Source organism: Kribbella koreensis (assembly GCF_039525325.1).
GTDB lineage: Bacteria > Actinomycetota > Actinomycetes > Propionibacteriales > Kribbellaceae > Kribbella > Kribbella koreensis.
This window is the reverse complement of record NZ_BAAAHK010000001.1, coordinates 38,639-150,118: the sequence shown is the minus strand read 5'-3', so window position 1 is coordinate 150,118 and position 111,480 is coordinate 38,639. Positions and strand designations below refer to the sequence as shown.

Genomic DNA, 111,480 nt, shown 5'->3' with positions numbered 1-111,480 from the left:
AGCCAGACGGCTGCAGCGACGTAGGGGGCCCAGGTCGCCGAGACCCCGACCATCTTGGGGCCCCGATCAGCGAGGATGACGCCGGTGGCGATCAGGCCGGCGACGGCCAGCACCATGGCGGCCTTGTCGTCGGGCGGGATCACCAGCAGGGCGATCGCGGCCACCACGCAGAGGAACACCATCAGAACGCCGGCGCCTCCGGTCGGCGAATGGTCCTGACCGGGAATCACCCCGGTCAGCCCGAAGCCACTGGCCTTGTAGGCCTCGTGCCCGGGCGATCCGTGGAAGGTGAACCAGGTCGGCGCCAGCACCAGGAGCGCGGCGATGCCGCAGGCAACCGATGCCAGCCGGAACGGGGATTGCTTCATCGTGTCCTCTCGACCCAGCGGATTTCATCAGGATCCTCTCAGGCCCCGGCCGGGGCCGGCCCGGTAGGGTCGAAGGACTGGCAGCCAGTCGAAGGCGAGGTTATGAGCGGCTTTCCGGATGAGGTTGAGGCGTACTACGCGGAGCTGGCCGAACAACGCGGCTGGCAGCCGGACACCGTGCGGGCCTATCGGGCGTCTGTGGAGCTGATCCGCGACCTCGACCGGGGGACCGGTGCCCGCACCTTCGGGGCGCGCGCGGACGAGTACGGCACGGACTGGCTGTTCGAGGCGGTCTGGCACGAGCGTGAGTGGGTCATCGTCCGGCAGTTGCAGGTCGGCGAGGACGGCACGTCTTGCGGTACTGGTGGCAGCGGCTCGAGGACGAGGACGGAGCGCTCACCGAGGAAGGGCTGAACCGCGACGAATGGGGTCTTCGCCCGCTCAGCCGGGAGGACTTCTACGCTGCCTGGGACGACCCGGGGTGGTCGCTGACCGCGTAATTCAGTACTCCGGTGAGCGACGTAGTACAGGCTGACGTACTGGATGTTCGCTTTTCGAGACAATCGGCCGCGCGCCGGAATTCCTATGGCAGACTGCCAAATGTCATGAAGAGCTACCAGATCATTATCGACTAGCGCGCTCAGCCAAGCAGCACCTGAGCGCGCAGACCTCTCGCACTTTGCGGGAGGTTTTTTGTTTGCCTGAAGCCCCCACCGGAAGGCGATTCCGTGAGCACAACCGACGAGTTCCACGTCTACGACACCACCCTGCGCGACGGCGCGCAGCAGGAGGGTCTGGCGTTGTCAGTGGCCGACAAGATCGCCATCGCCCAGCACCTGGACGACCTGGGTGTGGGCTTCATCGAGGGCGGCTGGCCGGGCGCGGTGCCCAAGGACACCGAGTTCTTCCAGCGGGCGCGGACCGAGCTGCACCTGCGGCACGCGACCTTCGCCGCGTTCGGCGCCACCTGCAAGCCCGGTACGCCGGCAGCCGACGACCAGCAAGTCGCCGCCCTCCGCGAGTCCGGCGCGGCCGTCGTCACGTTGGTTGCCAAGAGCCACGACGCGCACGTCGAGCGGGCCTTGCGGACGACCCTCGACGAGAACCTGCGGATGATCGCCGACACCGTCCGGCACCTGCGTGAGCACGGCCAGCGGGTCTTCCTCGACACCGAGCACTTCTTCGACGGCTACCGCGCCAACCGGGCGTACGCGCTGGAGGTGGTCCGGGTGTCGGCCGAGGCCGGCGCCGACGTGGTCGCGCTCTGCGACACCAACGGTGGAACGCTTCCGCGCGAACTGCAGGACGTCGTCCGCGACGTCCTCGAGAACACCGGCGCCCGCCTGGGCATCCACGCCCACAACGACGGCGGCTGCGCGGTCGCCAACTCGATCGCCGCGGTCGAGGCGGGCTGCACGCACGTACAGGGCACCATCAACGGCTACGGCGAGCGGACCGGTAACGCCGATCTGCTCGCGGTCGTGGCCAATCTCGAACTCAAGCGCGGGATGGAACTTCTCCCGCCCGGACGGCTCGCCGAGTCGTACCGGATCGCGCACGCGATCGCCGAAGTGACGAACGTGCCGCCGTCGACCCGGCAGCCGTACGTCGGTGTGTCAGCCTTCGCCCACAAGGCGGGACTGCACGCCAGTGCCATCAAGGTGGATCCCGATCTCTACCAGCACACGGATCCGGCCCTGGTGGGCAACGACATGAGGATGCTCGTCTCGGAGATGGCCGGCCGGGCGAGCGTCGAGCTGAAGGGCCGCGAGCTCGGCTTCGACCTCGGCAACGACCGCGACCTGGTCAGCCGGGTGACGGACCGGGTGAAGGAGATGGAGTCGCGCGGCTACACGTTCGAGGCCGCGGACGCGTCGTTCGAGCTGCTGCTGACCGAAGAGGTCGCGGGCGAACGGGTCAGCTTCTTCGACGTCGAGTCGTGGCGGGTGATCACAGAATCGCGCGCCGACGGTGAAGCGGTCTCGGAGGCGACGGTCAAGCTCGTCGCCGGTGGCGATCGCGAGATCGTCACCGGCGAGGGCAACGGCCCGGTGAACGCGCTCGACCACGCCTTGCGGGCGGCGATCGAGCGCGCCTATCCGGTGGTCAACAAGTTCGACCTGGTCGACTACAAGGTCCGGATCCTCGACCAGGGTCACGGCACCGACGCGGTGATCAGAGTCCTGATCGAGACCGCCGACGGCGAGGGTTCGTGGCTCACCGTCGGGGTCGGCCACAACATCATCGAGGCTTCGTGGGAGGCGCTGGTCGACGGCGTCACCTACGGTCTGCTTCGTCACAAGGAGGTCGTGCGATGACCACGCTGGCAACCCTGGAACCGGTCGGCTACGTAGTACCGGAACGGATCCTCACCACCTTCACCGCGCAGGTGGTCGAGACCCGCGGCCTGCTCGCCCGGATCGCGGTCCAGCTCAACCCGTACGACGTCCGCGAACTCCAGCTGTGCCTGGAGACCAGCACGCTGCGCATCGTTGTCGAAGGCAACGGCTTCGACGCCGGCCGGGTCGCCGCCCGCCTCGACAAGATCATCGGCGTCCTCGAGGTCAGCTACTGCTGAGGCTTGCGAAGAAGGTCGTGATGTCGGCGGCCAGTGCTTCGGGGACCTCCATGGCGGAGAAATGGCCGCCGTGGTCGAATTCGGTCCATTGGTGGACGTCGAACAAGTACTCGACGTGAGCCCGGACGGCCAGGGTGATGTCGTGGGGCATTACCGCGACGGCGATCGGTGCTTTGCAGATCGGTGGCGCGATGCCGGCGGTTTCCTTGGTGAGTCTGGCGGCTGAGCCGGCCGTGCCGGTGAGCCAGTAGAGGGAGATGTTGGTCAGGATCTCGTCGGGGGAGATCTCCGACTCCGGGTCGGTCCACTCGGTGTACTTCTCGGCGATCCAGGCGAGCTGGCCGACGGGCGAGTCGGTCAGGGCGTACGAGATCGTCTGCGGGCGGGTCGCCTGCAGGGACTGGTACGCCGGGCGGTTGGCGATCAGCTGCTTGATCCGGTCCAGCCGCCGGGTGTCCTCCTCGTCGAGGTCGAAGGTCACGCCGGCCGGCGGCGGGCCGGGCAAGTAGGTGAGGTGGACGCCGACCACGTTGTCGGGTGCGATGCCGGCCAGCGCGCGGGAGATCCCGGACCCGAAGTCGCCGCCGTGGGCACCGTACCGGTCGTAGCCGAGGCGGCTCATCAGGGTCGCCCAGGCCTCGGCGACCCGGGGGACACCCCAGCCCTTCTCATGCGTCGGGCCGGAGAATCCGAAGCCTGGGATGGAGGGGATCACCAGGTGGAAGTTCTCGCTGAGTGGCTCGATGAGCTGCTCGAACTCGAGGAACGAGCCCGGCCAGCCGTGGGTCAGGATCAGCGGCAACGCATCTTCTCGGGCTGATCTCACATGCACGAAATGAATCCGTTGCCCGTCGATCTCGGTGGTGTACTGCGGCAGCTCGTTGAGCCGCGCCTCGTGCTTGCGCCACTCGAAGCCGGTCGCCCAGTACTCGGCCAGCTCCTTCACTCTGGCGAGCGGGATCCCGTAGTCCCAGCCCACGCCGGGTAGCTCGTCGGGCCAGCGGGTGTGCTTCAGGCGCTGGGTCAGGTCGTCGAGGTCGGCCTGCGGTACGTCGATGGTGAACGGCTCGATCATCACGCTCTCCTTTGCTGGTGCGACCAACGATAGCTCGCAATTGTTGGTCGCGCCAACAATAAATATAGACAGTTTGAACTGGACAGTCTGAACTGAAGAGTTTAGAGTCGAAGGCATGGAGATCTCGGAGTCCGCCGCGCTCGCGGCCAGCGAGGTGCGGGTGACCTTCGGGCGCCTTCGCAGGCGGCTGAGGGCCCTGGCGGCGTCCGATGATCTGACGCCTTCGCAGGAGGCGGTGCTGAGCCGGCTCGACAAGCACGGCGTGGCCTCTGCCAGCGATCTCGCTGCTGCCGAGCGCGTCCGCCCGCAGTCGATGGCGGCCACCGTCGCGGTCCTGGTGGAGCTGGGCTTCGTCCAGCGGACCCCCGATCCCGACGACGGTCGCAAGCAGCTGATCTCGCTGACCACGGCGGGTGTCGAGCGGTTGCAGGGCGATCGACAGGTCCGGCAGGAATGGCTGGCCGCGACCTTGCAGGAGAAGTGCACCGAGGAGCAGCGGCAGACCATCATCCAGGCGCTCGCACTGTTGGATGAAGTGACCCAGGCGTGAGCTCTGCGGGTTTCGATCGGAAGTTGATCGCGCCGATGATGCTCGGCTCGATCCTCAACCCGATCAACTCGTCGATGCTGGCGGTCGCGCTGATCCCGATCGGCGCTGCTTTCGGCATCCCGCCGTCCCAGACGGCCTGGCTGGTCACGGGCCTGTACCTGGCGACGGCGGTCGGCCAGCCAGTGATGGGCAAGCTCGTCGACACGTACGGACCGCGCCGGCTCTACCTGATCGGCACCGCGCTGGTCGGGATCGCCGGGCTGATGGGCGCGTTGGCCCCCAATCTCGGCTTCCTGATCGCCTCGCGGGTACTGCTCGGCTTCGGTACTTCGGCCGCGTACCCGGCCTCGATGTCGCTGATCCGGAGCGAGGCTGACCGTACCGGCCAGGAGAGCCCGACCGGCGTGCTGAGCGCCTTGTCGATCGCCAACCAGGTGATCGCGGTGATCGGCCCGACGCTCGGCGGCGTTCTGATCGGGGTGGGTGGCTGGCATCTGATCTTCACCATCAACGTGCCGCTGTCGATCGCTTGCGTCCTGCTCGGCTGGTTTTGGCTGCCTCGGCGCGCTACCGGCGTACGGGCTGGGCAGCGGTTGGACTATGCGGGGATCGTGTTGTTCGCGGCGATGCTGGTGTCGCTGATGGTCTTCCTGATGCTGCCGGCCGTGTCTCGCTTGTACCTGCCAGTGCTGGCGATTGCCTTCGGCGCGGCCTTTGCCCGGCGGGAGCTTCGTACGCTGGAACCGTTCATCGACTTGCGTGTGCTGGGCGGCAACGCGCCTTTGCTCGCGACGTATGCGCGGCAGGTGCTGTCGTTCGTGGTCAGCTATTCGTTCCTGTACGGGTTCGCCCAATGGCTGGAGGAGGCGCGCTCGCTGAGCGCCTCCGCGGCCGGGCTGGTGCTGTTGCCGATGTCAGGTGCCGCGATCGTGATCACCGCGATCACGGGCCGGCGGGCCCAGGTACGGGCCAAACTAGTTGCCGGAAGCCTCATCCTGCTGCTCGCCGCCGCCGGCCTCCAGCTGGCCGATGCGGGGAGCGCTCTCTGGCTGCTCGTCGCCCTCGGCGTCACGGCCGGCTTTCCGCAAGGACTCAACGGTCTCGCCAACCAGAACGCGCTCTACCACCAGGCGGATCCGGCCCGGATGGGCTCGTCGGCCGGCCTGCTCCGTACTGGCACCTACCTCGGCGCGCTCATCGCCGCCGCTGCCAACGCCACCTTCTTCAAGACCGGCGCCTCGACCACCGGCCTCCATCACTTGTCGTTCTTCCTCCTGATCACCAGCTCTCTGCTGCTGCTCATCACCGCCTTGGACCGCTCCCTCCGCCGGATCGGCCAACCCACCTGAAAGGCCTCTCGTGGCGCTCACCACCCTCGACCCGAAGACCGCGCTCGTCGTCATCGACCTGCAGAACGCCGTCGTCGCACTCCCCGGTACGCCGTTGTCCACCGCCGAGGTGGTCGCCCGCTCGGTCGAACTGGCCAACGCCTTCCGCGCCAGACAGCTCCCCGTCGTACTGGTCCGCGTCGACACCACTCCTGCCGACAGCCTCCCCGGCCGCACCGAACGCGTCCGCCGGTCCGGCGGCACACCAGCCGAAAACGCAGCCCGAATCGTCGACGACCTGGCCGGCCACCCCGAGGACATCGTCGTGGTGAAGCGCAACTGGGGCGCCTTCTACGGCACCGACCTCGACCTCCACCTCCGCCGCCGGGGCATCACCCAGGTCGTCCTCACCGGCGTAGCCACCAGCATCGGCGTCGAATCCACCGCCCGCGCCGCCTACGAACACGGCTACAACATCACCCTCGCCACCGACGCCATGACCGACCTCAACGAGACCGCCCACCGCAACAGCCTCGACTGGATCTTCCCCCGCCTAGGCGAATCCGGCACCACCACCGAAGTACTGAACCTGCTGGCCGAAACCCACAGCTGAGCCAGATCAAGGTGACTACTTCAGTCCTTGCGGAGTACCAGGATTCGTTGGCCTAGCTGGACGACGCCGGCGGCGGACCCGACGCGCTGGCGGGAGCCGGCGGTTGAGATCTGGCCGTGTTCGACGCCGTCGGTGATCCAGGCGTAGCGGTCGCTCTTGGCACCCACCGCGTCGACCACGGTGGTGCGTGAGATCGCTGTGTCGTTCGAGAACTGTTCGATGCTCAGATCGACTGTCTGTCCGCGTCCGGCGAGGTTCACCAGCTTGCCGGTGATCGTGTCGGCCACTGCCCAGGCGTCGACCGATCGATCGCGGTCGCGCTGCTCGACCGCGACGTACCGGCCGCCGAAGCCGCCGTTGAACCAGTTCACGGACCAGTCGTCCTCGATGGGGACCTCGCGTACGGTGCCGCTCCCGGGGTCGAGGTAGACGGCCTTGGTGTCGTAGAGAGCTCGCGCCTTGCCGTCGACGACGTCCAGCGACTCCTGGCTGTTGGAGCGTGCGAACTCGGCCTGCCAGGGTTTCCCGCCCGCGAGCGGAGTTCCCTTGGCCAGCCGACGGCCGAGCTTGGTGTAGCCGAACTCGACGAAGCTCTTGCCGGCGACAACGAAGTCGTTGCTCTTGACCTGTACGGTGGCCGCCACCTGGCCGGTGCGCGCGTCGAGCACGGTGACCGGCGCCGATTCGGAGTCACCGCGAATGACGATCCAGTCGGATCGGGGTACCCAACGCCTCGCGTTGTAGGAGCTCTGTCCACCTGACCCGGCGGTCGCCTCACCGGAGTAGGTCCAGAGTTTCTTGCCGGTCTGTACCTCGACACCCGTCGTCGTCTTGCCGCCGCTGAACACGACGACATCGCCGTTCGTGGTGAATGGCTCCTGCTGTCCGACGTCCTGCTGCCAGCGGGTCTTGCCATCGGCGAGCGAAACGACCGAGGCCTGGTTGTCGCCATACAGAAGGACAGCATCCGTTCCCAGCTGCTGCGACCGGACCGTGCCTGAGCTGCCGAAACTGTTCTTCCACACTTCGCGGCCATCGGAGATCGCACGACCCTGCACCGCGTGAGTCTTCTGGTTCAGCAGGACCGCGAGCTGGTCGTCCGCCGCGATCAGGCGTGCGTCCGATCCGGACTCCCAGCCCGCCGATCTGATCGGCGGGACGCGGACCACGAGGATTCCGGCCGCGACGACGGCTACGGCGGCAACCACCGCGGCAGTTCGCAGTACCGGCCTGGACCGCCAGGTGGCAACGATCAGCGCGACGGCAGCGATCGCCAGGGTGGCGATCCAGGCGGACCAACCCCAGTCGAGGACGATCGTCAGGGCCGCGGCGGCTACGGCCACCGCGAGAACGACGAGTGCCGCGGTTCGCTTGGGCATTTTGGTCCTCACTGGGCGATGTGTGGGACCGCAAGCATGCCAAACCGGGAGGTCCGGGGAACCACGGGAGGCGGTTCCCCGGACGCTCGAGGCTCAGTCCCAGCTCAGGCCGCCGCCCGATTGGTACTCGATGACTCGGGATTCGAAGAAGTTCTTCTCCTTCTTCAGGTCCATCATTTCCGACATCCAGCCGAACGGGTTGCGGGTCTCGCCGAAGATCGGGGCGATGCCGATCTGTTCGGCGCGACGGTCGGTGACGAAGTGCATGTACTGCTCGCACAGGTCCGCGGTGAGGCCGAGCATGCCGTTGGGCATGGTGGCACGGCCGTACGCGACCTCGAGCTCACATGCCTCGGTCAGCATCTGACGGACCTCGGCCTGGAACTGCGGGGTCCACAGGTGCGGGTTCTCCTGCTTGATCTGGTTGATGCAGTCGATGCCGAAGTTCAGGTGGATCGACTCGTCGCGCAGGATGTACTGGTACTGCTCGGCGATGCCGACCATCTTGTTGCGCCGGCCGAGCGACAGGATCTGCGCGAACCCGGTGTAGAACCACATGCCCTCGAAGACCACGTAGAACGCGATCAGGTCGCGCAGGAAGTCCGTGTCCGATTCCGGCGTACCGGTCTTGAAGTCGGGGTCCTCCAAGTGCTGTGTGTACTTGAGCGCCCACGCGTCCTTGTCGGAGATCGACGGCACCTCGCGGTACATGTTGAACAGCTCGCCCTCGTCCAGCCCGAGCGACGTGCAGATGTACTGGAAGGTGTGCGTGTGCACGGCCTCCTCGAACGCCTGGCGCAGCAGGTACTGCCGGCACTCGGGGTTGGTCAGCTGGCGGTAGACCGCGAGCACGATGTTGTTCGCGACCAGCGACTCCGCGGTGGCGAAGAAGCCGAGGTTGCGCTTCAGCATCAGCCGCTCGTCCTCGGTCAACCCGTCCTTCGACTTCCACAGCGCGATGTCGGCCTGCATCGAGACCTCGGTCGGCATCCAGTGGTTGTTGCACCCGGCAAGGTACTTGTCCCAGGCCCATTGGTACTTGAGTGGCAGCAATTGGTTGACGTCCGCCCGGGCGTTGATCATCGCCTTGTCGGTGACGTCGATCCGGGCCGCTCCGAGGGTGATCTCACCCAATCCTGTGGTCGTCACTGGCAGGCCTCGCAGTCAGGGTCTTCGATTGAGCAAACGGCACCTGTGGGTTCAGGCAGCGCGACTGGTACTGCGTTGAGCCGGCCGTCCGTGCCTTGCAGCGTGGACTTCTCGACGTGCGTGGCCGACTGGGAGCGCAGGTAGTACGTGGTCTTGAGCCCGTACCGCCAGGCCGACCGGTACAGCTCGTCGAGCGCCTTGCCCGACGGCGCCGTCATGTAGAGGTTGAGCGACTGTGCCTGGTCGAGCCACTTCTGCCGGCGCGACGCGGCCTTGACCAGCCACAGCGGGTCCATCTCGAACGCGGTCGCGTACAGCTCCTGCAGGTCGGCCGGGACCCGGTCGATCTGGGACAGGATGCCGTCGTGGTACTTGAGGTCGGAGACCATCACCTGGTCCCACAGCCCGCGCGCCTTGAGGTCGGCGACCAGGTACGGGTTGGCGACGGTGAACTCGCCGGACATGTTCGACTTCACGAACAGGTTGCGGTAGATCGGCTCGATCGACTGGCTGACCCCGCAGATGTTGGAGATCGTCGCGGTCGGCGCGATCGCCAGCACGTTGGAGTTGCGCATGCCTTCGCGGAGTACCTTGCCGCGCAGCGCGTCCCAGTCGAGCTGCTTGCTCGTGTCGACGGTCAGATCGCCGTTGCGCGCCTGGCGCAGCAGCTCGAGCGAGTCGATCGGCAGGATGCCCTGGCTCCACAGCGAGCCTTCGTACGTCTGGTACCGGCCGCGCTCGGCGGCCAGATCGCTGGACGCCTCGATCGCGTGGTAGCTGATCTGCTCCATCGAGCTGTCGGCGAACGCGACGGCGGCGTCGGAGCTGTACGGGATGCGCAGTGCGAAGAGCGCGTCGGCGAAGCCCATCAGGCCGAGGCCGACCGGGCGGTGGCGCTGGTTCGCTCGCTCCGACTCGGGTGTGGTGTAGAAGTTCACGTCGATCACGTTGTCGAGCATCCGGACGGCCGTCTTGACGGTGCGCTTCAGAAGCTCGGCGTCGAGACCGGTGTCCGTCAGGTGGGCGACCAGGTTGACCGATCCCAGGTTGCAGACCGCGGTCTCGTCGACGGTGGTGTTCAGGGTGATCTCGGTGCACAGGTTCGACGAGTGCACCACACCGTCGTGCTGCTGCGGCGAGCGCAGGTTGCACGCGTCCTTGAAGGTGATCCACGGGTGACCGGTCTCGAACAGCACGGTCAGCATCCGGCGCCACAGGTCGACGGCCTTGACCCGGCGGAACACCCGGATCTCGCCCTGGTCGGCCTTGTGCTCGTAGTTCTCGTAGGCCGTCTTGAACGCGGCGCCGTAAAGGTCGTGCAGATCCGGCACCTCGTCGGGCGAGAACAGCGTCCAGTCGCCACCGGACTCGACCCGCTGCAGGAACAGGTCGGGCACCCAGTTGGCCGTGTTCATGTCGTGCGTGCGGCGACGTTCGTCACCGGTGTTCTTGCGCAGGTCGAGGAACTCCTCGATGTCCATGTGCCAGGTCTCGAGGTACGCGCAGACCGCGCCCTTGCGCTTGCCACCCTGGTTGACCGCGACGGCGGTGTCGTTGGCGATCTTCAGGAACGGCACGACGCCCTGCGACTCGCCGTTGGTGCCGCGGATCTTGGCGCCGATCCCGCGCACCGGGGTCCAGTCGTTGCCCAGACCACCCGAGTACTTCGCCAGCAGCGCGTTGTTGCGGATGCCGGCGAAGATGCCGGACAGGTCGTCGTCGACCGTGGTGAGGAAGCAGCTCGACAGCTGCGGGCGGGTCGTACCGGAGTTGAACAGGGTCGGCGTGCTCGACATGAACCGCATCGAGCTGAGCAGCTCGTAGAACTCGATCGCGCGGTCCTCGCGGTGCTCCTCCTTCAGCGAGATGCCCATCGCTACTCGCAGGAAGAACGCTTGCGGCAGCTCGAACCTTGTTTTGTCGATGTGCAGCAGGTACCGGTCGTACAGGGTCTGCAGGCCGAGGAAGGCGAAGTTGAGGTCGCGCTCGGGCTTGATCGCGGCAGCCAGCTTGGCCAGGTCGAACGTGGCCAGCTCGGGGTCGAGTAGGCCCGCGTCGATACCGGTCTGGATGTACTGAGGGAAGTAGTCGACGTACGCCGTGGCCATGTCGGCCTGGCTCGCCTGCCGCGCTTCACCGTGCACCCGGCCGAGCGTCTCGCGACGGATCTGGTCGAGCAGGAGGCGTGCAGCGGCGTAGCTGTACTCCGGTTCCGTCTCGACGTACCCGCGAGCCGCCATCACCAGGGCGAGCTCGACCTCATGCTGCGCGATGCCGTCGTAGCAGGAGCCGAGCGTCTCGTCGAGGATCAGCTCGGCATCCACGGCGTCGAGGCCCGCCGCTGCCTCGGCGACGATGACGCGGAGCCGGTCGACGTCCAGGGGAGTGGTGCTGCCGTCGGCGGCGCGGACGTTGATCACGGGCCGGGCGGGTGTGTTGTTCGTGCTGTCGCTGGTGCTCAGCTCGGCCGCGTTCTCCGGCGTACGGGCTTTGGCGCGCTCTTCGCGGTACAGGACATAGGCGCGCGCGACCTGGTGCTCGCCGGCCCGCATCAGCGCCAGCTCGACCTGGTCCTGGATGTCCTCGACCTGCACGCTGTGCCGGCCGCGGCCGGTCAGCGCGTCGACCACCTTGGCGGTGAGGTCGGCGATCAGGTCGCGGACGCGGTGGCTGGCGCCGGCCTCGCTGCCCTCGACGGCGAGGAACGCCTTGCTGAGGGCGACCGAGATCTTGGTCGGGTCGAAGGCGGTGCTGTTGCCGTCCCGGCGGACGACGGTGAGCTGGTTCGGGGGTGCGGCCTGGGCCGCCTTGCCCGCAGAAACGATGGTCACAAGCGCTCTCTCCACGCGAGTCTCTTGACGACCGGGACCCCGGGGAAGCGCACGACGAGTTCCCGCACCAGAGCCGCGCAGCCCGCTCTACCCGGCGCCACCCGCGGCGCGGCGCCATCGCACCGACCCACTGTGCTGCGCCGACCGGCCGGTGGTGCACCGAGTTGCTGGGACTTCCTCGCCGGTGCGGTACACCGGCGTTGCACGACCTGTCGCTTGCTCGCCCTGCGACCCGCCCTCGAGGTCTCGGACAGCGCGTGCCGGCGGCACGCGCACCGGTCGCAGGTATTCGGGCTCACGGGACTGCTTCATCCGCTTACCGCTGCGGGGCAGCCCCGGATTTCCACCGGATTCCCCTGTCGACCAGTGATGTGACCTTAACCCGCTGAACCCCACATCTAGTGTCTCGACGCGCCGCGTGTCGCACATCTTGTGTGAAAAACGCATCTCGGGTGCGATGTCAAGTTTGGCGCAGCGGCTCCGACCCGGTACCGGGAGTCGTCAACGAGGAGCTGGTATGAACGAGTTATTGCAGGAGCAGGTTGTGGACGCGATCGAGGGTCTGGTGGCGTCGGGTGCGGAGAACGGCGTGCAGGCCGCTGTCTATCGCCGGGGCGAGTTGATCGTGGATGCCGTGGCGGGGATGGCCGCTCCCGGTCGGCCGGTTGCGTCGGACACGCTGTTCTATGCCGCGTCGACGGTGAAGGGGGTGACGTCGACCGTCGTCCATGTGCTGGTGGAGGAGGGGGTGTTGTCGTACGACACATTGGTGGCTTCGGTGTGGCCGGAGTTCGGGGCTCATGGCAAGGAGGGGACGACGATCCGGCATGTGCTGACGCACTCGGCCGGCGTACCGGCGGTGCCTGCGGATCTGACGTTGTCGCGGTTCTGCGATTGGGAGGCGATGTGTTCGGTGATCGCTTCGCTGGAGCCATGGTGGGTGCCGGGGTCGCGGGTCGGGTATCACGCGGTCACCTTCGGGTTCATCCTCGGCGAGGTCGTCCGCCGGGTTTGCGGCGAGCCGATCTCCTCGGTGCTGTCTGCTGGGATCGGTGCCCGGCTGGGGATCGCGGGGGAGTTGTACTTCGGTGTACCGGCCTCGGAGCTCGATCGTGTTGCCCACTTCGAGGACGACCCGGCCGGCGCGGCCATGTTCGCTTCGTTGCCGCCGGACTTTCCGCTCTTCAAGTCGGGCCCACGATCGCTGTTCCCCAATGCGGCTCTGGCCAACAACACCGCCGTGACGATGGCCGACATCCCGGCCTGGGGGACCGTCACCGCTCGAGGTATGGCTCGCATGTACGCCGCGCTGATGTCCGAAGTCGACGGCGTACGTCTGCTGTCGCCTTCCCGTCTGCAGGAGATCTCAGCCCTCTCCACCACCGGCCTGGACGAGATGACCGGCGGCCCGGCGCAGTACGGCCTCGGCTACACGATCGGCCAGCTCGGCATGCGCCCTGCTCCACCGACCGTCTTCGGCATGGTCGGCATCGGTGGCTCTGCCGCCTACGCGGACACCGCCACCGGGATCTCGGTAGCCGTCACCAAGAACCGCTTCAACCCCACCGAAATCAACGCCTTCGACCAGGTCTGGGACCTCGCCACCAAACTGCTCTCCTGACAGCCGACCCTCTGGCCGCCCGAGGGTTTGGGAGCGGATCGGGTGGGCGGTGTGACGGTTGGCCTGGTCGCCGAGGCGCGCTCCTGAGCGGTGGATGGAGCGGCCTCCGCCTCGACGACCAGGGATCGGGGGTGTGCGGTCAGGCCGCCAGGGCGTGGAGGTCTTGGAGGGTCATGATCTCGGAGCCGTGGTGGATCAGCTCGCGGTTGAGGCGGAGGACCACGTGGCCGAAGGGCTCGGCGGCGTCCAGTTCGGTGGCTTGGCTGAGGCCTACGGTCATGGCTTGGTCCTCGTCGAGGTTGGCGATGGAGTCTCGCCAGGCTTCGACCCAGTGGGTGAGCCAGGCGACGGCGTCCTGGGCGTTGCCGTGGAGGGTGATGTCGGCGCGGCCTTGTCGGCTCGCGCCGAAGGTCCACTCCCACCGCTCGAAGAACGTCTCGGTCAGGTGTGCGATCAGCCAGGCGATCGTCCGTGGTCCGCGATGGTCCGGCTCGTCCGGCCATTGCGCGACCCACTCACCCGACCCGAGCGACCTGAACCGCCCCGCGTACTGCCGGCGGACGACGGTCAGCGCCTCGCTGCTCGGCCGCCAGAAGTACTCCTCGTCGGTCAGTGCCGCCAACCGCCCGGACAACACCATCCAGCTGAAGCCGAGCTGCCCGCGCACCATCGCCATCGCAGACGGCCGCTGCAAGATCTCCCAGTCGAACGGCTCCGGCATCACAGATCCTCACACTCCCCGATTTGGTCCAACGCTCGAACATGTGTTCGAATTGTTCAACGCCGGGAGCCAGAAAGTCAACCAGGACAGCGTGTTGGTGCTGGTGTCACTGGTAGCGATCTGCTAGCCGCCCGGCGTGAAGCGCTGGTGAGACGGAGGTGAAAGACATGTCGCTGATCGTTGGTTGTCGGCCCCGTCGGGGGACGGGGCCGCCAGACTCTTCCCGCGACCCGACTTGTCCGGGGTGAGCGGGAGAGTGGGGTTGAGCAGGAGATTGGGGTTGAACGGGACAGCGGGGTTGAGTAGGTCAGTCGGCCGGTCTCGCCGGGGCGGACGGGACCGGTCGGTTCGGCGACTCGACCCGGGTGTCGGAGGCGGGGCTGGCGAAGCGGCGTTCCAGGAGGGTGAAGGCGTCTATCAGTTCGGGCGCCTCGTACACGCGGTTCCGCCGACCGTCGGTGAGTTCGCGGAGTACTGCGCACTCGGTCAGGCGGGCGAGAGCCTGGTTGGCAGCCTGTTGGGAGCGGCCGATGAGTTCGGCGGCGGCTGCGAGGGTGAGGACGGGGGCCGCGGGCAGGGTTTCGATCAGCAGGTCGACGGCCGAGCCGGCGCGGACCGGGGCGGCTCGCTCGCGCCAGGTGGTTTTGAGGTCCGCGGCGGTGCGTTCGAAGCGGGCGGCCTCGGCGGTCGCATGACTGCAGGCGGTGGCGAACATCAGCAGCCATTCGTTCGCGGCGCTTCGGGCGCGGGCGTTCGTCGCCTTGCCTGTGTGGCGGAAGGCGGTGAGCGCTTCGACGTACTGGGTTGCGTGTGTGGCAAGGGATAGCGACACCGGAGGCACGCTGCGTTCGACGAGACCCTCGGCTCGTAGTACCAGGTGGATCAGTGCGCGCCCAGTGCGACCGTTGCCGTCGGCAAAGGGATGGATCGTCTCGAACTGTGCGTGCGCGATGCCGGTCTTGGCCAGCACCGGCAGCGGTGACTCGCGGATGAAGGTCATCAGGTCCGCGAGTAGTTCGGGAACCAGATGCGCCGGCGGCGGCACGTAGTACGCCTCGGCCGGAGACCGCCCACCGATCCAGTTCTGCAGATAACGCACCTCACCCCCGAACTCCGGATTCGGCGAATGCGCCATCAACCGCCGATGCGCCTCCAGCACATGCTCGACCTCGAGTTTGTCCCCGATCCGCACCGACTCGGTCACCCACACCATCGCGTCGACGGCCCCCAACACTTCTTCGGCCGTCACATCATGATGCCGCCCACTGTCCCGCAACGCCTCAGCCTTGAGCAGCCGCCGAGCCCCCACCACCAGTCCCTCGATCTGCGAAGACCCCACAGCCTCAGCCCGCAACAACAACCGAGCCAACGCCTCACTGTTCGTCAGTACCGCGGCAGTCGCATCCAGCCGGGCCAGATCCCCAGCCGCATCCTCCAATGCGGCCAGCACCTCATCGCTGAGGTCGAACTCCCGCCCAACCAACGGATCCGGAAAATACAACTCATACGACCCGCCCAAGCGCTCGGCCCGGGTGAACCCATCCGGCTGCCCCGGCCACCGATGCAACTCAACCCTGGCCACACCCTTATTCAAGCTTATCCAACAACCTTGAACAAGAGCTCACGCCAGCTTGCTAACCGAACTTCCGGTGGGAAAGGAGAGCTGGCCGACGAGGTCGAGTGCGGTGAGGAAGTCGTTCCACTGCTGCGCTCGCGATGCACTCATGGTCGGCTCCGCACGGTTCCCAAGGCCGGCACTGGGGTTCGGTGTTGGTCGTAGGCCGTCTAGGTACTCGCTCCATGGGATCGCGGGGCTGGTCAAGGCTGTCTGGTGGAGGTCGGGGAAGAAGGCCGGGCCGAGCATCGGGAATCCGAACAACTTGATCGGCCGGCCTACCGGTTATCTGGACGCGGCCGTGCTCTACGACTCGGCGCTGACCTGCGACGAGCCCAGCGCCGACTGTGGGGCGATGATCGAGATCTGGCCGTCGGCGAAGGATGCGACCGATCGCGCCGCCTACATCCAGAAGAATCTGAAGGAGATCCCGATGCTGGGCACGGAGTACGACTACACGTTCGACTCCGCCCTTCTTCGCGTCAACGGCAAGCTCAAGCCGTCCACAGCCACCAGGTTCAACGCGCTGTTCGGCGGGACGCCCTACACGCCCTGAAGCAGTTGGTCGCAGAGGTCTGCGAGCTGTTGGCGGAGTGGGCGGGCGCGGCCGGCGAAGGTGCGTTGGGCCGCTGCGTACTGCGCTTTGCCGGCTGGGGTTTCGATCTCGACGGGGGAGTAGCCCAAAGTGGCGAAGTCATACGGGGACGCGCGCATGTCGAGGGTGCGGATGTCCTTGGCCAGTTCGAAGCAGTCCAGCAACAAGGTGCTGGGGGTGAAGGGCATCAGTTTGGTGGCCCACTTGTAGAGGTCCATGTTGGCGTGGAGGCAGCCGCCCTGCTCGAGGGCGGGTTGGGACTCGCGTGTTGGTTGCAGGACGTTCAACGGCCGGGCTGGGGTGGTGAAGAAGCGGAAGGCGTCGAAATGGGAGCAGGCGATCTTGCTCGACTTCACGACCTGGTCGGTGCCCTCGGCGCCCAGCCGCAACGGCCAGTCGTGGCGGATCTCGTCGGAGCGAAAGACCATGGCCCATTCGTGCAGGCCGAAACAGCCGAACTGGGGCTGGCGGGAAGCGGTTGCTGACAGCAACTTTCCGATCCAGGTGATGCTGTCGGCGCGCCGCGTGACCTCGGCCGGATCCAGTCGCGCGACGTCGTCGGCGTACAGGTAGCCGCGTTTGGCCTCGTAGGACTGGGCGCCGCGCAGGCCGACGCCGGGGCCGGGGTGCCAAACCCGCAATTGCTTGGGGCGGGTGGGGTAGTAGGTGAAGAGGAAGTCCTCGACCGGGTGCTTCTCGCCGCGGCGCCGGCGGTCCAGGTGATCGGCCAGCAAGGCATCCACCCGACGTGCATGGGCTTCCTGCAGCGGTTGCCAGTCAGCGGGGTCCAGTACGACGGTCATAGGTCCAGGGAGAAGGCGTACAGGTCGACACCGGGGCGGGGGGACCAGTCGCGTTCGGGGAGGCGGGTGAAGCCGAGGCGGCCGTACATGCGGTGGGCTGTGGTCATGTAGCTGGCGCTCGACAAGACGACACGGTGAAAGCCCAGGGCGCGGCTGCGATCCACGCAGTGCACCGACAGCGCAGTACCGATGCCGCGCCCACGGGCCGCAGCGGAGACGCCGAGCATCCGGAACTCGCCCTCCCCGTCCCGCCCGATCTCGCCGTAGACCGAGCCGGGTACACAGAAAGTCACCGTGCCCAACAGATCTGTACCGTCCACAGCCACCCACAACTCCGCCTTCGCGGCGCGGTCGGCCGCGTTGCGCAGGGTCAGCCCGTAGTCGGATCCCTTGGGGATGAAGCCGTCCGCGTCGTAGGCGTCCACGGTCAGCGAACCCACGTCCTCGTACTCCGCGGGCCTGGCCAGCCGGATGTCAGTCGTCACCGTGTAACTGTCTCACCCTGGCACGACGGTAGGCTCAGGCCCGTGCGTATCGCCAGATTCTCCGTTGATGACGAGCCGAAGTACGGCATCGTCGAGACCGACGACCCCGAGGGGCTCACCGGTACCGTCGCAGTGCTCGACTCGGATCCGCTCTACCGGCCGGTGCAGTTCACCGGCGAGCAGTTGCAACTGGCCGATGTCCGGCTGCTGGCCCCGGTGATCCCGCGCAGCAAGGTGGTCTGCGTCGGGCGCAACTACCGCGCGCACGCCGAGGAGCTCGGCAACGAGGTGCCGACCGAGCCGCTGATCTTCTTCAAGCCGAACACCAGCGTGGTCGGCCCGCGGGACGGCATCGTCTACCCCGAGCAGACCAACGACCTGCACTTCGAGGGCGAGCTGGCGATCGTGATCGGCCGGATCTGCCGCGACCTGCCCCGCGAGCGGGCCGAAGAGGTCATCTTCGGGTACACGATCGCCAACGACGTGACGGCCCGGGACCTGCAGAAGTCGGACGGCCAATGGGCGCGGGCGAAGGGGTACGACACCTTCTGCCCGCTCGGCCCGTGGATCAGCACCGACCTGGACGTGGCCGACCTGCGGGTCACCACCACGCTGAACGGCGAGCCGAAGCAGGACGGCCGGACCTCGCAGTTCATCTTCGACATCCCCGAGGTGCTGGCCTACATCACCTCGTTCACGACGCTGCTGCCCGGCGACGTCGTGCTCACCGGCACCCCCGCGGGTGTCGGCCCGATGCTGCCCGGCGACGAGGTCGCGGTCAGCGTCGAAGGACTCGGAACTCTGACGAACAAGGTGATCGTGCGTGACTGAAAGGCCCGCCCCGACCGACGAAGACGTCCTCGGTGGCTTGGAACCGAACCAGGTGCGGGTGCGCTTCCCACCGTCGCCGACCGGTCTGCTCACGGTCGGCAACATCCGCAGCGCACTGTTCAACTGGGCCTTCGCGCACCACTACGGCGGCAAGCTCGTCCTGCGGATCGAGGACACCGACAAGTCCCGCAACACCCCCGAGGCGCTGCAGTACACGCTGGACTCGCTCACCTGGCTCGGCCTGAACTGGGACGAGGGCCCGGAGGCCGGCGGCGACTTCGGCCCGTACCTACAGTCCGAGCGGATGGACACGTACGCCGACGTCGTGGCGAAGCTGCTCGCGGCAGGCCGGGCGTACCACTGCTACTGCTCGCAGGAGGAGCTCGACCAGCGCCGCGAGGCGGCCCGTACCGCGGGGCAGCACAGCGGGTACGACGGTCACTGCCGCGCGCTGACGCCCGAGCAGGTGCAGGCGTACATCGAGGAGGGCCGGCGTCCGGTAGTACGGCTGCGGATGCCCGATCGCCCGATCACCTTCGACGACCTGGTCCGTGGCGAGATCACCTTCCTGCCGGAGAACCTGGGCGACTACGTGCTCGTCCGGGCGAACGGCTACCCGCTCTACCCGCTGGTGAACCCGGTCGACGACGCACTGATGGAGATCACCCACGTACTGCGTGGCGAGGACCTCCTGCCGTCGACGCCGCGGCAGATCGCCCTGTACGAGGCGCTTGCCGAGATCGGCATCGGCTCCGGCCGGACGCCGCGCTTCGGGCACTTGCCGTTCGTGATGGGCGAGGGCAACAAGAAGCTGTCCAAGCGCGACCCGGGCGCCGGCCTCGGCGAGTACATGGAGCGCGGCTTCCTGCCCGAGGGACTGCTGAACTACCTGGCCCTGCTGGGCTGGTCGATCGCCGACGACCGCGACGTCTTCACCATGGACGAGATGATCAAGGCGTTCGACATCCGCAAGGTGAACGCGAACGCGGCCCGGTTCGATCCGAAGAAGTGCGAGGCCATCAACGCCTCGCACATGCGGCTGCTGGAGCCGGCCGACTGGGCCGGCCGCGCGGTGCCGTTCCTGGCGAAGGCGGGCGTCCTGCCGGCCGAGCCGTCGGATGCGCAGCTCGCGCTGCTGACCGCGGCCGTGCCGCACGTGCAGGAGCGGATGAACACGTTCTCCGAGGCGCCGGAGATGCTCGGCTTCCTGTTCGTCTCCGACCAGGACTTCTCGATCGACCCCGATTCGGCCGCGAAGGTGCTGACCGGTGACGCCGGCGCGGTGCTGGAGGCGACCGGCAAGGCGCTGGCCGGGGTCGGCGAGTGGAAGACCGAGCCGATCGAGGCCGCGTTGCGGGCGTCGCTGATCGAGGGTCTGGGGCTGAAGCCGAAGAACGCGTTCGGCCCGGTCCGGGTCGCGATCTCCGGCCGCCGGATCTCGCCGCCGTTGTTCGAGTCGCTGGAACTGCTCGGGCGGGAGAGTTCGCTCCGCCGGATCGAGCAGGCCCGCGCGAGCCTGCCGGCCGACTGATGGCCGCCGCCGGTACGCCGGGACCCGGGGCGGCGATCGACCCCCGGGACGCCGGTCCGCAGCCGTACCACCGGCTGCTGCGCAACAACGTCACGCCGTCCGCGTTCGTGCTCCTCGGGGCGCTGACCGTGCTAGTCGGCTGGATGTTCTGGAGTGTGCTGGTGCTGTCGATCCAGCAGTCGATCCGGACCGACCCCAAGGGGACCGTGTCGTGGCTCGGCCTGCTGGCGACGAACCTGTCGCTGATCGTGCTGATCCCGCTGACGATGCTGGTCGCGACCAGGCTGAACAAGCAGACGCCCGGGCTGCTGTCCTCGGTGACAGGCAAGCTGCGCTGGCGGCCGCTGGCAGTGTTCGGCGTCGCGGCCGTGGTGCTCGAGCTGGTGATGCTGGGCATCGTCGAGCTCGGCAGTGTCGACGTGCTGGGCAGCGGATCCAACGGCGTCGCCTCCGACGCGGCCGGCGTGATCGCGGTGACGTTGCTGACGTCGACGTTCCAGGCGGCGGGGGAGGAGTACTTCTTCCGCGGCTACCTGTTGCAGGCGGTCGGCGCGCTGGTGCGCAGCTCGCTGGTCGCAGTACTGGTGACGACCGTGCTGTTCACGATGGCGCACGGGATCTGGCCGTGGGAGAGCCCGGCGCTGTTCCTCGACCGGTTCGCGTTCGGGCTGGTGGCGGGGCTGCTCGCGGTTCGTACCGGCGGGCTGGAGGCGCCGATCGCGGCGCACGCGGCGAACAACGTGATCACCTTCATCTACGCGGCTTTGACCAACACCGTCGGCGACAGCCTGGGAGCCTCCGACGCGCCCTGGTCGCTCGTTGCGGTCGACGTGGTGAAGTTCGCCGCCTTCGGTGCGATCGCGTTGCTGCTCACCCGCAAGCAGGGAATGGCCACCCGCTGCGAATTGCCACTGGCGACTTCGCTCGTGGCGGATCGCGGTCCGGGCCGGCGACTCCTGTGACGGGTTTGACGCCCTCCCCTCCCTTGGAGGCCGGGGATTTCAACTTCTACGTGGAGTAGCGAGTTGAGGTTCACGCTTCGGCGAGACCCTTAGTGGCGCCTCGGCGTGCGCTGACGGCCCGTCCGGCCGCGATGTTGACTGCCGCGTTGATGTCTGCGTTCGCCTGATGTCCGCAGGCTGCGCACCGGAAGACCGCTTGGCTCTCGCGGTTCTCAGGTACACAGTGCCCGCAAGCGCTGCAGGTCTGCGACGTGTACGCAGGATTCACTTTCTCGACCCGTCCCGCGGCCTTGTGCTCCAGGCGCTGGACGAGCAGTCCCCAGCCGTTGGCCAGGATGCCGCGGTTGAGTCCGGCCTTCGCTCGACGGCGGTTCGACAGGTACGCATCTGGTTGTTCGGGATCAGGCTTCGGTTTGGGGCGCCGGGTCATCGCAGCGATGCGCAGGTCTTCCACGCGGATGACGTCGAAGCGTCGGGCGAGATTGGTGCTGGTCTTCTCCACCCAGTCCTTACGACGGTCACCGGCCCGAGCATGCAGCTTGGCGATCGCTGTCTTCACCCGCTGACGACGGCTGGTGCCTTGACAGCGGGCCAGTCGACGTTGCAGGTGCTTGAGCCGTCCCTGTTCAAGGTCCGAGAAGCCAGGGCACCACAGGAGTTCACCCGTGGACAGGGCAGCGGAGACAGTGACGCCGCGGTCCACGCCGATCACCTCGCCCGTACCGGGTGTTGGGATCGGTGGCGGGATGACGGCGAATGCGAGGTGCCAGCGCCCCGCCCGGTCGCGGGTGATGCGGTACGACTTCGCGTCAGGTATCGCACGAGACAGCCGGAACCGTATCCAGCCGATCTTCGGGACGTTTGCCGCGGCCCACTTCCGATTCAGCTTCACGACCCGGGACGCCTGAGGGCCGACGATGCGGAATCCCTCATGTACCCCTGTCCTGCGCCAGGTCGGCCGCCGGTGCGTACCGGCGTAGAAGTTCTTGACGGCCTGGTCGAAGTCCCGTAACGCTTGCTGCTGGACGGTCTGCGAGCCGGCCCGCAGCCAGTCGAACTTGGCTCGTGCCCCGGTCAGTTGCCGGCATTGCTCAGCAAAGTTCGGCGCCACCGCAACCTTGTCGCGGGTCCACATCGACCACTGCTCGAGGGCCAGATTCCAGACGTACCGGGCATGTCCGCACTGCTCCAGCAACGCAGCCTTCTGCATCGGCGTCGGGTACATCCGGAATCGAGCCATGTCGCCAACCCAATCAGCTGGGACCGACAGTCCCAGAAGCTGTGACGGGTGTGACAGTTGGGGACGCTGAACTCGTTTTGGTTTCTGGCGGCATGCTGCGATAGGCTCAGCGGGCCAGGTTGTGAGGGCGGAAACGCACTGACAATCGCAGTAACAAGCTTTGGGGTATGGGGTAATTGGCAGCCCGACTGGTTCTGGTCCAGTTAGTCTAGGTTCGAGTCCTAGTACCCCAGCGATTGGACCGTATCGCTGGAAGTTAGGTACAGTTCATCCTCGTTGGTCGGCTCTCCGGAACCGGCTGACAAGCGCTCTGGCCCCGTTGTGTAGCGGCCTAGCACGCCGCCCTCTCAAGGCGGTAGCGCGGGTTCGAATCCCGTCGGGGCTACCAGAGAAAGCGCCCCTCACCACCAGGTGAGGGGCGCTTGTTTTTGTCCCGGTACGCCGGTGAGGCGAGCGTCACACCTTGGCCTCGGGGCCGGCCGCCATCAGCCGGCGCATCGACAGGCCGGCCACCAGGAACGTGGCGCCCCACAGCAGCGCGACCACTCCGAGGAAGACCGCGATCCCCACCGCGCCCGCGCCGGGGTTGGCGGCGAACAGGATTCCCAGCAGGATCGAGAACGCCGCGCCGAGGAGCAGGAACCATCTCGGTGTCACGTGGTTGGTCGTGAACGCGCCGACCGCCTCGAACACGCCCCGGACGATCAGCCAGATGCCGAGGATCCAGGTCAGCGTCACCGCCGTCACCGCCGGACTGAAGATGGCGAAGAAGGCCGCGACCAACGCGATCACGCCGAGCACGATCAGCCAGAGCCGGCTGCCCTTCGCCTCGGGTCGAAGTGCCTGGGTCAGCGACCCGATCCCGTCCATCAACGCCCAGAAGCCCCACAGCAACGCCAGCGCGATCGCCGTCGAGATCGGCCAGACGATCGCCAGCACCCCGAACACGATGCCGATCACCCCGCGGACGATCAGCATCTTCCAGCCAACAGTCATCCAGTCCCGCACCATCGCAAGTACCTCCCGAAGAGCAGTGCCCCCTCAACTCATCGTGATCCCGCCCACCCCCACCAGCAAGCACCCCACGCCCACCGAACCCAACCGAAACCCCCGCCCTCGCCCTCCACCATCTCGGGGGTTAACCCCCGAGATGGTGGGTTGCCACCCCGGAATACCGGCAGGCAACCCACCAACTGAGGGGTTAACCCCCGAAATGGTGCGCGGCAGGCAGGCAGGCCGGGCAGGCGGGTGCGCAGGCGGGCAGGTGTGTAGGCGGGCGGGTGGGCTCGGGGGAGCGGGGGGAAGGGAACAGCCCGCCGCGGGAGGCGACGGGCTGTTCGGAGTACCGGTGGGCTACTCGGAAGCGCGGTGGAGGGCTGTGTCGGTGGACTACTCGGAGGCTCGGCGGAGGGCTTCGGAGAGGCGTTCGGCGGCGGCCATCACGGCGGGGGCGTGCATGCGGCCGGGCTGGCGGGAGAGGCGCTCGATCGGGCCGGAGACGGACACGGCTGCGATCACCTTGCCGGAAGGAGAGCGGACGGGCGCCGAGACGGAGGCGACGCCTTGCTCGCGCTCGCCGACCGAGTGGGCCCAGCCACGACGGCGTACGCCGGCCAGGGCGGCTGCATTGAAGGTGGCGTTGTGGAGACCGCGGTGCATGCGCTCCGGGTCCTCCCAGGCAAGCAGTATTTGAGCGGCGGATCCAGCGGCCATCGTCAGCTGGCTACCGACCGGCACGGTGTCGCGCAGACCGGACGGACGCTCGGCAGCCGCGACACAGACCCTGTACTCACCCTGGCGGCGGAACAACTGCGCCGACTCACCAGTGATGTCGCGCAGTCGCGCCAGCACCGGACCGGCCGTCGCCAGCAGTCGGTCCTCACCGGCAGCGGAGGCCAACTCGCTCAGGCGCGGCCCGAGCACGAAGCGGCCCTGCATGTCGCGACCCACCAACCGGTGGTGCTCCAGAGCGACAGCGAGCCTGTGTGCCGTCGGCCGGGCCAGTCCCGTCGCCGCCACGAGTCCGGCCAGGGTCGCCGGTCCGGACTCGAGTGCGGACAGAACGAGAGCTGCTTTGTCGAGAACGCCGACTCCGCTAGAGTTGTCCATGAGACGATATTGCCGTCTCGAATCGTGGAACGCAAGTCGCTTGTGCCGCCTATCTGGGCGCACTGTGAGCGAGAGAACAGTCATTACAAAACCACGGAGGAGTGTCTGATGGGTAGGACGTTGTCGGAAAAGGTCTGGGATGCGCACGTCGTGCGCCATGCCGACGGAGAGCCCGACCTCCTCTACATCGATCTCCATCTCGTGCACGAGGTGACGAGTCCGCAGGCTTTCGACGGGCTCCGGCTGGCCGGCCGGCAGGTTCGCCGGCCCGATCTGACGATCGCCACCGAGGACCACAACGTGCCGACGCTCGACGTCGACAAGCCGATCGCCGACCTGACGTCGCGGACCCAGGTGGACACGCTGCGCAAGAACGCCAAGGAGTTCGGCGTCCGGATCCACACCCTGGGCGACCCGGACCAGGGCGTCGTTCACGTGATCGGCCCGCAGCTCGGCCTGACCCAGCCCGGCATGACGGTGGTCTGCGGCGACAGCCACACCTCCACCCACGGCGCTTTCGGCGCGATTGCCTTCGGCATCGGTACCAGCGAGGTCGAGCACGTGCTCGCCACCCAGACGCTGATGCAGGCCCGCCCCAAGACGATGGCGGTCACCGTCGACGGCGTACTGCCCGACGGTGTCTCGGCCAAGGACCTGGTGCTCGCGCTGATCACCCAGGTCGGCACCGGCGGCGGCCAGGGCTACATCGTCGAGTACCGCGGCGAAGCGATCCGCGCGCTGTCGATGGAAGCCCGGATGACGATCTGCAACATGTCGATCGAGTGGGGCGCCAAGGCCGGCATGATCGCGCCGGACGAGACGACCTACGCATACCTGAAGGACAAGCCGCACGCGCCGCAGGGCCTCGACTGGGAAGCCGCGGTCGAGTACTGGAACAGCCTGGCCACCGACGAGGACGCGACCTTCGACAAGGAGATCTCGCTGCGCGCCGAGGACATCGCGCCGTTCGTCACCTGGGGCACCAACCCGGGCCAGGGCGCTCCGCTGTCGGCCAACGTGCCGTCGCCGGACGACTTCGACGAGCCGAACGAGAAGATCGCCGCCGAGCGCGCCCTGGAGTACATGGGCCTCACCGCCGGTACGCCGTTGCGCGAAGTACACGTCGACACCGTCTTCCTCGGCTCCTGCACCAACGGCCGGATCGAAGACCTGCGCGCGGCGGCCGGTGTACTGGCCGGGCGGAAGGTTGCCGACGGCACCCGGATGCTCGTCGTACCGGGATCGGGCCGGGTGCTGCTGCAGGCCGAGGCCGAGGGCCTGGACGTGATCTTCAAGAACGCCGGCGCCGAGTGGCGTGGAGCGGGTTGCTCGATGTGCCTGGGGATGAACCCGGACCAGCTGGCCCCGGGCGAGCGCAGCGCCTCGACCTCCAACCGCAACTTCGAAGGACGCCAGGGCAAGGGCGGCCGGACGCACCTGGTCTCGCCGCTGGTCGCCGCCGCAACCGCCGTCACGGGCACTCTCGCGGCGCCGGCCGACCTGCCGCCGCTCGAGATCGCCGTACCCGAGAACGTCTGAGGACAAAGGAATCATGGAAGCCTTCACCCAGCACATCGGCACCGCGGTTCCGCTGCGGCGCAGCAACGTCGACACCGACCAGATCATCCCGGCGGTCTACCTCAAGCGGGTCACCCGGACCGGCTTCGAGGACGGGCTGTTCGCTGCCTGGCGCAACGATCCCACCTTCGTCCTGAACCAGCCCGAGTACGAAGGGGTCTCGGTGCTCGTCGCCGGACCGGACTTCGGCACCGGGTCGTCGCGTGAGCACGCCGTCTGGGCCTTGATGGACTACGGGTTCCGGGTCGTCGTCGCCTCGCGGTTCGGTGACATCTTCCGGGGCAACTCGGGCAAGGCCGGGCTGCTCGCGGCCCTCGTCGAGCAGGAGGTCGTCGACCAGCTCTGGGTCGCGATCGAGCAGGACCCTGGTACCAAGGTGACCGTCGACCTGGAGAACAAGACGATCTCGGCCGGGGACGTCTCCGCGCCGTTCGAGATCGACGACTACACCCGATACCGGCTGCTGAACGGGCTCGACGACGTCGGCATCACCTTGTCCCACGAGGCCGACATCACGGCGTACGAGGCGACCCGGCCGGCCTTCAAGCCGGCCACCCTGCCGGCGAAGGCGTAACGCATCGCACAGTAGGACCGATAACTGCGGTGTTATCCTTGCGAGGTTGTCAGCACAGGGCACGACGAGATCTTGGAGGTGGGGCGCCATGAGCAGCGAACCCTCCAGACATACGGATCTCGTCCGGCCTTGAGGCGCTGAATCCTCTTCTGACAGGTCAGGTCACCCCGTCGCGTACCAGCGCGGGGTGACCTGCGGCGCGGGGCTGGGCGATGTGTTCCTTCCATCGATCCCACACCTCGCACCTGGAGGACTTGTCATGTCCGACATCCGCCTGCGCACCCTGCGTGCGTTCAGCCGCACCCCGTCGCTGCGCGCCGCCGCCCGCCGGTACGCCGGTACCGCCGCCGAGCCCGCTGCCCTGGAGCAGAAGGCCACGCCTGCGGCCGGCCCGAAGCCCAAAGGGCACAGCGTCGTCGACAGCGCGATCTACTGCGACGGCTCGCGGGTCGCGTCGCCGGAGTCTCTGGCCGACACGTACCAGGTGCTGCACGAGTCGCCGAAAAGCCTTGCCTGGATCGGCCTGTACCGCCCTGACCGGCGCGAGCTGACCTCGCTGGCGCAGGAGTTCGATCTGCACGAGCTGGCGATCGAGGACGCCATCCAGGCCCATCAGCGGCCGAAGCTCGAGCGCTACGGCGACACGTTGTTCGTCGTCCTGAAGGCCGCTCGTTACCGGGACGCGACCGAGGAGGTCGAGTTCGGCGAGGTGCACGTGTTCGTCGGCCCGGACTTCGTGGTGACGGTCCGGCATGCCGAGGCGCCCAACCTGGCCGCGGTCCGCCGCCGGGTCGAACGCGATCCGGAGTTGCTGCGGCGCGGTACCGAGGCTGTTCTCTACGCGATCATGGACAAGGTCGTCGACGGCTACGCGCCGGTGGTGGCCGGCCTCGAGAACGACATCGACGAGATCGAGACCGAGGTGTTCCGCGGCGACCCGAAGGTGTCGCGGCGCATCTACGAGCTGTCCCGTGAGGTGATCGAGTTCCAGCGCGCGACCCGGCCGCTGGTCGGCATGCTGGATTCGCTGCGCGCCGGTTTCGACAAGTACGGCGTCGATGAGGAACTGCAACGTTCGCTGCGGGACGTGGCCGACCACGTCACCCAGGTGGTCGAGCGGGTGGACGCGTTCCGCGAACTGCTGCGCGACATCCTGACGGTGAACGCGACCCTGGTCGCCCAGCAGCAGAACGAGGAGATGAAGAGCCTCACCGTCGCCAGCAACGACCAGAACGAAGAGGTGAAGCGGATCTCTGCATGGGCAGCGATCCTGTTCGCGCCGACCTTGATCGGCACCGTCTACGGGATGAACTTCGACGCGATGCCGGAGCTGCACTGGCAGTTCGGCTATCCCTTCGCGGTCGGTCTGATGGCGATGGTGTGTGGTGGTCTACACCTGATCTTCAAGCGCCGCGGCTGGCTTTAGAGCCCTTTGCGGGCAGCCTTTCGCGCTGTGGCCGACGTCACCGTCTGATGCCGGTTCGTTGCTCTGAAGGGATTCGGAAGCCGGGTCAGAGGCGATTCCAGGGAAAATTTTGCCCAAATCGCCTGAAACAAGGCCGAATTGCCGCGTTGGTGTTTGTGAACACGCCGAAGAGTCCATAACGTTCACGGAAGATCGAGCGCTGTGCTCGACGCAGGAGTTCACGGAGGGAAGACAGTGAACAAGAGCCAGTTGGTCGAAGCGCTCGCAGTGCACTTCGACGGAAATCGCCGTTCGGCCCAGCACGCCCTGGAGTCGGTGATCGACACCGTCCAGCGCGAGCTGACCAAGAAGGGCGGCAAGGTCGCCATCACCGGGTTCGGGGCCTTCGAGGCCATCGAGCGCGGTGCGCGCATGGTCCGCAACCCGCGGACCGGCGAGACCAAGCGCGCCAAGAAGACCGTGGTTCCGAAGTTCCGCGCCGGTGCGGAGCTGAAGGCCGTTGTCTCCGGTGCGAAGAAGCTGCCGAAGCTGGTTGCACCGAAGGCGGCCCCGGCCGTCAAGGCCGCGCCCGCCAAGACGGCTGCGCCGGCCAAGAAGGCCGCTCCGGTCAAGGCCGCCGCCAAGAAGGCCCCGGCCAAGGCCGTTGCCACCAAGACGGTTGCGAAGAAGGCCCCGGCCAAGAAGGCCCCGGTCAAGGCCGCCGCCAAGAAGACGGCCCCGGTCGCGAAGAAGGCCCCGGCCAAGACCGTTGCCAAGAAGGCGCCGGCCAAGAAGGCCCCCGCCAAGAAGGCTCCGGCCAAGCGCGCTGCCGCCCGCTGACCCGTCAGCACCTCGTAGTACCCGCTGTACTAGCGAAGGCCGGTCTCCCCACACCAGGGGCGACCGGCCTTCGCCGTTGCCTGTCTTTTACGGCGCCGTCTTTTGCCTACGGCAAAGTGATGAAGTGGACCTCGGAGATCGCCAGGCCCGCGCCGGTGCCGGTGGTGGTCAGGCGGACCCGCTGGCCGAGGCGGAGCAGGCGCACCGGAGTGCCGGTGAGGGCTTCGGCGTCGAAGGGCAGCTCGATGCCGGTGTCGGTCAACACTGCGCCGGATGCCGTCGCAGCGTCGTAACGGCTGACTGTTGCTTGCATGCCCTTACGGTAGCGGCCTTTCAGCAGGCCAGACCCTCAGTGCCTGTCGCAGCTCCCATCACGAGCGACATCACGTCCGCGGTTCGGGGACCGACACCTAGCTGTACTGCGTGCGCCAGGTCCGCTGCTGTGTCCACGTCGCGTCGCACCGACCCGATGGTGACCAGCGCGATCGGCACGGCGCCAGAGCCTTCATGGGCTTGTGCGGAGCCCACACCGAAGCGGGGGTCCAGGGGAACGCCAGGGGCGGCGGCGAGCATCGTAGTACCGGTCCCTGGTTCGTCTATGACGAAGGACCGGTCTGCTGTGCAGGCTGCCAATGCAGCGGTCAGCTCGGAAGCCCTGAGAGCCGGTAGGTCGGCAGAGAGCGCCACCACTCCGGCGCCTGGGTATTCGGCTGCAGCGAACGCCGCACCGTGCTCCAGAGCCCCATTGAGCCCTGCACCCGCCAGGTCCGGTACTACGCGCGCGCCGATCGCCGTGACGTCCGCTGCGACCACTGGGTCATCCGTGACGACCAGAACGGCGCGGACCAGAGGAGACTCGAGTGCGGCCGCAGTAGTGTCGACTGCGAAGGCACGAGCGAGCTCTGGACGGTGCTGCGGGTAGGCGGAAGCAAGCCGGCTCTTAGCGATCGCCGTACGCTTCACCGGGATCACCAGGGTCCAGGGAGCGACCTGTAGGTCTGCCATCAGGCAGGATTCTCCCATGACCGAGGGCGACAACAGCCACCAGGAGGCAGTAGTGAACGGCCAGCGCACCACCGAGGTACCCCGGCCACGGCGGGGGTTCTGGTTCGGCCTGGTGGTGGCCATCGTCAAACCGTTCATGCTGACCTGGACCAAACGGGACTTCCGCGGCCGCGAGAACGTGCCGCGGACCGGTGGCATGGTGTTCGTGACGAACCACATCTCGCACTTCGACCCGTTCGTGCTCGGGCTCTATATCTGGGAATGCCGGCGGATTCCGCGGCTGCTCGGCAAGGCGTCGCTGTTCAAACTGCCGATCGCCGGCCGGATCATCACCAGCGCCGGGCAGATCCCGGTCTATCGCGATTCGGTCGAGGCGGCGGATGCGTTCCGGGCCGCGGTGGCCGCGGTGGAGAAGGGTGAATGCGTCGGGGTTTATCCCGAGGGCACGATCACGCGGGATCCCGACCATTGGCCGATGACCGGGAAGACCGGAGCTGCCCGGATCGCGTTGATGACCGGATGTCCGGTGATCCCGATCGCGAACTGGGGTGCGCAGGAGGTGTTCGCGTCGTACGGCAGCCTGCGGGTCCGGTTGCTGCCGCGCAAGACGATGCGGGTGATCGCGGGGGAGCCGGTCGACCTGAGCGCTTTCCAGGGCAAGCCGATCACCAACGAGCTGTTGCACGAGGCAACCGAGGTGATCATGCAGCGGGTGGCCGGCGAGCTCGGCGTACTGCGCGGCGAGACGCCACCGAAGGAGCTCTACGACCTGCGCAAGCACAAGGCCGCCGAGCCGAAGGCAAAGGCGACTGATGACAACGGTGAGGATGGGGAGAGTCGATGACCAAGGTTGCGGTGTTCGGTGCGGGGTCCTGGGGAACAGCCTTCGCCATCGTCTTGGCCCAGGCCGGCAATCAGGTGTCCGTCTGGGGCCGCCGCGAGTCGCTCTGCGAGGCGATCAACACGCGGCACGAGAACCCCGACTACCTGCCCGGCCTGCAACTCCCGGACGCCATCACCGCAACGCATGACCCGGCGCAGGCCGCCGACGGAGCGGAGGCGATCGTGCTCGCCGTTCCGTCGCAGTCGCTGCGGGACAACCTGCGCGACTGGGCCGACGTGCTTCCGGCGGCGGTACCGCTGGTCTCGCTGATGAAGGGCGTCGAGGTCGGTACGACGAAGCGCATGAGCGAGGTGATCGCAGAGCTGACCGGCGCCGGTCCGGAGCGGATCGCCGTCGTCTCCGGCCCGAACCTCGCCCGCGAGATCGCCGAAGGCCAGCCGGCCGCCGCAGTTGTCGCCTGCGCCGACGAAGGCACCGCCGCCCGTCTGCAGAAGCTCTGCCACTCGCCGACCTTCCGCCCGTACACGAACAACGACGTCATCGGTTGCGAACTCGGCGGCGCCACCAAGAACGTGATCGCCCTGGCGGTGGGGATGGCTGTCGGGTTGGGCTTCGGCGACAACGCCCGAGCCTCCGTCATCACCCGGGGCCTCGTCGAAACCGCCCGGCTCGGCACGGCGCTGGGTGCCGACGAACACACCTTCTCCGGCCTAGCCGGTCTAGGCGACCTGGTAGCCACCTGCTCGTCACCGCTGTCCCGCAACCGAACCTTCGGCGAAAAACTGGGCCAGGGCATGACTGTCGCCGAGATCGCGGGCGCCACTCGTCAGGTCGCCGAGGGCGTCAAGTCCTGCGCCTCCATCACCGAACTGGCTCACCACCACGACGTGGAGATGCCGATCGCGGAGCACGTCACCAAGGTGGTCGCCGGCGAAATGACCCCCAAGGACATGCTCTTCAGCCTCATCTCCCGCTCAGCCAAATCAGAACGCTGGGGCTGATCCGGAGCCGTTTCGGCTGTCGCTGAAAGGATTGTCCACGGCAGGCCGGTGCAGCAGGATCCGGAGCAGACCAGATCGGTCGAGCAACGGAGGTTCTGTGAACACGAAGCGATGGGTGACCACCGTGGCCGGGGTGGCGCTGGCCGCCGCCGGCACCGTAGTACCGGCGGCGACGGCGTCGGCGGCTCCGACATACGACTGTGTGGTGACGACCACCGGCGTCCCGGTCTATGACAACCCGACGGATGCCGGCTTGCCGTACCACATCGTCGCCTGGGTGAACACCGGGCAGAAGATCACCGTGAACATCGAGTGGAACCACTACCGCGGCGGCGTCGTCTGGGGCCGCAGCGATCGCACCTATATCCACGAGAACTACCTGAAGAAGGTCGTCGGCGGCGGTCGCTGCATCGGCTGACCTGCTGGCGCTTCACAACCCCAGCGTGTGCTGGAGGAGCATGGCGGCGGCTCCGTGGAGGGCTGCTTGGTGGGCTGTGTGGGAGGGGACTACCTTCAGGTGGGTGGTGGCTAGGGGCAACGATCTGGCGTAGATGGTTTCGCGGATGCCGGCCAGGAGGTGGTCGCCTGCTTGGGAGAGGGAGCCGCCGATCACCAGGACCGATGGGTTGATGAGGCTGACGCAGGCGGCCAGGACGGTGCCGATTTCTCTGCCCGCCTGGCGGACTGCTTGGGTGGCGACGGGGTTGCCGGCGCGGACCAGGTCTACTACCTGTTGACTGGTTTTGGGGCGTAGGCCGGAGGCTCTGAGGTGGGTGGCGATCGCGGCGGCGGAGGCGACGGCTTCCAGACAGCCGGTGTTGCCGCAGCGGCAGAGTTCGGTGTGGCCGGCGGCTTGGATGTGGCCGATGTCGCCGGCTGCGCCTTGGGCGCCTCGGTGGAGCCGGCCGCCGCTGATCAGGCCGGCGCCGATGCCGGTGGCGACCTTCACGAACAGTAGGTGTTCGACATCGGCGTACTGAGTGGTGTGCTCGCCCAGGGCCATCAGGTTGACGTCGTTGTCGACGAGGACCGGGCAGCCGAACTCCTTGGTGAGCCGGCCGACGACGTCGTACGAATCCCAGCCGGGCATGATCGGTGGGTGGTTCGGGCGGCCGGTGCTGTGCTCGACCGGGCCGGGCAGTCCGACGCCGACGCCCGCCAGATCGTTGACCGAGCGCTTGGCGTTCTTGAGTAGGGCGCGGCCGGTGGTGGCGAGGGCGGCCAGGACGGTCTCAGGGCCTTCGGCGATGTTGAGGGCCGTGGTGGTGCTGTCGAGGATCGTGCCGCTCAGGTCGGTCAGCGCCACCGAGAGGTGGGTCGCGCCGACATCGGCCGCGAGCACCAACCGGGCCGACGGGTTGAACGCGAACCGGGCCGGCGGCCGGCCACCGCTCGACGCCGCCTCGCCGGACGGTACGACGAAGCCCGCCGCGACCAGCTCCTCGAGCCGGCCGGTGACCGTCGATCGCCCGAGGCCGCTCAGGTCGATCAGCTCGGCACGGGTCCGCGGCTGCCCGTCGAGCAGCAGCCGCAGTACTCCGTGCGCGGGACCGAACTCGCTCATCGCCAGCACTTTCGTCGCGGACCGCCAGGCTTTTGCTTGACGGGGAACAAAAGTTCAACATAGCGTCGCCGTCATGTCCACCACAGCGCGCAAGCTCAGGGTCGGGATCGTCGGTGGCGGGTTCATGGGCCGGGTGCACGGGCGGTCCGCATTGGTCGCGGGCGCGCAGATCGTCGGTGCGGTCGGATCGAGTCCGGAGCGGGCCGAGGCCGCGGCGGAGGCATCCGGCGCCGAGCGCGGGTTCGCGACGCTCGACGAGCTGCTTGCCGCCGACATCGATCTCGTCCACGTCTGTACGCCGAACAACACGCACCTGCCGGTCACCTTGCAAGCGCTCGAAGCCGGCAAGCACGTGATCTGCGAGAAGCCGCTGGCGACGTCCGCGAAGGACGCGACCGGGCTGCTCGCGGCCGCATTGGAGGCCGGCCGGGTCGCCACGGTGCCGTTCGTCTACCGGTACCACCCGATGGTGCGCGAGTTGCGGACCAGGATCGCCGAGGGCGAGGCCGGTCAGATCACCAGCCTGCATGGGAGTTACCTGCAGGACTGGCTGGCGGGTGAGAACGATCAGAACTGGCGGGTGGATGACGCCGCCGGCGGGCCGTCGCGGGCGTTCGCGGACATCGGCTCGCACTGGTGCGATCTGACCGAGTTCGTCACGGGTGACCGGATCGCTGACGTCAGTGCGCAGACCCGGACGATTCGGCCGAATCGCGGCGGGGCCGAAGTACGGACCGAAGATCTGGCGACCGCGCAGTTCCGTACCGCGGCCGGTGTTGTCGGGACGGTTGTCGTCAGTCAGGTCGCGGCCGGGCGGAAGAACCGCTTGTATCTGGAGGTGTCCGGGACCGAGTCGAGCTTCGGCTTCGACCAGGAGGATCCGGATCGGCTGTGGGTCGGGCGGCGCGCGGCGAGTCAGTTGCTGACGCGCGATCCGGACACGCTCAGCCCGCCCGCCGCGCGGATCAACCGGCTGCCTGCCGGGCACGCGCAGGGCTACCAAGACGCCTTCGACTCGTTTGTCGCCGACACCTACGCGGCCGCGCTCGACGGCGACCACCCGGACGGATTGCCCGACTTCGCTGCGGGCGCCCGCTCCGCGCACCTCGTCGACGCCGTACTCCGGTCCGCTGCCGCGGACGGCGCCTGGACCACAGTCGAGAACTGAACAACTACTGCTCATCAAGGAGCCAGCACATGCCACGCCCGATCACTCTGTTCACCGGTCAGTGGGCCGACCTGCCCTTCGAGGAGGTCTGCAGCCTGGCCGCCTCCTGGGGATACGACGGCGTCGAGATCGCCTGTTCCGGTGACCACTTCGACGTCCAGCAGGCGATCGACGACGAGAACTACATCGCCGGCCGGCACGAGATCCTGAAGCGGCACGGGCTGCAGGTCTTCGCGATCTCCAACCACCTGGTCGGCCAGGCGATCTGCGACGACCCGATCGACTTCCGGCACCAGGCGATCCTGCCGTCGCGGGTCTGGGGCGACGGCGACCCCGAAGGCGTCCGGCAGCGGGCGGCCGAGGACATGAAGAACACCGCACGCGCCGCGGCGAAGCTCGGCGTCAAGACGGTGATCGGCTTCACCGGGTCGTCGATCTGGCAGTACGTCGCGATGTTCCCGCCGGTACCGGCCGAGCGGATCGAGGCGGGGTACCAGGACTTCGCGGATCGGTGGAACCCGATTCTGGACGTCTTCGACGAGGTCGGGGTGCGGTTCGCGCACGAGGTGCACCCGTCGGAGATCGCGTACGACTACTGGACCACGACGCTGACGCTGGAGGCGATCGGGCACCGCGAGGCGTTCGGGCTGAACTGGGACCCGAGCCACATGGTCTGGCAGGACATCGACCCGGCCGCGTTCCTGTGGGACTTCAAGGACCGGATCTACCACGTCGACTGCAAGGACACCCGGATGCGGGTCGGCGGCGGACGCAACGGGCGGCTCGGCTCGCACCTGCCGTGGGGCGACCCGCGGCGCGGCTGGGACTTCTACTCGACCGGTCACGGCGACGTGAACTGGGAGGACTGCTTCCGGGTGCTCAACTCGATCGGCTACGAAGGGCCGATCTCCGTCGAGTGGGAAGACGCCGGGATGGAGCGCAAGGTCGGCGCCGCCGAGGCGGTCAACACGATCCGCGCGCTGGCCTTCGACAAGCCCGAAGGCTCCTTCGACGACGCCTTCGCCACCGACAAGTAGGTTCTCTCAGATTTCCAGCTGTACTTCGATGATCCAGTCACTCTGATCGTCGCCGGCGGCTTCGAGGTAGTACTCCCGCCAACTGAACGTCCCAGGAGCTCGCCCGGTGGAATCCGCCCACCGCGCGAGCTCTTGGTACGCGGTGGAGATGGTGCTCATCGGCCCACGGTGGATGACTGCGGCTACCTCGGTGGCGGGGAGCACGTGGCTGTCGAGGCCGGGCACTGGGTGCCCTGAGAGCACGTAGCCGGCAACCACCCGCACCGCCGCGCCGGGCTGCGGGCCGGTGCCCGCACCCGGTCTAGCGTGTGCCGTTGCCGGCGTACCTGACGTTCCAGTTCGGCCTCGCGTAGGCGGAGCATGCCGTGTAGGTCAGCTGGGTCGACGCCTTCGGACAGCAGTGGGCCGATCTCGTCCAGCCTCAGGCCAAGGCCTTTGAGGGCCAGCAGGCGGTTGAGTGTCGGCAGTTGCGCCAGGTCGTACGAGCGGCGGCTCGTGTGGGGGTCGACGTGGGCGGGGATGAGCAGGCCGAGGGCGTCGTAGTGACGCAGCATGCGGGTGGTGATGCCGCCGAGGCGGGCGAATTCTCCGATGTTCATCATGGCCCTTTCACTCTGCGGCTTCACACAGTGTCAACTGCAAGGCCGGTTTGGGGTGCGAGGCGGGTGCGGGGCGTGGTGGTCTACTGGAGCCGACAAAGTCTTCGGGGTAGAGGGAGTGGGCTGTGGAGCTCGACTGGGGTTTGGGGCAGTACGAACCGACAGGGGAGGCGTTGCTGCCGATCTCCGAGGTTGTGGTGGGGATGTCGGAGCCGTTGGCCGGCAAGCGGGTGGTCGATCTGGGGACCGGGACGGGGAACGCGGCGCTGCTGGCTGCTGAGCGTGGTGCGGTGGTGACTGGGGTTGATCCGGCGGCGCGGTTGGTGGAGGTGGCGCGGAAGCGGGCAGCTGAGCGGGGGGTGTCGGCTGAGTTCGTTGTCGGGGATGCGGCTTCGATTCCGGTGGCGGATGGTGAAGCAGAGCTGTTGCTGTCGGTCTTTGCGGTGATCTTCGCGCCGGATGCGGACGCGGCGATCGCGGAGATGACGCGGGTGGTGGGGCCGGACGGGCTGATCCGGGTGACCTCATGGGTTCCGGGTGGCTCGATGATGGCGATCAACAACACCGCGGGGAAGTTCATGGCCGAGGTGTTCGGCGCTCCCAAGGCTGATCCGGATGCGCCCAAGCTGCTTGCCTGGCATGACGAGGACGCGTTGCGGGCGGCGTTCGGGAAGTACGGGTTCGGGGTGGAGGTCGAGCGGCGGTTGATGAACCTCACCGGGACCTCGGCCGAGGAGTACCTGGAGAAGTCGGCGCAGCATCCGATGGCGGTGAGTGCGGCGCAGGCGTTGGCTTCGCGTTCTGACGGCGCCGAGTTGCAGGCCGGGTTGGAGCGGCGGTTGCTGGCCGCAGTACAGGAGATCAACGAGGATCCGGCCGCCTTCAAGGTCTCCAATGAGTACGCGATCGTCACAGCCCGGCGCGGGTGATGTCGAAACGAGCCGGCTGATTTCGTACCAGAGATATGACAAGGATTCTGGTGGACGGCCTCGCGTACGGCGAATCGGCGCGCTGGCACGACGGGCGGCTGTGGCTGGCGAACTGGGGGACCGGTGAGGTGCTCGCGATCGGCGGCGACGGTGAGCGCGAGGTGGTCGTCACCGTGCCGCCGGAGACGATCCCGTTCTCGATCGACTGGACGCCCGACGGCACCTTGCTGGTGATCGCCGACGCGACGCTGTTGCGGCAGAGCGGCGACGAGCTGGTCCCGTACGCCGATCTGAGCGGGCTGGCCGACCTGTTCAACGAGATCGTCGTCGACAGTCGCGGCAACGTCTTCGTCAACGGCGGCTGGTACGACTTCGGCAAGCCCGGCGTGGTCGTCGTCGTGACACCCGACGGGAAGGCGCGACCCGTTGCTGACGGCATCAGGTTCGGGAACGGGATGGCGATCACGGCCGACGACTCGACGCTGATCGTCGCCGAGTCGCACGCGTGCCGGCTGGCCGCCTTCGACATCGCTTCTGATGGCAGCCTCGCCAACCGTCGCGTCTGGGCCGACCTCCCCGACGGTCATCCCGACGGCATCTGCCTCGATGCGGAGGGCGCCGTCTGGTACGCCGATGTGCCCGCGCAGCGCTGCGTCCGGGTGCGGGAGGGCGGCGAGGTGCTCGAGACGGTCGACCTCGATCGAGGCGCCTTCTCCTGCATGCTCGGTGGGCGTGACGGCACCACGCTGTACATGCTCAGCGCGCAGTGGCGTGGGTTCGAGCACATGTTGAGCCCGGACCGTACCGGGCTGGTCTCAACTGTCGAGGTGAGCGTCCCGCACGCCGGCAGGCCGTAGTACGGCGGAGAAGACGGCGATACCCGTTGCCAGCAGCGTCACCAGGATGAAGGAGACAGTGAGGTTGCTGGCTTGGGCAACGCCGCCGATGACCGATGGGGCGATCAGGCCCGCGGTGTAGGTGACCGTGGCGACTCCGGCGATCGCCTGGCTGGCGTTGGGGCCGGTACGACCGGCTGCAGCGAACGCGAGCGGTACTACGACCGCTACGCCCAAGCCCAGCAGGCCAAAGCCGGTTATAGCGACCAGTGGGTGGCCGGCCAGCACCACTAGTACGCCGCCGAGCGTGGCGACGGCTCCGCTGATCCGTACCGTCCGTACTGCGCCCCAGCGGTCGACTACTGCATCACCGGCGATCCGGGCGGCGGCCATCGTCAGTGCGAAGCCAGTGGTGGCGGCTGCGGCCACACCGGCGGAGGTGGTCAGTACGTCGCGCAGGTAGACCGCAGACCAGTCCAGGCTCGCGCCCTCGGCGAAGACTGCGCAGAAGCCCACTGCACCGATCAACCATGCGGACTTGGGCGGCAAGGCGAACCGTGGTGGCGCCTCCTCGTCCTCTGCCGGAACCAGGTTGAGCATCCAGTGGCATGCGATAGCACCGGCCACTGTCAGCACCGAGGCAGCGACCGCATGGTGTACCTGGGCGCTTACATCGAGGTGGGCCGCCAATGTGCCGATCCCGGAGCCAACAAGCGTTCCTACGCTCCACATGCCGTGCAAGCCGGACATGATCGACTTGCCGAGCCGCTGCTCGACCTCGACGCCGATCGCGTTCATCGCTACGTCGGCCATGCCCGCAGTGGCCCCGTACACGAACAGTGCGGCGCACAGCGTCAAGAGGTTCGGCGCGAGCGAGGGCAGGACGAGAGCAAGGGTCCAGAGAGCCAGCAGCCCGCGCAGGGCGGCGCGGCTGCCGAAGCGGTGACTGATCCGCGCGGCGAGCGGCATCGACAGCGAGGCGCCGATCGCCGGGAACGCGAGCGCGAGGCCGAGTTGACCCGGGCTCACCGACGCGTGGTCCTGGATCCACGGCACCCGGGTCGCGAACGACCCCGTCACCGAGCCGTGCACGCAGAAGACCGCGGCGACGGCGTACCGGGCCTGGCGGAGTTCGCTCATCAGCGCGTCAACCTCACATCGGGATCCCACCATTCAAACATCTTCGTTGTTTGAATGAACAAGTGGATGATAGTTTTACCCAGTGAAGAGTACGGAACGGCAGCGGGTCATCGTCGAGCGTCTCAGGGCCGGCACCCGGGTCGGTGTTGCCGAACTGGTGACGGCCACGGGCGCCTCGGACATGACGGTCCGGCGCGATCTCGACTACCTGGCGGCGCAGGGTGTGCTGAAGCGCGTCCACGGCGGTGCGATCGCTGCGATGCCGACCGGGGTCGAGCCGCCGTTCGCGGCGCGGGTGACCGCGGACCTGGGGCCGAAGCAGGCGATCGCGCGGGCCGCGGTCGAGCATCTTCGCGATGGCGAGACGATCGTGCTGGACAGTGGTACGACGGCGCTCGAGGTCGCCAAGCTGCTTCGCGAGCGTGCGGTGACGGTGATGCCGCTGTCGCTGCATGTGGCGCAGGAGTTGATCGATGCGCCGAGGGTGCGGCTGCTGATGCCTGGTGGTGAGCCCCGGCCGGGGGAGTTGGCGATGGTCGGGCCGCTCACGCTGGCTTCACTGCGGGCGTTGCGGTTCGACGTTGCAGTGCTGAGTCCTTGTGCGTTCAGTCTTGACGCTGGGATGACCGCTTTCGATCTCGGTGATGCCGAGGTGAAGCAGCAGGCGATGGCGGTGGCCACGCGATCGATGGTGCTGGCCGACGGCGCCAAATGGGATCGGGCTGCGCTCGCGTACATCTGCCCGGCCGACCGTCCCGATCTGATCATCACCGATTCCACCGCGCCCGAGGAGTCCCGCACGTTGCTCGCGCAGCGCGGAGTACTCGTTGAGGTTGCTTCCCCTTCGGAAGGGCTGTCTTGAGCGTCGACACCGTCACCGCCGCGCCACCGCGTGCGGCCCGGGTGGCCACTTGGATCTACTTCGGGCTGAACGGCTTCGCGGTCGGGATGTGGGTCGTGCACATCCCGAACGTCGAGCACGCGACCGGGATCTCGCACAGCACGCTCGGGTTGTTGCTGTTGGTTTTGGGCGGCGCGGCGTTCATCGGGATGCAGGTGGCGGGGCCGCTGGCCGACCGGTTGGGGCAACGGCGGTTGGTGCCGGCTGCCGGCGTACTGATCGGTGTGTCGTTGTTCGCGCCGGGGTTTGCGACCAACTGGTGGACGCTGGCGCTGGCGTTGCTCGCGGTCGGCTTCGGGAACGGGTCGATCGATGTCGCGATGAACTCGCAGGCGGTGGTTGTCGAGCGGGCCTATCCGCGGCCGATCATGGCAGCGTTCCATGCGATGTGGTCGATCGGTGGCGCTTTCGCGGCGCTGATCGGGGCGGCGGCGTTGAAGGCCGACGTACCGACTGCTGTGTCGTTGAGCGTGTCCGGGGTGGTCGTCATCGTCGTGTCGCTCTTGGCCGGACGTTTCCTGATCGAGGCCCCCGCTGAGCCTTCGCCCGCCGCCGACGAGCCCGAGCGGGTTGCGCCACCGCGCAAGCTGGTTTGGAAGCTTGGCGCGTTGGCGTTCGCTTTGATGCTCGCTGAGGGTGTCGCCAATGACTGGGCAGCCCTTCAATTCCGGGACGTCCTCGGTACGTCGACCAGCACCGCGGCGTACGCGTATGGCGCCTTCGCCGTCGCCATGACAGTCGGCCGCTTCTGCACGGACCGAGTTGCCGCTGTCGTCGGCCCGGCCGCCATCGTCCGCTACGGCGCCCTACTGGCCGCCATCGGTCTCACGACTGTCATCGTGGTCCCCTGGGTGCCGGTAGCCCTGGTCGGCTGGGCCCTCTTCGGCCTAGGCCTCTCCGGAGGAGTCCCGCAACTCTTCACCGCAGCAGGCAACCTAGACCCCCGCGCCTCAGGAGCCCTGATGGCAAAGGTAGTAGGCCTAGGCTACGTAGGCCTCCTAGCCGGCCCCGCCCTCATCGGCGCCCTAGCCCACTGGATGCCGCTGAACCTCGCCTTCATCCTCCCCGTAGCCCTCTGCGCCATCACCGTCGCCTCAGCGTCGGTGATGAAGCGCTAACCACCTCCGTGCCCGCTCGCCCGCGCTGCGATGGGCAGCCTTGGGCCTGGGACCGTGGGAGCGGGCGGACTGGAGCGACCGAGGAGCGGAAGTGGAGGTCGCGTGGGGATTAGCCGAGGGCTTGGGAGAGGTCGGTCCAGAGGTCGGTGGGGTGTTCTATGCCTACTGAGAGGCGGATGAGGTCTTGGGGGATGGTGGGGGCTTCGGAGGGCCAGCGGTGGCGGCGTTCGAGCATGGATTCGACGCCTCCTAGGCTGGTGGCGTGAACCCAGAGGGTGGTGGATTCGCAGACCTTCTGGGCGTAGGCCGCGTCGCCGCCGAGTTCGATGGCGAGGATGGCGCCGAAGCCGGACATCTGGGTTGAGGCGAGAGCGTGGCCGGGGTCATCGGGGAGGCCGGGGTAGCGGACTCGGCTTACTCGGGGGTGCTCCAACAGACGCTCGGCTAGGAAGGCTGCGTTGGATTGGGCTCGCTCCAGGCGCAGGGCCAGGGTGCGGAGGCCGCGAAGGGCAAGGAACGCTTCCATGGGGCCAGGGATCGCGCCCAAGCCTCGGCGGCGCGACTCCAGCGCGGTCCAGAGGTCACCGGACGCGGTGACGAGAGCGCCCAGTACTACGTCCGAGTGCCCAGCGATGAACTTGGTGGCCGAGTGCATCACGATGTCGGCACCCATCGACAGCGGCTGCTGCAAGAGCGGTGTGGCGAAGGTGTTGTCGACGACGACCGTCGCCCCGGCGGCCCGCCCGGCAGCGGCCAGCAGTGGGATGTCGGCGACCTCCATGGCCGGGTTGGTCGGCGACTCGATCCACAGCAGGTCCGCCCCGATCACAGCCGCCGACACCGCCGCAGCATCAGTGATCGACACCCGTGTGACGGTCAACCGTCCAGTAGCCGCCTGCTGGTCCAGCAGAGCCAGTACGCCGCTGTAAGCGTGCTGCGGCGCAACCACCCGCCCGCCAACCGGGACCAGGTCGCAAACAGCCGCCGCGGCCGCCATACCGGAGGCGAAGCTCAGCCCACGCCCACCCTCGAGCGCCCCAAGCGTCTGCTCCAAAGCAGCCCACGCTGAGTTGTCGAACCGCCCATAGCCCCGGTCCCCGCCCGCGATGTACGTCGAGCTGAAAACCGGTGACTCGCCCAGCGGTGCATCCGGTACCCGGGCAGGGCGGCCGGCGTGGACGACAACAGTCGACGGGTGCAGCTCGGTCGACGAGGCCGGGGCAGTCGACAGGGCTGGGTCGGTTGACGGGGCTGGGTCGGTTGAGCGGTCCACGTCAGGCGTCATGGCTGCACTGTAGGCAGCGGGATCCCACCGCCGCGGAGCAGGCCCATCGCTTCGTGCGCCAGGTCCTTGACCTCGGTACCGTCCGGGTTGTCCACCCAGGTCTGCACGACGACCTCGATGATGTTCATGACCGCACCAGCAGCCAGCGCCGCCGTGAACTCCACCGAGTCGCCGGCAAGCCGCCCGGCCAGCTCCACGGTCAGCTCGTTGCGCCAGCGCCACGTCACCTCGGCCAGGTGCGCGCTCACCGACGGCGTCTGCCCGGCCAGCTCGTACACGGCCCGGACCCGGTCGGGATTGCGCTCCAACTGGTCGAGCACGAGCTCGATGACGCTCTGCAGGCCGTCCGGCAGGTCCAGCTCGGCGGGCTGTTCGCGGAACCAGTTCAGCGCCCCGAACATGCTGTCCTCGACGAACTCCAGGACCAGCGTCTCCTTGGTCGGGTAGTACCGGTAGAGCGTGCTCGGCCCGACCTCCGCGGCCGCGGCGATCTGCTCGACCGTCGTCCGGCCGAAGCCGTGGTCGGTGAACAGTTCGAACGCCTTGTCCGAGATCAGCCGGCGGGTGCGTTCCCGCTTCAGCTCCCGAAGCCCCATACCCGTGCCCCTTGCTAGTTACGTGCGGGCAGCGTAACGGATCCGAACACGCCGACAGCTGAGTTCAAATGACTAGCGCAGTCATATGGTAGTTACTACCAAATTCTTACGCCGTTCAAACCCCAAGCGAGGATCCTGCCGATGACCGACACCGCCGAGACAGCCCAGACGTCCTTTCCGTCAACCCGGCCGAGCGGGTGTCCGTTCGATCCGGCCGGCGATTTCGCCAAGCTGCGCGAGAGCGCCGGGCCGACGAAGGTCTCCACCGTCGCCGGTGTCGACGCCTGGCTCGTCAGCCGGTACGACGATGTGCGCGCAGTGCTGCCCGACGCACGGTTGAGCTCGAGGTCCGCGCCGTCGGCTCACGTGGTACCGGGGGCTGATCTGGAGCGGGAGGTCGAGTCGGGGTCGATCCTGCAGACCGACGGTGAGCGGCATGCGTACCTGCGCCGCCTGCTGACCAGCGAGTTCACCGTACGCAGGGTCCAGGCGTTGCGGCCGCGGATCGTCGAGCTGGTCGAGGAGCACATCGACGCCATGCTCGCCAGCGACGGACCGGTCGACCTGGTGCAGGCGTTCGCGCTCCCGATCCCGTCGCTGGTGATCTGCGAACTGCTCGGTGTCCCGTACGCCGACCGCGGCGAGTTCCAGGCCCGGAGTGCGATCCTCGTCTCCGTCGACCTGCCCGAGGACGAGATCATGCGGGCCAGCGACGAGATCAACGAGTACATGGCCTCCCTCGTGCTGGCCAAGCTCGAGAACCGCGAGGACGACCTGCTGTCCCGCCTGATCACCCGGGCCGAGGAGCAGGGCAAGCCGCTGACCGTGCCCGAACTCGTCACGCTCGCCGTCACCCTGCTGATCGCCGGCCACGAGACCACCGCGAACATGATCGGCCTGAGCACCCTCGCCCTGCTCCGCGACCCCGAGCAGCTCGACGCCCTGCGCGCCGACCCTGAGCTTGCGCCCAGTGCCGTGGAGGAGATGCTGCGCTACCTGACCGTCATCCAGTTCGGCCTGTTCCGGCATGTGCTGGAGGACATCGAGATCGGCGACGAGACGATCAAGGCCGGCGAGTACCTGATCGCCGCGATCCAGTCGGGCAACCGGGACGAGAAGATCTTCCCCGACCCGGACCGGATCGACCTGGCCCGCAAGGCCTCCCGCCATCTGGCCTTCGGCTTCGGCGCACATCAGTGCCTTGGGCAACAACTTGCCCGGGTCGAGCTGCAGGAGGTCTACACCCGCCTGTACGCCCGCATCCCGACCCTGCGGCTGGCCGTCCCGTTCGAAGAGATCACGTACAAGGACAACACCCTCGTGTACGGCGTGACCGCCCTACCCGTCACCTGGGACCGCTGAGCTGGCGCTATCGTCGAGTCGGTGAGTCAGTACTCGAACGAAACACGCAAGCCCCGGATCGCCGTCGTCTTCGGCGGGCGGTCGAGCGAACACGCGATCTCCTGCATCACCGCGGCCAACGTGCTGCAGGTGATCGACCGGGACAAGTACGACGTCGTACCGGTCGGTATCACCACCAGCGGCCACTGGGTGCTGGAGAGCGGCGACCCGGAGCACCTGTCGATCACCGACGGCAAGCTGCCCGAGGTCGACGTGACCGCGATGCCCGTCGTGTTCAGCGGGGACCGCGAACTGGTCGTCCACGAACCGGGCGAGGTGCCGAACACGCTCGGTGAGGTCGACGTCGTCTTCCCGCTGCTGCACGGGCCGTGGGGCGAGGACGGCACGATCCAGGGCCTGCTGGAGATGTCGGACGTCCGGTACGTCGGCTCGGGCGTGCTCGCCAGCGCCGTCGGGATGGACAAGCACTACATGAAGGTCGTCTTCGCGGCCGCCGGGCTCGAGGTCACGCCGTACGTCGTGATCCGCGAGCGCGACTGGAGCCGCGACCCGGAGTCCTGCCGTGCGGCCGTCGACAAGCTCGGGTATCCGGTGTTCGTGAAGCCGGCCCGTGGTGGTTCGAGCCTGGGCATCAGCAAGGTGAACAGCCTGGACGAGCTGGACGACGCGGTCGCCGAGGCGCGTGCGCATGACCCGAAGGTGCTCGTCGAGGCGGCCGCCAAGCACCCGCGCGAGATCGAGGTCGGCGTCCTGGGCGGGCTGGACGGTGCGTCTCCGACGGCGAGTGTGTGCGGTGAGATCGCGGTCTCGGGTGGTGGGCACGAGTTCTACGACTTCGAGACCAAGTACCTGCCGGAGGGCGACGAGTTCGCTGAGCTGTCGATCCCGGCCGACCTGCCTGAGGCGATCGCGGCCGAGATCCGGGCGCAGGCGCTGACCGCCTTCGACGCGATCGAGGCGGAGGGGCTGGCGCGGGTCGACTTCTTCCTCGACGAGGACCAGCGGGTGATCATCAACGAGATCAACACCATGCCGGGGTTCACGCCGAAGAGCATGTTCCCGCAGGTGTGGGCGGCGTCCGGTGTCGACTACAAGGAGCTTGTCGATCGTTTGCTCGCTCTTGCGCTGACCAGGCCGACCGGCCTGCGCTGAGGGTTGCCCTGAAGGGCACACCTCAGGTCGGTGGTGGTCGTAGCGGGGTGAGATGGGCTGTGGGGTGCTTAGCCTTCGGGGATGAGGCCGCGGGGGCGAGGCGCTGGGGTACTGGCGGGGGTACTGGCACTGGGGGCGGGTGTTCTGGTGCTGGTTGTTGTTGCTTCGGCGGCCGGCAGCGTGCGGCCGTTCGACGGGCGGAAGAACCAGTGGAGTCTCGAGCCACATCCGCCACGCAAGACGGTCGACGTCAGCCCGCCTACCGGTGGCGATATCGAGTCGTGGTGGGGGCCGTTCTGGACCGCGTTGCTTTACCTCGTGGTGGCGCTGGTCGCGCTGGTGCTGATCCGGTTGATCTACCAGGTCGCTACCGCGCCTCGCTCGAAGAAGCCTCGTGCGGAGAAGGTCGTGCCGACCAAGGCTGAGCGGTTGGCCGAGGCGGTTGAGCGCGGGCTTCGGGTGGTTGAACGGGGGACGCCGGCCGACGCCGTGATCGCTTGCTGGGTGGGTTTGGAGGATGCCGCGGCAGCGGCCGGAGTACCGCGGGACGAGGCGGAGACTCCGGCTGAGTTCACCGTGCGAGTGCTTGCGGTGGAGGGTGTTTCGGCTCCGGAGCTTGCCGTGCTGGCTGGGCTCTACCGCGAGGCCCGGTACTCCGCGCATCCGACGTCGGAGGCGGCGCGGGAGGAGGCGCGGGCCGCGTTGACGCGACTGCGCGCCGACCTAACACATCCCCGCGCCGACCTAACACATCCCCGCGCCGACCTGACCCGCCCGCGCGCTGGCTGGACCGTCACCCCGGACCGGCTCCGGCGGCCTTCCCGTTGAGGTAGCGCTGCTGCGGCACGCTGGTGGTCAGCGTCGCCGCCAGCTCGTACGCCGTCCGCGCGCCGACCGTGTCGCCCGACATCTCCAGTAGATGCGCCCGCACGGCATGGAGCCGGTGATCGTGGGCGATCCGCTCATCGCCCTCGATCTCGCCGAGCAACTCCAGCCCACGCTCCGGACCTTGCGCCATCGCCACCGCGACAACATGGTTCAGCGCGACCATCGGGTTGTCACTCAGCTGGAGCAGTACCTCGTACAGCGCGACGATCTGCGGCCAGTCGGTATCGCTCCAAGACGCTGCCTCACCGTGAACGGCAGCGATCGCAGCCTGCAGCTGATAGGCGCCGACCGGTCCGCGGGGCAGCGCTTCAGTGATGAGCGCGACACCTTCGTCAAGACCGGCGCGGAGCCAGAGCGAGCGGTCCTGCTCGGCCATCGGGATCAGCTCGCCGTTCGCACCCGTCCTGGCCGGGCGCCGAGCGTCGGTGAGCAACATCAGGGCGAGCAGACCGGTCACCTCGCTGTCGTCGGGGAGCAAGGCATGCACCATCCGGGCCAGCCGGATCCCTTCCGCCGCCAACTCGACCCGCTGCAGGTGCGGCCCCGCAGTACTGGCGTAGCCCTCGTTGAAGATCAGGTAGATGACCTTCAGCACGGCCTCCAGGCGCTCGTCGCGGTCCGGTGGCAGCGAGAAGCGGGCCCCGGCGTTCTTCACGCTCTGCTTGGCCCGAGTGATCCGCCGCGTCATCGTCGCCTCGGGAACGAGAAAGGCACGGGCGATCTCGGCCGTTGTCAGCCCGCCGACCGCGCGCAGGGTGAGCGCGATCTGCGAGGCTGGCGACAGCGATGGATGGCAACAGAGGAAAAGCAGGATCAAGGTGTCGTCGGATGCCTCGACCGGCTTGTCCGCAGGCGGCGCGAGCCAGTCATCGGGAAGCACCCACTGCGAGACAGTGTCCTCCCGCCGCTGCCGCGCCTGCTCGCTCCGGAGCAAGTCGGTCAGCCGCCGGGACGCGACGGTGACCAGCCAGGCCCGCGGATTGTCCGGGCGACCCTGCTCCGGCCACTGGCGCGCGGCCGTCAGCAGGGCCTCCTGCACGGCATCCTCCGCGGTGTCGAAGTGCCCGTACCGCCGGACGAGCGCCCCCAGGACCTGCGGCGCCAGTTCCCGCAGCAACTCCTCCGGCACCGGCTCGGCCATCAGCCGACCAAGTCCTCCTGGCCTTCCGCGATCGGCCGGATATCGGCGTACGCGGTGGCCCGGACGAACTCCGGCGCGGGGGTGTCGGCCAGCCGCGCGGCGATCTCGGTAGCCCGGTCGAAGCTCTCGCACTCGACGATCCAGTAGCCGGCCAGGACTTCTTGGGTCTCGGCGTACGGGCCGTCGGTCACCACGGACGCGCCGCCCTTCGAGCCGAGCCTTCTCGTCAGCACGGGCGCGGCGAGCGCACGCGTCTCGACGAGTTCGCCCGACTCGGCCAGGTCGGCGTTGAACTTCTCCATGAACGCGCCCATCGCGGCGAAGTCCTCGCCCGTCCAGGCCGGTTTGCCGGTGTCCTTGCCGGCCATGCCGTCGTAGTCCTGCTGCGAGGCGTAGGTGAGGATCATGTATTTCATCGGTGTCTCCCGTCTCCTGGCACCAACTCTGGTGCCTCTCACCAGTTACGTCGATGCCCTCGACAGGAACCGGACGTGCACTCGCACGGAACTTTCGCGTGGGCTCAGGTGCAGGGAGTGATGAGCGTGTTGTGGGCCTTGACGGCGTCGGAGACGTCGGTGAGGGCGTTGGCTTCGGGGGCGTACTTGTCGGGGACGGCCAGTTCGAGGTAGACCTTGCGGCCGATCGTTGTGAAGAGGTAGCCGTTGGTGACCTGTTCGGCGTACCAGCCGACGCCGTTGACCTCGAAGCACTGGGACTGGGCCTGCGCCATCCCCGCCGGCGGGGCGACGCCACAGGTCACCTCGATCGCCGGGTCCCCGTATGCCGTCGTGAGGGCGCTCGCCGGCTCGGCCTTGCGGCGTTTGGCGTCGAGCACCTTCGCGGGCATCGCCTGGATGAGCGCAGTACAGGCGTCGGCCACCTCCGGAGCGGGTGACGGTACGGCGATCTCGACCGGCCCGGGGGAGCAGCCGGTCAGCGTGGTGAGCCCGACCGTGATGGCGGCCAGCGCGACTCGTGGGCGGACGCGCCGGCCGGGTACGGCGGCGATCGGGGTCAGATGTGGACGACGGGGCACGTCAGCGTGCGGGTGATACCGGGCACGTTCTGCACCTTGGCCACGACCAGCTTGCCCAGTTCGTCGACGTTGCGGGCCTCGGCACGGACGATCACGTCGTACGGACCGGTCACGTCCTCGGCCAGGGTGACGCCCTGGACCTCGGCGATCTGCGCTGCGACGTCGGCCGCCTTGCCGACCTCGGTCTGGATCAGGATGTAGGCCTGGACCACCACGTCGTTCTCCACTCAGTCGTCCTCAGCTGGTCGGGACCACAGTACTGCGCAAGGGTCCGGCGTACTCGTCGTTGCCTGGTCACCGTACCGCCTAGACTCGCCCCTGGCATATGGGAGGTCTGTTGACGTGACAGAGACGTTGGGAAGCACGGGTGAGTTCGGCTTCATCGAAGCCGCCACCAAGAGCCTTCCCCAAGGTGAGGACGTCCTGGTCGGACCGGGCGACGACGCGGCCGTGGTGGCCGTGCCGGACGGCCGGATGGTGATCACGACCGACCTGCTGGTGGAGGGCCGCCACTTCCGCCAGGACTGGTCGTCGGCGTACGACGTGGGGCGCAAGGCCGCCGCGCAGAATCTGGCCGACATCGTGGCGATGGGGGCGCGGCCGACCTCGATCGTGGTCGGCTTCGGCGGGCCGGCCGATCTGCCGACTGCCTGGGCGCTGGAGCTGCAGCAGGGGCTTGGTGACGAGTGCGAGCTGCTCGGCGTGAGCATCGTGGGTGGAGACACGGTGCAGTCGGACAAGATCATCGTCTCGGTCACCGCCTTCGGATCGCTCGACGGCCGCTCTCCGGTACTACGCTCAGGCGCGCGCCCCGGCGATGAGGTCGCTGTCGCTGGGCGACTGGGGTGGGCCGAGGCGGGCTTCGCCGTCCTCAACCGTGGTTTCCGTTCCCCTCGAACGGTCGTCGAAGCACACCGCCGCCCCGCACCCCCGTACGCCGAAGGCGTCCGAGCCGCCCTGGCCGGCGCCTCCTCCATGTGCGATGTCAGCGACGGCCTGCTCGCCGACCTCACCCACATCGCGGTGGCCAGCGAGGTTCTCATCGACATCCGCTCAGCCGCGTTGACCATCCCCGAACCACTCCAGGCGGTCGCCTCGGCGACCGGCGCCGACGCCCTGACCTTCGTCCTGACAGGCGGCGAAGATCACGCCCTGGTCGCCACTTTCGAACCAGCCGACGTCCCCGATACCTGGACCGTCATCGGCACAGTTGCCGTAGGCAACCAGACCCACCCCTCCGGCACAGTTACCGTCGACGGCCAGCCGTACGCCGGCCCCACCGGCCACACCCACTTCCGGAGCTAGCCAATGCCCGCCACCACCGCACACAGCGTGCGCTGCACACACCCCACGCGCCGCCTGCCGGCGCGAGGCGCGGGCGGGCTGCGTGTTGTTCTGTTCGAGGAGATGCCATGAATGCGGCCCCGCCCAGAGTGCTGACGATTGCCGGGTCCGACTCCGGGGGTGGGGCGGGGATTCAGGCTGACCTCAAGGCGATGCTGGCCAACGGGGTGCATGGGATGAGCGTGGTTACTGCGATCACGGCTCAGAACAGCATCGGCGTGCAGGGGGCTTGGGAGCTGCCGGCTGAGCAGGTGGTGGGGCAGTTCCGGAGTGTGGTGGATGACATCGGGGTGGACGCGGTGAAGACGGGGATGCTGGCGTCCGCGGGGATGGTTCGGGTGGTGGCGGGGTTGTTGCGGACGTTGCCGGCCGGCGTACCGGTGGTTGTCGATCCGGTGTCGGTGTCCAAGCATGGGGACGCGTTGCTGGCGGAGGACGCGATGGTGGCGGTGCGGGAGGAGATCGTGCCGTTGGCGACCGTGCTCACGCCCAATCTGACCGAGCTGGGCCCGGTGGCCGGGGTCGAGTTGCGGAGTGTCGAGGATCGGGAGTTGGCGGCGAAGGTACTGCTCGACGCCGGCGCGTCCTGGGTGCTGGTGAAGGGCGGGCACGACAGCGGGTCGCTGGCTGTTGATGTGCTGCACGGGGACGGCGTACGGATGGAGTTCAGTGCTCCGCGTGCCGATAACCGGCACACGCATGGGACCGGGTGCACACTGGCGAGCACCATCGCGTCGTACCTGGCCCGCGGGTACGACGTACCGGCTGCGGTCGGCGCCGCGAAGGACTACATCAGTGGGGCGGTGGCGGCCGGTTTCGCGCTCGGTGGTGGGATCGGGCCGGTGGACCATGCGTGGCAGTTTCGAAACAGGAGTGATCAGTGACCAAGAGCCGCCCCCCGGTGGACGGACTGTGCGACGAATGCGGCTTCAACTACGACACGGGTGACCTGCAGGGCACGGTGACGACGCTGATCCGGCAGTCGGCCGAGAGCAGCATGGCGTTGACCAAGGCTGCTGCGAGCAAGGACCCAGGTGTCGTGCGGGTGCGGCCGGAGCCGGAGGTCTGGTCGGCGATCGAGTACGCCTGCCACGTGCGCGACGTACTGGAGACGCAGCGCTTCCGGATCGCGCAGTGCCTGGCCGAGGACCGGCCGGTGTACGCGCCGATGGATCGGACCGGGCGGGTCAAGCAGGAGAAGTACGAGGACCAGGACCCGATGGAGGTGGCGGCCGCGCTGATGCGGTTCGCGCGTGAGTTCGGTGCGGCCGCACGGGTGCTGACGCCGCCGCAGCTCGGCAAGCTCGGCCTCTACAACTACCCGGTACGAGCGCCCCGCACCCTCGGCTGGATCATCCGCCACACCGCCCACGAGATCCAGCACCACCGCCACGACATCATCAAGATCCTCGCCGTCCTCGAACCCCCGATCATCCCCGCTCCGAAACCCGACCCCGAGGTCACCGAAGACGCAGCCGAAGCCGATCCCGTCGTCGAGGGCGAGTCCGGTGAGGATGCTCAGGTCGAGTCCGGTACGCCTGCTGAGACGAGCGACATCGAGGACCAGCGCGCGGCCGAGCGGGACTGACCGGACCGAGCGAATCGCTCGAGCCGACCGGGTCCGGCCGGGCAGGCGGGGCTGGTCCGGGGGCGGCTGGGTTGTGCTGGCTGAGGGGCTAGCTGACTAGCGGAGCTGCGCTGCGGGCGGGCGACAGCTGGTCCAGGGTGCGGGCTAGCCAGGTGGTTCTGGTGTGGCGGGCTTCTCGTGACAGCTGGGCCTGGGGGAAGACGGCGTCGAAGCCGTGGAAGGCGCCAGGCCAGATGTGGAGGGCGGCTTGGCCGCCGGCTGACCAGATGCGGGTTGCGTAGGTGACGTCTTCGTCGCGGAAGACTTCGGCGGTGCCGGCGTCGATGTAGGTGGCGGGGAGGCCGGAGAGGTCGTCGGCCAGGGCGGGGGAGAGGTAGGGGTTCGGGGTGGCCTGGCCGAGCACCGACTGCCAGGCGAACTGGTTCTTCTCGCGGGTCCAGATGCCGGGGTCGCCGGCGTACTGATGGCTGGAGACTGTGGTGTTGCGGTGGTCGAGCATGGGGCAGATGAGAATCTGGGCGGCGATGGATGGGCCGTGGTGGTCTCGGGCCATCAGGGTGATGCCGGCTGCGAGGCCGCCGCCTGCACTGGTGCCGGCGACGATGATGCGGGTTGGATCGATGCCGAGTTCGTCGGCGTGGTCGGCGATCCATCGCAGGCCGAGGTAGCAGTCGTCGACGAGCGTTGAGCCGTTGGCCTCGGGGGCGAGGCGGTAGTCGATCGAGACGACGACGGCGCCGAACTCCTCGAGCCACTCCAACGGGATGTCGATCTGCGACAGCCGATCACCCATCACCATCCCACCGCCATGCAGCCAGTAGATGCAGGGCGCCGCGGCATCGCTGGCGGCCGGGCTGAAGATTGAGAGTGGGAGGTGGGTGCCGTCGGGGGTGGGGATGGTGAGCTCACGGCGTTGGACGGTACGGCGGCCGTAGAAGGTCTCAGGCGGGGTCGACGGATACTGCCGGATCTGGGCCAGCAGGTCGGGAGTGAGCGTGGTGGTGAGCGGCATGGTGGTGAGGAGGTCGCTCAGTTCGGGGTCGAGCGCAGGGCGCGGCAGCGTCATCATTCAGGTCCTTTGGCTTGAGGGAGGAATCAGAACGCGGACTTGCCGCCGACGGGGATCTCGTCGGTGTAGTGCGAATCGGCGACGAGTTGCTGGATGCCGGCGGTGAAGGCTTGGGCTTCGGCGGAGTTGAAGAAGCGGGTGTGGGCCTCTTCGGTGGTCCAGCCTTCGGTGACGTGGACGACGTCGGGGGTGCCGGCCGAGCGGCCTACCAGGAAGACGACGCAGTCGTCATTGGGCAAGCTGGGGGCGGTCAGCAGGGCGGCGATCAGCTCGTCCGCCTTGCCGGGGTGGGCGGTCATGGTGGCGTGGAATCCGTGGGTGATGTTCATGACTGGAGTCTTTCGTTCCAGCCCATCGGGACGGTAGATCCATCCTCTTCGACTCTTGCCTGATCCGATCAGACTTCAGAGGATTGTGCGGTCAGCCCAGTTGGCGAGGGCGGTCTCGGTGGTGATCTCGTCGAGGCCGACGGCGGCGGCGCCTCGGAGGGCGCCGGTTTGCTGGTGGGTCGAGTCGAGCACTGCGGGTGGGTTGGCACGGTGGAAGGTCATCAGGCCGTCCGAGTAGGCAGTGCCGAAGACGGTGGGGGCGGCAGCTCGGAGAGGGACGGCCAGGCCGCCCAGCGTCACCACCTCGGGGTCGTGGGCGTTGACGAGCCCGGCGATCCCGGTAGCGAGCGCAGCGGTCACCTTGGCGACGGCACGGCGTACGGGTGCTTCGGTGGTTCGTTGAAGTACGGCCTCGGCGTAGCTGTAGGGGTCGTCGGGTTGGGGCTCGTGGAGGTGCTCGGCCAGCGCCCGTCCGTCGATCTCCAGGTCCCAGCAGCCGCGGGCGCCGCATGGGCAGGTGCGGCGCCGGTCGCCGAAGGGGATGTGTCCGTACTCGCCGCCGGCTCCCGTGGCTCCGCTGGCCGGGCTGCCGTCGATGATCAGGGTGCCGCCGATGCCTACCTCGACGATGAGGTGCAGAGCGGTCCCTGCGCCTGCTGCGGCGCCAGTGCGTGCTTCGGCGACGCCGCTGAGGGTTGCGTCGTTGCCGACGAGCAGGGGGAGTCCAGTGGTCGCTACTACTGGGCTCAGGTCGATGGTGTTCCAGCCGAGGGTCGGGGCTTGCATGAGGTGGTCCTCGCGGACGGTGCCCGCTACGGCCAGGCTGACCGCTAGTAGGCGATCCCCATACTCGGCCTTGGCGCTGTCGACTCCTGCTCGGAGGGCAGCCAGTACTGCGTCCGGCCGGCGGCTGCGGTGGCGGGTGGACTGCTGGTTGAGTAGTACACCGTCGAGGGTCGCTGCCGCGCTGCGCCAGCCTGCTTGGCGTAGTTCCATGGCGAGTACGACCGGGCCCCGCGGATGCGGGCGTAGTACGGTCGTCGGCCGTCCGCGGCCTTGGGTCGGGGCAGGGGTCTCGGTGAGTAGGTGGAGGTCGCGGAGGCGGGCAGTGACCTCGGTGGTCGAACTGGTGCTCAAGCGGAGCTCGCGGGCCACGGCTGCGCGGGTAATGCCGGGCTGACGTGCGATGAGGGCGAGGACGTCAGTGGCCGTCTGCCACTGGCCGCGCCGGGCTGCCGGTTTCACATCGCCTCTTGCCGTCATGGGACCTTCCTGGCTTATGCTCGGAGTACGAGTTTAATGGAGGCGTCGATGGAGCTGGGGCAACTGCGGGCCGTGTTGTTCGACATGGACGGCACTTTGGTCACCTCGGACGCGTCTGTCGAGCGCGCGTGGACGACGTGGGCGGGGGAGTACGGCGTTGATCCGGTCGAGGTGCTGTCGCAGGCGCACGGCGCGCCGGCGGAGTCGACGGCCGACCGGATGCTGCCGCAGCTGGACGGGGCGGCGCGGGCGGCGGCTGCGCTTCGCCAGATGGAGCTCCAGTACGACGATCTCTCCGACATCGAAGCGGCCCCTGGAGCCTTCGAGGTCCTCGCTGTTCTCGACCGCCTCGGCCTCCCCTGGGCGGTCGTCACCAGCGCCGACCACCAGCTCGCCAAGGCGCGCCTCGGAGCGGCCGGCATCGAGCCACCCCTCCTGGTCACCATCGAAGACATCACCCACGGCAAGCCCAACCCCGAGGGCTACCTCCGCGCCGCCGAGTTGCTCGGTATCGATCCGCGCTACTGCCTGGTGGTCGAAGACGCCGAGGTCGGTCTGGCCGCGGGCCGCGCCGCGGGCGCGATGACAGCCGCCCTCAAAGGACTGGACGGCGATCTCCGCCTCAACAATCTGCACGAGCTAGCCGACTCACTGAACCGGCCAGGGGAGTGACCCGCCAACAAGACACAACCCCCCACGCACCGTCGATCCACGGAGAGGGGACCGGCGACGTGAAGGCGAGACCGGCCGTGTCCACGGGTGAAACCGGGCGGGATGGTGGCGCGAGTCGGCAGGGACCGGCCGGGACCTCGGCGGTGGGCGGGTTGGTTGGGGCCGGTGGTGTGGTTGAGCAGGAGCAGGAGCAGGAGCAGGAGCAGGAGCAGGAGCAGGAGCAGGAGCAGGAGCAGGAGCAGGGGGCTGGTTGGCGGGGATCTGGCCGGGGCTGGTCTGGCCGGTGGGTGGGGGTTTCGGCTGGGGTTGAGATCGGGGTGGCGCTTTCGGCGTTGGGGTTCTTGCTGGCGGGGTTGGGAGCCTGCGTGGCAGTGCTGGCTCGGGATTTGGGGGTGGCGGCTGAGCGGTTGGGGTTGTTGTCGTCGGCGTTCGCGGTGGGGTTGCTGGTGATTGCCGTGGTGGGGCCGCGGGTGCTGAAGGTGCTTGCGATCGGGGTGGTGTTGCGGATCGGGGCGGTCGTCTGTGCGGCTGGTGGGGTGTTGATCGCGGTGGCGCCTAGCTATGGGGTGGCGATCGCGGGGGGATTGGGAGTCGGGCTGGGTGGGGCGTTGCTGATTTTGATTGCGCCGTTGTTGTTGAGTGGGCCGACTGCGGCTGCGCGGCTGACCAGGGTCAACGCGTTCTCCAGCGCGTGCGGCATTTTGGCTCCGTTGGCTATTGGGGCGGCGGACAAGGTGGTGTCCACCGGGCGGTTGGCGATGCTATTGGCGGTGCCGCCGTTGGTGCTGCTGGCTGTGATTGCTCGGCCGGGGGTGACTCATCAGCAAGTAGCGGTGGTGCCACAGCAGTTGGAGCGGCGGGTGTGGGTGCAGGTGGGGCGGGGATGGGCTCGGGTTGTGCTGGCGGTTGCGGTGGAGTTTTGCTTTGTGATCTGGGCGGTGGCTCGGCTGCTGGATTCGGGGCTGAGCATTGCCGGCGCTGCGCTGCTGGGGAGCGCCTTTCCGATCGGTATGGCGGTAGGGCGGGCCATCGGGCCGGTACATGTGCGCGGCTGGTCCCCGATCGTGCCGGGCGGCCTGCTGGCGGTCGCCGGGACGCTACTGGTCAGCTTGTTCGGTACTCCGGCAGTGGTCACAGCAGGCCTCGTCGTGGCAGGTATAGGCGTCGCCCCGCTCTACCCAGTGACCCTGGCAGCCCTGGTCGCCACCTCAGGACTCAGCTCTGCCCGACTTGCCGCACTTGGCGCCTCAGCATCTGGTGTCGCCATCCTGCTGGCACCGGCTGTCCTCGCCGCACTGGCAGGCGTGGTCGACCTCCGGACAGCCTTCCTCATCACCCTGCCGCTACTGGCCGCACTCTTCCTCGCCAGCCGCCCGCTGAGCCGTGGTCACGAACTCGAAGACACCGTCAGCCCGTAGCGCTCCAACAGCGAGCGCAACACCTCAAGGCCTTCGGAGAGGTCGTACAGCTCGGCATGCAACCCAGCCTCGCGGGCGCCGTCGATGTTGGGCTGGTTGTCGTCGATGAACAACGTCGTCGCACCCGGCCGGTCCACCGCGGTCAGGATCGCCTTGAAGTACGCCGGATCCGGCTTGGCCAGGCCTAGGTCGCAGGAGTAGAAGCTCTGGTCGAACCAGTCGCCGTAGTGCCGCTCGTCGTTCATGATCGCCCGCCGGTACGACTGCTGGTTGGTAGCGAGATGACACCCGACCCCAGCCGCCCGCAGCTCCTGGATCCAGCCGACCACGACCGGATCGGCCTCGAACCGGTGCCACAACTGCATCACCTCGTCCACCGAGGCAGTCGAGGACCAGCGGTCCAGTACTTCGGCCACCGCCTCCCGGAAGTCGCCCTTGCCGGCGATCGACGGCCGCTCGGACACCATCAGATCGAGCACGAACTCGTCGGCTGCCTCGGGTGGGACGAAGCCGGCCAGGGTGCCCCGCCAGTCGATGGTCGGGCGCTGTATCACTCCATCGGCGTCGAACAGGACGGTGTCGATCTCTGCAAGCGGCATGCCGTCCATCCTGTCAGCCGCCCGGTCGGCCGAGACTGAGCGGGCCAAGGCGTGGGCGGGCTCAGGGCGAGCCCTTGACCGGTTCAGTTGGTATGCGCTTACCTTAAGCATGTCCGAACATTTGTGGACAAGTTCTGGCGGAAATGAACACGAGTACTCCCCAACCGGTCGGTGACGAAGGTGCAGGTGAGGCGGTTCATGACAGTGACACGCAGGCAGTTCCTGGTGCTCGGCGCCGGGGCAGGGGCCGCGGCAGCCGGGCTGACCGGTTGCGGATCACGAAGTTCGCTCGGAGCCGCCGACCAGCTGAGCATGTGGACCTGGGTCGGCTCCGTCAACGACTCGCTGATCAGCGAGGCCGAGAAGACCATCCCCGGGACCTCCAAGCAGCTCTCGATGACGCGGATCGGCGGTGACTACAAGACCAAGGTGCTGACCGCGCTGGCCGGCAAGTCGCTGGTCCCGGACATCATGGCGATCAACGACGACGTCGCGACGTACTTCCCGAACGCGGACCAGTTCCACGACCTCAACGAGCTCGGCGCGGACAAGCTCAAGGGCGACTTCCTCGACTGGAAGTGGAAGCTCGGCATCACCCCGCAGGGCAAGATGATGGCCTACCCGATGGACACCGGCCCGACCGCGCTCTTCTACCGGCACGACATCTTCGCCAAGGCCGGCGTACCCACCGAACCGGCTGACGTGCAGGCCGCGGCGCCCGACTGGGACGGCTTCATCCAGCTCGGCAAGAAGGTCAAGCAGGCCGTGCCGGGATCGTCGATCACCGACAACATCACCTCGGTCTTCGACTACGCGATCGCCCAGCTCACCAAGCGCTACATGACCCCCGACGGCCAGTACATCGGCGACGGCGACCACATCCGGCAGGCCTGGGACCTGTCGGTCAGGGTGGTCGAGGAAGGCCTGTCGGCCAACGCTCAATCGGGCAGTACCGATGCCAACGCCGTCGTCACCAACGGCAAGCTCGTCGCGTTCGTCGGCGCGGTCTGGTGGGCCCAGCTCGGGCCGAAGAACGCCGCCCCCAAGACGAAGGGCCAGTGGCGGGTGTGCGCCACCCCGGGCGGCGCCGGCAACCGTGGTGGGTCGTTCCTCGCCATCACGAAGTACTGCAAGGATCCGGCCGCCGCGTTCGCCTTCATCAGCTGGCTGGAGTCGTCCAGGAACCAGGCCGAGGCGTTCAAGGACCCGGTACTTTTCCCGTCCACGCCCGCGAGCTACACCGACCCGCGACTGACCGAGCCCGACCCCTTCTTCGGCGGCCAGCGGATCGTCGACGTCTTCGCCGAGTCGGCCAAGAAGTACCCGGGCGCGTACTTCAGCCCGTACGACACCATCATCCGCGATCCACTCGCGGCCGAGCTGGTCAACGTCGAGGTCGGCGGCAAGTCGTCCGACCAGGCGTGGAAGGACGGGCAGAAGCAGGTCGAGCGCGAACTCACCCGGGCGGGGGCGATCTGAGATGGCGGTCAGCAACGCGATCAGCACCTCTGCGGTCACCACGGCGGAGACAGCGCCGGACCGGCCGCCGGGCAAGTACCGGCGCGCGCTTCCGCAGTACGCCGCGGTGTCGCCGTTCTTCATCCTGTTCGCGGTCTTCGGCGCGTTCCCGATCCTGTTCTCGATCTGGCTGTCGTTCCACTCCTGGGACGGGATCGGCCAGATGAAATGGGTCGGGCTGGAGCAGTACAGCTATCTGCTCACCGATCCGAGCTTCTGGAAGTCCATCACCAACACCTTGGTCATCTGGGTGATCTCGACCGTTCCGATGCTGCTGCTGGCCCTGGTGATCGCGAACGCGTTGCACAACGCGACGCGGTTCCGCAGCTTCTACCGGATCGCGTACTTCGTCCCGAACATCACCTCGGTGGTCGCCGTCACGATGGTCTTCGGCTCGGTCTTCAGCAACAACTTCGGCCTGCTGAACGCGTTCCTGCAGTCGGTCGGGCTGCAGAAGATCGAGTGGCTGAGCGCGCCGTGGGGGATCAAGGTGGCGATCGCGAGCATCGTCTTGTGGCGCTGGACGGGGTACAACGCGATCATCTTCCTGGCCGGGCTGCAGGCGATCTCGGCGGATGTCTACGAGGCGGCCAAGATGGACGGCGCGTCACCACGGCAGACGTTCTGGCGGATCACGGTGCCGCTGCTGCGCCCGGTGATCCTGTTCACCGCGGTCACCAGCACCATCGGCGGGTTGCAGATCTTCACCGAGTCGCAGGTGCTGTTCGGCAGCAGCGGGGCGATCGGCGGGCCGGGTGACGGCGGTCTGACGATCGTCTCGTACCTGTACGACAGCGCGTTCGGCAAGCACCAGTTCGGCTACGGCGCCGCGATCGGCTGGGCGCTGTTCATCCTGATCGTCTTGTTCTCGATCATCAACTGGCGGCTGATCGGCGGCAACGACGACGAACGGATCACCAAGCGGGCGGCCCGCCGGATCGACGCCAAGATCGCCCGGGAGAAGGAGCTGACCGATGCGCACTGAGACAGTCCGTACCGTCGTCGGCCACGTCGTCTTGATGTTCGGCGTGCTGGTCTCGATCTTCCCCTTCTACTGGATGCTCGTGATGGCCTCGAACACGACGAGCGACATCTTCACCTACCCGCCGAAGCTGTTCGTCGGCTCGCACCTGTTCGAGAACATGGGCCACGTGCTCGACAACATCGACTTCTTCGGCTCGATGCTGATCACATTGATCGCCAGCCTCGGCGTCACCGTGCTGGTGCTGTTCTTCGACTCGCTGGCCGCGTTCGCCTTCGCGAAGTACGAGTTCCCCGGCCGCAACCTGCTCTTCGGGCTGCTGCTGGCGACCTTCATGATCCCGTCCCAGCTGGCGCTCGTCCCGCAGTTCGTGACGCTGGCCGAGTTCGGCTGGATCGGGTCGCTGAAGGCGCTGATCATCCCGGGCGCCGCGAACGCGTTCGGCATCTTCTGGATGCGCCAGTACGCCAAGGGAGCGATCCCCGACGAGCTGATCTCGGCCGCGAAGGTCGACGGCGCCGGCTTCTTCCGGCAGTACCTGACCGTCGGGCTGCCGGTCCTGCGGCCCGGCCTGGCGTTCCTGGGCATCTTCACGTTCATCAACGTCTGGAACGATTATCTGTGGCCGTTGATCGTGATGACGGATCCGAACAAGCTCACCCTGCAGGTCGCGCTGCAGCAACTGAACGGCGTCTATGGCACCGATTACAGCATGGTCATGGCGGGTGCCCTGATGAGTGTGATTCCGTTGATCGGCGTCTTCCTGATCGGAGGACGCCACTTCATCGCCGACATCGCCGCCGGCGCCATGAAGTTCTGACCCTATTGACCGCACCTCGATGAGGGGAACCTCTGTGCAGAACAGCAAACTCCGCTGGGGAATTCTGGGTACTGGAAACATCGCCTCCCGGTTCGCCGGCCAGATCCCCGCGTCCTCGACCGGCGAGCTGGCCGCGGTCGGCAGCCGCAGCCAGGCGTCGGCCGACGCGTTCGGCGACAAGTACGACATCCCGCACCGGCACGCCTCGTACGCCGAACTGCTCGCCGACGACACCGTCGACGCCGTCTACATCGCCACTCCGCACCCGCTGCACCCGGAGTGGGCGATCAAGGCCGCCGAGGCCGGCAAGCACGTGCTCTGCGAGAAGCCGCTCGCGATCAACCGGTCGTGGGCGGCGGCGATGATCGAGGCCGCGATCCGCAACGACGTCTTCTTGATGGAGGCGTTCATGTACCGCTGCCTGCCGCAGACCAAGCTGGTCGCCCAGCTGGTCCGCGACGGGGCGGTCGGCAAGGTGCACCAGATCCAGGCGTCGTTCGGGTTCCAGGCGTCGTTCAACGCCGAGAGCCGGATCTTCGCCAACGAGCTGGCCGGCGGCGGCATCCTCGACGTCGGCGGCTACCCGGTCTCGTACGCGCGCCTGATCGCCGGCGCGGCCATCGGAGCCCCGTACGCCGATCCGGCGGCGGTCACCGCGGTCGGCCAGGTCGGTGAGACGGGGGTGGACGAGTGGGCGGTCGCGACGCTGTTCTTCGACAGCGGGATGACTGCTCAGGTGAGCACCGGGGTCCGCCTCAACGACGAGAACCGGGTGCGGGTGCTCGGCAGCGAGGGGTACCTCGTGATCGAGGACCCGTGGTTCGGCGGCGACGGCAAGCCCACCCACGTGACGCTGCACAAGGTGGGGGAGGAGCCGCGCGACATCTCCGCCGAGCCCGCGTTCATCTACACGGCCGAGGCCGATGCGGTCGCGGCGGCGATCGAGGCCAGGCAGGCGCCGGAGATGTCGTGGGCTGACACGCTGGGCAATCTCGAAGTACAGGACGAGTGGCGCAAGCTGATCGGGCAGCAGTACGACAGCGAGCGCGACGACATCCTGATCCCGACGGTGACCGGGCGGCCGCTGGCACGGCGTGACGACGCGCCGATGACGTACGGCGAGGTGCCCGGCCTCGGCAAGCAGGTGTCGCGGCTGGTGATGGGCGTCGACAACCAGTTGACGCTGCCGCACGCGGCGACGATGTTCGACGACTTCGTCGAGCGGGGTGGGACGACCTTCGACACGGCGTACATCTACGGCGGCGGACGCGGCGAGAAGCTGCTCGGGCAGTGGGTGAAGTCGCGGGGCAACCGGGACGAGATCGTCGTCATCGGGAAGGGCGCGCACACGCCGTACTGCGATCCGGAGTCGATCACCCGGCAGCTGTTCGAGTCGCTGGAGCGGCTGCAGACCGACCATGTCGACCTGTACCTGATGCATCGCGACAACGAGTCGATCCCGGTGGGGGAGTTCGTCGACGTGCTCGACTCGCACTTCCAGGCGGGGCGGATCAAGGCGTACGGCGGGTCGAACTGGACGACGGCCCGGTTCGACGAGGCCAATGCGTACGCGGCGGCTCAGGGGAAGCAGCCCTTCACGTTGCTGAGCAATCACTTGAGTCTGGCGCGGGCGTACGACGTACCGTGGGCCGGCTGCCGCCATGTCAGCGACGACGAGTCGCAGGCGTGGCTGCGGGAGCGGCAGGTCGCGCTGTTCCCGTGGTCGAGTCAGGCGCGTGGATTCTTCACCGGGCGGGCGAAGCCGGAGGACCGGTCGGACGAGGAGCTGGTGCGCTGCTTCTACTCCGACGGCAACTTCGAGCGACTCCGGCGCGCGGAGGAGCTGGCGGACAAGTATGGTGTGGGTGCGACGGCGATCGCGCTGGCCTGGCTGCTCCATCAGCCGTACCCGGTGTTCCCGTTGATCGGACCGCGTCAGCTGAGCGAGACGCGGACCTCGTTGCCCGGCTTGTCGGTGGAGTTGTCGGCCCAGGATGTGACCTGGCTGACAGCCGCTGACCTGGGCTGATGCCGAATTGGTGGACGCATCAGCAGCTGTGTAACATGGTCTGTCGGTGTCTCGACCCTAATCACGGAGAATCATGTCTAAAGTTTGCGATATTTGCGACAAGAAGCCGATGTTCGGCAAGAGCGTTGCCCGGCTGGGCAAGGGCGCGATGATCCGTCGGGTCAAGGCGCGCACGAACCGTCGCTTCAACCCCAACATCCAGCCGATCCGCGCGGTCATCAAGGGCACGCCCGTGAAGCTGAAGGTCTGCACGTCCTGCATCAAGGCGGGCAAGGTTCAGCGCGTAGTCGGCTAGTACGACCGGCCGCACCAGGCCGTCCTCCGTGTAGGGCCCCAGAGGCGCCCGGGTACATCCCGGGCGCCCACTGCTGTATGCGGTCAGGGCAAAGGCGCGGCGTGCTCGAGCGCAGCCACCGCGATGACCCGGCCGGCCTTCGCCTCGTACTTCGCGAAGAACGGCGGACGGGCGAGTACGACGTCGCGCCCCAGCCGGTCGCGGTCCGAGTTGCTGTGAGTGACAGGGGGTAGCGGACTACCTGGCTCGGGCGATGACTGTCAGTTCGTTGCGGTTGTGGTGGAGCTGGCGGGCTGTCTGGATGTCGTAGTTCTTGCGCAGGAGGTCCATGGCTCGGCGGGCGGCGTCGAGGGGGTTTCGGGCGCCGCCTTTGAGGGTGACGATCGCGAGGGCGCCGCGGCGGAGGTGGGGGATGGCGTCGAGCATGACGCGGGCGCTCATGAGCTGGTCCATCCGCATGTCGTTGACCACGACGTCGAAGCGGAGCTGGTTGCGGCGGAAGAACTCGCCGGCTGTGGTGGCCACGTGATGGACGCCACGGTCGGCGGCGACCCGGCGCTCCAGGTCCCCGGGATCGACGGACCAGACCTCTTGGTCGTACCGGCGCAGGATCCGCGTCCAGCCGCCGGGGCTGGCGCCCAGGTCGAGTGCCTTGCCGCCGTGGGGGAGCTGCAGGTCGAAGGTCTGGATCGCCTCTTCGAGCTTGAACTCCGAGCGCGACACCCGGTCGTCCGAGCGGGCCAGCCGCATCCGGCCGCCCGGCCAGTCCGAGAGGCTGTGCTCGAGGCGGTTGAGGCCGATCAGCACCTGCTTCTTCGAGGCGAAGCAGGAGACGACGAGCTCCTGGCCGGCGCGGCTGACCTCGATCCCGCGCTCGGCCAGCGCAGGCTCGAGCAGGTGGTAGTACGAGCCGCCGCTGCTTGGTCCGTCCGTCCAGGTCTGTACTGCGAGAGCCTGTGGATGGCGCGGCAGCTCGGCCAGGATCAGTTCCGCCAGTTCGTGTCCCGGCGGCACCTCGCTGACTCCGAAGCCGGCGATCTCGGAGGTCAGATGGCGGACGAAGACGATCCGCCCGTCGTTGCAGGCGGCGGCGAGCTCCTCGATCGAGGGGCCGTTCTCGGTGATCCGGCCGAGGTCGCCGCTGACCCGCTCGACCCTCACCCGGGGGCCGAACTCGTCCCGGATCTCGCGGACCGCCAGGTCATAGCTGTCGGTAGCTACCGAGAACAGGGTTGAGAGCACGCCACATGGTAGGACGTCCACCGCGTGGGGCTGGACCGGTTAGCCTTCCGGGCGTGGATGTGCGTGGAGAGGTGCTGACGACGGCGGTACTGCGAGCTTGGGCCCGTACCGCGCTGTCCGAGCTCGGGCGCGCCCGGGCCGAGATCGACGAACTCAACGTCTACCCGGTCCCCGACGGCGACACCGGCACCAACCTGTACCTGACCTGGGAAGCCGCCTGCGACGCCCTCCCGGCCGGCGACCTAACCTTCGCCGAAGCGGTCCAGGCCTTCGGCCGAGGCGCCCTCCTGGGCGCACGAGGCAACTCCGGCGTCATCACCTCCCAGCTGGTCCGGGCCTGCGGACTCCGGTTGGCGGAAAACCTTCCGCCCGTGCCATCAGATCCGGCGGACTCCGCACTGGGGGAGGCGGCTCGCGCTGGCGAGACGCGAGCTGTGCTCGCGGATGCTCGGATGAGCGAGGCCGCTGCGTTTGCAGATGCTCTGGTGTTTGCGGCGGATGCGGCCTACAGCGCGGTGGCTCAGCCGGTCGAGGGGACGATGCTGACTGTCGCGCGCAAGGCCGCGGATGCGGCTCTGGAGGCGGCTAATGCGGGGAAGAGCGTCGCTGAGGTGTGTCTGGCGGCTGTGGCGGCGGCCCGCGTCGCGCTGACCAAGACGACTGAGCAGTTGGAGGTACTGCGCCGCGCAGGTGTGGTGGACGCGGGTGGGGCCGGGTTGGTGGTCATCCTCGGGGCCATGGAGTCGGTGCTGTCGGGGCGGGCTCCGGCGGCTACCAGCGGCGTACCGGCTCGGGTCGCGCCTCAGGAGTTGCCTGGGGCGGCTGGGACCGACCTGGACCCGGACGGACCGTCGTACGAGGTCATGTATCTGCTGGAGGCTGCCGACGAGCAGATCGGCGACTTCCGGAAGCAGTTGGCGGGGTTGGGGGACTCCGTGGTGGTGGTCGGTGGGGATGAGCTGTGGAACGTCCATGTGCACACGGATGACGTCGGGGCGACGATTGAGCTTGGGATCGGGATCGGGCGGCCGTACCGGATCAGGGTGACCCACTTCGCGGACATGGCTCACCGGGTGCCCGTTCCGAACAGGGCTGTGATCGCCGTCGCCGCAGGGGACGGGCTGGCGGAGTTGTTCGAAGGGTCGGGGGCAGTGGTCGTCCGGGGTGGTCCGGGGCGCAGGTGCTCGACTGGTGAGCTGCTGAAGGCAATTGAGCGGTCAGGCGCGCCGGAGATCGTCATACTGCCGAACGACAGCGACTCCATCGCAGTAGCCGAAGCAGCGGCTGCTGCAGCCCGGCAGGACGGCATCCGGGTAGCAGTAATTCCGACCAGAGCCCAGGTGCAAGGACTAGCGGCCATCGCGGTCCACGACCCCGAGCGGAGCTTCGACGACGCCGTGGTCCAGCTGTCAGCAGCCGCTGGTCAGACACGACATGGCGCGGTGACGATCGCCGTCAAGGACGCGTGGACAATGGCCGGCACCTGCAGGATCGGCGACGCGCTCGGCGTCGTGGACGGCGACTTCAGCCTCATCACCGACGATCTGGAGACCGCCGCGACCGGCGTCGTCGACCGGCTCCTGGGCGGTGGTGGCGAGCTGATGACGGTCGTCACCGGCAGCGAGGTGGAGGCCGGGCTGGTCGACGCGGTGGTGCGGCACGTGCGGCGGATTCGCCGGGATGTCGATGTCGTGGTGTACGACGGAGGACAGGAAAGGTACCCGTTGCTGATCGGGGTGGAATGAAGACCGACATCGACCGCAAGCTCCGCGACTTCGTCGGGGCGAAGACGGCCAAGAGTTTCTCCGAGGTGCTCGGCATCGAGACCGTCGGGGAGCTGCTGCGGCACTACCCGCGGCGGTACCTGAAGAAGGGCGAGCTGACCCCGTTCGACGAGCTGCAGGTCGGCGACCAGGCGACGGTCAGCGGGCGGGTCAAGAAGGTCACCGTCCGCTCGCTGGACTCCAAGCAGGAGATCCGCCCCGACGACGTGCAGAAGTTCCGCCGGCACAAGACGATCACCAAGGTGGTCGTCACCGACGGCCGCAACGACCTCGAGCTGGCCTTCTTCAACCAGCCCTGGCTGGCGAACAAGCTGGTCGCGGGCACGGCCGCCCTGTTCTGGGGCGAGGTGACGATGTTCCGCGAGACCATGCAGCTCAAGGGCCCCGGCACCGAGATCCTCGACGAGGAGGACCTGACCGAGGAGGAGATCGAGCGCCGGGCCAAGCCGTTCCGGCCGCTCTACCCGGCCAGCGCGAAGCTGCCGACGGCGACGATCGAGCGCAGCATCAAGATCGTGCTGGACAACCTCGAGGAGGTCGACGACCCGATCCCCGAGCTGATCCTGCGCAAGGAGCGGCTGATCGGCCTGCGCGAGGCGCTGCAGAAGGTGCACCTGCCGGAGACCGAGAAGGACATCGACGTCGCGCAGAAGCGGTTCCGGTTCGAGGAAGCGCTGGTGATGCAGACGATCCTCGCGCAGCGCCGCGCCGTCACGGACGCGCTGAAGGCCGTGCCACGAGAGCGCACCGAGGGTGGTCTGCTGGACGAGTTCGACAAGCGGCTGCCGTTCACGCTGACCGACGGGCAGACCGAGGTCTGCGACGAGATCTTCGCCGACATCGCCCGGCCGCATCCGATGCACCGGCTGCTGCAGGGTGAGGTCGGCTCCGGCAAGACGGTGGTGGCGCTCCGGGCGATGCTCTCGGTGGTCGACGCCGGCGGCCAGGCGGTACTGCTGGCCCCGACGGAGGTCCTCGCGACCCAGCACCACAAGACGCTGACCAAGATGCTCGGTGAGCTCGCCGAGCAGGGCATGCTCGGCGGGGCCGAGCAGGCGACCCGGGTGGGGCTCCTGACGGGGTCGTTGAACGCGGCAGCGCGGCGTACGGCGATGCTGGACGCGGCCAGTGGCGCCGCGGGGATCGTGGTCGGTACGCACGCGCTGCTCGAGGACAAGGTGCAGTTCGCCGATCTCGGGCTGGTCGTGGTCGACGAGCAGCACCGGTTCGGTGTCGAGCAGCGGGCAGCACTGAGCACGAAGTCGGGCGACGCGACCCCGCACACGCTGGTGATGACGGCGACCCCGATCCCGCGGACGGTCGCGATGACGGTCTTCGGCGATCTCTCGGTGTCCACGCTGACCGAGTTGCCGGCCGGCCGGTCGCCGATCGCGAGCAATGTGGTGCCGGCGCTGCAGAAGCCGGACTGGCTCGAGCGGGCCTGGCAGCGGGTCCGGGAGGAAGTCGGCAAGGGCCATCAGGCGTATGTCGTCTGCCCGCGGATCGGCGACGACGTGAAGAACGCCGCCGACGAGGAAGGCGACTTCGCCCAGGGAGAGCTCAACGACGGCGACGACGGGCGCAACGAGTCCAAGGCCAAGACCCGGCCGGCCATCTCGGTGCTCCAGGTGGCCGAGGTGCTCGAGACGGCGCTGGACGGGTTGCGGGTCGAGATCCTGCACGGGCGGCTGCCGGCCGACGAGAAGGACTCGGTGATGACCCGGTTCGCGGCCGGCGAGATCGACGTACTGATCGCGACCACCGTCATCGAGGTCGGCGTCGACGTGCCGAACGCGTCGACGATGGTGGTGATGGACGCGGACCGGTTCGGCATCTCGCAGCTGCATCAGCTCCGCGGGCGGGTCGGCCGCGGCAAGGTGCCGGGGCTCTGCCTGCTGGTCACCTACACCTGGCCGGGCTCGGCGTCCATGCAACGGCTGGAGGCGGTCGCGGCGACGACGGACGGGTTCGAGCTGTCCCGGATCGACCTGGAGACCAGGCGTGAGGGCGACGTGCTCGGGGTCGCTCAGTCGGGTCGCCGGAGCAGCCTCAAACTGCTCAGCGTGCTCCGCGACGAGGACATCATCCTGACCGCTCGGCACGTCGCGAACTCGCTGATCTCGGTCGACGCCGAGCTCGCGGAGTACCCCGTACTCCGTTCCTTCGTCCGCAGCGCCCTCGAGTCCGAAGCCACCGACTACTTGGAGAAAACGTGACTCTGCTTTCGGCCTCGCCTCCGGCTCGGCGGGTCATGGGGCTGAACTCCCGTTCTTCCCTCGTCGCTTCCCTCGTCGCTTCGCTCCTCAGTCCAGAACGGGAGGCCCCATGACCAGGATCGTTGGGGGAGTAGCGGGCGGTCGTCGGATCGCCGTACCCCCTGGTGACGGCACCAGGCCGACCACGGATCGCACCAGGGAGGCGCTTTTCTCCTCGCTGGAAGCCGAATTCGGTGGCTTCGACGGCCTGCACGTCCTCGACCTGTACGCCGGATCGGGAGCAGTCGGCCTGGAGGCGCTGTCCCGTGGCGCCAAGCGGGTCGTCCTGGTCGAGGCCGATCGTCAGGCGGCCGAGGTGATCGCCGCGAACATCAAGGTGGTGTCGATGCCAGGTGCGACGCTGCTGACCAGGCCGGTCGAGAAGGTTGCCGCCAGCCCCAATTCGGGTGACCCGATCGACCTGGTCTTCGCCGACCCGCCGTACAAGCTGGACACCGTTGCATTGCAGGAGGTTCTGACCACGCTCGCGGCGCGCGGGTGGCTGGCCGAGGACGCGGTGGTCGTGGTCGAGCGGGGCAAGCGTGAGCCATGGGAGTGGCCGGCGGGGTTCGCCGCGCTGCGGGATCGCAAGTACGGCGAGGCCAGGCTTTGGTACGGTCACCGCCATGAGTAGGGCTGTGTTCCCCGGTACCTTCGACCCGCCCACCAACGGCCACCTGGACGTGATCGCCCGGGCGTCGGCCGCCTTCGACGAGGTGATCGTCGCGACCGGCGTGAACCAGTCCAAGCAGCGGCTGTTCACGGTCGAGGACCGGGTGGCGATGCTGACCGAGATCGCCGCGCCGTTCGGCAACGTCCGGGTCGGCACCTTCGACGGGCTGGTGGTCGACTACTGCCGGGCCGAGAACGCCGGTGTGATCGTCAAGGGGCTGCGGACCGGGTCCGACTACGACTACGAGCTGCCGATGGCCCAGATGAACCGGCGGCTGTCCGGCGTGGACACCCTCTTCGTGCCGGCCGCGCCGGAGAACGCTTTCATCTCCTCCAGCCTGGTCAAGGAGATTGCGAAACTCGGCGGTCCGGTGGCCGACTTCGTGCCGCCCAGCGTTCACGCGAAGTTGCTCGCCACGCTCTAGCGAGCCCCGGATTGGGTCAGACGGACTGAAGTTGGTAATGTTGTCCACTGGTCTTGTTGAGACCGAGATTCTGCCTGCCTACGCCTGAAAGGGATGTCCTGAGCGCCTTGGACCCGCGGTCCCCACTCGTGATCGATACCCACGAGCTGTCACGCCGCGCCGGGTCCCAGCGCGAAGTCTCCTTCACGGCACCGGCACCGGCCGACCTCGGAATCGACGTGATCGGTGTTCCCGAAGGCGACCCGATCCAGTTCGATCTGCGACTGGAAGCGGTGGTCGAAGGGGTGCTCGTGTCCGGTTCGGCCAGTGGCCGGCTGGTCGGGGAGTGCGCGCGGTGCCTGGTCGATGTCGAGGACGAGTTCCTCGCCGACGTCCAGGAGCTGTACGTCTACCCGGAGAGCGACGCCGAGCCGGACGAGGCCAGCCGGATGGAGGGCGATCTGATCGACCTCGAGCCGGCGTTGAGGGACCAGGTGGTGCTCGCGCTGCCGTTCCAGCCCTTGTGTTCGGACGACTGCCTTGGTCTGTGCCCCGAGTGTGGGGTGCGACTGGAGGACGAGCCCGGCCACAAGCACGAGGACGGTGTCGATCCCCGCTGGACCGCTCTGCAGGGCCTGCTCGGGCAGGATGAGAAGAAGTAGTACCAGCAGTTCCTGAAAGCTTTTCCAAGTCACCAGCCAGCCGGCCGGGTCGCAAGCCCCCGGCCGAACCGAGGAGTCATAACCGTGGCCGTTCCGAAGCGGAAGATGTCGCGCAGCAACACCCGGAACCGCCGGGCCCAGTGGAAGGCCACCGCGCCTTCGCTGGTCACCTGCGTGAACCCCGCCTGCCGCGCGAAGCACCTGCAGCACACCGTGTGCCCCACCTGCGGCCAGTACGGCGCCAAGGGTGAGCGTCGCCAGGTCGTCGAGAGCTAAACGGCCACCTTCACAGTGAACTCTGCCAACGAATCGGGGCTCTACGCCGAGCTGAACCAGCGGCTCGGCGTATCGCTGGCTGACCCACTACTGGAGCACGCCTTCACCCACCGTTCGTTCGCGTACGAGAACGGTGGGTTGCCGACCAATGAGCGGCTGGAGTTCCTCGGGGACTCCGTGCTCGGCGTCATCGTCACGGAGTCGCTGTTCCGCAACCATCCGGACCTGTCCGAGGGCCGGCTCGCCAAGCTGCGCGCGGCGGTCGTCAACATGCGCGCGCTGGCGGGCGTCGCCCGTGAGCTGAAGCTGGGGAAGTACCTTCGGCTCGGCCGTGGCGAGGAAGCCACCGGTGGGCGGGACAAGTCGTCGATCCTGGCCGACTGCGTCGAGGCACTGATCGGGGCGGTCTACCTCGATCGTGGGTTCGAGGTGGCCGGCGGGGTCGTGCACACGCTGTTCGACGAGCTGATGGAGTCGTCGGCGCGGCTGGGCGCGGGCCTGGACTGGAAGACCAGCCTGCAAGAGCTGGTGGCCCAGCTGGGGGTCGGCGTACCGGAGTACGTGATCGCCGAGTCCGGTCCCGACCACGCCAAGACCTTCGAGGCGCGGGTGCGGATCGGGTCGGACACCTACGGGCACGGCATCGGCCGGAGCAAGAAGGAAGCCGAGCAGCAAGCTGCCGAGACCGCCTGGAAGGCGCTCAGAGCAGCCCACCCCGACAGCACAGACCCCTCCCAGCAACCCTAGTGTCCTGCTTTGGGGATTCGCACGCCGTCTCCGGCGCCCGGGCGGGCACCTCGCTGCGTTGTCGGAAGTCCACGATGAACACCGCATCGAGGACTTCCTCCGCCTTGCGATGCACCCACCCGGACACCGGAGCCATCGCACGACTCCCCAAGGCAGGACACCGGTGCCTGAGCTTCCGGAGGTAGAGGTCGTTCGCCGCGGACTCGCGGATTTCACCGCCGGGCGAACGATCGACGCCGTCGAAGTACTGCATCCGAGGCCGGTACGGCGGCATCTCGCCGGGCCGGACGATTTCGCCGCCCTGCTCAAGGGGCAGACGTTCGCGACCCCGGCCAGGCGCGGGAAGTACCTGTGGCTCCCGCTGGAGTCCGGGGACGCCGTCCTGGCGCACCTGGGGATGAGCGGGCAGTTCCGGGTGCAGCCGGTCGGGGCGCCGGACGAGAAGCACCTGCGGATCCGTTTCCGGTTCGCCGACGACGGCGGAGAGGTCCGTTTTCTGGACCAGCGGATGTTCGGTGGTCTGTCCTACTCCGAGGGCGGCGCCGAACTGCCCGCGGAGATCGCGCACATCGCCCGGGACCCGTTCGATCCTTTGTTCGACGAAGCCCTTTTCGTCAGCTCGCTGCGCCGGAAGAAGACCGGTTTGAAACGGGCGTTGCTCGACCAGACGCTGGTCAGCGGGATCGGGAATATCTATGCGGACGAGGCTTTGTGGCGCGCGAAGCTGCATTACGCCAAGGCGACCGAGACGATGAAACCCTTGCAGGCAAGGGAAATCCTCGGTCACGCCAAGGCGGTGATGGGGGAGGCGCTGGCCGTCGGCGGGACCAGCTTCGATGCCCTGTATGTCAACGTGAACGGGGAATCCGGCTATTTCGAGCGGGGTCTCGCGGTCTACGGCCAAGAGGATTCGCCGTGCCCCCGCGACGGCCGGCCGATCCGTCGCGAACCGTTCATGAACCGTTCCTCCTTCCGCTGCCCGAAGTGCCAGCCGGTACCGCGACACGCCCGGTGGTGAGCGGGAAATGGTTAATTCCAGTAGCCCAGGTTGACCCAACCCGATCCCGGTGTCACCCTGAAAGACGGCACACAATTCTGCGCTCCGCGGACCCCAGGGGCGCCCACTGCCAGAACCCTTCCGGAGGACAGCACAATGGCCAAGGCTCTTTTAGGGCACCTTGGAGGCACTGACCCGCGCATGCTCGAGCAGGTACGTCTGCTCAACCGGCGTGTCGCCGATCTGGAGGCGCACGTGATGCGCCTGCAGGCTGAGAACGACCACCTGGTCGCAGCCGTACACGACGGGCGTCTGCTCACGGTAGACGAGGCTCTGCGCGAGCCTGCTTCGGTCTGACCTACCGAAGCCGCACCACCCTTACCGACCGCACCACACACGGCGGCGGCCCCCGTCCGGGCCTCCGCCGGTTTCATGTGTCCTGTAGGTACAGTGATTACTGGAACTACTTCCCCCGGTAGCGGCAGCGTCACAGGGCGTCAAGTGGCGCGATTGCGGTTATGACGGTTCCTTTCGGTATCGTCTGTCCTTTCACGGGTTGGGAGCAATCGCTTTGTACCTCAAGAGCATGACGCTCCGAGGCTTCAAGTCGTTCGCGTCGGCCACGACGATGAACTTCGAACCGGGGATCACCTGCATCGTCGGGCCCAACGGTTCCGGCAAGTCCAACGTCGTCGACGGTCTCGCCTGGGTGATGGGTGAGCAGGGCGTCAAGTCGCTGCGTGGCGGCAAGATGGAGGACGTCATCTTCGCCGGCACCTCGGGCCGTGCCCCGCTGGGCCGCGCCGAGGTGGTGCTGACCATCGACAACACCGACGGCGCGCTGCCGATCGACTACACCGAGGTCACCATCTCGCGGACGATGTTCCGCAACGGCGGCTCGGACTACCAGATCAACGGCCAGAACTGCCGCCTGCTGGACGTCCAGGAACTGCTCAGCGACTCCGGTATCGGCCGCGAGATGCACGTCATCGTCGGCCAGGGCCAGCTCGACTCGATCCTGCGTGCCACCCCTGAGGGCCGCCGCGGCTTCGTCGAGGAGGCCGCCGGCGTCCTGAAGCACCGCAAGCGCAAGGAGAAGGCGCTCCGCAAGCTGGAGTCGACCGAGGGCAACGTGCACCGCCTCGGCGACCTGATCGCCGAGATCCGTCGCCAGCTGAAGCCGCTCGGGCGTCAGGCGGAGGTGGCGCGGCGGGCGGTGACGATCCAGGCCGAGGTCCGTGACGGCCGCTCCCGGCTGCTCGCCGACGACATCGTGCAGGCCCAGTCCGCGCTCGAGGCGGAGCTGAAGGACGAGGCGGCACTGACCGAGAAGCGTTCCCAGATCGAGGCTGCCCTGCGCGAGGCGCGGGAGATGGAAGCCGAGCTGGAGGACGCGCTGCGTACCGACGCGCCGGCCCTGCAGGCCGCCCAGGACACCTGGTACTCGCTGTCCGGCTTCGGCGAGAAGATCAAGGGCACCGCCCGGATCGCCGCCGACCGGATCCGCTCGCTCAACGACGAGGCCGAGGAGTCCCGCAGCGGGCGCGACCCCGAAGAGCTCGAGCTGGAAGCGGCCCGGGTCCGCGAGACCGAGGCGCAGATCGAGGCCGAGGTCGAGGCGCATTCCGAGCTGTTGCAGCAGGCGATCGAGCACCGGCAGCAGCTGGAGGCACAGCACGCGGAGGAGGAGCGCCGGATCGCGGCGCTGATCCGGGCTGCCGCTGACCGCCGCGAGGGCCTGGCCCGGCTGACCGGCCAGGTGAACGCGCTGAAGAGCCGCGCGGCCGCAGCCGAGTCCGAGATCGGCCGGCTCGCCACCAACCAGCGCGAGGCCGAGGCGCGGGCTGCCAAGGCGCAGCACGACTTCACCGCCCTGGAGACCCAGGTCGCCGGTCTTGACGCCGGTGAGCGCGGTCTGGACGAGGAGTACGAGGCGGCCCAGAGCGTCCTGGACGAGCTGGACGAGCGCCTCACCAAGCTCCGCGCCGAGGAGCGCGACGCCGAGCGGGAGCGCGCCGGGCTGACCGCCCGCAAGGACGCCCTGGAGATGGGCCTCAACCGCAAGGACGGCGCCGGCGCTTTGCTGGCCGCCTCCGAGCAGATCACCGGCCTGATGGGCTCCGTGGCGGCACTGCTGAGCGTGCGACCCGGCTACGAGACCGCTATCGCCGCGGCGCTGGGCGAGGCGGCCGACGCCGTCGCGGTGACCCACACGCAGGCCGCGCTGAACGCTGTTGGGCACCTCAAGGAGCACGACCTCGGCCGCGCCGGGCTGCTCCTCGGAGACGCCCCGGCCGACGACTACTCCAGCTGGCCCTCGCTGCCGTACGGCGCGACGTACGCAGTCGATGTGGTCGACTGCCCCGAGACATTGCGCCCGGCACTCCGCCGCCTGCTCCGCAAGGTGGCTGTCGTCGAGGACGTACCGGCTGCGCGCTCGCTGGTGCAGCATCTGCCCGACGTCACGACCGCCACCCGCGCGGGTGACGTACTGGGTGCGCACTTCGCGTACGGCGGGTCTGACGCGGCGCCGAGCCTGATCGAGGTGCAGTCGGCCGTCGACGAGGCGGCCGAGAAGCTGACCGAGGCGACTGCCCGGAGCGAGCGGCTGCGGTTCGAGCTGGCCGCGATGGAGCGCGAGCGGGGGAGCCAGAAGGAGTCCGTCGAGATCGCGCTGGCCCGGCTGCACGAGTCGGACGCGTCGATGGCCGCGGTGGCCGAGCAGCTGGCCCAGTTCGGGTCGCTGGCGAAGGCATCCCGCGGTGAGGCCCAGCGGATGGCTGAGGCGATCGCTGCGGCGGCGGAGGAGCGGGACAAGAACCTGTCCGGCCTCGCCGACCTGGAGAAGCGACTCAGCGACGTCGAGCAGTACGGCGACGAAGACGGCGACGAGCCCGACCCGACCGAGCGTGACCGGCTTGCCGAAGCGGCGAAGGCCGGCCGTGCGGCCGAGATGGAAGCACGGCTCGCACTGCGGACTACTGAGGAGCGTGCGCGGGCCCTGTCCGGCCGGGCCGACTCACTGGAGCGTGCGGCTCGCCAGGAGCGCGAGGCCCGGGCTCGGGCGATCGCCAGGGCGACCCGGCGGGCCCGGCAGTCCCAGGCCGCGCAGGCGGTCCACTTGGCCGCTGGTCACGTACTGGCCCGCCTGGAGAACTCACTGAAGCTTGCGGCGACCGAGCGGTCGGCCATCCAGGCTCAACGGGCCGAGCGGGAGACTGCGCTGGCCCAGGCTCGGTCCGCGACTCGCAACCTGAGCAGTGAGCTTGAGCAGCTCACCAACACCGTCCACCGCGACGCGCTGGCCCGGGCCGAGCAGAAGATGCGCTTGGAGGCCCTGTACGAGAAGGCGCTGAGCGAGCTGGGCACCGAGGTGGAGGCGCTGGTCGCGGAGTACGGGCCGGACCAGCTGGTACCGCCGCTGGTGAAGGACGGCGACGAGAACACCCTCGAGCTCGAGGGTGAGCCGTTCGACCGGGCCAAGGTGCAGAAGCGGCTCAAGACGGCGGAGCGCGCGCTCGGCCAGCTGGGGCGGATCAACCCGCTCGCGCTGGAGGAGTTCGACGCGATGGAGGAGCGGCACCGCTTCCTCGCCGAGCAGCTCGAGGACCTGAAGAAGTCCCGCCGCGACCTGATGGACATCGTCAAGGAGGTCGACGACCGGGTCGAGCAGGTCTTCACCGAGGCCTACCGCGACGTCGAGGTCGCCTTCGAACACGTCTTCAGCCGGCTGTTCCCCGGCGGTGAGGGCCGGCTCGTGCTGACCGACCCCGACGACATGCTCAACACCGGTATCGACGTCGAGGCCCGCCCACCCGGCAAGAAGGTCAAGCGCCTCTCGCTGCTGTCCGGTGGTGAGCGCTCCCTGGTCGCGGTCGCCTTCCTGGTCGCCCTCTTCAAGGCCCGCCCCTCGCCCTTCTACATCCTCGACGAGGTCGAAGCAGCCCTCGACGACACCAACCTCGGCCGCCTCCTGGAGATCTACGAAGAGCTCCGCGAGAACAGCCAGCTCCTGGTCATCACCCACCAGAAGCGCACCATGGAGGTAGCCGACGCCCTCTACGGCGTCACCATGCGAGGCGACGGCGTCTCCGCAGTGATCTCCCAGCGGATCCGGGAAGCCGAGCCCGCGTAGCGCCGCGTGTCTCGCGCGGCGACGGCTGACCGCCGAAGAGTTGGTCGCACGGCATCGGCGGTTGCCGCGGGTGGACTCCGGGCTGCTACGCCAGGAGGCCGACGAGTTCTTCGGCGGCGACGACCGGGTCGGCGACGATCCGGCAGGTGACCCTTGGATGCGCGACCGTGACTGATTCGCTGGACACAGGCGTGCTGGACACCTCGCATTTATCGATCTCGGCTTGTTGGACGCCAATCGTCTCCCGGAGTGCTGCCCGTTACGGCACGCTGGTTGCATTGGCGATCTCGGCCGGGCGAGACCCGCGGCCGCGGCGGATGGATCTGATGATCGGCGCCATCGCTTCGACCAGAGGGTTGCCGCTGTACACGCGCAACGCCAAGGGCTTCAAGGGGTCTCGAGGACGTGTTGACCGTCGTGGCGATCTGATCGCTGGGCTGCGTCAGCATCGTGGTGGTACCCGCTTGACATGGTTAAGACGGGCGGTCATATTGGTGGCATGGCGCGGCGGAGTATGCGGGAAGAGATCGTCGAGGCGGCCCTGGCTCAGTTTCATGAGCGGGGGTTCAACGCGGCGGCGGTGAAGGACATCACGGATCGGGCTGGGGTTCCGAAGGGGTCGTTCTACAACCACTTCGAGAGCAAGGAAGCGCTGGCGATCGTGGCGCTGGAGCGGTACGGGAATGGGGGCCGGCTGACGGAGCTGGCCGACAGCTCGGTCGAGCCGGTGGCGCGGATTCGTGCGCATTTCGAGGGCATGCGGGATGACATGATCAGCTCCGGGATCACCCGTGGGTGCCTGCTGGGCAACTTCGGGGCCGAGATCGTCGACCACAGTGAGCCGATCCGGGCCGGCGTACGGGCCGGGTTGGAGCGCTGGAGTGGGCTGCTCGCAGGGGCGATCGCCGAGGGGCAGGAGGCCGGCGGCATTCCTCGGGAGCTCAATGCGGATCAAACGGCGCGCTACTTGCTGAGCGCCTGGGAGGGGACGCTGATCCAGGCGCGTGCTTTCAAGTCGGCAGAGCCTTTCGAGAGCTTCTTCGGCATCACCTTCGGCAGCCTGTTCAAGGGCTGACGCCGAACCCCTCGACCGCCGAGGGGTTCTCTTTTGACCAGTCCAAGATGACCGACCGTCTTAGGAGCAAGGATCATGACCACCTACCGCGCGGTGCACGCCACCGAGGGCGTCTTCAGCCTGGTCGAGCGTGAGCTGACCGACCCGGGACCGGGCCAGGTCCGGATCGCCGTCGAGGCCTGCGGCATCTGCCACAGCGACGTCGTCGGGGTCGAGAACCTCTACCACCACCACGAGGCCGGTACGCCGATCATCCCCGGCCACGAGGTGGTCGGCCGGGTCGACGCCCTCGGCGCCGGCGTCACCAGCTGGACCGTCGGCCAGCGGGTCGGCGTCGGGTATTTCGGCGGCCACTGCGGCGTCTGCGAGTCCTGCCGGCGGGGTGAGTTCGTCTACTGCACCGACCAGGCGATCCTCGGCGACTCGATCGACGGCGGCTATGCGGAGTACGTGACGACTCGGGCGACCGGGCTGGTCGCAGTACCGGAGGAGTTCGACGCCGTGGAGGCCGCTCCGCTGTTGTGCGCCGGTATCACCGTCTACAACGCGCTGCGCAAGGCGAGCCTCTGGCCCGGCGATCTGGTCGCCGTCCAGGGCATCGGCGGACTCGGCCACCTGGCCATCCAGTACGCCGCCAAGCTCGGCCTCCGCGTCGTCGCCGTCGCGCGGGGCGAGGACAAGCGTGAATTGGCGCTGAAGCTCGGCGCGACCGAGTACATCGACAGCACCGCCGTCGACCAAGCCGCGGCCCTGCAAGCGCTCGGCGGCGCCAAGGTGATCATCCCGACCGCCTCCAGCGGCGCGTCGATGTCACCGCTGCTCGACGGACTCGCCCGGGGCGGCCGGTTGATCGTCGTCGGCGCCGCGCCGGACCCGATCGAGGTGCCCACCGTCCAATTGCTGTTCGGCAACAAGAGCATCGAGGGGTCGCTGACCGGCACCCCGCTCGAGAACGAGGAGAACCTCGCGTTCAGCCTCGCCCACGACGTCCGGCCGATGGTCGAGCCGGTCGGGATCGAGGACGCCGCGGAGGCGTACGCCCGGATGATGTCCGGCGCTGCCCGCTTCCGGATGGTCCTCGACCTCAAACGTTGACAAAATCCTAGAGGGGAACAGCTATGAGCCAGTTGATTCTGAACGCGATCGGTGACATCGACAAGGACATCACGCTCGTCACCGATCCTGACCTGACCGTCGGCGCCGATCAGGTGCTGGTCGCGATCGAGGCCGCGGTGATCAACCCGGTCGACCTGATGATTGCCGCCGGCACCTATGGGTTCCAGGCCAAGCCGCCGTTCGCGCTCGGCACCGAGGGTGTCGGCCGGGTGACCGCCGCGGGGGCGTCGGTCGACCAGGCACTGGTCGGCCGCCGGGTGGTCATCCTGCCGAACTACGAGCAGGGGACCTGGGCCGACCAGGTGGTGGTGGCCTCGCGGAACGTAGTACCGGTGACCGATGAGGGCGATCCGGAGCAACTCGCGATGGTCGCCATCAATCCGTTGACCGCGCATCTCATGCTCACCGAGTACGTCGACCTCCAGCCGGGCGACTGGATCGGGCAGAACCTGGGCAGCTCGGCCGTCGGACAGTACGCGCTCGCCCTGGCCAAGCGGGCGGACCTGAAGGTGCTCAGCGTGGTACGGAGCGAAGAGGCGGCCGATCGGCTCCGCCGCCAGGGCGCCGGCCTGGTAGTTGTCGATGGCAACGACCTGGCGGAGCGGATCAAGGCCGAGCTCGGTGGGCAGCAGCTCAAGCTGGTACTCGACGGGGCCGGCGACGCGACCGTCGGCGCGCTGGGATCGGCGCTGGAGTTCGAGGGCACCGTGGTCAGCTACTCGTCCGTCACCGGCCAGCCGGTACCGGTCGGGCGGCGCGACTCGCTCTACCGGCAACTGAGGTTGCGGGGGATCTGGATCGTCAACTGGCTGCAGAACTCCACGCCGGAACAGATCGCCTCGACGTACGGGGAGCTCGCCGAACTGGTTGCCCAGGGCGTGCTCCGCGCCGAGGTCGAGGCGAGCTACCCGGTGGCCGAGTACCGCAAGGCACTCGACCACCACCGGCGGGGCGGTCGTACCGGGAAGATCGTCTTCAAGCCGTGATCGTCATCGACGCGATCTGATCGTCCTGTACGTCGAAAGTGAAGTGTGAGGGCCCGTTGAAGCCGTCGCCACCTACTTGGGTGGCGACGGTGACCGGGTTTCCGGGCGTGGACACCTCCGTGCCGGTGAAGGTGACGAACTTGCCGATGAACTCGCCGTCGCTCCAGGACCGGATCCGCTCCGGGCCGCGGAACTGCCGGCCCCAGTCGTCGACGAATCCGTCCGGTGCGAAGGCCGCGACGAAGGCGTCCGCGTCGAGGGCGTCGACCGCGGCCAGTACGCGCCGGACAGCGGCCGGCAGGTTCTCCTGAGTGCTCATAACGTAAAGATAACCAGGCTTTCCGGCTGAACCGGTTGGCGCACCTGTCCGTGTGGATGGTGTCGAACAGACACACAATCCAAGGGAGCAGGATCATGAAGCGCTTTGCCATCGTCGTCGGAACGACGGTCCTCGGACTGTCCGCCCTCACCGCGTGCGGTGGCGGCTACGACAAGCCCGCGGCGGCTCCGAACAACGCGTCCAGTGCAGGCGCGGCGGCCAAGCTGGCCACCGCCGACGTCGCCGACTTCGGCAAGGTCGTCGTCGACGGCACCGGCCGGACGCTGTACGTGTTCGACAACGACACCGCCGACCCGTCGAAGTCGAACTGCGACGGCGGCTGCGCGGCGCTGTGGCCGCCGGTGCTGGCCGGGTCCGGTACTCCGCAGGTCGACGGCGTGGACGCCTCCCTGGTCGGGACCGTAGCGCGCAGCGATGGCAGCAAGCAGGTCACGCTAGCAGGGCACCCGGTGTACGAGTACGCCAAGGATTCCAAGGCCGGAGAGGCCAAGGGCCAGGCCTTCGGTGGTACCTGGTGGGTCGTCGGCGCGGACGGCAAGAAGATCACCACGCAGGCCTCGTCGGACTCCGGCGCGGGCTACGGCTACTGACCTCCACCACGATGGCCACCGCCGACTGCTGCGTACTGCAGGGCCCCGCATGGGGTCCTGCGGCGCGATCCCCTATCGTACGATCGACCAAGTCGATCGAGGCCGGGAGGACAGCGGTGGGCGACACGGACCGCCGTCCGGAGACGGCCGAGGCGCTGATCCGCACGCTGTACGCCGAACACGGCCGCAGCCTGCTGGCTTACGCGACCCGGCTGACCGGTGATCGGGCAGCCGCGGAGGACGTCGTACAGGAGACTCTGGTCCGGGCGTGGAAGCACGCTGACGACCTGCTGGACGGCAAGGGGTCGGTGCGGGGCTGGCTGCTGACAGTGGCGCGCAACCTGGTCACCGATCGGGCCAGGGCTCGGGCTGTGCGGCCCGCCGAGGTGGCCGAGGTCGAGGACCGGCCGCCGGTGGAGGGTGATCACTCCGAGTCGGTGGTGAACACCATGGTGGTGATGGACGCCCTCGACCAGGTGTCGCCGGAACATCGCGAAGTACTGGTCCAGCTGTACTACCGCGGCCGGTCTGTGACGGAGGCCGCGAAGGAACTGGGCGTACCGCCGGGTACCGTGAAATCGAGATCGTATTACGCCCTCCGAGCACTGCGCGCGGTGATGGCAGGACCGGAAGCGGAGGTGGCCCGATGAGCGAGCACGATCACTCGCAGCTCGGCGCCTACGTGCTGGGCGGGCTGGAGCCGGACGAGATCCGCGAGGTCGACGAGCACCTGGCCGGCTGTGCCGAGGCGCGCGACGAGCTGGCCGGGTTCGAGGAGATGAAGGAGTTCCTCGGCGAGGTACCGCCTGAGGCTTTCCTGGACGGCCCGCCGGAGGACGGCGACCTGCTGCTGCAGCGCACGCTGCGCCAGGTGCGCGCCTCCGAGGCCTCTGAAGCTCCTGGGCATCACGTCGCTGAGCATGCTGCTGGTGGGTCACGCAAGCGGGGTCCGTGGCTACTGGTCGCCGCTGCGGTCGTAGTGGTGGCCGGAGCGCTGGGTGGCGGCGTACTGATCGGGCGCCAGACGGCAGACACCGACGATGTCGCCGGTACTACGCCTGCCGGCTCCAAGCAGGTCACTGTGACCGATGCGGCCACCAAGGTGAAGATGGCGACCACTGTCGAGCCGCGGGCCGGCTGGAGCTGGATCAACGTCAACCTGACGAACCTGAAGGCCGGTGACCAGTGCGAGATGCTCGTCACCGACAAGGCGGGCAAGACCTACGTGGCCGGCAGCTGGGTCATCTCGGAGAAGGCAGCCAAGGAAGGCAGCCGCTTCGGCGGTGGCGTGCTGGTGCCGATCGACCAGGTGAAGTCGGTGGAGATCAAGACCGTCCAGGGCGAGCACGTAGCCACCACACCGGTCTGAATTCGGTTGCCTCGTCCGGGAGGATGGATAGCGTGAACTACGTGACCACCGATGCATCCGAGGATCTCCAGGCGCGGCGCAAGGCAGCGGCCGCCGAGTGCACCCGTTGGCTGTCGGGCCGCCGGGTCCCGCCCGCCGACGCGCTGCGGGGGCTGGCGGACGTGGCGACCTCGGATGAGCGGGACGGGTACGGCACCGGCGGCGAGGTCGAGTTGCTCGAGCAGGAGGTTGCTGAGCTGCTCGGCAAGCCGGCTGCGGTCTTCCTGCCGAGTGGGATCCTCGCCCAGCAGAGCGTGCTCCGGGTGTTCGCGGATCGGGCGGGGACGCGGCGTATCGCAGTACATGGGTTGTCCCATCTGCTGCTGCATGAGTTGAACGCGCTGGAGGAGGTGCACCAGCTCCGGATGGAGCGGATGACGTCCGAGCCGCGGCAGCCTCGGCCGGATGAGCTGGCCGCCATCCCGGGGAAGCTGGCTGCTGTGACGGTGGAGCTGCCGCTGCGCGACGGTGGGTTCGTACTGCCGACCTGGGACGAGCTGGTGGTGTTCGCTGCGGCTTGCTCGGAGCGTGGCGTGCCACTGCACCTGGATGGAGCTCGCCTCTGGGAGAGCACGCCGTACCTCGAGCACAGCCTGGCAGAGGTCGCTGCACTCGCCACTACCGTCTATGTCTCCTTCTACAAGGGACTGGGTGGCTTGAGCGGAGCAGCGCTCGCCGGGCCCGAGGATGTGATCGCAGAGGTACGCCGCTGGCAGCGCCGGCTCGGTGGGAACGTCTACACGCTCTTCCCGTACGCCGTGTCCGCGCGCGAGGGTCTGCGGACGGTGCTGCCGCAGATGGGTGACCTCCACCAGAGGGCTGTCGAGTTGGCGGAGGCCTTGCAGGGAACGGGATTCCGGGTGTTTCCAGAGCCGCCGCACACGAACTCGTTCCGGGTCTATGCGCCGCGGCCGGCTGCGGAGATGGAGCTGGCGGCAGTGCTGCGGATGGAGGCGACTCGGGAGTCGTTGTCGTATACGTGGCGGGCGGCCGACGTACCGGGATGGTCTTGGGTCGAGCTCGTCGTGACGCCTGGAACTCTGCAGTGGCGAATTGACGAAGTCAGTAAGGGTTTCGGGGAACTTCTCGGCGGGTGGGGACGTCCACCTGGTGTGAGGGTTCGGGAATCGCAACACAACGGGGAGAAGTAGCTCAGTGCTGACGTTCGTTTTCACCATGGTCATCCTGCTGGTCCTGTCAGGACTCGTCCTGCTGGCGGTCGCCCGAGGTGAAGGTAAGAAGATCGGCCTCTAGATTGGCCTGATGAGACGGCTCATCTTTCAGGAATTCGTCACGCTCGACGGGTACGCCGCCGGGCCGGACGACTCGCTCGACTTCTTCTCCACCGTCACCGGCCAGACCGACGATGACAACCTGGCGCTGCTCGAGAGCGTCGACACCATGCTGCTCGGTGCGACCACCTACCGGATCTTCGTCGATTACTGGCCGACGGCAACAGATCGGCTCGCACCGCGGCTGAACGGGCTGCGCAAGGTGGTCGCCTCGTCGACCCTCTCGAGCGCCCCTTGGGGCGAGTGGGAGCCGGGTGAGGTCGTCGCCGATGCCGTGGCCGCCGTCACTGCGCTGAAGGCGGAGGAGGGGAAGGACATCGTGTTGTGGGGGAGCATCTCGCTCTTCCACAGCTTGCTGACGGCCGGACTCGTCGATGAGGTCCAGTTGCGGGTCTGCCCTGTGGTGCTCGGCGGCGGTAAGAGCGTGTTCCCCAGTGGGCAGTTCTCGCTGGAGCTGATCGAGGCTGTGCCGTGGGCGATCAACGGTGTCCTGCTTCGGTACGCAGCTAGCTGACTGCGTGGACGACGGCCTTCACGATCGGTGCTGCGACGGTGAAGGTGGGGACAACCAGTAGGAGTGCGGCCGCGGTGTAGGCGGCGACCGACAGCAGGGTCGCGTTCGGCGCTGGGTCGGCCAGTCGCTGCACCCTGAGCACGGTCGACGACTTGGCGGCGGCTAGGCCGGCCTCTGGTGCTGGGGAGCCCGCTAGAGCGACCAGTGCCCGGGCGAGCGGCAGGGGGCCGTTGCGGCGGCGGGCGTCGTCGTCTGCGAGTAACTCGACCAGCGTGCGTGCCTGGTCCAGGGCTACGTCGCTCCGGACGAAGCGGGGGAACGCCATGTGGAGTGCGGTGAAGGCCTCGAGTACCAGGTCGTGTCGCGCCCGCAGGTGCGCTTGCTCGTGGGCCAGTACCGCCCGCAACTCACCGTCGTCGAGCCTGTCGAGCGCGCCGACCGATACGACGACCCGGGCGCCTCGTAGGGCCGGCAGGCAGTAGGCCAGTGGCGTCTCTTCGGCCAGGACCCGCAGGCCCGGGATGAGCCCGTCCGGTGTCGCCAGTACGTCGACCAGGTCGCGGTGACGCTTCCTGCGCGCTCTGGTGCCGACAGCGACGCGTCCGATCGCCCAGAGCAGCCGGATGCCGACCAGGGCCGTTAGAGCGAGTACCAGGGCCGCAGCGAGGTCTCGTGGGGACGACGGGTCGAACCGCGGTTCACCAGGCTCGCCCGCCGTCGAGTACGACAGTGCGATCCCAGCCCCGAAGGCAGCCAGTACTGCAGCCAGCGCGATCGCCTGCCAGAGGACGACTGCAGCCCGGGGGATCCGGTATGGCCAACCGGCGCGCGCCATGAACGCCGGGACCGGCCCGGTCAGTACCAGGGCCAGCGCCGCAAGCACGAACGGGGCAGTCACCCCTCCCGCTCCTCCAGCCGGGCCAGCGCGTCCCGAAGCAGCGCTGCCTCCTCATCACTGACCTGTCCGACGAACCGGACCAGGGCCTCGCGCCGGTCGCCCGCCCGGTCGAGTGCATCTCGCATGAGGTCGGCGGCCAGTTCCTCCCGGGGTGCGGCCGCCTTGTAGCGCCAGGCCTTGCCGTCGCGCTCGCGCTCGGTCAGCCGCTTCTTCGCCAGCCGGTCCAGCACGGTCATCACGGTGGTGTAGGCGAGCTCACGGGTCCGTGACAGCCGTTCGTGCACCTCGCGCACGGTGAGCGCGCCGTCGGCGGCCCAGAGCTGCTCCATCACCCGCCGCTCGAGGTCTCCAAGGGGGCGGGGAGCCTTGTCGTCGGCGGACATGTGGCCAGTATAACTACGCGTTGTAGTAGATCTGCGCTAGCATCTACTACGTAACGTCGTAGATCGCCCGGGAGGGCTCCGATGGACACGCTCGACCTGGCTCGCTGGCAGTTCGCGATCACCACTGTCTACCACTTCTTCTTCGTCCCGGTGACGCTGTCCCTGGTCGCCGTCACGGCCGGCCTGCAGACCGCGTGGTACCGGACCGGCAAGGAGAAGTACCTGCGGCTGACCAAGTTCTACGGCAAGTTGTTCCTGATCAACATCGCGATGGGGGTCGTCACCGGGCTGGTCCAGGAGTTCCAGTTCGGGATGAACTGGAGCGACTACTCGCGGTTCGTCGGCGACGTCTTCGGGGCGCCGCTGGCGCTCGAGGGGCTGCTCGCGTTCTTCCTCGAGTCGACCTTCATCGGGTTGTGGATCTTCGGCTGGGACCGGCTGCCGAAGAAGGTACACCTGGCCTGCATCTGGATGGTGGTGCTCGGCACCCAGTTGTCGGCGTACTTCATCCTGGCCGCCAACTCGTGGATGCAGAACCCGGTCGGCTTCCGGTACAACGCCGAGCGCGGCCGCGCCGAGCTGACCGACATCGGGGCGGTGCTGACCAACAAGGTCGTGCTCGTCACCTACCCGCACACGATCTTCGCGGCCTTCATGGTCGGCGGCGCGTTCGTCGCGGCGGTGGCGCTGTGGCACCTGATCCGCCGGCCTGGCGTCGATACCGGTGCCTTCCGTACTGCGCTGCGGCTCGGTGCCGTGATGCTGATCGTGGCCGGCGCCGGGGTCGCTCTGAGTGGTGACCAGCAGGGCAAGGTGATGACCGAGGTGCAGCCGATGAAGATGGCCGCGGCCGAGGCGCTCTACGAGTCGGAGAAACCTGCCTCGTTCTCGATCTTTACCGTGGGAACTTTGGATGGCTCTCGCGAAATTTACTCGGTCAAGGTTCCGTATCTGCTCTCCTTCCTCGCCACCGGGCACTTCGACGGTGAGGTCAAGGGCATCAACAATCTGCAGGAGTCCTACGAGAAGCTGTACGGGCCGGGCTCGTACAAGCCGAACGTGCCGCTCACGTACTGGACCTTCCGGCTGATGATCGGGGTCGGGATGACCGCGGCCGGGCTGGCCGTCTTGTTGCTCTGGGCAACTCGGAAGGGCCGGGCGCCGCATCGGCTGCTGCTCTGGCTGGCGGTGCCGTTGCCACTGCTGCCGTTGCTGGCGAATGTCTTCGGGTGGGTGTTCACCGAGACGGGCCGGCAGCCATGGCTGGTGTTCGGGTTGCTGCCGACATCGGCCGGGGTGTCGCCGGGGACGACGATGTCGGAGGTGCTGATCTCGCTGATCGGGTTCACCGCGCTGTACGGCGTACTGGCTGTGGTCGAGGTGAAGCTGATGCTCAAGTCGATCCGGGCCGGGCTGGCCGGTGCGTCGCCGCTGCCGGGTGATCCACCCGATGATGCGCCGGACGATGCCGCCAAACCGCTCTCCTTCGCGTACTAGGGGTTGGTCTTCATGGAACTCACGACGCTCTGGTTCCTCGTCATCGCGGGTCTCTGGATCGGGTACTTCGTCCTCGAGGGCTTCGACTTCGGGGTGGGCATCCTGTTGCGGGTGCTCGGCCGCGACGAGCCGGAGCGGCGCGCGGTGATCACCACGATCGGGCCGGTCTGGGACGGCAACGAGGTCTGGCTGATCGTCGCCGGCGCGATGACGTTCGCGGCGTTCCCCGAGTGGTACGCGACCCTCTTCAGCGCCTTCTACCTACCGCTGTTCTTCATCCTGGTCGCTCTCATCCTGCGCGGGGTCGCGTTGGAGTACCGCGGCAAACGAGACGACTTGGTGTGGCGAAGCCGGATGGACACGATCATCGCGGTCAGCTCGTTGGTGCTGCCGCTGCTGTGGGGCATCGCGTTCGCGAACCTCGTCCGGGGCCTGCCCCTGGACGCCTCCCACGAGTTCGTCGGCAACCTGGGCACGCTCCTCAACCCCTTCGCCCTACTAGGCGGCGTGGCCTTCACCGCCCTCTTCGTAGCCCACGGCGCGATCTTCCTGTCCCTGAAAACCACCGGCGACCTACGAGAGCGCGCGAACCGGTTTGCAGCGGCGACGGGGCTGGCGGCGGCGGTGTTGGTGGTGGGCTTCCTGGCTTGGGCGCATTTGCAGTACGGCACCGGGGCGTCGGTGGTGGTCGCTGCGCTGGCAGCCGCCGCTCTGGTCGCCGGCTTGGTTGCCAACCGGCTCGCGCGGGAGGGATGGGCCTTCCTGGGGACAGCCGTCGCCGTGGCCTTGGGGGTTGTTTCACTCTTCGTGGCTTTGTTCCCGAACGTGATGCCCTCGACGCTTGATCCGGCGTGGAGTCTGACGGTGACGAATGCCAGTTCTACGCCGTACACGTTGAAGGTTTTGACGGTGATCGCGGCGATCTTCCTGCCGTTGGTGATGCTGTATCAGGGGTGGACCTACTGGGTGTTCAAGAAGCGGGTCACGGTCGAGCCGGTCGTGGTGTCGTGAAGCCGTTGGATCCGCGGTTGTTGCGGCGGGCCAAGGCTGCTCGGGTGTTCTTGGTCGGGTCGGTGGTAATCGGGGTGGCTACCGGCTTCTTCATCGTGGTGCAGGCGGTGTTGTTGGCTCATGCGATCGCGGGAGTGGTGCTGCGGGGCGACGGGGTCGGGCGGGTTGCGTGGTTGTTGGTGGGGGTGGTGGTCGCCCGGGCGGTGCTGGTGTGGGTGCAGGAGGTGGTGGCTCAGCGGGCGGCGGCTGCGGTGAAGTCGACGCTGCGGCGGCAGGTGCTGGAACACTCGCTGAAGCTGGGGCCGGCTTGGTTGAGCGGTGAGCGGAGCAGCGCGCTGACCACCTTGCTCACCAAGGGTCTGGACGATCTGGATCCGTACTTCGCGCGCTACCTCCCGCAGTTGGTGCTTGCCGCGACGGTGCCGGCCGGAGTGGTCGGGTGGATGGCTACTGGCGACCTGATCGCGGCCGGGACGGTGGTGGTGACGTTGCCGCTCATTCCGGTGTTCATGGCGTTGGTTGGGTGGGCTACGCAGGCGCATAGTCGTCGGCGGCAGCATGCGCTCGCCGTATTGGCTCATCACTTCTCTGACGTTGTCGCCGGGTTGCCGACGCTGAAGCTGTTCGGGCGGGCGAAGGGGCAGGTGCGGGCAGTCCGGGAGGTGACGGACCGGCATCGGGTGGCGTCGATGAAGAGTCTGCGGCTGGCGTTCCTGTCGTCGTTCGTACTGGAACTGCTCGCGAGCATCTCGGTGGCGCTCGTCGCGGTCGGTGTCGGGCTGCGGCTGATCGACGGGAAGCTCGGGCTGGAGACGGCGTTGCTGGTGCTGATCCTGGCGCCGGAGGCCTACCTGCCTTTGCGGCAGGTGGGTGCGCACTTCCATGCGAGCGCGGATGGGGTGGCGGCGAGCGAAGAGGTGTTCCGGGTGCTGGAGACGCCGCTGCCGGAGAGGGGCGAGCGTACCGACGTACCGGACTTGCGGGTGACTCCACTGCACCTGCACGACGTCACCGTGCGGTATCCGGGACGAGACGAACCTGCTCTGGATGGCTTCGACCTGGACCTCTGGCCAGGCGAGGTGGTCGCTCTGGCCGGCCCAAGTGGCGCCGGCAAGTCGACTGTCCTTGCCGCGGTGCTTGGCTTCGTACTACCCGAGCGCGGGATGGTCATCGCGGGTGGTAGCGCCGCCGACGAGTTCACCCCCGAGCACTGGCGTCGCCAGTTCGCTTGGGTGCCGCAGCGACCTGGTCTCCGCACCGGCACCATCGCCGACAACATCCGCCTAGGCCACCCCGACGCCACAGATGCTGACGTACTACGCGCACTAGCCGACGCAGGTGCCGCCGAACTGGCTCCAACCCAACAGGTAGGCGAATCCGGCCAACTACTCTCGGGCGGCCAGCGCCGCCGGGTAGCCCTCGCCAGAGCGCTCGTCACAGAAGCCCCAGTCCTGTTGCTGGATGAGCCCACCGCAGGGCTGGACGCCGAAGCTGAGGCGGAGGTAGTCAGCCATCTGCGCCGCTCAGGTCGCACAGTCCTACTGGTCGCTCACAGACCAGCCCTCCTCGCTGCCGCCGATCGGGTGGTCGAGGTAGGCCAGACCTCGCTCGGCCTTCGGCCGAGCCTCAGATCACGTGCGGGGGTGGCGGGATGAGCGGCCTGGCGGAGCGGATGTGGCGGGGTGGTGGGGGAGTGAGCTTGGTGGGGTTGGTGAAGCCCGAGCGGGGGGCTCGGTGGCGGCTTGGGTTGGCTGTGGGGGCTGGGGTGTTGGCTTCTGGGGCGGCTGTGGGGTTGTTGGCTACCTCTGCGTGGTTGATTACGGAGGCGGCGGCTCAGCCTCCGGTGCTGGTGTTGCTGGTGGCGATTGTGGCTGTGCGGGCGTTTGGGGTGGGGCGGGGTTTCTTTCGGTATGTGGAGCGGTTGGCGGCGCACGATGCGGCCTATCGGGTGTTGGGGGTTACCCGGGCTCGGATGACTGGGCGGTTGGAGGAGGTGGCGCCGGCTGGGCTTGGGGCTGTACGTCGGGGGGACTTGCTGGCTCGGTTGGTGCTTGATGTGGATGCGGTGCTGGACCTGTGGTTGCGGGTGGTGTTGCCGGTGTTGGTGGCGGCGGTGACCGCTGCGGTGACGGTGGGGTTGTTGGTGGTGTTGCTGCCGGTGGCGGGGGCGGCGGTGGGTGTTGCTGTGGCGGTTGCATGCCTGGTGGTGCCTTGGGTGACGGCTCGTAGTGCTCGGCGGGCTGAGCAGGCGATCGCGGCGGACAGGGGAGAGGTTGCGGCTGGGGCGACTGAGACGTTGCTGACGGCTGCGGACGTGGTGGCTTTCAACGCGACTGAGGTAGTACTGGCCGAGTTCGAGGCGGCGGATGCGCGGCTTGCGGCGGCGGAGCGGCGGTCCGCTTGGAGTGCGGGGCTGGGGAATGCGTTGCTGGTGCTGTGTGTCGGCGGGGCGAGCATTGCGGGACTGGTACTGGGCAGCCGGGCCGACATCTCGGGGCCGGTGTTCGCGGTGCTTGTACTGACTCCACTGGCTCTTGCGGACGCGCTTGGCGGCATCCCGGCGACGGCCCAGATCGCTACTCGGGTCAAGGCCTCGCTGGTGAGAGTGCAGGACCTCCTCAACACCCCTACCCCGGTCACGGAGCCCAGCTCTCCTTCCGAGCTACCGGTGGGCCGCGACCTCGTCATCAGCCACCTGGACGCCGGCTACGACGACCACCCCGTACTACGAGACGTCGCGCTAACCGTCGCCGCCGGGAGCCGAGTAGTGGTGACCGGCCCGAGTGGCTCCGGCAAGAGCACCCTGGCCTCCGTACTGCTCCGCTTCCTCGAGCCCACCAAAGGTGAGGTAGCACTGGGCGGTGTCAGCCTCACCGACCTCAGAGGCGACGACGTGCGGGAGACGATCGGCCTCCTGACCCAGGAGAGCCACGTGTTCGACACGAGCATCCGCGAGAACCTCCTGCTCGCCCAACCCGGCGCCAGCGACCTCCGACTCTGGCGGGCCCTCTACCAAGCCCGCCTGGGCGAATTCGTCTCCAGCCTCCCCGACGGCCTCGACACCATGGTCGGAGAGCACGGGGCGAGACTGTCCGGCGGCGAGCGACAGCGACTCGCCTTCGCCCGGCTGATGCTCGCCAACCACGACGTACTGGTCCTGGACGAGCCCACCGAGCACCTGGACGAGGAGACGGCCCGCAGACTGCTCCACGACCTGTACGCCGCAGCAGGCCGACGGACCGTCATCTTGCTGACCCACCGTCCGGAACTGGCTCCTCACGCAACGCAACCTGTGCTGGCGCTCCCGTGATCGGTCCGTGCGTCTGCGAAGATGGGTGATCGTGTCGACCCCTCAGCTAGTCACCCTGCTCACCGACCAAGCCCTGATCGCGATCATCGCCGTGATCGCCGTCGTCCTGGTCGCCGGTACGGCCGGTCTGGTCGTCTCCAGGCGCCGGAAGGCGGAACTGCCCGCCGCACAGCCGGCCCCGGAGCTGACCGAGCCCAAGGTCGGTGACGACGCCGAGGAGCCACGGGACACGCCGACCCGCACGCTGGAAGACACCGAGCTGCCTGAGCCCACCACCGGGGCAGCGACCGGGACGCTGGAGAAGCCCGAGTCAGCGCAGGGCCGGCTCGTCCGGCTCCGTGCGCGGCTGGCCCGGTCCCAGGGCTCGCTGGGCAAGGGCCTGCTCGCGCTGCTGTCCCGCGACAAGCTGGACGACGAGGCGTGGGAGGACATCGAGACCACCCTGATCACCGCCGACGTCGGCGTCGCACCGACCCAGGAGCTGGTCGAGAAGCTGCGCACCCGGGTCCGCGTCGAGGGCGTCACCGCCGACCAGGCGCGGACGATCCTGCGCGAGGAGCTGATCGCGCTCGTCGACCCGACCCTCGACCGCTCGCTGAAGGTCGACCGCACGGACGACCAGCCTGCCGTCGTCCTGATGGTCGGCGTCAACGGCACCGGCAAGACCACCACGGTCGGCCGGCTCGCCCGCGTGCTGATCGCCGAGGACAAGCACGTCGTACTAGGCGCAGCTGACACGTTCCGCGCAGCGGCCGCCGACCAGCTGCAGACCTGGGGCGAGCGCGTAGGCGCCCGTACGGTCCGTGGACCCGAGGGCGGCGACCCGGCCAGCATCGCGTTCGACGCGGTCAAGCAAGGCATCGAGGAGCACGCCGACGTCGTCCTGATCGACACTGCCGGTCGCCTGCACACCAAGACCGGCCTGATGGACGAGCTGGGCAAGGTCAAGCGGGTGATCGAGAAGACCGCCGAGGTGGACGAGGTGCTGCTCGTCATCGACGCCACCACCGGGCAGAACGGGCTGACCCAGGCGCGGGTGTTCGCCGAGGTGATCAACGTGACCGGCCTGGTGCTGACCAAGCTGGACGGTACGGCGAAGGGCGGCATCGTGATCGCCGTCCAGCGTGAGCTCGGTGTCCCGGTCAAGCTGGTCGGCCTCGGCGAAGGTGCCGACGACCTGGCCCCCTTCGACGCCGAACAGTTCGTCGACGCCCTCCTCGACTAGACCCGCTTGGCGAGGTACAGGATGGTCGCCATCTCCAGGGTGACCGGCTCAGGCAGTACTGCGCGCAAGCGGTCGAGCAGTTCGTCGCGCTCCTCGTCCTCCAGCATCAGGTACGCCGACTGGGTGCCCAGGTGCGCCAGGTAGTCAGCCGTCGCCAGGGTGCGCTCCCACCGGTAGATCTCCTGCCTGAGCTCGCTGAACTCGGACAGCTCCACCATCTCCGCGTGTGGCTCCGGCTGGTCCGACTCAGGCCACTCGCCGGGCGACCTCAACTCGTACTCGCTCAGGATCGTCTCGGCCTGCCGGCGTAGCTCTGAGTCGGTCAGCCTCTCGATGTTCCAGAAGAGCGCCAGTGAGCCGCCGGGGCGCAGGGCCGCCGCGGTGCGGGTCCAACGGGTCTCCGGGTCCGTCCAATGGAACGCCTGCGCGCTGTAAACGAGATCGACCGGCTTCTCCGGCTCGTACGACTCCAGCGAACCCATGGCGATCGTCACCGGCAGCTCAGCCACGTGCTGTCGCAGCACGAGGGCCATGCCGGGGTCCGGTTCCAGGGCGATGACGTGCAGGCCGCGGGACGCGAACACGCGGGTCGCCTTGCCGGTGCCGGCCCCGATCTCCAGTGCCGTGGCCGGCGAGGAGTATTCGAGGACGTCCTCGAACAGCTCTGCTGGATAGCCTGGCCGCACTCGGTCGTACTCTTCAGCGACCTCGCCGAACGTCAATGCGCGTACCTTGTCCCCAGCCATGCCCGCGAGCATATCCGGAGAGAGATGACTGCCCAGGAGACCAGACTCGAGGACCTGTTGCGGGAGCTGACGCCGCAGGTGCTCGGCGCGGTGGTACGGCGTACCGGGGACTTCACCGCGGCTGAGGACGCCGTACAGGAGGCGCTGATCGCAGCGGCCCGGACCTGGCCGCAGGACGGGGTACCGGACAATCCGCGCGGATGGTTGATCCAGGCGGCGTCGCGGCGGTTCATCGACGAGATCCGGCAGGAGCAGGCGCGGCGCAAGCGCGAGGAGCTGGCGGCGCACCGGGAGGTGCCGGCCGAAGAGGTCGAGGAGCACGACGACACGCTGCGGTTGCTGTTCCTGTGCTGCCATCCGGCGCTCACCGCGGCCTCCGCGATCGCGCTGACGCTGCGCGCGGTCGGCGGCCTGACGACGGCGGAGATCGCCACCGCGTACTTGGTGCCTGAGGCAACGATGGCGCAGCGGATCAGCCGGGCGAAGCAGAAGCTCAAGGGGCAGCCGTTCGAGCTGTCGCAGGACGAGGAGCGTCTGGCGCAGGTGCTGCACGTGCTCTACCTGGTGTTCAACGAGGGCTACACCACGAGTAGCGGCGCTGACCTGCACCGCGCTGACCTGTCCGGCGAGGCGATCCGGCTCACTCGGATGGTGCATCAGCTACTGCCCGACAGTGCCCAGGTCACCGCCCTGCTGGCGCTCATGCTGCTCAACGACGCCCGGCGGCTGGCCCGGACCGGTACGGCGGGCGAGCTGATCCCGTTGACCGAGCAGGATCGGACCTTGTGGAACAAGGAGTTCATCGACGAAGGGGTCGCGCTGGCGGTGGAGGCGTTCAACCAGCCGCCACTGGGGGAGTACCAGCTGCAGGCTGCGATCGCTGCCCTGCATGACGAGGCGGCCCGGCCGGAGGACACAGACTGGCCGCAGATCCTCGGGCTCTACGGACTGCTCGAGGACCTGTCGGGCAACCCGATGGTCACGCTGAACCGTGCGGTCGCCCAGGCGATGGTGTCCGGCCCGGAGGCAGGGCTGGAGCTGCTGCGCCCGCTGGACGTCAAGCTGGATGGGCACTACCGGCTGGACGCAGTACGGGGACACCTGTACGAGATGCTCGGGGAGTACGAGACCGCCGCGACCCACTTCACCGCGGCGGCCCGGCGGACCACCAGCACCCCGGAGCAGAACTACCTGACCACCAAGGCGGCGCAGGTCAGTGATGCTGCGCGAAAGCGCCGATGATCTCGTCCTGTCCCTCACCTGTTGCCAGCAGCAACCGCAGCAGCACCCGTGCCTTGTAGGGGTCGAGGAAACCGCCGTCGATGAGGCCGCGGGCCAACAGGTCCGACTCGGAGCCGGGTGAGCTGTAGGTGTTGCGCAGTACTGACCCACCGCCGGTGCGGGACGTCAGCACGACGGGGATGCGCTCCGCCAGCTCGCCGAGCACCGGCGCCAACGCAGCTGGGACATGACCAACGCCGTACGCCGCAACGACCAACCCCTGGTGCGTATCGGCCAGCCCCTTGAGCAGTACGCCGTCATCGTCCAGCGTGACGGTGTAGAGCGCCACCTGCGCCGCATCGAGATCAGCAGGCTCAGCGCGACCTGGTACTCCGTCCTGTCGGCCAGGCCGCGTCAGGATGCGCACTTGCCCCTCGACGAGCTGGCCGATGGGTCCTGCGTTGGGGGACGCGAACGTCGCAGTACTGGTGCTGTGCGTCTTGCGTACCCACCGTGCTGCATGGATCTGATCGTTGAAGACGACCAGTGCTCCCAGGTCGCGCGCAGCGGGGGAGCAGGCGACCCGGGCAGCGGCCAGGAGGTTCGCCGGGCCGTCAGGGCCGGCAAGAGTCGGGTTGCGCATGGCACCGGTCAGCACGAACGGCTGCGAGTGCGGCCAGACCTGGTCGACCAGGAAGGCCGTCTCCTCCAAGGTGTCCGAGCCCTGGGTCACGACGACGCCGGTGGCGCCGTTGCTGATCGCCTTCGAGGCCGCGTCGACGACGTCGAGCATCTTGGCGAGGGTGAGGTTGGCGCTCGGTACCGCCTCGATGTCCTGGATCTCCAAGGGCACCGGCAGCCCGGCCAGGCCGGGTACTGCCTCGGTCAGGTCGGCACCGGTCAATCGGGCCACGCCGTCGGGCGTCCGCCCGGCCATCGAGATGGTGCCGCCGAGGGTGAACAACGCAACGCTCACTGACGTGGGTCCTCTCATCGGAGTGACGACCGCGGAAGAGTACTACCTATTTGGAGCGGGCGCGGACGTGCATCCGCTCGCCTTGCGGGCCGTAGAGGCAGAGCATCTCGGCAGGGCCTGGTCCGGGGTTGCCGAACCAGTGCGGGACGCGGGTGTCGAACTCGGCCACCTCGCCCTCTCGCAGGATGAAGTCGTTGTCTCCGAGCACCAACCGGATCTGGCCTGACAGCACGTACAGCCAGTCGTAGCCCTCGTGCACCCGCTGCTCGACGTCGTTGCCGTTCCAGCCGGCCGGGACGATCTGCTTGAACGCCTGCAGGCCTCCCGGCCGACGCGACAGCGGGATCATCGTCGCGCCGTTGCGCTTGAAGGCCTTGGCGTGCACGCGCGGGTCGCCGGTCGGTGGGGCGTCGACCAGTTCGTCCAGCTGGACCTGGTGGGCGCGGGCGAGTGGCAGCAGCAGTTCGAGTGTCGGCTTGCGCTGGCCGGACTCCAGCCGGGACAGCGTGCTGACCGAGATGCCGGTCGTCTCGGACAGCTGGGTGAGCGTCGTGTCGCGCTCGAGCCGCAGAGCGCGCAGGCGGGGGCCGACCGCTTCGAGGACGTCGCCGAGATCAGGTTCCATCTTGCCATTCTGGCAAATAAGTTTGTCATTCTCGACACTGCGGCGGAGGGTCGGAGCAGGAGATCGAAGACGAAGGAGTACATCGTGAAGCGGTACGACGTGGTGGTGATCGGCGGGGGAGCCGCTGGGCTGAGTGGCGCGCTGGCGCTGGTCCGGTCGCGCAGGTCGGTGCTGGTGGTCGACAACGGCACACCCCGCAATGCCCCGGCGGAGCACGTGCACAACTACCTGAGCCGGGATGGGGTGCCGCCTGCCGAGCTCTACTCGATCGGGCGCGCCGAGGTCGCCGGGTACGGCGGGGAGGTCGTGATCGACACGGTCACGGGCGTGCGGCGGGGCGGTTCGGAGTACGGGTTCGTAGTGGAGCTGGCTGGGCAGGAGGCGGTGGAGGCCCGGCGGTTGCTGGTCACTACCGGGGTGGTGGACGTACTGCCCGAGGTGCCCGGGCTGGCTGAGCGGTTCGGGCGGGACGTGTTGCACTGCCCGTACTGCCACGGGTGGGAGGTGCGCGACCAGGCGATCGGCGTACTGGCTACCAATCCGATGGCCGGGCATCAGACGCTGATGTTCCGGCAGCTGAGTGATGATGTGACGCTGTTCCTCAATGACGTGCTGGAGCCCACGGAGGAGCAGTGGGAGGAGTTCGCTGCCCGCGGGATCTCTGTGGTGCAAGGGAAAGTCACCTCACTCGAGGTGACCGATGACAAGCTCACCGGGGTACGTCTGGAAGGCGGCCGAGTGATCCCACGCCAAGCGCTGGCCGTCCAGACCCGGCTGGAGGCGCGTGCCGACTTCCTGACCGGCCTGGGCCTCAAGACGTCTGCACGCGAGGGTCGGGGGGTAGTGGTCGGCACTACTGTCGATGCAGACCCCACGGGTGCCACTGATGTCCCCGGCGTCTGGGTGGCCGGCAACGTCACTGACCCGATGGGCCAGGTCGTCACCTCGGCGGCCGCCGGCCTGATGGCGGGTGCTGCCATCAACGGTGACCTGATCGTGGAGGACACCCGCCAGGCAGTGGAGCTCTACCGCAACGCAGTCGCTACTTCTGTCTAGCCCGGTGCGCGGCTGCCTTCACCCGGCTCTGGCACTGGGGTGAGCAGAATCGCCGCGCGCTGTTGCGGGAGGCATCGACGAACACGCGATCGCAGGCCGGCGCGGAGCAGACTCCGAGCCGGCCTGCGAGGTCGCTGCCAAGAGCCATGGCCAGTCCGGCTGCGCAGCCAGCCGCCCAGCCGTTCGCCAGGGTGTCGTCGGCGCCGTGGAAGTGCAGGCTCCATCCGGGGGCGCCGGAGCGGTCCAGTTGGGGCCGGGCGTTCGTGTCGAGAAGCAGTGCGTTGACCTCCTGAGCGGCGCGATCGGTGTCGCCGCCATGTGAGGCCTCGAAGATCACCCGCATCCTGACGGCTACTGCTGTCAACTGCTCGGCATCGGCGGGGGATACCGCCGGCCTGCGCCGGCCGTCGTCGCCGAGGGCATCTGCCGTTGCCCCGGCGACATCTGCGGGGACTGCGAAGGGGGCACCCCCGGACTGGCCGGGTGTGAGTCGGTTGACCAGTGCCACGGCAGCGGTCAGCGTGTTGAGGATGTGACTATCGAAGTTCACTTGACCAGTCACTCCGAAGTTTCGTAGGGTCCGATGTCGTGACCAACCATACCGGCTTTGCTAGTCACCAGAGGTTGCCGACGGCTGTCTGGGTGCTGGTGATCGCCCGCGGAGTGAATCGGCTCGGGGCGTTCACGCTGCCGTTCCTGGCGGTCGTGCTGACAGTGGAGCTCGGGGCGAGTGTCGCCCAGGCCGGCCTGGTGCTCACGGTCTTCGGGTTGGCGACCTTGCCGTCCAGGGTGTTCGGCGGTCACCTAGCTGATCGGCTGGGGCGGCGGTGGACGATCGTCGCCGGGCTGGTCGGGTGCGCGGTGGGGCAGGTCTGGATCGCGGCGTCGGGGAGCTTGTGGTCCGCGGTGCCTGCGGTGGTGGTATTGGGGTTGGCCTTCGAGATCTACGAGCCGCCGAGCCAGGCGATCATCGCGGACGTGACGGAGCCGGTGGACCGGCCGGCGGCGTACGGGTTGCTGGGCGCGGTGATGGCAGTGGCCGCTGTGGTGGCCGGGCTGCTGGCCGCCTGGTTGGGGCGGTGGGACCTGCGGTGGCTGTTCGTCGCAGATGCGGCCAGCTGTCTGGCTTGTGCAGTGCTGGTGGCCGTGGCGCTGCCGGGCGGCGTGCAGGTGGCGCCGGCGGCTGCGGCGGTCTGGCGGGATCGGCGGCTGCTGTGGGTGATGGGGTCGGGCACTGTCTTCGCAGTACTCGCCATGGTGCTGGTGTTCGGGCTACCTCTCACCCTGCTCGACCGGGGCGTCTCGGCATCGGGCGTCGGGATCATCCTGGCGGTATCGGCGATCGCGCAGGTCGCAGTACAGCCAGTACTCCGAGGCAGCCGACTGCAAGCGCTCGACAACTTCCAAGCGCTGACCCTCGGCTACGTCTTGCTAGGAGCCGGCCTCATCGCCAACGGCTTCTCGCACAGCCTCCCCGCGTTCGTAGCGGCTGCTGTCGTCTGGAGTCTGGGGGACCTGATACTGATCGGCCGGGCCCTCTCAGTAGTCGCCGAGCTGGCCCCGGAGCATGCCCGAGGCCGCTACCTGGCTACCTACGGCCTGAGCTGGGGAGTAGCCACCGCAGTAGCCCCACTGATCGGCACTCAACTCCTCTCAGTAGTGGGCCCGACCGGTTTATGGATCGGCTGCGGAGTCGCGGCCTGCATCCTCGCAACCCTCCAGCCAAAGCTCCGGCGACTCGTGCGGTCACAACCCCCTCTTTTGGGTATTGAATGATCTAGGGAGGGTGGATGCGCGACACAGTCGACCCAGAGTTCGCCGCGTACGTCGATGCGCGGCAAGGTAGATGGCTCCGTGCTGCGTACCTGGTGTACGGCGAGCTCGAGCGGGCCGAGGAGCAGCTGCTGCATGCCTTCACCCGACTGTCGTTGCGGTGGGGGAAGGTCGACGACCCGGATGCCTTCGTGCTCGGGTACCTGTACGACGCGGCCATGTCGCGGTTCTCCCGGAGCGTCAAGGCCTTCGAGGACGAAGAGGACCCGGTCAAGGTCGCATTGGGTGCTCTCACCCCGCAGCAGCGCGCAGTACTGGTGCTCCTGCACCTGGAGGAGCTCACCGAGTTCGAAGTGGCCGAAGCACTGAAGATGTCCAGCTCGGCCGTGCACGCGACGGGGATGACCGCTATCAGCCGCTTCCGGCTAGAGCTCGGTACGCCGGACTGGCGCGACGTCACCGGAAGGGAACCGCGGTGAAGCGCGAGGAGGTGCCCTTCATGCTGCGGCGGGCCTCCGACCGGCTCCCCGAACCCGAGCTGGCCGACGCGGCCTGGGCAGCAGGACTCGCCCACCGCCGTCGCCAGCGGCGCAGCATCATCGCCGGGCTGATCGCCTTGCTGTTGGTGGTTGTGGTCGGCGTGCTCGTGATGACGCTGGGTGGCGGCAAGAGCGCGTTCACCCCACCCGACACCACGCCGACCCCGCCCGGCTATGTGCCGCCGGCCGGCCAGATCTCGGGCATCACCTACTGGAACGCGCCGCCCGCCGGCAGCGAACGCTTCCTCGACCGGGTCACCACGCCGCTGGGCGAGCTGCTGCAGTTGCCGGACAACGCCGGAGACCTCAAGACCAACCCGATGGACCGGATCGCAGCGGTGACGCTCGCACGGCAAGGGGGCGGCTATGTGCCGCTTTTCCTCAGTGCTGAAGGCCATTGGGCCCGGGCCGCCCGGGAGTTGCGGCCGATCGTCACCGGGCAGCCGCTGAGCTCCGGCTCGATCGCACCGGACGGCAAGCTGGTCGCGTTCCCGCAACCCAGCGGGGTGTACGTGATCGACGCCAGTACCTCGGACGCACGGCTGATCGCGCTACCCGCGGAGGACGTCCGCAGTGTGTCCTGGCTGGCGAACAGCACGCGCCTGCTGGTCAGCGGACCCGGTACGGCGTACCAGCTGGATGTGGACCTGCAGACGACCAAGCAGCCGGCCGTCGGAGGCGTTGCCGTGAGCAACGACGCGGAGGACGCGACCGCGCCGTACCGGTTGGACGGGGCGGCTGGGCAGGTGGCGCTGCGCCAGTACGCGGGGAACAACGGCTGGGTCGAGGTCAGCAGCCCAGGGCTGCCGGTGGACCGGTGGGTCGGTCAAACGTTTGCTGGAGGCAACATGGTCGCGCGGATGTTCGTCGCGACCCAGCTGCCGCAGGTGCCGACGGTCGCATCCGCTGCCCAGGTGCTGGCGGCGATCTCGACACTGGAGCCGCGCGACGACCGGTTGCTCGTACTGGGCGAGACCCCGGCCGCGACACCGACCCCTGGCAGGACCAGCCCGGACCGGATCCGTGAGCCGGGCTGCTGCTTCCTGCTCGGCTGGTACGACAACAAGACGGCCTTGTTCCAGGTCACTGACTGGCTGCTGGCATGGAACCTGCAGACCGGCAAGGTCCGCCGGGTCACCGAACTCGACGTCGACGGTCTCGCCCTCGGACCAGGCATCCGAGGCTGACCTTCCCCGCTAGCCGTCCACGATCGACCTCATCGTCATCTCCACCAGGTGATCGGCGTCCTCGACGGCAGGCATCGGCTCGCCGGTCATCGCCCGCAGGATCAGGACGCCGGCCAGCCACTGCACCATCAGGACCGGGTCTGCACCGGCCCGGATCCGCTCACCGCGCTGCCGGGCCCGCTCCAGCGCCGCCGCCGTCAAGGCGATCCGGCGCTGCAGGAAGCCGCGGTAGAACGCGGTGAACTGCTCGTCGCGGTTCATCTCGGTGATGGCGAGCCTGATCAGCGCGACGCCTTCCTTGGTGTTCACGAACATCAGCGCGTCGCGGTAGACCTGGCGCAGGTCACCCGCGATCGACCCGGTGTCGGCATCCGGGATCTCGATGTCGAACAGCTGTGCCATCGCGTCGTTGGCGAGGAGCTCCTTGCTCGCCCACCGCCGGTAGATCGTTGCCTTGCCGACGCCGGCCGCCTCGGCCACGTCGTCGACGGTCATCCCGTCGAATCCACGCTCGAGCAGCAGCTGCACGGCGTACCGGCGGATCCTCGGTTCGGCGTCCGGGTCCCGCGGCCTGCCTCGACGTGGCCTCTCCCCGCTGTTGATCCCCATTTCGTACTTCCCCAGCTTCGGACGGTCGCAGTGGCGCGGCTGCGGGCCGTGTGGTCAGGCCAGAGTGCCACAACCGGGCCGATGTCATCTCGATGTCACTTAACGCACGCCTTTGTCACATCCCCGAAACATCAGGATCGATCGGCTGAAACGGCGCGCCGACACCGTTTGCGGTGTGGCCGTGCGCGGGCTTCCCGGCGTTGTGGAGCTCCCCGAATGAGGACGCGGGCCACCCCCAGATCGATGGAAGGGATGACGTTGATGGAGATCAACGCCGGCGATACCGCCTGGGTCTTGGTCAGTGCCGCCCTGGTGTTCTTGATGACACCGGGCCTGGCTTTCTTCTACGGCGGCATGGTGCGCGTCAAGAGCGTGCTGAACATGATGATGATGAGTGCCATCACCATCGCGGTCGTCACCATCTTGTGGGTGGTGGTCGGCTACTCGCTGACGTTCGCCGGTGACTCCGGGCATGTGATCGGTGACTTCTCGGCGGTGGGCCTGAAGGGCCTGCTCGCGCCGGACGCGGTCAGCGGCACGATTCCGACGCTCGCGTTCGTGGCCTTCCAGCTGATGTTCGCGATCATCACCCCGGCGCTGATCTCGGGCGCCATCGCGGACCGGGCCACCTTCCGTGGCTGGATCGTGTTCGTCGCGGGCTGGACCACCCTGGTGTACTTCCCGGTCGCGCACTCCGTCTGGTTCCTCGACGACGGGGCCGGCGGCTGGATCGGCGACAAGCTGAAGGCGATCGACTTCGCCGGTGGTACCGCGGTCCACGTGAACGCCGGTGCGGCAGCCCTGGCGCTGGCCATCGTGCTCGGGCGCCGGGTGGGGTGGCGCAAGGACCCGATGCGTCCGCACAGCCTCCCGCTGGTCATTCTCGGCGCCGGTCTGCTGTGGTTCGGCTGGTTCGGCTTCAACGCCGGCTCCGCCCTGAGCGCCGGCTCCACCGCGGCGATCACGTTCGTCAACACGCAGGTCGCCACGGCCGCCGCCGTGATCGGCTGGCTGATCGTTGAGCGGATCCGGCACGGCAAGGCGACCACTCTGGGGATGGCGTCCGGTGCTGTGGCTGGTCTGGTGGCGATCACCCCGTCCTGTGGTGCGGTCACCCCGGTCGGCGCGATCATCCTCGGTGTGCTGGCCGGCGCCATCTGCGCCTTCGCGGTCTCGCTCAAGTACAAGCTGGGCTTCGACGACTCGCTCGACGTGGTCGGCGTGCACCTGGTCGGCGGTCTGTTCGGTTCGCTGGCGATCGGCTTCCTGGGCAGCGCGGCCGCGCCGTCCGCGGTGAACGGCCTGTTCTACGGTGGTGGCGTGAGCCAGCTGGGCAAGCAGGCGCTGGCCAACGTGGTCGTGGGTGTCTACTCGTTCACGGTGGCGTTCATCCTCGGCAAGGTGATCGACAAGACGATCGGCTTCCGGCTCAGCGAGGACGACGAGGTCGCCGGTGTCGACCAGGCCGAGCACGCGGAGACGGCGTACGACTTCCTGGCCGCGGGTTCCGGGCTGCGGGGGCACAGCGCGATCGCCCGTCCGGCGGCCGCCGAGGTTGAGACCGACACCGCTGAGAAGGAAGGTGCGAAGGTATGAAGCTGATCACCGCGGTGGTCAAGCCGCACAAGCTGGAAGACGTCCGGGCCGCGCTGGAGACGTTCGGGGTGACCGGCATGACGGTCACCGAGGCGAGCGGCTACGGCCGGCAGAAGGGCCACACCGAGGTCTACCGCGGCGCGGAGTACGAGGTGGACCTGGTCCCGAAGGTCCGGCTCGAGGTGGTCGTCGAGGACGGTGACGGCGCCGACGTGGTGGACGTGATCGTGAAGGCCGCGCAGACCGGCAAGATCGGTGACGGCAAGGTCTGGGTGACCCCGGTCGAGACGATCGTCCGGGTCCGTACCGGTGAGCTGGACGGAGACGCCCTCTAGATGGTGGATCGAGCAGCACAGCGGCGCGCGCGTGCCGAAGAGGCCGACGCGCTGCTGTACCTGCTCCTCTCCAAGGCATGCGACGCCCTCGGCACTCCTGCCGAGGGCGTCGCCCTGGTCGCGGTCGGCGGCTACGGCCGGGAGGAGCTCTCCCCGTACAGCGATCTCGACGTGATGCTGCTGCACACCGAGGGATACCCGCGGATCGACGAACTGGCCGCCCAGATCTGGTACCCGCTGTGGGACTCGCGGACCAAGCTGGACCACAGCGTCCGGACTCTGGGGGAGGCGCAGGCGGCCGCGGCGGACGACGTACGTGTCGCGCTGGGGCTGCTGGACGCCAGGCATGTCGCGGGCGACTCACACCTCACACTGCAGCTCCGGTCGCTGTTGATGGCCGATTGGCGTCGTACGGCGAAGACGCGGCTGCCCGGGCTGGCGGAGGCGTGCCGGGACCGGGCCAACACGGTGGGGGAGCTCGCCCACCTCGCCGAGCCTGACTTGAAGGAAGCGTACGGCGGGCTGCGGGACGCGGTCGTGCTGCGCGCATTGGTTGCGTCGTGGCTTATCGACGTACCGCATCCGGTGGTCGAGCGGGCCCGGCTGGACCTGCTGAACATCCGGGACGAGCTGCATACCGTCGCCGGCCGGGCAACTGACCGGGTGGTCGCCGATGTGGCCGGTGAGGTCGCTGCCGGGCTTGGGCTGCCGGATCGCGACGCACTGCTGCGGCACATCTATTCGACCGGCAGGACGCTGGCGCACGTGTGTGACGTGTCGTGGCGGCGGATCGAGAGCCTGATGGCCCGTCCGCCTCGCTCACGGCGCCGTGGCCGTAGTGGTGGACCGTTGCTGTTGGCACTGGACGAGGGAGTCGGCCAGCACGAGGGCGAGGTCGTCCTGATGCCGGATGCCCGTCCTGAACGGGATGCGGCGCTCGGACTGCGTGCTGCGGCTGTTGCTGCGGATAGAGACCTTGTACTGTCCCCGGCCGTCTGTGCTCGGCTGGCGAACACTGCTGCGCTGTTGCCGGAGCCCTGGCCTGCTGAGGCTCGGCGCCTGCTCTGTGCGCTGATCGGAGCCGGATCGGGTCTCCTGGAGGTCTGGGAGGCGCTGGACCAGGCTGGGTACATCACGCGGATCTTCCCCGAGTGGGACCTGGTTCGCTTCCGGCCGCCGCAGTCGGCAGTGCACCGCTACACGGTTGACCGGCACTTGCTGGAGACCTGTGTCGAGGCTTCGAAGATGGTCCGGGACGTACGGCGCCCTGACCTGTTGCTGATCGCCGCGTTGGTGCACGACCTCGGCAAAGCAGTTGAGGGCGACCACAGCGTTACCGGGGCCGTCATCGCTACTACTGTCGCTCGCCGGTTGGGGTTTTCCGAGGCGGACGTCGACACGATCACACTGCTTGTCCGGCAGCACTTGGTGTTGGCGCAGGTGGCTACTCGACGCGATCTGGACGACCCGATGACTGTGGAGCTCGTCGCGGGCATCGTGGGCGACACCGAGACGCTGGACCTGCTGGAAGCTCTCACGTACGCCGATGCGCGCGCTGCCGGCCCGGCGGCCGCTTCGCCGTGGCGGATGCGGTTGGTGGGCGAGTTGGCCCGGCGCGTGCGTGGTGAGTTGTCCGGGGGAGGGGCCGGGTTGTGGACGGACGCTCCGCCGATCCCAGTGCCCGAGTTGCACCAGGTGGTCGGAGTGGGGCGGCTGGGTGTGACGGTGTCGGAGCATCGGGGCGATGTTCGCGTCAACGTGGCCGTACCCGACCAGGTGGGGACCTTGGCGACTGTGGCGGGGGTGCTTGCGGTGGAGCGTCTCGCAGTACGGTCTGCGGTGGTCACGTCGGTTGACGGGATGGGGATCTCGCAGTGGTCGGTGGCTGGGGCGGCACCTGACCCAGTGCGGCTGCGCGACCGGCTTGCGGTGGCACTGCGCGACGACAGCGACCTCGTACGCCGGTTGGCCGCGCGCGACGCATCGCGGGGCAAGAGTGCCGCGTCGCGAGTCGACTTGTTGCCAGAGGCATCGGAGACGGCGACTGTGCTGCAGGTACGGGCGCATGACCGGCCGGGGCTGCTCTACGACGTCGCTGCGGCCATTGCCTCGACAGGGGCGGACGTGAGGTCGGCCCACGTGAGCACGCTCGGTGCGGAGTGTGTGGACGTGTTCTACCTGACCGACCGGGATGGCTCGCCACTGGAGGACGAGGACGCGCGTACGACCGCCAAGTCGGTGTTGGATCGCTTGAGCTTCTAGTCTCGTCCAGGTGGACCTCGTAGCGAACTTCCAGCGCCAGATCGAGCAGTTCGAAGAGCTCGGCTCGCCCATGTACGCCGATCTGCTCCGGCGGGTCGTGGACGACTATGAGCTCGGTGGTGTCTCCAGCCGGATCCTGGCCGGTTGCGAGGACCTGCCACAGGACTATGTGGTCGCGCTGCCTCTGCTGGGTGCGGTGCATCGCATGGTGCTGGAAGGGGAGGCTCCCGAGCTTGCCGTGTTCTATCCGAGCGTCGGGGGCGAGTGGGACCCGGTGCTCGGCTGGGAGGCGTTCGAGCAGCTGCTGTCGGCGCGGGTGCCGGAGCTGCGCAGTTTGCTTTCACAGGTGCCGCAGACCAACGAGGTAGGCCGGTCTATCGCTCTCTACGGTGGGCTGCTCCGGCTGCTTGAGGACATGCCGTTGCCGGTGCGGTTGCTGGAGATCGGGTCCAGTGCGGGGCTCAACCTGCGGGCAGACCACTACCGCTACCTGGCGGACGGGGAGAGCTTCGGGCCGGCGGACAGCCCGGTGGTGTTCGAGGATGCGTGGTCGGGGCGGTCATTGGTGCCCGCGCCGGGTTTGCGGATCGCGGAGCGGGTCGGGAGCGACGTTGCGCCCGTGGATGCGTTGAGCTCGGGCGGTGCGCTCACGCTGACCTCCTATGTGTGGCCGGATCAGGCGGAGCGGTTGGAGCGGCTGCGGGGTGCGTTGGCGATCGCCCGGTCGGTGCCGGCCGACGTACGGCGGGAGGACGCGGTGTCGTTCCTGCGCAACGTGGAGCTGTCCGAGGGGCACGTCACGGTCATCTGGCACTCGGTCATGTGGTTCTACCTGAGGCCCGACGAGCAGGCGGAGGCGCTCGGCTTGATCGACGCGCTGGGGGAGCGGGCGACCTCGACGGCGCCGCTCGCACATCTACGGCTCGAGCACGACCGGCGTACGCCTGACTCGGAGGTCGAGTTCCTGATCGTGCTCGAGACCTGGCCGGGCGGATCGCGACAGGTCCTGGGCAGTTCGGGCGCCCACGGCCTGCCGGTCCGGTGGGAATGAGAGCCGTTCTCCTACGTCAGTACGGCGACCAGTGTGTCGGTGAGCTCGGCGGCGTACCGGCCGTCGGGGTCGAGGTCCGGGTCGAAGATGCCGATGTCGAAGCCGACGCATTTGGGGGAGGCGAGGATCGGCCGGAGCAGCTGCCTCAGGTGGTCGTGCTGTAGCCCACCGGGGTCGGGCGAGTCGACTGCCGGCATCACCTCGGCATCGAGAATGTCGACGTCGAGATGCACCCAGAACCCGTCGAGATCGTCGCGTTCGAGATGTTCCAGTACGCCGGCCGCGGCGACTGCCGGATTGTCGATCACCGCGAGCGCGGACCAGTCGGGGATGCCAGCCGCTTTGAGGCTGTCCAGGTACGACTCGTCCTCGCGGTAGCCGAGCATCACGGCGTCGGTGTCGCGGACGTACGGCTTCAGCCCTTCCAGGTCAGTGAGATCGTCCTGGCCGCGCCCTGTCACCAGGGCGAGTGCCTCGCCGCCGGCTGCCCCGACATACGCGTCGTTATCGACGGTACGGAAGTCCGAATGCCCGTCGAGATAGACGACGCCGTACCGGCCGCGGCGTCTGAGCGCGAGGGCCGGCCCGAGCAGATTGCTGCACTCTCCACCGAGCAGCACGACGAACTTGTCGTCGTCCAGCAGCTTGCCGATTCGATCAGCCAACCGCACCGTGTACTTCGCCATCGAGGCCGCGTTGAAGACACCGTCGCCAGGCTTCCAGTCTCCTCGGTCGTACCGGGGCGGGGTCACGCAGCCCGCATCGCCGGCCCCGATCCGGCCGAGGAAACCCTGATCCCGCAGCGCTCCGGCCAGCTTGTAACACCCCGGCACTGTCCCAACTGCCGGTGGCCGCAACCCCAGGTTGGACGGCCCGTCCAATACGACCGCGTCAGGCAAAACTGCCCACCTCCTCGTCGTGCGTGTCAGGCCACAAAAGTACGCCGGGCTCCGGTGCACCCGCGGCGTCGCCGGCGCTGATCCGGTGACGATTTAGATCAGGATCGAAGGGCCTTGGTGGGGTGGGCGATCTCCGTTTTGCTGTGGTGCCAAGCCGCCTCGCCCAGCTGAAAGGCCCGCCATGGTCGCAGGGAGAAGATCCACCGCACTGCTACTTGCTCTGTTGTTCGGCCTCGCCGCAATCCTCGTCCCGACCCCCGCCCAAGCCGCCGGATCCCGTCCGGACTTCCATGCACCGTGGAACTGCGGGGAATCCCGTTCCTACTCACATCACGCCGCCGAGGTGCCGAACGCCCTCGACTTCATCGGCGCGCCGGGCGGCGACCTGGGTTCGCCGGTACTCGCCTCCGCCGCCGGAACGGTCGTCTCGGCCGGCGTCAACGGCGGCTACGGCAACGAGGTCGTCCTGTCGCACGGGGGCGGCTGGTCCAGCCGCGTCGCCCACCTCAGCGCCATCCATGTCTCGGTCGGACAGCAGGTCGACGCCGGTCAAAGCCTCGGCCTGGTCGGTTCGACCGGCAACTCCACCGGTCCGCACCTGCACTACGAACAGCTGGCCGACGGCGTACAGGCGCCGATCGTGCTCGACGGTACGGCGCTGGAGTACCGGCCGACGCCCACCACCCACGTGGGCCGCAACTGTCCGGTACAGCGGTTCGCGTTCGTGAACTCCGCGGGTCAGGTGTTCGCGAAGGACGGGTCGCATTCGCCGTGGCCTGGTGCGCTGAATGGCGGGGCTGCCTCGAAGGTCGTGCTGAGTGGGCAGTGGATCGGCATCATGACCAGCGACACCTTCTGGGCGAAGTCCGGGATCAACGGTGCTTGGAAGCTGATGGCTTCGGGTGCCGGGATGCGCGATATCGCCATTGACGGGGATCGGTTCGCTTTTGTGAATTCGGCCGGTCAGGTGCTGGTGAAGGATGGCGCGGATTCACCGTGGTCGGCGCCGATCAATGGTGGCTCGGCGACGAAGGTAGTGCTCGACGACGGCTGGATCGGCCTGTTGCAGGGCGGTGGGTTCCTGGCGAAGTTCGGCATCTTCGGCGACTGGAAGGTGATGGCCGGTGGTCCGGACGTCATCGACGTGGCGATCGACGGTAGCCGGTTCGCCTTTGTGAACAGCGCCGGCTTCGTCTTCGCCAAGGACGGTGCTGATTCGCCGTGGCCCGGTGCATTGAACGGTGGTGGCGCGACTCGGGTGGAGCTGGAGAGCGGCTGGATCGGCGTTCTGCAGGGCGGCAGTTTCCTCGCGAAGTTCGACATCTTCGGTACCTGGAAGACGCTGGCCGACGGTGGCGGTGTCACCGATATCGCCTTGGGCCGTGGCGGCTGGTTCGCGTTCATCGGTTCCGGCGATTTCTTCGCCAAGCAGGGTGCTGACGCCGGCTGGTTGTCGACGGCCGGTGGCGGCCAGGTCCGCGACATCACCATCGAAACGTGATTCTCATGAAGGAGTCCACGGTGTCCAAGTTCAGCTCACTGCGGCGCGGTCCGCGCCGCCTGCTCGCCCTGCTCCTGACGGCCGGCGCGCTGGTGCTCGTGCCCGCGATGCCTGCCCAGGCGGACTGCCCGAGCATTCCGCCCGACCGCGACCTGGCCGTCACGCAGATCGTCTACCAGGTCGGTTCCGAACTCGGTGTCTCCGACAAGGTCATGCTCGCCGGTTTCGAGACCGGCTGGGTCGAGTCCCGGATGAACAACCTCAACTGCGGCGACCAGGACTCGCTCGGCGTCTTCCAGCAGCGCCCGTCACAGGGTTGGGGGACACCGGCGCAGATCATGGACGTTCGCTTCGCATCGAACTCCTTCTTCACCCGCGCCAAGAACTCCGAGGCAGCCAACCCCGGCTTCACCGCCGGCCAGATCTCCCAGGACGTGCAGCGTTCGGCCCACCCCGACCGGTACGACGCGGCCGAAAGCAAAGCACGATCGATGATGGCCGAGGTCGCGATCCAGCGCTTCGCGTTCGTGAACTCCGGCGCCGGGCAGGTGTTCGCCAAGGACGGGTCGCATTCGCCCTGGCCGGGCGCGCTGAACGGTGGCGGTGCGTCGAAGGTCGTGCTGAGCGGCCAGTGGATCGGCATCATGACCGGCGACACCTTCTGGGCGAAGTCCGGGATCAACGGTGCCTGGAAGCTGATGGCTTCGGGTGCTGGGATGCGGGATATCGCGATCGACGGGGATCGGTTCGCTTTTGTGAATTCGGCCGGCCAGGTGCTGGTGAAGGACGGCGCGGATTCGCCGTGGTCGACGCCGATCAACGGCGGTGACGCCACCAAGGTGGTGCTGGACGACGGCTGGATCGGGGTCTTGCAGGGTGGTGGATTCCTGGCGAAGTTCGGCATCTTCGGTGGCTGGAAGGTGATGGCGGGTGGGCCGGATGTCGTCGATGTGGCGATCGACGGTAACCGTTTTGCTTTTGTGAACAGCGCCGGGTTCGTGTTCGCCAAGGACGGTGCTGATTCACCGTGGCCGGGCGCATTGAACGGTGGTGGCGCGACCCGGGTGGAGTTGGAGAGCGGCTGGATCGGGGTGATCCAGGGCGGCAGCTTCCTGGCGAAGTTCGACATCTTCGGTACCTGGAAGACGCTGGCCGACGGTGGCGCTGTCACCGATATCACCTTGGGCCGTGGCGGCTGGTTCGGATTCATCGGCTCCGGCAGCTTCTTCGCCAAGCAGGGCGCGGACAACGGCTGGCTGACCATGGCCGGCGGTGGCCAGGTCCGCGACATCGCCATCGAAACCTGAGCTTTCCGACTGTGAGGAGAACGACCATGACATCTACCGCCCACACTTCCAGTGGCGTTGCCCGGCGTACCGTGCTCGCCGCCATCCCAGCAATGACTGCGGCGCTGGCGATCACCACCGCTGGCTCGGCTGGTGCCGCGCCCGCCGCCGTACCTGCCAAGCGGCCCCAGTGTCTCGCCGACCTGGTCGCGGCACCCACCGCCGGAGGGGACCGCTGATGGCCTCCATTCCCTGGCTCGCCGACGTCCTGCGCGAAGCCGGTGTCAGCGTCGTCGAAGAGGGTGACTGGCGCAACCGCGGTACCGGTGGCGCCTTCGACCCGATCGGCGTGCTCTGGCATCACACCGCCGGCAATCCCAGTCCCGGCAACCCGCATCCGTCGCTCGGGATCTGCATCAACGGCCGCTCCGACCTGGCCGGGCCGCTGTGCCACGCGCTGGTCGACTACAACGGCGTCTTCCACATCATCTCGGCCAACAGCGCCAACCACGCCGGCCCGTCCGGCGGCAGCGGGCCGATCCCGGCCGGCAACGGCAACGCGATGCTGATCGGCTGGGAGATCGAGTACAACGGCGTCGACACGGCGATGACGCCGGCACAGTACGGCGCGTCCGTCACAGCCACGGCCGCCGTGTTGCGGCGGCTCGGCAAGGACGCCTCGTATGCCCGCGGCCACCGCGAGACCAGTACCGAGGGCAAGCCCGACCCGGCCTTCGTCGATCTCGACCTGATGCGTGCGGACGTGGCCGCCCGGATGATCTCCCGGTTCGCCTTCGTCAACAGCGCCGGTCAGGTGATCGTGAAGGACGGGTCGCACTCGCCCTGGGAGAACCCGATCAACGGGGGCGGCGCGAGCAAGGTCGTGCTGAGCGGCCAGTGGATCGGCATCATGACCGGCGACACCTTCTGGGCGAAGTCGGGCATCTTCGGCAACTGGGTGGGGATGGCCGCCGGCGCCGGGATGCGGGACATCGCGATCAGCGGTGACCGGTTCGCGTTCGTCAACGCCGCCGGCCAGGTCCTCGTCAAGGACGGGGTCAACTCGCCGTGGCCGAGCCCGATCAACGGTGGTGGCGCGAGCAAGGTCGTCCTCAGCGGTGGCTGGATCGGTGTCCAGCAAGGCGACTCGTTCCTCGCCAAGTCCGGGATCCAGGGGTCCTGGCGGACGATGGCCGACGCGCCGGGGCTGAAGGACATCGCGATCGACAACAACCGGTTCGCCTTCGTCAACGGGGCCGGCCAGGCGATCGTCAAGGACGGCGTCGACTCGCCCTGGCCGACAGCGATCAACCCTGGTGGAGCCACCCGCGTCGTCCTCAAGGACGGCTGGATCGGGGTGCTCCAGGGCGGCGACTTCCTGGCCAAGTTCGACATCTTCGGCGGCTGGAAGACGATGGCGTCGGGCGGCCAGGTGTCCGACATCGCCCTGGGCGGCAACGGCTGGTTCGGCTTCGTCGGGTCCGGCAACTTCCTCGCCAAACAAGGCGCCGACAGCGGCTGGCTGCAGATGGCCCCGACCGGCAGCGTCCGCTCGATCGCACTGGAGACCTGATCCGCGGTCGTGGCAAGTCCGGTCCGCCCGGGCTTGCCACGACGACGGACCTCACCGCCCGGAGGGCCCATGCTCAGGATCCACTTCTCCGCCACCGACATCGCCCGACTCCAGATCCGCGACACCCCGCACCCGCTCTGGGAGGCTCTGCTGAGCCTCCACGTCCTGCAGAGCACCGGCGGGCCCCACTTCACCGAGTGGCGCCGCGATACCGCGCGCAGGATGTACGGCGCCGAGCCACTGGTCGAGCTCGCCTGGCCCTGGGGGTACTCGCCGGACTTCCTCACCCCCGACCTGCCAGGGGCGGGGATCGAAGAAGCCGTCGCGGTGCTCCTGCACACGCCGCGCGAGCGGATTGCCGCGGATGTGCGCGAGCTGGGCGCCATCCGCCGGCTCGGCGCGGCGAACCTGGCCGTCGCGGACGGCGATGAGCGGGCGCTTCGCTGGCTCGGGACGGCTGTCCGCGCGTACCACCACTCCGCCCTCGGGCCGGTGTGGCCGGCGGTGGTCCGGCTCGTCGCGGAGGACGCCGAAGCGCGCCGCCGGATCCTCGACCTGGATGGCGTCGACCGCCTGCTGGCCACGCTGCACCCGATGGCCGTCTGGCGTCGACCGGTCCTGGAGATCGACTACCCGGTCGACCAGGACCTGCGTCTGGGTGGGCGCGGACTGGAGCTGATCCCGTCGTACTTCTGTCAGAACGTACCGATCACCTTGAAGGACACCGGTCTACCGCCCGTCCTGGTCTACCCGGCCAACCGACCCGCTCCCGTCGCCGACGCCTCCCTAGCCGCCCTGGTCGGCAACACCCGCGCTGCCGTCCTGGAGGCGGTAGCGGTCGGCCGCACCACGACCGAGCTGGCCCAGGAACTGGGCGTCTCAGCCGCCAACATCAGCCACCACATCGGCGTACTACGAAAAGCCGGCATGCTGACCACCCAACGCCAGGGCGCCAACGGCTTCCACCGCCTAACCATCCTGGGCACAGCAGTCCTCGGCAGACGCCTGTAACCGAGTAGCCGCCCAGGGAAGCTCGCCCGTCAACCCCGTCCGTTCCCAGGCCCGGCATCCCGCCCCGGCTCACGCCCGTGTCCCTCACCCGTTCCCCGCCCCCGAG

Annotated in this window: 112 protein-coding genes, 2 tRNA genes and 1 riboswitch (1 of these 115 running past the window's edge); of the genes, 76 read left to right on the top strand and 38 right to left on the bottom strand. The window is 68.0% G+C overall.

What is annotated here, in order from left to right; translation table 11 throughout:
* Window positions 1–368, bottom strand: partial view of a hypothetical protein gene (locus tag ABD116_RS00760; protein ID WP_343963653.1) — the 5' portion only. It extends 61 nt beyond the left edge of the window; the window shows 368 of its 429 coding nt (coding positions 1–368); it begins with the start codon at window positions 366–368; its stop codon lies off the left edge, out of view.
* 102 nt (window positions 369–470) lie between these two features.
* Here ABD116_RS00760 and ABD116_RS00755 point away from each other — a divergent pair, with 102 nt between their 5' ends.
* The 3 genes from ABD116_RS00755 to ABD116_RS00745 all read left to right on the top strand — a co-directional run bounded on the left by ABD116_RS00755 (window position 471) and on the right by ABD116_RS00745 (window position 2,946).
* Window positions 471–782, top strand: a complete 312-nt coding sequence (locus ABD116_RS00755; RefSeq protein ID WP_343963650.1) for a hypothetical protein — start codon at window positions 471–473, stop codon at window positions 780–782.
* A gap of 314 nt (window positions 783–1,096) precedes the next feature.
* The gene (cimA, locus tag ABD116_RS00750; protein ID WP_343963647.1) at window positions 1,097–2,686 is read left to right on the top strand and encodes a citramalate synthase; all 1,590 of its coding nucleotides are present in this window, start codon (window positions 1,097–1,099) and stop codon (window positions 2,684–2,686) included.
* A complete protein-coding gene (locus ABD116_RS00745) occupies window positions 2,683–2,946 on the top strand; it encodes a hypothetical protein (RefSeq protein WP_343963645.1) in 264 nt (87 codons plus the stop codon). The genes cimA and ABD116_RS00745 overlap by 4 nt, the downstream gene beginning before the upstream one ends.
* Here the strand turns inward: ABD116_RS00745 and ABD116_RS00740 are convergent.
* Complete coding sequence (locus tag ABD116_RS00740; protein ID WP_343963643.1) at window positions 2,933–4,021, bottom strand: epoxide hydrolase family protein; 1,089 nt, start codon at window positions 4,019–4,021, stop codon at window positions 2,933–2,935. The genes ABD116_RS00745 and ABD116_RS00740 overlap by 14 nt on opposite strands.
* 115 nt (window positions 4,022–4,136) lie before the next feature.
* Here ABD116_RS00740 and ABD116_RS00735 point away from each other — a divergent pair, with 115 nt between their 5' ends.
* The 3 genes from ABD116_RS00735 to ABD116_RS00725 are packed head-to-tail and all read left to right on the top strand — an operon-like array spanning window position 4,137 to window position 6,512.
* Window positions 4,137–4,571 carry a MarR family winged helix-turn-helix transcriptional regulator gene (locus ABD116_RS00735; protein WP_343963641.1) on the top strand — a complete coding sequence of 145 codons (435 nt, stop codon included), beginning with the start codon at window positions 4,137–4,139 and terminating at the stop codon, window positions 4,569–4,571.
* Window positions 4,568–5,920, top strand: coding sequence for an MFS transporter (locus tag ABD116_RS00730; protein ID WP_343963639.1), 1,353 nt, complete (start codon window positions 4,568–4,570; stop codon window positions 5,918–5,920). The genes ABD116_RS00735 and ABD116_RS00730 overlap by 4 nt, the downstream gene beginning before the upstream one ends.
* A gap of 10 nt (window positions 5,921–5,930) precedes the next feature.
* Window positions 5,931–6,512, top strand: coding sequence for an isochorismatase family protein (locus ABD116_RS00725; protein WP_343963637.1), 582 nt, complete (start codon window positions 5,931–5,933; stop codon window positions 6,510–6,512).
* A 20-nt stretch (window positions 6,513–6,532) separates the two neighbouring features.
* On the opposite strand, the gene ABD116_RS00720 is transcribed toward ABD116_RS00725, so the two are convergent.
* From ABD116_RS00720 to ABD116_RS00710, 3 genes are all read right to left on the bottom strand, one after another.
* The gene (locus ABD116_RS00720; RefSeq protein WP_343963635.1) at window positions 6,533–7,891 is read right to left on the bottom strand and encodes an outer membrane protein assembly factor BamB family protein; all 1,359 of its coding nucleotides are present in this window, start codon (window positions 7,889–7,891) and stop codon (window positions 6,533–6,535) included.
* A gap of 93 nt (window positions 7,892–7,984) precedes the next feature.
* Entirely contained in the window at window positions 7,985–9,040 is a 1,056-nt protein-coding gene (locus ABD116_RS00715) for a ribonucleotide-diphosphate reductase subunit beta (RefSeq protein WP_425552031.1), read from the bottom strand.
* Window positions 9,037–11,871, bottom strand: coding sequence for a ribonucleoside-diphosphate reductase subunit alpha (locus tag ABD116_RS00710; RefSeq protein ID WP_343963633.1), 2,835 nt, complete (start codon window positions 11,869–11,871; stop codon window positions 9,037–9,039). The genes ABD116_RS00715 and ABD116_RS00710 overlap by 4 nt, the downstream gene beginning before the upstream one ends.
* A 263-nt stretch (window positions 11,872–12,134) precedes the next feature.
* Window positions 12,135–12,272: riboswitch (cobalamin riboswitch) on the bottom strand.
* 116 nt (window positions 12,273–12,388) lie between these two features.
* Here ABD116_RS00710 and ABD116_RS00705 point away from each other — a divergent pair.
* Complete coding sequence (locus ABD116_RS00705) at window positions 12,389–13,492, top strand: serine hydrolase domain-containing protein (RefSeq protein WP_343963631.1); 1,104 nt, start codon at window positions 12,389–12,391, stop codon at window positions 13,490–13,492.
* A gap of 139 nt (window positions 13,493–13,631) precedes the next feature.
* Here the strand turns inward: ABD116_RS00705 and ABD116_RS00700 are convergent, their stop codons facing one another.
* Entirely contained in the window at window positions 13,632–14,213 is a 582-nt protein-coding gene (locus ABD116_RS00700) for a DinB family protein (RefSeq protein ID WP_343963629.1), read from the bottom strand.
* Window positions 14,214–14,520: 307 nt separating this feature from the next.
* The gene (locus ABD116_RS00695; RefSeq protein ID WP_343963627.1) at window positions 14,521–15,795 is read right to left on the bottom strand and encodes a Fic family protein; all 1,275 of its coding nucleotides are present in this window, start codon (window positions 15,793–15,795) and stop codon (window positions 14,521–14,523) included.
* A 298-nt stretch (window positions 15,796–16,093) separates the two neighbouring features.
* Here ABD116_RS00695 and ABD116_RS00690 point away from each other — a divergent pair, with 298 nt between their 5' ends.
* Window positions 16,094–16,384, top strand: a complete 291-nt coding sequence (locus ABD116_RS00690; protein ID WP_343963625.1) for a hypothetical protein — start codon at window positions 16,094–16,096, stop codon at window positions 16,382–16,384.
* Here the strand turns inward: ABD116_RS00690 and ABD116_RS00685 are convergent.
* Together ABD116_RS00685 and ABD116_RS00680 are read right to left on the bottom strand one after the other, a co-directional pair.
* Window positions 16,372–17,226, bottom strand: a complete 855-nt coding sequence (locus tag ABD116_RS00685; RefSeq protein WP_343963623.1) for a 3-methyladenine DNA glycosylase — start codon at window positions 17,224–17,226, stop codon at window positions 16,372–16,374. The genes ABD116_RS00690 and ABD116_RS00685 overlap by 13 nt on opposite strands.
* A complete protein-coding gene (locus ABD116_RS00680) occupies window positions 17,223–17,711 on the bottom strand; it encodes a GNAT family N-acetyltransferase (protein WP_343963621.1) in 489 nt (162 codons plus the stop codon). The genes ABD116_RS00685 and ABD116_RS00680 overlap by 4 nt, the downstream gene beginning before the upstream one ends.
* A 42-nt stretch (window positions 17,712–17,753) precedes the next feature.
* On the opposite strand from ABD116_RS00680, the gene ABD116_RS00675 reads away from it, so the two are divergent.
* From ABD116_RS00675 to ABD116_RS00665, 3 genes are read left to right on the top strand one after another with little or no spacing between them, the layout of a single operon-like run.
* Entirely contained in the window at window positions 17,754–18,542 is a 789-nt protein-coding gene (locus ABD116_RS00675; RefSeq protein WP_343963619.1) for a fumarylacetoacetate hydrolase family protein, read from the top strand.
* Window positions 18,535–20,073: a glutamate--tRNA ligase gene (gene gltX / locus ABD116_RS00670; RefSeq protein WP_343963617.1), complete on the top strand. Its 1,539-nt coding sequence runs from the start codon at window positions 18,535–18,537 to the stop codon at window positions 20,071–20,073. Before ABD116_RS00675 ends, gltX begins: the two co-directional genes overlap by 8 nt.
* Window positions 20,073–21,035 carry a CPBP family intramembrane glutamic endopeptidase gene (locus tag ABD116_RS00665; protein ID WP_343963614.1) on the top strand — a complete coding sequence of 321 codons (963 nt, stop codon included), beginning with the start codon at window positions 20,073–20,075 and terminating at the stop codon, window positions 21,033–21,035. The genes gltX and ABD116_RS00665 overlap by 1 nt, the downstream gene beginning before the upstream one ends.
* A 70-nt stretch (window positions 21,036–21,105) precedes the next feature.
* On the opposite strand, the gene ABD116_RS00660 is transcribed toward ABD116_RS00665, so the two are convergent.
* Window positions 21,106–22,275, bottom strand: coding sequence for an RNA-guided endonuclease InsQ/TnpB family protein (locus ABD116_RS00660; protein ID WP_343963612.1), 1,170 nt, complete (start codon window positions 22,273–22,275; stop codon window positions 21,106–21,108).
* A gap of 161 nt (window positions 22,276–22,436) precedes the next feature.
* Between ABD116_RS00660 and ABD116_RS00655 the strand changes: the two genes are divergently transcribed.
* A tRNA-Gln gene (locus ABD116_RS00655) sits at window positions 22,437–22,508 on the top strand.
* Window positions 22,509–22,587: 79 nt separating this feature from the next.
* Window positions 22,588–22,663 (top strand) — tRNA-Glu (locus ABD116_RS00650).
* Between the two features lie 68 nt (window positions 22,664–22,731).
* On the opposite strand, the gene ABD116_RS00645 is transcribed toward ABD116_RS00650, so the two are convergent.
* Window positions 22,732–23,271 (bottom strand): HdeD family acid-resistance protein, encoded by a 540-nt coding sequence (locus ABD116_RS00645; protein WP_343963610.1) that lies wholly within the window; start codon window positions 23,269–23,271, stop codon window positions 22,732–22,734.
* Between the two features lie 393 nt (window positions 23,272–23,664).
* Window positions 23,665–24,384, bottom strand: coding sequence for an IclR family transcriptional regulator (locus ABD116_RS00640; protein WP_012922430.1), 720 nt, complete (start codon window positions 24,382–24,384; stop codon window positions 23,665–23,667).
* A gap of 108 nt (window positions 24,385–24,492) precedes the next feature.
* Here ABD116_RS00640 and leuC point away from each other — a divergent pair, with 108 nt between their 5' ends.
* From leuC to ABD116_RS00620, 4 genes are all read left to right on the top strand, one after another.
* Window positions 24,493–25,923: a 3-isopropylmalate dehydratase large subunit gene (gene leuC / locus ABD116_RS00635; RefSeq protein ID WP_343963608.1), complete on the top strand. Its 1,431-nt coding sequence runs from the start codon at window positions 24,493–24,495 to the stop codon at window positions 25,921–25,923.
* 13 nt (window positions 25,924–25,936) lie between these two features.
* On the top strand, window positions 25,937–26,536 hold the full coding sequence (leuD, locus tag ABD116_RS00630; RefSeq protein ID WP_343963606.1) for a 3-isopropylmalate dehydratase small subunit: 600 nt from the start codon (window positions 25,937–25,939) through the stop codon (window positions 26,534–26,536).
* A gap of 259 nt (window positions 26,537–26,795) precedes the next feature.
* Window positions 26,796–27,962 carry a magnesium/cobalt transporter CorA gene (corA, locus tag ABD116_RS00625; protein ID WP_343963604.1) on the top strand — a complete coding sequence of 389 codons (1,167 nt, stop codon included), beginning with the start codon at window positions 26,796–26,798 and terminating at the stop codon, window positions 27,960–27,962.
* 234 nt (window positions 27,963–28,196) lie between these two features.
* Complete coding sequence (locus tag ABD116_RS00620; RefSeq protein ID WP_343963602.1) at window positions 28,197–28,781, top strand: HU family DNA-binding protein; 585 nt, start codon at window positions 28,197–28,199, stop codon at window positions 28,779–28,781.
* A 106-nt stretch (window positions 28,782–28,887) separates the two neighbouring features.
* Here the strand turns inward: ABD116_RS00620 and ABD116_RS00615 are convergent, their stop codons facing one another.
* Both ABD116_RS00615 and cofC read right to left on the bottom strand, forming a co-directional pair.
* Entirely contained in the window at window positions 28,888–29,094 is a 207-nt protein-coding gene (locus tag ABD116_RS00615) for a hypothetical protein (protein ID WP_343963600.1), read from the bottom strand.
* A 20-nt stretch (window positions 29,095–29,114) separates the two neighbouring features.
* Complete coding sequence (gene cofC / locus ABD116_RS00610; protein ID WP_343963598.1) at window positions 29,115–29,786, bottom strand: 2-phospho-L-lactate guanylyltransferase; 672 nt, start codon at window positions 29,784–29,786, stop codon at window positions 29,115–29,117.
* 16 nt (window positions 29,787–29,802) lie between these two features.
* On the opposite strand from cofC, the gene ABD116_RS00605 reads away from it, so the two are divergent.
* From ABD116_RS00605 to ABD116_RS00595, 3 genes are all read left to right on the top strand, one after another.
* Window positions 29,803–30,630, top strand: a complete 828-nt coding sequence (locus ABD116_RS00605) for a lysophospholipid acyltransferase family protein (protein WP_343963596.1) — start codon at window positions 29,803–29,805, stop codon at window positions 30,628–30,630.
* Window positions 30,627–31,631: an NAD(P)H-dependent glycerol-3-phosphate dehydrogenase gene (locus tag ABD116_RS00600; RefSeq protein WP_343963595.1), complete on the top strand. Its 1,005-nt coding sequence runs from the start codon at window positions 30,627–30,629 to the stop codon at window positions 31,629–31,631. Before ABD116_RS00605 ends, ABD116_RS00600 begins: the two co-directional genes overlap by 4 nt.
* A 97-nt stretch (window positions 31,632–31,728) precedes the next feature.
* Window positions 31,729–32,049, top strand: a complete 321-nt coding sequence (locus ABD116_RS00595) for a hypothetical protein (protein WP_343963593.1) — start codon at window positions 31,729–31,731, stop codon at window positions 32,047–32,049.
* A 12-nt stretch (window positions 32,050–32,061) separates the two neighbouring features.
* On the opposite strand, the gene ABD116_RS00590 is transcribed toward ABD116_RS00595, so the two are convergent.
* Window positions 32,062–33,195, bottom strand: a complete 1,134-nt coding sequence (locus tag ABD116_RS00590; protein ID WP_343963591.1) for an ROK family transcriptional regulator — start codon at window positions 33,193–33,195, stop codon at window positions 32,062–32,064.
* A gap of 73 nt (window positions 33,196–33,268) precedes the next feature.
* Here ABD116_RS00590 and ABD116_RS00585 point away from each other — a divergent pair, with 73 nt between their 5' ends.
* The gene (locus tag ABD116_RS00585) at window positions 33,269–34,363 is read left to right on the top strand and encodes a Gfo/Idh/MocA family protein (RefSeq protein ID WP_343963589.1); all 1,095 of its coding nucleotides are present in this window, start codon (window positions 33,269–33,271) and stop codon (window positions 34,361–34,363) included.
* Between the two features lie 29 nt (window positions 34,364–34,392).
* Complete coding sequence (locus ABD116_RS00580; RefSeq protein ID WP_343963587.1) at window positions 34,393–35,400, top strand: sugar phosphate isomerase/epimerase family protein; 1,008 nt, start codon at window positions 34,393–34,395, stop codon at window positions 35,398–35,400.
* Window positions 35,401–35,406: 6 nt separating this feature from the next.
* Here ABD116_RS00580 and ABD116_RS00575 read toward each other — a convergent pair whose 3' ends face one another.
* Both ABD116_RS00575 and ABD116_RS00570 read right to left on the bottom strand, forming a co-directional pair.
* Window positions 35,407–35,625 carry a GyrI-like domain-containing protein gene (locus ABD116_RS00575; RefSeq protein WP_343963585.1) on the bottom strand — a complete coding sequence of 73 codons (219 nt, stop codon included), beginning with the start codon at window positions 35,623–35,625 and terminating at the stop codon, window positions 35,407–35,409.
* Window positions 35,583–35,999, bottom strand: coding sequence for a MerR family transcriptional regulator (locus ABD116_RS00570; RefSeq protein WP_343963583.1), 417 nt, complete (start codon window positions 35,997–35,999; stop codon window positions 35,583–35,585). The genes ABD116_RS00575 and ABD116_RS00570 overlap by 43 nt, the downstream gene beginning before the upstream one ends.
* 125 nt (window positions 36,000–36,124) lie before the next feature.
* Here ABD116_RS00570 and ABD116_RS00565 point away from each other — a divergent pair, with 125 nt between their 5' ends.
* Window positions 36,125–36,928 carry a class I SAM-dependent methyltransferase gene (locus tag ABD116_RS00565; protein WP_343963581.1) on the top strand — a complete coding sequence of 268 codons (804 nt, stop codon included), beginning with the start codon at window positions 36,125–36,127 and terminating at the stop codon, window positions 36,926–36,928.
* Between the two features lie 50 nt (window positions 36,929–36,978).
* The gene (locus tag ABD116_RS00560; RefSeq protein WP_343963579.1) at window positions 36,979–37,785 is read left to right on the top strand and encodes an SMP-30/gluconolactonase/LRE family protein; all 807 of its coding nucleotides are present in this window, start codon (window positions 36,979–36,981) and stop codon (window positions 37,783–37,785) included.
* Here the strand turns inward: ABD116_RS00560 and ABD116_RS00555 are convergent.
* The gene (locus ABD116_RS00555) at window positions 37,744–38,904 is read right to left on the bottom strand and encodes an MFS transporter (RefSeq protein ID WP_343963577.1); all 1,161 of its coding nucleotides are present in this window, start codon (window positions 38,902–38,904) and stop codon (window positions 37,744–37,746) included. The two genes, ABD116_RS00560 and ABD116_RS00555, sit on opposite strands and share 42 nt — an antisense overlap.
* A gap of 82 nt (window positions 38,905–38,986) precedes the next feature.
* On the opposite strand from ABD116_RS00555, the gene ABD116_RS00550 reads away from it, so the two are divergent.
* Window positions 38,987–39,766: a DeoR/GlpR family DNA-binding transcription regulator gene (locus ABD116_RS00550; RefSeq protein WP_343963575.1), complete on the top strand. Its 780-nt coding sequence runs from the start codon at window positions 38,987–38,989 to the stop codon at window positions 39,764–39,766.
* On the top strand, window positions 39,763–40,923 hold the full coding sequence (locus tag ABD116_RS00545) for an MFS transporter (protein ID WP_343963573.1): 1,161 nt from the start codon (window positions 39,763–39,765) through the stop codon (window positions 40,921–40,923). The genes ABD116_RS00550 and ABD116_RS00545 overlap by 4 nt, the downstream gene beginning before the upstream one ends.
* Before the next feature lie 109 nt (window positions 40,924–41,032).
* Here ABD116_RS00545 and ABD116_RS00540 read toward each other — a convergent pair whose 3' ends face one another.
* Both ABD116_RS00540 and ABD116_RS00535 read right to left on the bottom strand, forming a co-directional pair.
* A complete protein-coding gene (locus ABD116_RS00540; protein ID WP_343964219.1) occupies window positions 41,033–42,064 on the bottom strand; it encodes a trans-sulfuration enzyme family protein in 1,032 nt (343 codons plus the stop codon).
* Between the two features lie 140 nt (window positions 42,065–42,204).
* Window positions 42,205–42,804 carry a TetR/AcrR family transcriptional regulator gene (locus tag ABD116_RS00535; protein ID WP_343963571.1) on the bottom strand — a complete coding sequence of 200 codons (600 nt, stop codon included), beginning with the start codon at window positions 42,802–42,804 and terminating at the stop codon, window positions 42,205–42,207.
* 141 nt (window positions 42,805–42,945) lie between these two features.
* Between ABD116_RS00535 and ABD116_RS00530 the strand changes: the two genes are divergently transcribed.
* From ABD116_RS00530 to ABD116_RS00520, 3 genes are all read left to right on the top strand, one after another.
* Window positions 42,946–44,166, top strand: a complete 1,221-nt coding sequence (locus tag ABD116_RS00530; RefSeq protein ID WP_343963569.1) for a cytochrome P450 — start codon at window positions 42,946–42,948, stop codon at window positions 44,164–44,166.
* Window positions 44,167–44,187: 21 nt separating this feature from the next.
* Window positions 44,188–45,318 carry a D-alanine--D-alanine ligase family protein gene (locus ABD116_RS00525; RefSeq protein ID WP_343963567.1) on the top strand — a complete coding sequence of 377 codons (1,131 nt, stop codon included), beginning with the start codon at window positions 44,188–44,190 and terminating at the stop codon, window positions 45,316–45,318.
* Window positions 45,319–45,399: 81 nt separating this feature from the next.
* Window positions 45,400–46,146, top strand: coding sequence for a DUF4129 domain-containing protein (locus tag ABD116_RS00520; RefSeq protein ID WP_343963564.1), 747 nt, complete (start codon window positions 45,400–45,402; stop codon window positions 46,144–46,146).
* Here the strand turns inward: ABD116_RS00520 and ABD116_RS00515 are convergent.
* From ABD116_RS00515 to ABD116_RS00500, 4 genes are all read right to left on the bottom strand, one after another.
* A complete protein-coding gene (locus ABD116_RS00515; RefSeq protein WP_343963562.1) occupies window positions 46,112–47,347 on the bottom strand; it encodes an RNA polymerase sigma factor in 1,236 nt (411 codons plus the stop codon). The two genes, ABD116_RS00520 and ABD116_RS00515, sit on opposite strands and share 35 nt — an antisense overlap.
* Window positions 47,347–47,763: a YciI family protein gene (locus ABD116_RS00510; RefSeq protein ID WP_343963560.1), complete on the bottom strand. Its 417-nt coding sequence runs from the start codon at window positions 47,761–47,763 to the stop codon at window positions 47,347–47,349. The genes ABD116_RS00515 and ABD116_RS00510 overlap by 1 nt, the downstream gene beginning before the upstream one ends.
* 104 nt (window positions 47,764–47,867) lie before the next feature.
* Window positions 47,868–48,383 (bottom strand): DUF3515 domain-containing protein, encoded by a 516-nt coding sequence (locus ABD116_RS00505; RefSeq protein WP_343963558.1) that lies wholly within the window; start codon window positions 48,381–48,383, stop codon window positions 47,868–47,870.
* Window positions 48,362–48,598, bottom strand: a complete 237-nt coding sequence (locus ABD116_RS00500) for an Lrp/AsnC family transcriptional regulator (RefSeq protein WP_026163142.1) — start codon at window positions 48,596–48,598, stop codon at window positions 48,362–48,364. Before ABD116_RS00500 ends, ABD116_RS00505 begins: the two co-directional genes overlap by 22 nt.
* A 127-nt stretch (window positions 48,599–48,725) precedes the next feature.
* Here ABD116_RS00500 and ABD116_RS00495 point away from each other — a divergent pair, with 127 nt between their 5' ends.
* The 3 genes from ABD116_RS00495 (at window position 48,726) to ABD116_RS00485 (ending at window position 51,315) form a co-directional block, all read left to right on the top strand.
* Window positions 48,726–49,688: a thiamine-phosphate kinase gene (locus ABD116_RS00495; protein WP_343963556.1), complete on the top strand. Its 963-nt coding sequence runs from the start codon at window positions 48,726–48,728 to the stop codon at window positions 49,686–49,688.
* A 107-nt stretch (window positions 49,689–49,795) separates the two neighbouring features.
* Window positions 49,796–50,611 carry a bifunctional hydroxymethylpyrimidine kinase/phosphomethylpyrimidine kinase gene (gene thiD, locus ABD116_RS00490; protein ID WP_343963554.1) on the top strand — a complete coding sequence of 272 codons (816 nt, stop codon included), beginning with the start codon at window positions 49,796–49,798 and terminating at the stop codon, window positions 50,609–50,611.
* Window positions 50,608–51,315, top strand: coding sequence for a DinB family protein (locus ABD116_RS00485; protein ID WP_343963552.1), 708 nt, complete (start codon window positions 50,608–50,610; stop codon window positions 51,313–51,315). Before thiD ends, ABD116_RS00485 begins: the two co-directional genes overlap by 4 nt.
* Window positions 51,316–51,403: 88 nt before the next feature.
* Here the strand turns inward: ABD116_RS00485 and ABD116_RS00480 are convergent, their stop codons facing one another.
* From ABD116_RS00480 to ABD116_RS00470, 3 genes are all read right to left on the bottom strand, one after another.
* Window positions 51,404–52,381 carry an alpha/beta hydrolase gene (locus ABD116_RS00480; RefSeq protein ID WP_343963550.1) on the bottom strand — a complete coding sequence of 326 codons (978 nt, stop codon included), beginning with the start codon at window positions 52,379–52,381 and terminating at the stop codon, window positions 51,404–51,406.
* Window positions 52,382–52,410: 29 nt separating this feature from the next.
* A complete protein-coding gene (locus ABD116_RS00475; RefSeq protein ID WP_343963548.1) occupies window positions 52,411–52,713 on the bottom strand; it encodes a putative quinol monooxygenase in 303 nt (100 codons plus the stop codon).
* A 75-nt stretch (window positions 52,714–52,788) separates the two neighbouring features.
* Window positions 52,789–53,976: an ROK family transcriptional regulator gene (locus ABD116_RS00470; protein ID WP_343963546.1), complete on the bottom strand. Its 1,188-nt coding sequence runs from the start codon at window positions 53,974–53,976 to the stop codon at window positions 52,789–52,791.
* Between the two features lie 48 nt (window positions 53,977–54,024).
* On the opposite strand from ABD116_RS00470, the gene ABD116_RS00465 reads away from it, so the two are divergent.
* Both ABD116_RS00465 and ABD116_RS00460 read left to right on the top strand, forming a co-directional pair.
* Entirely contained in the window at window positions 54,025–54,648 is a 624-nt protein-coding gene (locus ABD116_RS00465; RefSeq protein ID WP_343963544.1) for an HAD-IA family hydrolase, read from the top strand.
* A gap of 77 nt (window positions 54,649–54,725) precedes the next feature.
* A complete protein-coding gene (locus ABD116_RS00460) occupies window positions 54,726–56,066 on the top strand; it encodes an MFS transporter (RefSeq protein WP_343963543.1) in 1,341 nt (446 codons plus the stop codon).
* Here ABD116_RS00460 and ABD116_RS00455 read toward each other — a convergent pair.
* Complete coding sequence (locus tag ABD116_RS00455) at window positions 56,036–56,665, bottom strand: HAD family hydrolase (protein ID WP_343963542.1); 630 nt, start codon at window positions 56,663–56,665, stop codon at window positions 56,036–56,038. The two genes, ABD116_RS00460 and ABD116_RS00455, sit on opposite strands and share 31 nt — an antisense overlap.
* A gap of 198 nt (window positions 56,666–56,863) precedes the next feature.
* Between ABD116_RS00455 and ABD116_RS00450 the strand changes: the two genes are divergently transcribed.
* The 5 genes from ABD116_RS00450 to rpmB all read left to right on the top strand — a co-directional run bounded on the left by ABD116_RS00450 (window position 56,864) and on the right by rpmB (window position 62,309).
* On the top strand, window positions 56,864–58,144 hold the full coding sequence (locus ABD116_RS00450) for an ABC transporter substrate-binding protein (protein WP_343963540.1): 1,281 nt from the start codon (window positions 56,864–56,866) through the stop codon (window positions 58,142–58,144).
* A gap of 1 nt (window position 58,145) precedes the next feature.
* Complete coding sequence (locus tag ABD116_RS00445; protein WP_343963538.1) at window positions 58,146–59,168, top strand: carbohydrate ABC transporter permease; 1,023 nt, start codon at window positions 58,146–58,148, stop codon at window positions 59,166–59,168.
* Entirely contained in the window at window positions 59,158–59,985 is an 828-nt protein-coding gene (locus ABD116_RS00440; RefSeq protein ID WP_343963536.1) for a carbohydrate ABC transporter permease, read from the top strand. Before ABD116_RS00445 ends, ABD116_RS00440 begins: the two co-directional genes overlap by 11 nt.
* A 19-nt stretch (window positions 59,986–60,004) precedes the next feature.
* Window positions 60,005–62,014, top strand: coding sequence for an aldo/keto reductase (locus ABD116_RS00435; protein ID WP_343963534.1), 2,010 nt, complete (start codon window positions 60,005–60,007; stop codon window positions 62,012–62,014).
* Between the two features lie 73 nt (window positions 62,015–62,087).
* The gene (gene rpmB / locus ABD116_RS00430; protein ID WP_328326414.1) at window positions 62,088–62,309 is read left to right on the top strand and encodes a 50S ribosomal protein L28; all 222 of its coding nucleotides are present in this window, start codon (window positions 62,088–62,090) and stop codon (window positions 62,307–62,309) included.
* A gap of 237 nt (window positions 62,310–62,546) precedes the next feature.
* Here rpmB and ABD116_RS00425 read toward each other — a convergent pair whose 3' ends face one another.
* The gene (locus ABD116_RS00425) at window positions 62,547–63,551 is read right to left on the bottom strand and encodes an SAM-dependent methyltransferase (protein WP_343963532.1); all 1,005 of its coding nucleotides are present in this window, start codon (window positions 63,549–63,551) and stop codon (window positions 62,547–62,549) included.
* A gap of 53 nt (window positions 63,552–63,604) precedes the next feature.
* Here ABD116_RS00425 and ABD116_RS00420 point away from each other — a divergent pair, with 53 nt between their 5' ends.
* From ABD116_RS00420 to ABD116_RS00360, 13 genes are all read left to right on the top strand, one after another.
* A complete protein-coding gene (locus tag ABD116_RS00420) occupies window positions 63,605–65,296 on the top strand; it encodes a DAK2 domain-containing protein (RefSeq protein WP_343963529.1) in 1,692 nt (563 codons plus the stop codon).
* A complete protein-coding gene (recG, locus tag ABD116_RS00415) occupies window positions 65,293–67,551 on the top strand; it encodes an ATP-dependent DNA helicase RecG (RefSeq protein WP_343963527.1) in 2,259 nt (752 codons plus the stop codon). Before ABD116_RS00420 ends, recG begins: the two co-directional genes overlap by 4 nt.
* Window positions 67,552–67,660: 109 nt before the next feature.
* Window positions 67,661–68,224 carry a 16S rRNA (guanine(966)-N(2))-methyltransferase RsmD gene (rsmD, locus tag ABD116_RS00410; protein WP_343963525.1) on the top strand — a complete coding sequence of 188 codons (564 nt, stop codon included), beginning with the start codon at window positions 67,661–67,663 and terminating at the stop codon, window positions 68,222–68,224.
* Window positions 68,217–68,687, top strand: coding sequence for a pantetheine-phosphate adenylyltransferase (coaD, locus tag ABD116_RS00405; RefSeq protein WP_343963523.1), 471 nt, complete (start codon window positions 68,217–68,219; stop codon window positions 68,685–68,687). The genes rsmD and coaD overlap by 8 nt, the downstream gene beginning before the upstream one ends.
* Window positions 68,688–68,815: 128 nt before the next feature.
* Entirely contained in the window at window positions 68,816–69,328 is a 513-nt protein-coding gene (locus ABD116_RS00400; protein ID WP_343963521.1) for a YceD family protein, read from the top strand.
* Window positions 69,329–69,412: 84 nt separating this feature from the next.
* Window positions 69,413–69,604, top strand: coding sequence for a 50S ribosomal protein L32 (rpmF, locus tag ABD116_RS00395; protein WP_270137530.1), 192 nt, complete (start codon window positions 69,413–69,415; stop codon window positions 69,602–69,604).
* Between the two features lie 15 nt (window positions 69,605–69,619).
* Window positions 69,620–70,351, top strand: a complete 732-nt coding sequence (gene rnc / locus ABD116_RS00390; protein ID WP_343963517.1) for a ribonuclease III — start codon at window positions 69,620–69,622, stop codon at window positions 70,349–70,351.
* A 163-nt stretch (window positions 70,352–70,514) separates the two neighbouring features.
* On the top strand, window positions 70,515–71,369 hold the full coding sequence (gene mutM / locus ABD116_RS00385) for a bifunctional DNA-formamidopyrimidine glycosylase/DNA-(apurinic or apyrimidinic site) lyase (RefSeq protein ID WP_343963515.1): 855 nt from the start codon (window positions 70,515–70,517) through the stop codon (window positions 71,367–71,369).
* A gap of 180 nt (window positions 71,370–71,549) precedes the next feature.
* Window positions 71,550–71,705, top strand: coding sequence for a hypothetical protein (locus tag ABD116_RS00380; RefSeq protein WP_328326390.1), 156 nt, complete (start codon window positions 71,550–71,552; stop codon window positions 71,703–71,705).
* Window positions 71,706–71,934: 229 nt separating this feature from the next.
* A complete protein-coding gene (smc, locus tag ABD116_RS00375) occupies window positions 71,935–75,483 on the top strand; it encodes a chromosome segregation protein SMC (RefSeq protein ID WP_425552028.1) in 3,549 nt (1,182 codons plus the stop codon).
* A gap of 499 nt (window positions 75,484–75,982) precedes the next feature.
* A complete protein-coding gene (locus ABD116_RS00370) occupies window positions 75,983–76,558 on the top strand; it encodes a TetR/AcrR family transcriptional regulator (protein ID WP_343963508.1) in 576 nt (191 codons plus the stop codon).
* 75 nt (window positions 76,559–76,633) lie between these two features.
* Window positions 76,634–77,653, top strand: coding sequence for a zinc-binding dehydrogenase (locus ABD116_RS00365; protein WP_343963505.1), 1,020 nt, complete (start codon window positions 76,634–76,636; stop codon window positions 77,651–77,653).
* Window positions 77,654–77,676: 23 nt separating this feature from the next.
* Complete coding sequence (locus ABD116_RS00360) at window positions 77,677–78,660, top strand: zinc-dependent alcohol dehydrogenase family protein (protein WP_343963503.1); 984 nt, start codon at window positions 77,677–77,679, stop codon at window positions 78,658–78,660.
* Here ABD116_RS00360 and ABD116_RS00355 read toward each other — a convergent pair.
* On the bottom strand, window positions 78,650–78,979 hold the full coding sequence (locus ABD116_RS00355; RefSeq protein ID WP_343963501.1) for a nuclear transport factor 2 family protein: 330 nt from the start codon (window positions 78,977–78,979) through the stop codon (window positions 78,650–78,652). The two genes, ABD116_RS00360 and ABD116_RS00355, sit on opposite strands and share 11 nt — an antisense overlap.
* A 95-nt stretch (window positions 78,980–79,074) precedes the next feature.
* On the opposite strand from ABD116_RS00355, the gene ABD116_RS00350 reads away from it, so the two are divergent.
* The 5 genes from ABD116_RS00350 to ABD116_RS00330 all read left to right on the top strand — a co-directional run bounded on the left by ABD116_RS00350 (window position 79,075) and on the right by ABD116_RS00330 (window position 82,804).
* On the top strand, window positions 79,075–79,590 hold the full coding sequence (locus ABD116_RS00350) for a COG4315 family predicted lipoprotein (protein WP_343963499.1): 516 nt from the start codon (window positions 79,075–79,077) through the stop codon (window positions 79,588–79,590).
* A gap of 116 nt (window positions 79,591–79,706) precedes the next feature.
* Window positions 79,707–80,240, top strand: a complete 534-nt coding sequence (locus ABD116_RS00345; protein WP_343963497.1) for a sigma-70 family RNA polymerase sigma factor — start codon at window positions 79,707–79,709, stop codon at window positions 80,238–80,240.
* Window positions 80,237–80,959 carry an anti-sigma factor family protein gene (locus ABD116_RS00340; RefSeq protein ID WP_343963495.1) on the top strand — a complete coding sequence of 241 codons (723 nt, stop codon included), beginning with the start codon at window positions 80,237–80,239 and terminating at the stop codon, window positions 80,957–80,959. Before ABD116_RS00345 ends, ABD116_RS00340 begins: the two co-directional genes overlap by 4 nt.
* A 41-nt stretch (window positions 80,960–81,000) precedes the next feature.
* Window positions 81,001–82,149 carry a threonine aldolase family protein gene (locus tag ABD116_RS00335; RefSeq protein WP_343963493.1) on the top strand — a complete coding sequence of 383 codons (1,149 nt, stop codon included), beginning with the start codon at window positions 81,001–81,003 and terminating at the stop codon, window positions 82,147–82,149.
* A 112-nt stretch (window positions 82,150–82,261) separates the two neighbouring features.
* A complete protein-coding gene (locus tag ABD116_RS00330) occupies window positions 82,262–82,804 on the top strand; it encodes a dihydrofolate reductase family protein (protein ID WP_343963491.1) in 543 nt (180 codons plus the stop codon).
* On the opposite strand, the gene ABD116_RS00325 is transcribed toward ABD116_RS00330, so the two are convergent.
* A complete protein-coding gene (locus ABD116_RS00325) occupies window positions 82,797–83,702 on the bottom strand; it encodes a M56 family metallopeptidase (protein ID WP_343963489.1) in 906 nt (301 codons plus the stop codon). The genes ABD116_RS00330 and ABD116_RS00325 overlap by 8 nt on opposite strands.
* On the bottom strand, window positions 83,699–84,085 hold the full coding sequence (locus ABD116_RS00320; protein ID WP_343963487.1) for a BlaI/MecI/CopY family transcriptional regulator: 387 nt from the start codon (window positions 84,083–84,085) through the stop codon (window positions 83,699–83,701). Before ABD116_RS00320 ends, ABD116_RS00325 begins: the two co-directional genes overlap by 4 nt.
* 81 nt (window positions 84,086–84,166) lie before the next feature.
* Between ABD116_RS00320 and ABD116_RS00315 the strand changes: the two genes are divergently transcribed.
* From ABD116_RS00315 to ftsY, 5 genes are read left to right on the top strand one after another with little or no spacing between them, the layout of a single operon-like run.
* A complete protein-coding gene (locus ABD116_RS00315; protein ID WP_343963485.1) occupies window positions 84,167–85,582 on the top strand; it encodes a cytochrome ubiquinol oxidase subunit I in 1,416 nt (471 codons plus the stop codon).
* 12 nt (window positions 85,583–85,594) lie between these two features.
* Window positions 85,595–86,593 (top strand): cytochrome d ubiquinol oxidase subunit II, encoded by a 999-nt coding sequence (cydB, locus tag ABD116_RS00310; protein WP_343963483.1) that lies wholly within the window; start codon window positions 85,595–85,597, stop codon window positions 86,591–86,593.
* Window positions 86,590–88,248 (top strand): thiol reductant ABC exporter subunit CydD, encoded by a 1,659-nt coding sequence (cydD, locus tag ABD116_RS00305; protein WP_343963481.1) that lies wholly within the window; start codon window positions 86,590–86,592, stop codon window positions 88,246–88,248. Before cydB ends, cydD begins: the two co-directional genes overlap by 4 nt.
* Complete coding sequence (gene cydC / locus ABD116_RS00300; RefSeq protein WP_343963479.1) at window positions 88,245–89,903, top strand: thiol reductant ABC exporter subunit CydC; 1,659 nt, start codon at window positions 88,245–88,247, stop codon at window positions 89,901–89,903. The genes cydD and cydC overlap by 4 nt, the downstream gene beginning before the upstream one ends.
* A 31-nt stretch (window positions 89,904–89,934) precedes the next feature.
* Window positions 89,935–91,128 carry a signal recognition particle-docking protein FtsY gene (ftsY, locus tag ABD116_RS00295; RefSeq protein ID WP_343963476.1) on the top strand — a complete coding sequence of 398 codons (1,194 nt, stop codon included), beginning with the start codon at window positions 89,935–89,937 and terminating at the stop codon, window positions 91,126–91,128.
* On the opposite strand, the gene ABD116_RS00290 is transcribed toward ftsY, so the two are convergent.
* Window positions 91,125–91,874 (bottom strand): class I SAM-dependent methyltransferase, encoded by a 750-nt coding sequence (locus tag ABD116_RS00290; RefSeq protein ID WP_343963472.1) that lies wholly within the window; start codon window positions 91,872–91,874, stop codon window positions 91,125–91,127. The genes ftsY and ABD116_RS00290 overlap by 4 nt on opposite strands.
* A 24-nt stretch (window positions 91,875–91,898) precedes the next feature.
* Here ABD116_RS00290 and ABD116_RS00285 point away from each other — a divergent pair, with 24 nt between their 5' ends.
* The gene (locus ABD116_RS00285) at window positions 91,899–93,116 is read left to right on the top strand and encodes an RNA polymerase sigma factor (RefSeq protein ID WP_343963470.1); all 1,218 of its coding nucleotides are present in this window, start codon (window positions 91,899–91,901) and stop codon (window positions 93,114–93,116) included.
* Here the strand turns inward: ABD116_RS00285 and ABD116_RS00280 are convergent.
* Both ABD116_RS00280 and ABD116_RS00275 read right to left on the bottom strand, forming a co-directional pair.
* Window positions 93,088–94,071, bottom strand: coding sequence for an asparaginase (locus tag ABD116_RS00280; protein WP_343963468.1), 984 nt, complete (start codon window positions 94,069–94,071; stop codon window positions 93,088–93,090). The genes ABD116_RS00285 and ABD116_RS00280 overlap by 29 nt on opposite strands.
* Before the next feature lie 46 nt (window positions 94,072–94,117).
* Entirely contained in the window at window positions 94,118–94,696 is a 579-nt protein-coding gene (locus ABD116_RS00275; RefSeq protein ID WP_343963466.1) for a helix-turn-helix domain-containing protein, read from the bottom strand.
* An 84-nt stretch (window positions 94,697–94,780) separates the two neighbouring features.
* On the opposite strand from ABD116_RS00275, the gene ABD116_RS00270 reads away from it, so the two are divergent.
* Window positions 94,781–95,752, top strand: a complete 972-nt coding sequence (locus ABD116_RS00270) for an NAD(P)/FAD-dependent oxidoreductase (RefSeq protein WP_343963464.1) — start codon at window positions 94,781–94,783, stop codon at window positions 95,750–95,752.
* Here ABD116_RS00270 and ABD116_RS00265 read toward each other — a convergent pair.
* Window positions 95,739–96,302, bottom strand: coding sequence for a CGNR zinc finger domain-containing protein (locus ABD116_RS00265; RefSeq protein ID WP_343963462.1), 564 nt, complete (start codon window positions 96,300–96,302; stop codon window positions 95,739–95,741). The genes ABD116_RS00270 and ABD116_RS00265 overlap by 14 nt on opposite strands.
* A 38-nt stretch (window positions 96,303–96,340) precedes the next feature.
* Between ABD116_RS00265 and ABD116_RS00260 the strand changes: the two genes are divergently transcribed.
* Genes ABD116_RS00260 through ABD116_RS00250 form a run of 3 tightly spaced genes read left to right on the top strand, consistent with a single transcriptional unit; the run spans window position 96,341 to window position 99,251 of the window.
* On the top strand, window positions 96,341–97,528 hold the full coding sequence (locus ABD116_RS00260) for an MFS transporter (RefSeq protein WP_343963459.1): 1,188 nt from the start codon (window positions 96,341–96,343) through the stop codon (window positions 97,526–97,528).
* A gap of 14 nt (window positions 97,529–97,542) precedes the next feature.
* Window positions 97,543–98,004: a sigma factor-like helix-turn-helix DNA-binding protein gene (locus ABD116_RS00255; protein ID WP_343963457.1), complete on the top strand. Its 462-nt coding sequence runs from the start codon at window positions 97,543–97,545 to the stop codon at window positions 98,002–98,004.
* On the top strand, window positions 98,001–99,251 hold the full coding sequence (locus tag ABD116_RS00250) for a TolB-like translocation protein (protein ID WP_343963455.1): 1,251 nt from the start codon (window positions 98,001–98,003) through the stop codon (window positions 99,249–99,251). The genes ABD116_RS00255 and ABD116_RS00250 overlap by 4 nt, the downstream gene beginning before the upstream one ends.
* 9 nt (window positions 99,252–99,260) lie before the next feature.
* Here ABD116_RS00250 and ABD116_RS00245 read toward each other — a convergent pair whose 3' ends face one another.
* The gene (locus tag ABD116_RS00245) at window positions 99,261–99,860 is read right to left on the bottom strand and encodes a TetR/AcrR family transcriptional regulator (protein WP_343963453.1); all 600 of its coding nucleotides are present in this window, start codon (window positions 99,858–99,860) and stop codon (window positions 99,261–99,263) included.
* A gap of 216 nt (window positions 99,861–100,076) precedes the next feature.
* On the opposite strand from ABD116_RS00245, the gene ABD116_RS00240 reads away from it, so the two are divergent.
* The 4 genes from ABD116_RS00240 to ABD116_RS00225 are packed head-to-tail and all read left to right on the top strand — an operon-like array spanning window position 100,077 to window position 105,104.
* A complete protein-coding gene (locus ABD116_RS00240) occupies window positions 100,077–101,456 on the top strand; it encodes an ammonium transporter (protein ID WP_425552027.1) in 1,380 nt (459 codons plus the stop codon).
* Window positions 101,453–101,791, top strand: a complete 339-nt coding sequence (locus ABD116_RS00235) for a P-II family nitrogen regulator (RefSeq protein ID WP_325036050.1) — start codon at window positions 101,453–101,455, stop codon at window positions 101,789–101,791. The genes ABD116_RS00240 and ABD116_RS00235 overlap by 4 nt, the downstream gene beginning before the upstream one ends.
* Window positions 101,792–104,053 (top strand): [protein-PII] uridylyltransferase, encoded by a 2,262-nt coding sequence (locus tag ABD116_RS00230; RefSeq protein WP_343963449.1) that lies wholly within the window; start codon window positions 101,792–101,794, stop codon window positions 104,051–104,053. It begins immediately after the preceding gene.
* 10 nt (window positions 104,054–104,063) lie between these two features.
* Window positions 104,064–105,104: a DUF2332 domain-containing protein gene (locus ABD116_RS00225; protein ID WP_343963446.1), complete on the top strand. Its 1,041-nt coding sequence runs from the start codon at window positions 104,064–104,066 to the stop codon at window positions 105,102–105,104.
* A gap of 11 nt (window positions 105,105–105,115) precedes the next feature.
* On the opposite strand, the gene ABD116_RS00220 is transcribed toward ABD116_RS00225, so the two are convergent.
* The gene (locus ABD116_RS00220; protein WP_343963444.1) at window positions 105,116–106,003 is read right to left on the bottom strand and encodes an arginase family protein; all 888 of its coding nucleotides are present in this window, start codon (window positions 106,001–106,003) and stop codon (window positions 105,116–105,118) included.
* A 343-nt stretch (window positions 106,004–106,346) separates the two neighbouring features.
* Here ABD116_RS00220 and ABD116_RS00215 point away from each other — a divergent pair, with 343 nt between their 5' ends.
* The 5 genes from ABD116_RS00215 (at window position 106,347) to ABD116_RS00195 (ending at window position 111,374) form a co-directional block, all read left to right on the top strand.
* A complete protein-coding gene (locus ABD116_RS00215) occupies window positions 106,347–107,504 on the top strand; it encodes a M23 family metallopeptidase (RefSeq protein WP_343963442.1) in 1,158 nt (385 codons plus the stop codon).
* A 20-nt stretch (window positions 107,505–107,524) separates the two neighbouring features.
* The gene (locus ABD116_RS41745) at window positions 107,525–108,811 is read left to right on the top strand and encodes a hypothetical protein (RefSeq protein ID WP_425552026.1); all 1,287 of its coding nucleotides are present in this window, start codon (window positions 107,525–107,527) and stop codon (window positions 108,809–108,811) included.
* Between the two features lie 26 nt (window positions 108,812–108,837).
* On the top strand, window positions 108,838–109,029 hold the full coding sequence (locus ABD116_RS00205) for a hypothetical protein (RefSeq protein ID WP_343963439.1): 192 nt from the start codon (window positions 108,838–108,840) through the stop codon (window positions 109,027–109,029).
* On the top strand, window positions 109,029–110,363 hold the full coding sequence (locus tag ABD116_RS00200) for a peptidoglycan recognition protein family protein (RefSeq protein WP_343963437.1): 1,335 nt from the start codon (window positions 109,029–109,031) through the stop codon (window positions 110,361–110,363). Before ABD116_RS00205 ends, ABD116_RS00200 begins: the two co-directional genes overlap by 1 nt.
* Window positions 110,364–110,432: 69 nt before the next feature.
* A complete protein-coding gene (locus ABD116_RS00195) occupies window positions 110,433–111,374 on the top strand; it encodes an ArsR/SmtB family transcription factor (protein WP_343963436.1) in 942 nt (313 codons plus the stop codon).
* Window positions 111,375–111,480 lie beyond the last annotated feature (106 nt).

Coding starts and splice junctions, on each gene's coding strand:
- ABD116_RS00755 (WP_343963650.1), top strand. CDS start 471: ATGAGCGGCTTTCCGGATGAGGTTGAGGCGTACTACGCGGAGCTGGCC.
- ABD116_RS00745 (WP_343963645.1), top strand. CDS start 2,683: ATGACCACGCTGGCAACCCTGGAACCGGTCGGCTACGTAGTACCGGAA.
- ABD116_RS00740 (WP_343963643.1), bottom strand. CDS start 4,021: ATGATCGAGCCGTTCACCATCGACGTACCGCAGGCCGACCTCGACGAC.
- ABD116_RS00735 (WP_343963641.1), top strand. CDS start 4,137: ATGGAGATCTCGGAGTCCGCCGCGCTCGCGGCCAGCGAGGTGCGGGTG.
- ABD116_RS00720 (WP_343963635.1), bottom strand. CDS start 7,891: ATGCCCAAGCGAACCGCGGCACTCGTCGTTCTCGCGGTGGCCGTAGCC.
- ABD116_RS00705 (WP_343963631.1), top strand. CDS start 12,389: ATGAACGAGTTATTGCAGGAGCAGGTTGTGGACGCGATCGAGGGTCTG.
- ABD116_RS00700 (WP_343963629.1), bottom strand. CDS start 14,213: ATGCCGGAGCCGTTCGACTGGGAGATCTTGCAGCGGCCGTCTGCGATG.
- ABD116_RS00685 (WP_343963623.1), bottom strand. CDS start 17,226: ATGACCGTCGTACTGGACCCCGCTGACTGGCAACCGCTGCAGGAAGCC.
- ABD116_RS00665 (WP_343963614.1), top strand. CDS start 20,073: ATGGCCGCCGCCGGTACGCCGGGACCCGGGGCGGCGATCGACCCCCGG.
- ABD116_RS00660 (WP_343963612.1), bottom strand. CDS start 22,275: ATGGCTCGATTCCGGATGTACCCGACGCCGATGCAGAAGGCTGCGTTG.
- ABD116_RS00645 (WP_343963610.1), bottom strand. CDS start 23,271: ATGACTGTTGGCTGGAAGATGCTGATCGTCCGCGGGGTGATCGGCATC.
- ABD116_RS00640 (WP_012922430.1), bottom strand. CDS start 24,384: ATGGACAACTCTAGCGGAGTCGGCGTTCTCGACAAAGCAGCTCTCGTT.
- leuC (WP_343963608.1), top strand. CDS start 24,493: ATGGGTAGGACGTTGTCGGAAAAGGTCTGGGATGCGCACGTCGTGCGC.
- leuD (WP_343963606.1), top strand. CDS start 25,937: ATGGAAGCCTTCACCCAGCACATCGGCACCGCGGTTCCGCTGCGGCGC.
- corA (WP_343963604.1), top strand. CDS start 26,796: ATGTCCGACATCCGCCTGCGCACCCTGCGTGCGTTCAGCCGCACCCCG.
- ABD116_RS00615 (WP_343963600.1), bottom strand. CDS start 29,094: ATGCAAGCAACAGTCAGCCGTTACGACGCTGCGACGGCATCCGGCGCA.
- cofC (WP_343963598.1), bottom strand. CDS start 29,786: ATGGCAGACCTACAGGTCGCTCCCTGGACCCTGGTGATCCCGGTGAAG.
- ABD116_RS00605 (WP_343963596.1), top strand. CDS start 29,803: ATGACCGAGGGCGACAACAGCCACCAGGAGGCAGTAGTGAACGGCCAG.
- ABD116_RS00600 (WP_343963595.1), top strand. CDS start 30,627: ATGACCAAGGTTGCGGTGTTCGGTGCGGGGTCCTGGGGAACAGCCTTC.
- ABD116_RS00590 (WP_343963591.1), bottom strand. CDS start 33,195: ATGAGCGAGTTCGGTCCCGCGCACGGAGTACTGCGGCTGCTGCTCGAC.
- ABD116_RS00585 (WP_343963589.1), top strand. CDS start 33,269: ATGTCCACCACAGCGCGCAAGCTCAGGGTCGGGATCGTCGGTGGCGGG.
- ABD116_RS00580 (WP_343963587.1), top strand. CDS start 34,393: ATGCCACGCCCGATCACTCTGTTCACCGGTCAGTGGGCCGACCTGCCC.
- ABD116_RS00570 (WP_343963583.1), bottom strand. CDS start 35,999: ATGAACATCGGAGAATTCGCCCGCCTCGGCGGCATCACCACCCGCATG.
- ABD116_RS00555 (WP_343963577.1), bottom strand. CDS start 38,904: ATGAGCGAACTCCGCCAGGCCCGGTACGCCGTCGCCGCGGTCTTCTGC.
- ABD116_RS00535 (WP_343963571.1), bottom strand. CDS start 42,804: ATGGGGCTTCGGGAGCTGAAGCGGGAACGCACCCGCCGGCTGATCTCG.
- ABD116_RS00530 (WP_343963569.1), top strand. CDS start 42,946: ATGACCGACACCGCCGAGACAGCCCAGACGTCCTTTCCGTCAACCCGG.
- ABD116_RS00520 (WP_343963564.1), top strand. CDS start 45,400: ATGAGGCCGCGGGGGCGAGGCGCTGGGGTACTGGCGGGGGTACTGGCA.
- ABD116_RS00515 (WP_343963562.1), bottom strand. CDS start 47,347: ATGGCCGAGCCGGTGCCGGAGGAGTTGCTGCGGGAACTGGCGCCGCAG.
- ABD116_RS00510 (WP_343963560.1), bottom strand. CDS start 47,763: ATGAAATACATGATCCTCACCTACGCCTCGCAGCAGGACTACGACGGC.
- thiD (WP_343963554.1), top strand. CDS start 49,796: ATGAATGCGGCCCCGCCCAGAGTGCTGACGATTGCCGGGTCCGACTCC.
- ABD116_RS00480 (WP_343963550.1), bottom strand. CDS start 52,381: ATGACGCTGCCGCGCCCTGCGCTCGACCCCGAACTGAGCGACCTCCTC.
- ABD116_RS00475 (WP_343963548.1), bottom strand. CDS start 52,713: ATGAACATCACCCACGGATTCCACGCCACCATGACCGCCCACCCCGGC.
- ABD116_RS00470 (WP_343963546.1), bottom strand. CDS start 53,976: ATGACGGCAAGAGGCGATGTGAAACCGGCAGCCCGGCGCGGCCAGTGG.
- ABD116_RS00465 (WP_343963544.1), top strand. CDS start 54,025: ATGGAGCTGGGGCAACTGCGGGCCGTGTTGTTCGACATGGACGGCACT.
- ABD116_RS00455 (WP_343963542.1), bottom strand. CDS start 56,665: ATGCCGCTTGCAGAGATCGACACCGTCCTGTTCGACGCCGATGGAGTG.
- ABD116_RS00450 (WP_343963540.1), top strand. CDS start 56,864: ATGACAGTGACACGCAGGCAGTTCCTGGTGCTCGGCGCCGGGGCAGGG.
- ABD116_RS00445 (WP_343963538.1), top strand. CDS start 58,146: ATGGCGGTCAGCAACGCGATCAGCACCTCTGCGGTCACCACGGCGGAG.
- ABD116_RS00440 (WP_343963536.1), top strand. CDS start 59,158: ATGCGCACTGAGACAGTCCGTACCGTCGTCGGCCACGTCGTCTTGATG.
- ABD116_RS00435 (WP_343963534.1), top strand. CDS start 60,005: ATGAGGGGAACCTCTGTGCAGAACAGCAAACTCCGCTGGGGAATTCTG.
- rpmB (WP_328326414.1), top strand. CDS start 62,088: ATGTCTAAAGTTTGCGATATTTGCGACAAGAAGCCGATGTTCGGCAAG.
- recG (WP_343963527.1), top strand. CDS start 65,293: ATGAAGACCGACATCGACCGCAAGCTCCGCGACTTCGTCGGGGCGAAG.
- rsmD (WP_343963525.1), top strand. CDS start 67,661: ATGACCAGGATCGTTGGGGGAGTAGCGGGCGGTCGTCGGATCGCCGTA.
- coaD (WP_343963523.1), top strand. CDS start 68,217: ATGAGTAGGGCTGTGTTCCCCGGTACCTTCGACCCGCCCACCAACGGC.
- ABD116_RS00380 (WP_328326390.1), top strand. CDS start 71,550: ATGCTCGAGCAGGTACGTCTGCTCAACCGGCGTGTCGCCGATCTGGAG.
- smc (WP_425552028.1), top strand. CDS start 71,935: ATGACGCTCCGAGGCTTCAAGTCGTTCGCGTCGGCCACGACGATGAAC.
- ABD116_RS00370 (WP_343963508.1), top strand. CDS start 75,983: ATGGCGCGGCGGAGTATGCGGGAAGAGATCGTCGAGGCGGCCCTGGCT.
- ABD116_RS00365 (WP_343963505.1), top strand. CDS start 76,634: ATGACCACCTACCGCGCGGTGCACGCCACCGAGGGCGTCTTCAGCCTG.
- ABD116_RS00360 (WP_343963503.1), top strand. CDS start 77,677: ATGAGCCAGTTGATTCTGAACGCGATCGGTGACATCGACAAGGACATC.
- ABD116_RS00355 (WP_343963501.1), bottom strand. CDS start 78,979: ATGAGCACTCAGGAGAACCTGCCGGCCGCTGTCCGGCGCGTACTGGCC.
- ABD116_RS00350 (WP_343963499.1), top strand. CDS start 79,075: ATGAAGCGCTTTGCCATCGTCGTCGGAACGACGGTCCTCGGACTGTCC.
- ABD116_RS00340 (WP_343963495.1), top strand. CDS start 80,237: ATGAGCGAGCACGATCACTCGCAGCTCGGCGCCTACGTGCTGGGCGGG.
- ABD116_RS00330 (WP_343963491.1), top strand. CDS start 82,262: ATGAGACGGCTCATCTTTCAGGAATTCGTCACGCTCGACGGGTACGCC.
- ABD116_RS00320 (WP_343963487.1), bottom strand. CDS start 84,085: ATGTCCGCCGACGACAAGGCTCCCCGCCCCCTTGGAGACCTCGAGCGG.
- ABD116_RS00315 (WP_343963485.1), top strand. CDS start 84,167: ATGGACACGCTCGACCTGGCTCGCTGGCAGTTCGCGATCACCACTGTC.
- cydB (WP_343963483.1), top strand. CDS start 85,595: ATGGAACTCACGACGCTCTGGTTCCTCGTCATCGCGGGTCTCTGGATC.
- cydC (WP_343963479.1), top strand. CDS start 88,245: ATGAGCGGCCTGGCGGAGCGGATGTGGCGGGGTGGTGGGGGAGTGAGC.
- ABD116_RS00290 (WP_343963472.1), bottom strand. CDS start 91,874: ATGGCTGGGGACAAGGTACGCGCATTGACGTTCGGCGAGGTCGCTGAA.
- ABD116_RS00285 (WP_343963470.1), top strand. CDS start 91,899: ATGACTGCCCAGGAGACCAGACTCGAGGACCTGTTGCGGGAGCTGACG.
- ABD116_RS00275 (WP_343963466.1), bottom strand. CDS start 94,696: ATGGAACCTGATCTCGGCGACGTCCTCGAAGCGGTCGGCCCCCGCCTG.
- ABD116_RS00255 (WP_343963457.1), top strand. CDS start 97,543: ATGCGCGACACAGTCGACCCAGAGTTCGCCGCGTACGTCGATGCGCGG.
- ABD116_RS00245 (WP_343963453.1), bottom strand. CDS start 99,860: ATGGGGATCAACAGCGGGGAGAGGCCACGTCGAGGCAGGCCGCGGGAC.
- ABD116_RS00240 (WP_425552027.1), top strand. CDS start 100,077: ATGAGGACGCGGGCCACCCCCAGATCGATGGAAGGGATGACGTTGATG.
- ABD116_RS00235 (WP_325036050.1), top strand. CDS start 101,453: ATGAAGCTGATCACCGCGGTGGTCAAGCCGCACAAGCTGGAAGACGTC.
- ABD116_RS00230 (WP_343963449.1), top strand. CDS start 101,792: ATGGTGGATCGAGCAGCACAGCGGCGCGCGCGTGCCGAAGAGGCCGAC.
- ABD116_RS00205 (WP_343963439.1), top strand. CDS start 108,838: ATGACATCTACCGCCCACACTTCCAGTGGCGTTGCCCGGCGTACCGTG.
- ABD116_RS00200 (WP_343963437.1), top strand. CDS start 109,029: ATGGCCTCCATTCCCTGGCTCGCCGACGTCCTGCGCGAAGCCGGTGTC.
- ABD116_RS00195 (WP_343963436.1), top strand. CDS start 110,433: ATGCTCAGGATCCACTTCTCCGCCACCGACATCGCCCGACTCCAGATC.